Source organism: Amycolatopsis sp. TNS106, from assembly GCF_019330265.1.
Lineage (GTDB): Bacteria > Actinomycetota > Actinomycetes > Mycobacteriales > Pseudonocardiaceae > Amycolatopsis > Amycolatopsis lurida.
This window is the reverse complement of sequence record NZ_CP024972.1, coordinates 4,978,867-5,093,357: the sequence shown is the minus strand read 5'-3', so window position 1 is coordinate 5,093,357 and position 114,491 is coordinate 4,978,867. Positions and strand designations below refer to the sequence as shown.

The window sequence follows — 114,491 nt, the reverse complement described above, 5'->3', positions numbered from 1 at the left end:
AGACCGGTGCCGACCGCGACGTGGTGACGGGGATGGAGCATTTGCTGCCCGACACGGGTGCGCCGTTCAATGCCCGGCTCGAGTCTTTCTTGAATCACGCAGAGTAGCGAAATCTAGATCGTTTTTGTCTCAATTCACCCGCGCCGGGAACTGCCGAGGGGAGGGATGTCATGCTGAGTGTCCGACCATGGCCCTCTTTCGAAACGACCCCGTGTCGCCGGAGGGCCGGAAGAAGGTGGCAGATGACCTGGGCTAGGCATTCCAGTCGTCCCGACCCCGCTGAAGACCAGAGCCGGATGGCCGGTGTGCGAGCGGAGGAAGAAGTCCGCCTCACGCTGCAGAACGGCCGAGCCGCACGAACCGTCGCAGGGCACGCTTCGGACGCCCTCGATTGTGCTGAACTGCTGGCGATGCTCGGGCTCGAGGGAGTCCAGAAGAAGCACGCTCAGCGCATCTGACCCCCGATCCGGGTGGTCAGTTCGGCCGCGGTCAGGCGGACTTCCTCGGCGAGGTCCGGCCAAGTCTCCTCGCACCCCTCGGCTCCCGGGCAGAGGTGGCGGAGGGTCACGCTGATCGCGGCCATCGGCCGGCCGCCGTGGTCGAAGACAGGGCAGGCCACCGAGGCGAATCCTTCGGTGACGTGACCGTCTTCGACCGCCCAGCCGAGCCTGCCCTCCTCGTTCAGCGTTCGGCGCAGTTCGGCGAGAGTGCGCGGGCCGCGACCGGTGCGCAGGACGAACGCCGACGCGTTCGGGAAGAGCGCGCGGACGTGCGGTGACGGCAGATGCCGGAGCATCGCCCTGCCCGAGGCCGTGAGCTGGCCAGGCAGCCGGACGCCGACCTCGGTCACCAGGGTTTCCGGGCGGGTGGGACGCTCTTTGACGAGATAGAGCGACTCGTTGCCGTGAAGCACGCCCAGATGCGCGGTGTGGCCGACGCGGTCGGCGAGTTTGCGCAGCAGCGGGAGTGCGAGCCGCTCCAGCGGGTCGTGCCGCAGGTAAGCCGAGCCGAGCTCGAACGCGGCGATACCGAGGCCGTAGCGGCGCTCGTCGGGCAAATGCGTCACGAAACCGGCGGCCTCCAATTCGGCGAGCAGGTGATACGTCGTCGAACGCGGGAGGCCGAGTTCGCGCGCGATCGCGGCCGCCGACACCGGACCCGGCCGCGCGGCGAGGGCGCGAAGGATGCCGAGGCCGCGTCGCAGAGCCGGGACCTCACTGCTCTCACCCATGCCGACCTCCTGTTTCGCTTCGCCGGGGGAGCAAGGGACCTTTGCTACCGCTTCTCTCGACGTCGAGAGAAGCGGTAGCAAAGGTCCCTTGCTCTCTTCCGCAGGTGACCGTGTGGATTTCGGGTCATCCAACGCACCGAAATCCACACGGTCGGTACGCATCGCTACGCGGAGTACGGGGTGTGTGGGAATAGGGACACTCAACGTCTCTATTTCCACACACCCTCCGCCGCCGCGGTAGCAAAGGTCCCTTGCTCCCACCGCACGTGTCTTGGATACCAGACACAACCACCGGTTGGGGCCGCCCACCAGCGGGCATGGCGTTGTCCAATGGGGCTATGCCGGAAACCGTACTTCTGGGCTCCGAACCGCTTCGGCCCGAACAGGTCGTCGCGGTCGCCCGTGACCACTCGCCCGTCGCGGTCAGCGAAGCGGCCGAGAAGAACCTCGCCGCGACGCGGCAGCACATCGATAACCTCGCGCACGCCGAGACGCCGACGTACGGCGTTTCGACGGGCTTCGGTGCGCTCGCCACCAGGCACATCCCGCTCGAGAGCCGTACCGCGCTCCAGCGGTCGCTGATCCGGTCGCATGCGGCGGGCGCGGGCCCGGTCGTGGAGACCGAGGTCGTGCGCGCGCTGATGCTGCTGCGGCTCCGCACCCTCGCCAGCGGGTACACCGGCATCCGGCCGCAGACCGCGCAAGCGCTTGCGGCCTTGCTCAACGCCGGGATCACCCCGCTTGTTCACGAGTACGGCTCGCTTGGCTGCTCCGGTGACCTCGCGCCCCTCGCCGCTGTCGCGCTCGCGCTGATGGGAGAGGGCGAAGTCGAGTACAACGGCGAAGTCGTCCCGGCCGGCGTAGCGCTGAAGCACGCTGGGATCGAGCCGGTCGTTCTCGCGGAGAAGGAAGGTCTCGCCCTCACGAACGGGACCGACGGCATGCTCGGCATGCTCCTGCTCGCCGCGGCCGACCTTCGGAAGCTTCTCGACACAGCCGACATCACCGCGGCGATGAGCGTCGAAGCGCTCCTCGGCACCGACCGCGCCTTCGCGGCCGATCTCCAGGCGCTCCGCCCGCACCCGGGCCAGGCGCTCAGCGCCCAACGCATGTGGACGGCGCTTCAGGACTCGAAGATCGTCGAGAGCCACCGCGGCCCCGACTGCAACCGCGTCCAGGACGCGTACTCCCTCCGCTGCGCGCCTCAGGTGCACGGCGGCGCCCGCGACAGCCTCACGCACGCCGAACTCGTCGCCGAGCGTGAGCTTCACTCGGCGGTCGACAACCCGGTCGTGCTGTCCGACGGCCGCGTCGAGTCGAACGGCAACTTCCACGGCGCCCCGGTCGCGTACGTGCTCGACTTCCTCGCCATCCCGCTCGCGGACGTCGCGAGCATCGCCGAGCGCCGCACGGACCGCATGCTCGACAAGGCCCGCTCGCACGGCCTGCCGCCGTTCCTCGCGTTCGATCCCGGCGTCGATTCCGGCCACATGATCGCCCAGTACACGCAGGCGGCCGTGGTCAGCGAGTTGAAGCGGCTCGCGGTGCCGGCGTCGGTCGATTCGATCCCGAGCAGCGCCATGCAGGAGGACCACGTCTCCATGGGCTGGTCCGCCGCGCGCAAGCTTCGCAAGGCCGTCGAGGGCCTCAACACCGTCCTCGCCATCGAACTGCTCACCGCCGCGCGGGCACTCGACATGCGCGCGCCCCTGGTCCCGTCGCCGGTCACCGGCCGGGTCCGGGATCTCGTCCGCACCGAGGTCGAGGGCCCCGGCCCCGACCGTCATCTGGCGCCGGAGATCGCCGCCGCCGAAGAACTCGTCGCGTCGGGTGCCGTCCTCGCCGCGGCCCAACTGGAGGTCTGAGCCCATGACCCGCACGGTCCGTGCCGCCCGAGGCACCACGCTCACCGCGAAGAACTGGCAGACCGAAGCCGCGCTGCGGATGTTCCACAACAACCTCGACCCCGAGGTCGCCGAGCGCCCGGAGGACCTGGTCGTCTACGGCGGCACCGGCAAGGCCGCCCGCAACTGGGCCAGCTTCGACGCGATCACCCGCGAACTGACCGCTTTGGAGCAGGACGAGACGCTGCTCGTCCAGTCCGGCAAGCCGGTCGGCGTGTTCCGCACGCACGAATGGGCGCCGCGCGTGCTCATCGCGAACTCCAACCTCGTCGGCGACTGGGCGACCTGGCCGGAATTCCGCCGCCTGGAGGCACAGGGCCTGACGATGTACGGCCAGATGACCGCGGGGTCCTGGATATACATCGGCACGCAGGGAATTCTGCAGGGCACGTACGAAACCTTCGCCGCCGTCGCGAAGAAGCGGTTCGGCGGCAGTCTCAAGGGCACGCTCACCGTCACCGCCGGTCTCGGCGGGATGGGAGGTGCGCAGCCGCTGGCCGTCACGATGAACGACGGCGTCGCGCTGGTCATCGAATGCGATCCGCAGCGCGCCCACCGCCGCGTCGAGACCCGCTACCTCGACGAGGTCGCCGACGACCTCGACGACGCGATCCGCCGGGTGGAGGCCGCGAAGAAGGAGAAGCGCGCGCTGTCCGTCGGCGTGGTCGGCAACGCCGCCGACGTGCTGCCCGAACTGCTGCGCCGTGGTGTCGAGGTCGACATCGTCACGGACCAGACCTCCGCGCACGACCCGCTTTCCTACCTGCCCAAGGGTATCGGCGTCGACGAGTGGCAGGACTACGCGGACAAGAAGCCCGACGAGTTCACCGAGCGCGCCCGCGAGTCGATGGCGGAGCACGTCGAGGCGATGCTCGGCTTCCTCGACAAGGGCGCCGAGGTCTTCGACTACGGCAACTCCCTGCGCGGCGAGGCGAAACTCGGCGGCTGCGAGCGCGCGTTCGATTTCCCGGGATTCGTGCCCGCCTACATCCGCCCGCTGTTCTGCGAGGGCAACGGCCCGTTCCGCTGGGCGGCGCTGTCGGGTGACCCCGAGGACATCGCGGCGACCGACCGCGCGATGCTGGAACTGTTCCCGGAGAACGAGTCCCTCGCGCGCTGGATCCGGCTCGCCGGTGAACGCGTCGCCTTCCAGGGGCTTCCGTCGCGGATCTGCTGGCTCGGCTACGGCGAGCGGCACCTCGCGGGCCTGCGGTTCAACGAGATGGTCGCCAGCGGAGAGCTGAAGGCGCCGGTCGTCATCGGCCGCGACCACCTCGACTCGGGCAGCGTCGCCTCGCCGTACCGCGAGACCGAGGGCATGGCCGACGGTTCCGACGCGATCGCCGACTGGCCGCTGCTGAACGCGCTGGTCAACACCTCGTCGGGCGCCAGCTGGGTGTCGATCCACCACGGCGGCGGCGTCGGCATGGGCCGCTCCATCCACGCCGGCCAGGTCAGCGTGGCCGACGGAACCCTGCTGGCGGCGCAGAAACTCGAACGTGTGCTCACCAACGACCCGGGCATGGGTGTCATCCGGCACGTCGACGCCGGCTACGACCGCGCCGCCGAAGTCGCCGACGAGCGTGGCGTGCGCGTGCCGATGCGGGACGCCGAGTGAGCGCGTCCTCGCTGCTGGAGGAGATCTCGGACGTCGGCCGCGACCCGAAGCGCGGCGGCTACTCCCGCCACGCCTTCGACGCGGCCGAAACCGAACTGCGCGAGTGGTTCGTCGAACGCGCCGGGCGGCTGGGGCTGGGCGTCGAGACCGACCGCAACGGCAACGTCTGGGCCTGGTGGGGCACCCCGGGCCCGGACGCGGTCGTCACCGGGAGCCACCTCGATTCGGTGCCGGGCGGCGGCGCCTTCGACGGCCCGCTCGGTGTCGCGAGTGCGCTCGACGCGGTGGAGATCTTGCAGGCCAAGGGATTCCGCCCCGCGAAGCCGTTCGCCGTCGTGGTCTTCGCCGAGGAAGAAGGCGGCCGATTCGGCGTGCCGTGCCTCGGCTCCCGGCTGCTGACCGGGACCATCGACGCGGACAAGGCGCGGGGCCTGCGAGACCCGGACGGCGTCACGTTCGCCGAGGCGGCGGCGAAATCGGGCCTCGATCCCGAGCGGGTCGGCCGGGACGCCGAGCGGCTCGGGCTGATCGGGCGGTTCCTGGAACTGCACGTCGAGCAGGGGCGCGGGCTGATCGATCTCGGTTCGCCGGTGGCCGTCGGCAATACGGTGATCGCGCACGGCCGATGGCGATTCTCCTTCCAGGGGCAGGGAAATCACGCCGGTGCGACGCTGATCTGCGATCGTCGTGATCCGATGATCCCGGCGGCCGAGACCGTGCTCGCCGTGCGGAAGCTGGCCAAGGCGACCGCCGACGCGAGGGCCACCGTGGGCAGGCTCGTGCCGATTCCCGGCGGGACCAACGTCATCGCGTCCACTGTGGACTTGTGGCTGGACGCGCGGGTGCCGGGTACGGATACGCCCGAGCTGGTCGCCGAAATCGCGAAGCTGGCCGAAGAGGCGGCCAGGCAGGAAGGCTGCCGCGTCGAGGTCACCAGGGAGTCGTACTCCGACGACGTGATCTTCGACGACGCGTTGCGCCGTGATCTGGGCACCTGGCTGGGCGGGCCGCCGGAACTGCCGACCGGTGCCGGGCACGACGCCGCGATCCTCGCCGGGTTCGTCCCGTCCGGGATGCTCTACGTGCGCAATCCCACCGGCATCAGCCATTCGCCGGAAGAGTTCTCCGAGGCGGAGGACGTCGACCATGGTGCCCGCGCGCTCGCGGACGTCCTGGAGAAACTGTCGACATGACGACATATTGGTGTGAACGTGCCTGGCTGCCGGACGGGATCGCCGATGCCGTCCGGATCGAAGTCGAGGGCGGCCGGATCACTTCGGTGACGGCGAGCGCGCCTCGTGCGGGTACTGTCCTCAATGGACTCACCCTGCCGGGGTTCGCCAACGGGCACTCGCACGCGTTCCACCGTGCGCTGCGTGGCCGGACGCATCACGATCGCGGGACCTTCTGGACGTGGCGCGAGCGGATGTACTCGCTCGCGTCCCGGCTGGATCCGGATTCGTACTATCGCCTGGCGCGTGGGGTTTACGCGGAGATGGTGCTGGCCGGGTACACGAGCGTCGGCGAGTTCCACTATCTGCACCACGCGCCGGGCGGAAAGCCTTACGCCGAACCGAACGCGATGGGCGAGGCACTGCGTCAAGCGGCCAAAGACGCCGGGATCCGGCTGACGTTGCTCGACACGTGCTATCTCGCGGGCGGGATCGGCGTCGAACCCGACGAAGTCCAGCGGCGGTTCTCCGATGGGACGGCCACGAAGTGGGCGCAACGAGCCGGCGAATTGCGGGAGGACGAGACGTTCCGGGTGGGTGGCGCGATCCATTCCGTGCGTGCCGTACCCGAAGATCAACTGTCTGAAGTGGACAATGGAACGCCCGAGGATCGGCCGCTGCACATCCATCTTTCCGAGCAGCGGGCCGAGAACGAACAGTGCGTGGCGGCTTATCACTGGACTCCGACCGGCCTGCTCTGGGACAACGGAGTGCTCACCGAGCGGCTCACCGCGGTGCACGCGACGCACCTGACCCCGGGCGACATCAAATGGCTCGGCGAGGCGGAGAGCCGCGCCTGCTTCTGCCCGACGACCGAGCGGGATCTCGGTGACGGCATCGGCCCCGCGCGGACACTGCTGGACGCGGGAGTGCGATTGTCGCTCGGCAGCGACAGCAACGCGGTCGTCGACGCGTTCGAGGAGACCAGGGCGCTGGAACTGAACGAGCGGCTCGCCAGCGAGAAGCGCGGCCGGTTCACCGCGGAGGAACTGCTCGCGGCGGCGACGGATCACGGCGCGGTCGGCTGGGACGAGGTCGGCAGGCTGGCTCCGGGCGCGGGCGCGGACCTGGTGACGGTCGGCCTGGGTTCGGTGCGGACCGCCGGGATCGAACCGTCCGGGGTGGTCTTCGCCGCTTCAGGGGCGGACGTCCGGGACGTGGTCGTCGCCGGGCGGGAGATCGTCCGCGATGGTGTGCATCAGCTGATCGACCGGCCGGAAACGGTCTTGGCCAAGGAGATCGAGGCATTGTGGCAGTCCTGATCACGGGAATCGGCGAGCTCACCACGAACGACGCCGAGTTGGGCAAGCTGCACGACGCGGCCGTCGTCGTCGAGGGCGAACGGATCGCCTGGGCCGGCGCGGCCGCGGACGCGCCCGACGCGGACGAGCGAGTCGACGTCGAGGGCCGCGCGGTGCTGCCCGGCTGGGTGGACAGTCACACGCACCTGGTCTTCGCCGGGGACCGGACGGCCGAGTTCGAGGCGCGGATGGCCGGTAAGGCGTACAGCGCCGGAGGGATCGCGGTCACCGTCGACGCGACGCGGTCGGCTTCCGACGAGCAGCTGGCGGCGAATCTGCGGCGTCACGTCGACGAAGCGGCGAGGCAGGGCACGACCTGCCTGGAAACGAAGACCGGATACGGGCTCAACGTCGCGGACGAGGCGCGTTCGGCGCGGATCGCCGCCGAGGTGGCGGACGAGGTGACGTTCCTCGGTGCGCATCTGGTGCCACCGGGCGCGGACGCGGAGTCGTATGTGGACTTGGTGTGCGGTGACATGCTCGACGCCGTCGCACCGCTCGTGCGGTGGGCGGACGTGTTCTGCGAGACCGGTGCGTTCGACGAGGCGCAGTCCGGCCGGGTGCTGAAAGCGGCGCGGGAGCGCGGGCTCGGGCTGCGGGTGCACGGGAACCAGCTGGGGGAGGGGCCGGGCGTGCGGCTCGCCGTCGAGCTGGGTGCGGCGAGTGTCGACCACTGCACGTACCTGAGCGAAGCGGACGTCGAGGCTCTCGCTGCTTCGGACACTGTCGCGACCTTGCTGCCGGCGTGCGACCTCTCGACCCGGCAGCCGCTGGCGCCGGCGCGGCGGCTCCTCGACGCGGGGGCGACGGTTTCGCTGGCCAGCAACGCGAATCCGGGCAGCTCGTACACGACGTCGATGGCGTTCTGCGTCGCGACCGCGGTGCTGCAGATGCGGATGACGATCGACGAGGCGGTGTGGTCGGCGACGGCGGGCGGCGCGCGCGCTCTGCGGCGTGACGACGTGGGCTTCGTGCGGCCGGGGGCGCGTGCCGATCTTCACGTGCTGGAGGCGCCTTCGACGACGCACCTCGCGTACCGGCCCGGCGTGCCGTTGACGGCCTCTGTGTGGCGGCGCGGGAGGTGTCTGACCAGCGGTTTCGCCGCAAAGTGGTAGCAAAGGTCCCTTGCTCCCCCTCGGCGATCAGGAGGCTTGGCCGAGGGTCTCCTCGACGCGCTCACGCAAGCCGGGCGGAAGCTCGCCGAGCAGATGGGACCACTGCTCTACCCGCTTCTCGCTCAGGTGGGTGAGCAGGTCGAGCACCGGAGCCCACAGGTCCTCGTCGGCGGCCGCGACCTGGAGGAGGCCGCGGAACCGGGCTTCGGGGAGCAGCCCGAGGACGTGATCGATCCGGCTCTTGTCGTCGAGGACGAACGCGATCCGGATCAGCGCCTCGTCGCCGATGACGGCCAGCGCCCGGCGCACCGTCGGATCGGGCAGATGGCCGACGAACCGGCCGACGGTGATCCAGTCCTCGCGGCGCACCAGTTCGCCGGCGACCGCGACGACGGTGTCGAGCGGGATCCTGGCGATGATCGCGCTCGCGCGGCGCGGGTCCAGCTCGGCCGCGACGTCGGCGAGGAAGGGCGGCTTCAGCCGTTTCGCGACGTCGACGCCCCGGGAGACGTCCACCAATCCGGCGATCCGCGCGCACAGAAGCGGGCCGAAGACCTTCTCGGCGATCTTCGCGAGGATCGGGCTCGGGACGAGCTTGCTCGCCATCGCCATCCGCTCGAGCGCGGCGAGGTTGGCGTCGAACAGCGTGTCCGTCACCTGTTCGCGGAATGCCTGGAGTTCGGCCGCGTCCACTTTCTCCAGATACGAAAGCCGCTCCGGGGTGGTGCCGAGGACGCGGGCAAGTTTGAGGATCTCCGCCTGCGACGCGAAGTTTTCGCTGGTCACAGGCCCACCACCTTGCGAACGGTGCCGCGCAGCAGCGCGGGTACGTACTTCAGGCCCTCTTCGCCCGCTTCGGCCAATGCCTTGGCCTGGCGATGACGCGCGTCGCGCAGCGCGTCGGAGAGGTCCTGCTTCTCGTGGTCGGCCAGCGCTTCGATGCCTGCCGGAACAGGACCGCCTAGCTGACCGGTGAGTGTGCGCTCGGCCATGGTCGATCATCATGCCTCATCGGACGCGGGAAGCAGGGGACCTTTACTTTCGTCCATGGCGGACCGCTCGTCACGGCTTGTAGCGTCCTGACGTGTGAAGGATCCTGAGGAGCCCGTGCGGCGCGGGCGACGGCTGGTCATGGACGTCGCGCTGTGGCTCGGGCTCTGCGGCTGGGTGGTCATCGACGCGGGATCCAGCACGAAGCACTGGGAGCTGCTCTTCGGGCTCACCGCGACCACGGCCGCGATCGCGGTGTCGCGCCGGTACCCACTGGTCTCCCTCGCCATCGCCATGATCGCGAGCTTCATCGTGCTGGGCAGCTTCGGCGGCCGGGTGCCGATCTGGGAAGGGTTCGTCCTCGTCGCGGTGGGCTACCTCGCCGGCTACCGGCGGCCGGTCGCGAAGCCGATGCTGCGCGTGTTCGCCGTCGTTTCCGTGATCGCGGTCCCCGTGGCGCTCGTGTGGAGCAAGGACGGGTTCGCGTCCTGGGGTGCGCTGCTCGGCGTCCTGGTCTTCGCGGGCGTGACGCCCTGGCTGCTGGGCAGGTACATCCGGCAGCGCGAGGACATGGCAAGTGACGGCTGGCGTCGCGCCGAAGAGATGGAGAGCCGTCAACGGCTCATCGCCGACCGCGCGCGCCTGCGCGAGCGCACCCGGATCGCCAGCGACATGCACGATTCGCTGGGCCACGAGCTGAGCCTCATCGCGGTGCGCGCGGCGGCGCTGGAGGTCGCGGGCGGCCTCGACGAGCAGCAGCGACAGGCCGCGGGTGAGCTGCGGCAGAGCGCCGCGACGGCGACCGAGCGGCTGCGCGAGATCATCGGGGTCCTGCGCGAGGACGACGCGCCGACCGAGCCGGTGCACGAAAGCATCGACGAACTGCTCGACCGGACCAGGGCTTCCGGCGTGCAGATCGAGTCCTTTGTGGACGCGCGGCTCGACGGTGAGCCGCGGATGGTCGACCGTGCCGCGTATCGCGTGGTCCAGGAGTCGGTCACGAACGTGGTGAAACACGCACCGGGTGCCGCGGTCACGGTCCGGGTCACGCGGTGCGAGGGACGCACCGACGTCGTGGTCACCAACGCCGCGCCGCCCGCGGGGCCGCTGCCGGGCCGGACGTCGGGCAGGCGGGGGCTCATCGGCCTGCGCGAGCGGGCCCGGCTGGTCGGCGGGACCCTGCGCGCGGGGCCGCGCGACGGTGGATTCGAGGTCAGCGCGACCTTGCCGCACGACGCGGCACCGTCGGAGGAATCGCCCGAGAGCCAGGCGGTGATGGACGCCGAGGTGGGACAGTCGACATCGGCCAGGGAACTGGAACGCGCCCGCCGGGACGTGCGGCGCAGCCTGATCCAGGCGATCGTCGTGCCGATCGGGCTGTTCGGCCTGGTGGTCGGGATCAGCGGTGCGGTGTTCCTCGTCCAGTGGTACGGCTCCGTACTCGCCGGTGGCGACTACGACCGGATCCGGATCGGCCAGACGCGGGCGGAGATCGTGTCGGTCCTGCCCGGCAGCCAGCGGATAGCCCGGCCCCGTGTGGTGGAACCCCCGGTGCCCGCGGGGGCGACCTGCGAGTACTACGGCACCGAGCGCAGCGTGTTCAACTTGAACTACGAGGCCTACCGGCTGTGCTTCGCCGAGGGGAGACTCGTGGCGAAGCATGTGATCAGTGAAGACGAACAAAGGGGGGACCCGGATGATCCGGGTGGTGCTGGCCGATGACGAGGCGATGATCCGCGCCGGTGTGTCGGCGATCCTGGCCGCGGACGCCGGGATCGAAGTGGTCGCGGAGGCCGAGGACGGCCGCGCCGCCGTCGAGCAGGTCCGCGCGACCAGGCCGGATGTCGTGCTCCTCGACATCCGGATGCCGGTCATGGACGGGCTCAAGGCGGCCGAGGAGATTCGGCGGCTGCTGCCCGAGGTCGGGGTGATCATGCTGACCACGTTCGGCGAGGACGCCTACATCGAACGTGCGCTGGGCCTCGGTGCGAGCGGTTTCCTGCTGAAGTCGGGAGATCCGCGCGAACTGCTCGGCGGGATCCACGCGGTCGCGGGTGGCGCGGCGTTCCTGTCGCCGAAGGTTGCGCAGCGGGTCATCGCCCGCTTCTCCGGCAACCAGGTCTCCCGCGCCGAAGAGGCGAAGGCCCTGATCGGCAAACTGACCCCGCGTGAGCAGGAAGTATTGGCGTTGCTCGGTTCCGGACTGTCCAATGCGGACATAGCCGCGAAGCTGTTCGTGGTCGAGGGCACGGTGAAGGCCTACGTCAGCACCATCCTCAACCGGCTCGGCGCGCGGAACCGGGTGCAGGCCGCGATCACCGCGTACGAGGCGGGGCTGGTCGGCGGGGGAGCGGAGGCGTCCAGCCGCTGACGCCTGCGCCGATGCGGGCGGTGAGCGCGCCGGGGAGCAGCCGGAACACGCCGTTGCGGACGGCCACGGCGAGCGGGTTGCGCAACTGCGGGCCGATCTTTCCGGCCTGGACCGAGGCTTTCACGACACCTTGGCTGCGCGGGCGACGCTGTTCGTCGTAACTCTTCAGTGCCGCGTCGACGTCTTCGATGGTGCTGAGCGCGGCGGCGAGGACGACGGCGTCTTCGATCGCCTGGCAGCCGCCCTGGCCGAGGAACGGCGGCATCGCGTGGGCCGCGTCGCCGAGCAGCGCGACGCGGCCCTTGACGTAGGTCGGCAGGGGAGTGCCGAGCAGGTAGAGATCGTGGTGGAGCAGCGTCTCGGGCGTGGTCGCCTCGATGAGCTCGGGAATCGGTTCGTGCCAGCCGCCGAAGCGGTTTCGCAGATACGACTTCGGGTCCTCGTGCCGGACGCCCGCTTCGGCGACGTAACTCGCCCACCAGTAGACGCGGCCGTCGTGCAGCGGGATGACACCGATCTCGGCGCCGTCGTCCCAGCTCGTGCTGAGTTCTGCCGGGTGAGGGAGGGGGGTGACCGCGCGGAAGGCCGTGCTGCCGCTGTACACCGGTTCGGGATGGCGCGGCCAGAGTTCTTGGCGAGCCGTGCTGTGGATTCCGTCCGCGGCGACGATGACGTCGGCGTCGAGATCGTCGAGGCTCGTGACCTCGACGCCCGTGCGGACGCAGCCGTCGGGGAGGGCGTCGCGGAGCGTGCCGATGAGATCCGCGCGGTGGATGGCGGCGAGCGCGCGACCGTGGTGACGGCGGAATGCCTCGGCGTCCCATCGGGTGATGCGGCGGCCGTCGCGGTCGTGGAGGCCGCCGGAGGATTGTTCTTGTTGTCGGGTGAGGCGGACGCCCAGCGTTTCGAGTGAGCGCAGGGCGTTCGGCCACAGGGAGATGCCCGCGCCGACGGCGGTGAGCTCCGGCGCCTGTTCGAGGACGGTGACCTCCCAGCCGATGCCGTGCAGTCCGATGGCGGCGCTCAGTCCGCCGATTCCTCCGCCGATCACGATCGCTTTGCCCATGTCGACCTCCTCTACATTTGTAGAGTACTACTACACTTGTAGAGTGCGAAAGGCGATGATCGGGGACGCGGCCATCGAGGTCATCGCGGCCGAGGGGATGCGGGGGCTGACGCATCGCGCCGTCGACCGGTTCGCCGGGCTGCCGGCGGGTTCGACCTCGTACTACGCGCGGACGCGGGCGGCGCTGCTGGAGCTGGCGATCTCGCGGATGATCGAACTCGACGAGGTCACCCTCGACCCGCCACCCGGACGGCTGGCCGAGTACGTGGCCGGGTTCGCCCACGCGGCGATCACGAACGGGCGGACGCGGATGCTCGCGCGGTACGAGTTCGCTTTGGAGGCGACGCGGCGGCCGGAGCTACGCGAGGCCTATGACCGAGGCGGACTGGTCATCCGGCGGCGCTGCGCGGAGGTGCTCGCCGGGTGCGGATCGGCGGAGCCGGAGCGGCACGCGCGGGTGCTCGTCGCGTGGCTGGAAGGGACGGTCTTCGACGCGCTGGCCGGGACGGGGTCGTTGCGGCCGCCGGGGCTGGAGGAGCTGACGCGAGGGGCGCGGGAGGTGCTGGCGGGGCTCGGGGTGGCGGGGTAGCAAGGGACCTTTGCTACCACTTGGGGCTCTGACCTGCGGTTTAGTGGCTCCGGGGAGCGGGGGACCTTTGCTACCGCCCGGGGGTGTGTGGGAATAGGGACGTTGAGTGTCCCTATTTCCACACACCCTGTACGCCGCGTAGTGACCGTGTGGATTTTGGTGCGTCGGATGACCAGAAATCCACACGGTCACCTGCGGAAGAGAGCAAGGGACCTTTGCTATCGCTTGGCCGGGAGGGCTGCGGCGGGCTCGTCGGTCCCGGAACGGGTGTCGCGAAAGCCACTTTCGGGACATCAGACGTCCTGAAAGTGGCTTTCGCGACGTGCCCGCGTGCCAAGCGGTAGCAAAGGTCCCTTGCTCTCCCTCAGGCGTCCCGCCGCCTGAGCACGGTGGAACCGGTGATCAGGCCAGCCGCCGCCCAAGCCGCACAGAGCGCGACGCCGACCCAAGGCGCGTAGGGCGCGACGCCACCGAAGATCGGGTTCGGCTGTCCTGACGTGACCATCGCGTTGACCCCCGCGAAGCCGGGGAAGTAGTTCACGAGGTCTTCCCAGCCCAGCGAACCGGCGAACATCGGGATCATCACCAGCAGCACGAACACCGTCACGATCGTCCCCGCCGTCGAGCGCAGCGCCGTCCCCAGGCCGAGGCAGAGCAGGCCCAGCAGCGCGAAGTAGGCGCCCATACCCGCCGCGGTCGCGAGGACCTCGCCCACCGAGGAACCGGGCGCGGGGATCAGCGGTGCCGAGACCGCCACGCCGGCGAGGGTGTTCAGCACGCCGTAGCCGAACAGCACCGGCAGCAGGACGGCGGACTTCGCCGCGAGGACCCGGTTCCGCACCGGGACCCACTGCAGGGTCGAGCGGATGCTGCCACTGGCGTACTCGCTCGTCATGAACAGCGTCGCCAGCGCGACCACGGCGAACTGCGAGAGATAGAACGCCGCTCCGGTCACCACGGCGTGTGGGGCCATCGGACGGTCGCTGCCGTTCCGCAGCGCGAAACCCAGCGCCGCCGAGTAGGCCAGCATCAGGGCGAGCCCGCTGATCAGGCACCACCAGGTCGACCGGACCGACCAGAACTTGGTCCATTCCGACGAGATCGTGTTCATCGTGCGCTCCACTGCTTGAAGAAGCCGGTCAGCTCGTCACGGAAGAACTTCAGCGCCTTCCGCGAGTCGATCGATCCGTACTGGTTCTCGACCTCGGCCGGCGGGACGTGCGGGCGCAGCCCCAGCTGGTCGATCAGGATCGCGGCGTCGGTCACCGACGAATGGCCGCTGTTCTCGACCAGGTCCTGCCTCTTCGGCCCGGTGAGCCGCGGCCAGGTCTCGTCCCAGGACGCCCGGTAGTACTTCTCGCCGGTCGGGCTGGTCAGCAGCAGGAACGGCCGGTCGAGGGAGACGTTGCCGAAGAACGGGCCGTCGACGTTCACGCCCGCCTTGATCCGCCGGTCGGCGACCATCGCGGCGGCGGTCGCCGAACCCCCGGCGGAGTGACCGGCCATCCCGATCTTCGTCGCGTCGATCGACCATCGACGGTCCTTCAGCAGGGTGTCGACGACGAACGTCGTGTCGACCGCGCGGTTCGCGATCGCGGCGGGCCACGGGTCGCTCGGTTGTCCACAAGCGACACACTGGCGCAGCCCGTCGGGGAATTCCGTGGCCCATGCTTCGTAGGCGTGGTCGATCCCGGCGACCACGAAACCTTGCGCGGCAAGGTGTTCGGCCACCGACGTCAGGGTGATCCGGTTGTTGCCCGCGCCCGGCGAAAGCACCACCAGCGGACGCCGCCCGGGCAGGGAAGGCGCGTTCTCCCGGGAGTGGACGCGCACCTTGCTCAGGGTGTCCGGCGGCAGGTCGAGTTTCCGCCCGGCGACCGCCGCCGCCGACTCCGCGTTGGTCATGTACAGCGGCGTGCGTCCGACCGGAACGGCCGGGTACCAGACGTTGACCATCAGTTCGCGCCGCTTCTCCGGCACCCAAGGGTCGGCTCGCCGCTGATCGGTGAGGTGCAGCGTGCGCAACCCGATCGGGAGCGGGCCGCCCGGCGCGGGCAGCGACAGTTCCGGTGCCGCCGACGCGGCCGCCGGCACCCCCAGCAGGCTGGCGATCACCGCCACCAGGACCATGAGTGACTTCATGCCGCGACTCCCGTTCCGTATTCGACCGACGACGCGGTCAGTTCCATGTACGCCTGTTCCAGTGACGCGGTCCGCTCGGCCAGCCCGTGCACGCGGATCCCGAGTTCGTGCACCGCGTCGCCGACGAGGTGGACGGGCAGGTCGTGCACGAGCAATTCGTCCTGATCGGACTCCGTGGTCGCGCCGAGCGCGCGAAGGCGCTGTTCGAGGACGCGCAGATCGGCGGGAGCGGGCACCCGCACCACGACCGACGTCCGCGAATTTCCCGCGATGAACTCGTCGACCGGCGCGTCGGCGAGCAGTTTCCCCTTGCCGATGACGACCAGCCGGTCCGCGGTCAGCTGCATCTCGCTCATCAGATGGCTCGACACGAACACCGTGCGGCCCTCCTCCGCGAGCGATCGCATCAGCTGCCGCACCCAGCGGACGCCGTCGGGGTCGAGACCGTTCACCGGTTCGTCGAACATCAGCACGCCCGGGTCGCCGAGCAGGGCTCCGGCGATTCCGAGGCGTTGTCCCATACCGAGTGAGAACGTCCCGGCGCGTTTGCCCGCGACGTCGGTGAGGCCCACCGTCGCGAGCACTTCGTCCACCCGGCTCGCCGGGATCCCGTTGCTGCGTGCCATCGCCAGGAGGTGCTTGCCCGCGCTCCGGCCGGGATGCAGCGCCTTGGCCTCCAGCAGCGCGCCGACCTCGCGCAGCGGGAAACGCAGGTCCGCGTACGTCTTGCCGCCGATGTGGACCTCCCCCGCGCTGGGCGCGTCGAGGCCGAGCGTCATCCGCATGGTCGTCGACTTGCCCGCGCCGTTGGGACCGAGGAAACCGGTCACCTTGCCCGGCTCGACGGCGAACGTCAGCCCGTCGACCACCGTCTTCTCGCCATAGCGCTTCGTGAGTCCTCGAAGCGTGATCATCCGCGTCCTCCTTCGTGTCCCCGAATCCTCCGGCGCGGGGGCACCCGGGCGCAGTGCCCCGAAGTCATCGGCCATCCCTTACTTTCGTCAGGTGCCGTTCGGCACGAGTCCCCGCGGAAAGGCAGAATCGGCGCCATGACCACCCGCGAACAACGGCGCGTGAATCCGCTCGACCTGGTGATGCTCGTACTCGCGGTGTTTTCCGTCGGGCTGCTCGCCTACGTGACGTTCTTCCCGCATTCGGAGGAGACGGCGCACCGCGTCTTCGTCATCGACACGACGGTGTGCGGGATCTTCGCCCTGGAATTCCTCTGGCGCTGGCGGCGCAGTGGCTGGGAGAAGCGGTTCCCGCTGCGCAACTGGTACGAGATCCTCGGCATGATCCCCATCGCGCATCCGGCGCTGCGCGGGTTCCGGTTGCTGCGGATCATCGTGGTGCTGGTCCGGCTCGCGCGCACCGCCGACCGCGCGTTCGGGGAGCGGTTCACCCAGCGGCTGGTCGAACGGCTTTCCCGGCCGATCGTGCTCGCGATCAAGAAACCGATCACGATCGCGGTGCTCGACGAGGTCGTCAAAGTGCTGGAAACCGGCAACTATCCGCAGAATCTCGCGCGCTCACTCGGCGAGAACCAGACGCTGTTGCGGGGGATCATCGCGGAGAAGCTCAAGAACGATCGGCAGGCAGGGCGGCTTTCGAAGCTGCCGTTCCACGACGAGGTGGTCCGTTCGGTGATCGACACCGCGATGCGCGTGATCCTCGAAGTGCTGACCGATCCGCGGATCGACGAGTTCTTCGCGCATGTGGTCCGGGAGAATCGGGAGCAGATCCGCAGCGCCGTGCAGCTGGGGCTGAACGAGCGTGAGGACGACGAGGAGCTGGCGGCGCAGTTGCCGACCCGGCCTCAGCATCAGCTGATGGACTGACCTCGTGAGGTGCGCCGGGTGGGGGCGGCGTTCAGCGGGTCCTCCGGCCAGGGATGCTTCGGATACCGCCCCCGGAGATCGGCGCGCACGGCCGCGTAACCGTTGCGCCAGAACGATTCCAGATCCGCGGTGACCGCCGCGGGCCGTCCGGCGGGGGAGAGCAGGTGCAGCACGACGGGGACGCCCGCGAGTCTCGGCGTCGAGAGCCAGCCGAAGGTCTCCTGCAGTTTGACGGCGAGCACGGGCTGTTCGCCCGAGTAGTCGACCCTGATCCGCGAACCCGACGGTACCTCCAGCCGGTCCGGCGCCAGTTCGTCCAAACGCGACGCCTCTGGCCAAGGCAGCAGCCCGCGCAGCGCGGCACCGGCGTCCAGCGCGGCGAGGTCGGACCGGCGACGGGCCGAGCCGAGATCGAGCCAGCTGTCCAAAGAGGACATTAGGTCGGCGTCGGAGACAGCGGGCCAGGGCGCTCCCAGTACGCGATGCAGGAAGGCCAGCCGCTCCCGCAGTCTCTTCCCGTCCTCCGGCCAGCGCAGCAGGCTGAGCCCTTCGGTGCGCAACCCGTCCAGCAGCGCGGCGCGGATCGCTTCCGGCGAGGGCGAGCGCAACGGTTTCTCCGACAGCGTGATCGCACCGAGCCGCCGCACCGATCGCGCCACGACGTCACCCGAGTACCAGTGCACTTCATCCACTGTGGACACCAGATTCGGCGCGGCGCGCACGGCGAGTTCTTCGTCCGCGGGCGCGGCCAGGCGGATGATGCCCTGCGCACGGCCGGGATCCCGGGTCGCCTCGGCCACCGCCAGCCATTCGACGTCGGCCAGTCCGCTGCCGCGCGGCAGTTCGGCCGCGGTTCCACCGGTCATCAGATACACCGGTGTCCCCGGCGAACGCCGTCGCGCGAGCCGTTCGGGGTGCGCCAGCGCCACGACCAGTGCCGGATCGGAGGCGTTGCCGCCGTCGGGAACCAGCCGGGAAAGCCTTCGTACGTCACGCTTCCAGCGCTCGTCACCGCGCACTCGCCGCAGCTCGGCTTCGAGGTCGGTCAGCGTGCCGCCGCTGTCCAGCAGCGCGACGACCTCGGCCGCCGAACGCGCGTTGGTCCGCGCCGCGCCGTCCAGCAACGCCCTCGCCAGCCGCGGATGCAGCCCCAGAGCGGCCATTTTCCGCCCGCGCTCGGTCACCGTGCCGTCTTCCGCGGTGGCCCCGAGCGTGGTCAGCAACGCTCGCCCGGCGGCCAGCGCACCCTCACCGGGCGGATCCCACCAGGCGAGGCCGGAACCGTCCGGAGTGGACCAGCACGCGAGTTCCAAGGCGAACCGCGCCAGCTCGGCCGTCCGGATCTCGGGCTCGGGGTACGCGGGCAGGGAACCCTGTTCGTGCGCAGCCCAGCACCGATACGCACGTCCCGGTGCCTCCCGCCCGGCACGGCCGGCCCGCTGCTCCGCGACCGCTGCCGAAACGCGGACCGTCGCCAGCCCGGGCAGGCCGCGGCGGTGATCGACGCGGGGCACGCGGGACAGGCCGCAGTCCACCACCGCGCGTACTCCCGGCACCGTCAGGCTGGACTCGGCGACCGACGTCGAGAGCACCACCCGGCGGCGGGCGCGCGGGCGCAGCGCGTCGTCCTGGTGCGCCGCCGACAGTCGTCCGTGCAGGGGCAGAACGTCGGCGTCGAGGCCGCTGAGCAGGCCGCTCACCCTGGCGATCTCACCCGCACCCGGCAGGAAGGCGAGCACGTCGCCGTCCCCTTCGGACAGTGCTTTGTGGATCACCCTGGCGACGGTCGCCTCGATCCGCTCGCCGCGCGCGGGTGGGGAGTAGGAGACGTCGACCGGATAGGTCCTCGCGTGCGCGGTGATCACCGGCGCGTCCCCGAGCAGCGCGGCCAGCCGTCCGGAGGCCACGGTGGCGGACGTCGCGAGCAGGCGCAGGTCGTCCCGCAGTCCCGCGCGCACGTCCAGGAGCAGCGCGAGCAGCAGATCGGCGTCGAGATGGCGTTCGTGGCATTCGTCGAGCAGGACGGTCGACACCCCGGCGAGTTCGGGATCGCCCTGCACCCGCCGGACCAGCAACCCCGACGTCACCACTTCGATCCGCGTCGAAGAGGACACCTTCCGGTCGCCGCGGACCGAATAACCGACCGTCTCGCCGACCCGTTCACCCAGCAGGGACGCCATCCGCGCCGCCGCGGCTCGCGCCGCCAGCCGCCTCGGTTCGGCGACGATCACCCGGCCTTCGCCGTTGTCCAGCGCGAGCGGCACCAAGGTGGTCTTGCCGGTTCCCGGGGGCGCGACGAGGACGGCGGTGCCATGGGCGTCGAGCGCGGCTTCGAGTTCGGGCAGGACGGCGCGGACCGGCAGATCGGGAAGGGTCACTTCTCGGTGACCTGCGGTGGAGGCGGGATCCGGTAGCCGGACGGGCCGATGTTGCGGTTCAGTGATTCGAGCCATTCGCCGGACGAGATCATCTTCTGGATCGCCTTGGCCACCGCCGCCCGCCCCTCGGTGTCTTCCTTGCGCAGGCCGACACCGTACTTCTCCTTCGAGAACGGCTTGCCGACGACTCGCAGCAGCTCCGGATTCTGCGCCACGTAACCGGCGAGGATGACGTCGTCGGTGGTCACCGCGTCCACCTGCCCGGCGAGGAGAGCCGTGACGCAGTCCTGGTAGCGCGGGTATTCGACGAGCTGGACGGCCTGCGCGAACTTGTCGCGCACCTGTTCGGCGGAGGTGGTGCCGCCCACGGCGCACAGCTTGCGGCCGTTGAGGTTCTCGGGACCGGTGATGTCGGTCGACCGGAGCCGGACGAGCAGATCCTGGCCCGTGTCGAAATAGGGCCCGGCGAAGCCGACCACCTGTTTGCGTTTTTCGGTGATGGAGTAGGTCGCCACCATCAGATCCGTGATCCCCGAGGTGATGTCCGTCTCGCGGGACGACGGCCTGCTGTCGTGCCAGGTGATGTGATCCTCGTCGACCCCCAATTCGCTCGCGACGTACTTCGCCACGTCGACGTCGAAGCCGACATACCGCCCGTCCATCGTTTTTCGCGAAAGTCCCGGCTGGTCGAAGCGGATGCCGATGGTGAGCTTGTTGGACGCGACGGCGCGCGTGACGAGAGAGTCCGACGGGCCGGCCTCTTCGCCGCAGGCCGCCGCTGTGACCAGCATCAAGCAGGCCACCAGCAGGCTGCGTCCCCTCATCGGGTGCCTCCGTCCGCCGCCTCACATTGTTCTCAGGGTCGGCGGTTAGCCTAGGCCCGTGCGTAGACCGCCCCAAGTCGTACTCGACGCCGTGGGCACACTCGCCCGGCTCGGCCTGGCCGCCGTCTGGTTGGTTTCCGGAGCGCTGAAGATCAGCGATCCGGGGCAGACCTACATCGCGGTCCAGGCCTTCGACGTCCTGCCGGACGGGCTCGTCCGCCCGGTCGCGATCGGGATGCCGCTCGTCGAACTGGCGCTCGGCCTGTTCCTGCTCGCCGGGTTCGTGACCCGGTGGGTGTCGGTGCTGTCGGTGCTGACGCTGGCGGTGCTCATCGCCGCGATCGCCCAATCCTGGGCGCGCGGGCTGAGCATCGACTGTGGCTGCTTCGGCGGTGGCGGTCAGATCGCCGCGGATCAGACGAGGTATCCGCAGGAGATCGCCAGGGACCTCGGGTTCGCGCTCCTGGGTGTCTGGCTGATCGTGCGGCCGCGGACCTGGCTGTCCGTGGACGGCTGGCTCGGGAACTCTCGCGCCCCCGCCGACGACGACTATGTGGGTATCGCTGAAGGGAACGAATAATCGTGGGTGGAGCTGAGCGCAACGCTCGGAAACGCAAGCAGCAGCAGACCGCGTCGCGCTCGGTGGCACAGGCCAGGGGCGTCGCGGGCGGCGACAAGAAGAAGGTCGTCGCGATCACCGTCGCGGTGGTCGTGCTCGCCGCGCTGGTGATCGGTGGCGTGATCTGGACGACGTCCAGCAAGGACAGCACCGAGGGCAAGGTGATCGGCGCGCAGCCGACCGCTTCGGCGCCCGGTGTCGTCGAGAAGCGCGAGGGGGCGGCCGTGGTCGTCGGCAAGCCCGAGGCGAAGAAGACGATCGACATCTACGCCGATTTCCTCTGTCCGGTCTGCAAGCAGTTCGAAGAGTCGTTCAAGGGACAGATCGAGGAGCAGGTGAACAACGGGACCCTGCAGGTCCGGTACCACATGCTGCCGATGCTCAACCAGCGCTCCGACCCGCCGGGCTACTCGCTGGACTCCGCCAACGCCTCGCTCGCCGCGGCCGACGCGGGCAAGTTCCTCGCCTTCCACGACGCGCTGTTCAAGGATCAGCCGGAGGAAGGCGGACGTGGGTTCGACAAGGCGCAGCTGATCAAGCTCGGGCAGGACGTCGGCATCACCGACCCGGCCTTCGCGCTCAAGGTCAACAGTGGCGCCTACGACCAGGAGATCCAGGACGCGTACACGAAGATCTCCACGGATCCGTCGCTGCAGCAGGACTTCGGCAACGGCCCCGGGTTCGGCACGCCGACCGTCACCGCGAACGGGCAGGTCGTGAAGCTGGAACAGGACTGGGTACAGAAGGTCACCGGCTAGCTTTTCCCGTGAAGGCCCCCTTCCCTCGGCTCAGCCGAGGGAAGGGGGCCTTCACGCTGTTCGGGGTCGGTGGGGCGGCCAGGTGGTAGCAAAGGTCCCTTGCTCTCTTTCCGCAGGTCAGGGGCGAGAAGCGGCGGCGACGGTCGCGAAGGCGTGTACGCGGGCCGTCTCCGCGGAGCGCGGCCAGACGAGGCCCCATTCGACGTCGGGAGAGCCGGCGAAAGGCACGAAACGGATTCGCGGGTGGCTGAAGTACTCCCGCGCGTGCGAGGCGAGCGGGCAGATGCCGGCGCCGGTGGCGATCGCGGCGAGCAGTTCCTGAAAGGTCGCGAAGGGTTTGCCCCGGGTCACGAGGTGTCCGGCCGGCGTCAGCCACTGCCGTGGCTCCTCGATCCAGTACGGCTCCGGCGGATGCGCCGCGCGATGGACGGTGTCGCGGGCGAGGTCGTCCAGGGTCACTGACTTCCGCCGCGCGAAAGGGTGCTTCGACGACACCGCGAGCACCATCGGTTCGGTGTACACGACCGGTCCGGTCAGGAGATCCGGCTCGTCGGCCGGAAGAAGGGTCGCCAGCACGTCGATCTCACCCGATCGCAGCATCGCCATCGGATCGGCGAAATCGGCTTCGCGGATGAGCAGTTCCGTGTCCGGGTAGCGCTGCCGGAAGCGGTCCAGGAGGTCTTCGATCAGGTCGGCGACGCCGGGTGCTTCGAAACCCAGCCGCAGCACGCCGCCGATCCCGCGCCCGGCCGCGATCGCGCGGTCGATGCCTTCGTGCAGTGCTCGGTAGGCGGGGCCGAGGTCGTCCCGCAGTCGTTCGCCGATCGGCGTGAGCCGGACCTGCCTGCTGGTGCGGGCGAACAGCGGCGCGCCGATCCGGCGTTCCACCTGCTTGATCGTCTGGCTCACCCGAGCCTGCGAGACGTGCAGGCGTTCGGCGGTGCGGCCGAAATGAAGTTCGTCGGCCAGCGCCAGGAAGATCTCGATATCCCGCAATTCCATAATCCCCAGGTTATCGATCCGCGCCAGTGTCGGTCAGCGGGAACCGACTTTTCCGCAGGCCTAGCGCTTTGTCATGTGTTAATTCAAGATATGAATTTACACACTTCGGCATGGGTGGTGAGGTATGAGGAAATTCGCGGTCCAACTCGCTCTGCTGTTCGTTTCGTGTCTCGCGCTGTCGTTGGCGCCGGTGACGGCACAGGCGGCACCCGCGTTCCAGGTGCTGGCCTTCTACAACGGCACCTACGACCCGGCGCACATCAGTTTCGTCAAGGAAGCCAACCAGTGGTTCCCGAAAACCGCGTCACAGCACAACTTCGGTTACACCGCGACCAATGACTGGAACCGGCTGAACTCGTTGCAGCCCTCGCAGTACCAGGTCGTGCTGTTCCTGGACGACCTGCCCCAGACCTCGGCGCAGCGTGCGGGCTTCGAGCGGTACATGAACGCGGGTGGGGCGTTCCTCGGCTTCCACGTGGCGGCGTTCACCACCAATCCGTCCACTTGGGACTGGTACCACAACCGATTCCTCGGCACGGGCGCGTTCAAGTCCAACACCTGGGGGCCGACGACGGCGACGCTGAAGGTGGAGAACCGGCCGCATCCGTCGACCACACGGTTGCCCACGACCTTCACCTCGTCGGTGAGCGAGTGGTACGCCTGGAACAGGGACCTGCGAAAGAACCCGGACATCCGGATCCTCGCCTCGGTGGATCCGGTGAGCTTCCCGCTCGGGACCGATCCGAATCAGTCCTGGTACAGCGGGTACTACCCGATCCTCTGGACCAACGCCCGGTACAAGATGCTGTATGCCAACTTCGGGCACGACAAGATGAACTACGAGACGAACCAGCCGCTTTCGTCGACCTTCGGCAGTGAGGTGCAGAACCGCTTCGTCATCGACGGTCTGCTGTGGCTCGGCGGAAGGCAAGCCGCACGAGAATGAACAGGACCAGGCAGGCCAGGTTCGCCCTATGCCATTTTTGGCGAGTGCTTCGCGGCGGACCAGGTCCGGCTGTTCCTTCAGCAGGGCAGGTCGACCGACCGGACGAGCTGGATCGTGCTGCCGGTGGCGGCTGCGGCGGCCCGCGAGTGGTAGCAAAGGTCCCTTGCTCTCCCGCGGGTGCCGTGAAGGCCTCCTTGCCTACCCTGAAGGTAGTGAAGGGGCCCTTCATGGACTCTGGGTCCCTCAAGGAGGCCTTCACGGACGGCCATCGCGGCCCGCCAGCAGTCAGGCGGTAGCAAAGGTCCCTTGCTACTCCTCGATGGCGCCGCCGACCGACCGCAGGTGCTGCCGAAACGTCAGCGAAGGCGACTTCGCGCGCTCCGCAAGAAAGTCGGCGAAGCGCACTTGCTCGCGAAGCGACTCTCCGGCGCGGATCCGCTCGGCCTGGAGGCGCTCGGTGTCGCGGATGCCCTCGGCGCGGTCCAGGACCTCATCCGCCCGGTCGGCGGGGATGAACAGGACGCCGTCCTCGTCGCCGAACACGAGGTCTTCCCGCGTCACCGTCCACTCGCCGACGACGGCCGATTCGAGCGCGTCGTCCGGGCGGGCGGAGACCGAGAGCGGACCGGTCGGGATCGAGCCGAGACTGAACACCGGCAACCCGATCTTCTTGATGTCGGCGGTGTCGCGATGCAGCCCCCAGATGACCACGCCGCTCAGCCCGGCGGCCTCGGCTTCGAGCACCGCGAGGTCTCCGACACAGCTCTCGTCGAGCCGGCCGCCGTTGTCGACGACGAGGACATCGCCGGGGTTCGCGGTTTCGTACGCCTCCAGGAAGACGTCGACGCTGCCGACGTGCCGGGCGGGGGTGACCCGCCCGGAGACGCGGCTTTCGGGCACGACCGCGTGCGTACCGGCGGGCGCGCAGCGGACCGGGACGCCGGCGCGGACGCAGCCGTCGGTCAGATGCGCGGTGGTCAGCAGGGAGAACCGCTGCCGAAGCTCCTCGGGATCCATACCCCGACCTTAGCGACACGTGCGCTAAGTAACATCCGTGCAGACCTGTATGTAAGGGGTTGATAAATACAGTCCTGTCTGTATCTTCAGTTCCAACAGCAACGACAAGGAGCGTCGTGGTGGCCAACAAGGTGTACGTCGTCGGCGTGGGCATGACGAAGTTCGAGAAGCCCGGTCGGCGCGAGGACTGGGATTACCCGCAGATGGCCAAGGAGTCGGGGACCAAGGCGCTCGAAGACGCCGGGATCTCCTTCGACGAGGTGCGGCAGGCCTACGTCGGCTACGTCTACGGCGAGTCGACCTCGGGTCAGCGGGCGGTCTACGAGCTGGGCATGACCGGGATCCCGGTCGTCAACGTCAACAACAACTGCTCGACCGGCTCGACCGCGCTGTACCTCGCCGCGGAGGCGATCCGGGGCGGCCGCGCCGACTGCGCGCTCGCGCTGGGTTTCGAGAAGATGCAGCCTGGATCACTCGGCTCGACCTACGACGACCGCGAGCAGCCGATGGGCAGGCACATCCAGGCGCTCGCGGAGATCTCCGAGGTGCTGTTCCCGCCGGCGCCGTGGATGTTCGGCGCGGCGGGCCGCGAGCACATGAAGACCTACGGCACCACCGCCGAGCACTTCGCCAAGATCGGCGAAAAGAACCACCGCCACTCGGTGAACAACCCGTACGCGCAGTTCCAGGAAAGCTATTCGCTGCAGGACATCCTGGACTCGCGGATGATCTACGACCCGCTGACGAAACTCCAGTGCTCACCGACGTCGGACGGATCGGGCGCGGCGATCCTCGCCAGCGAGTCCTTTGTGGACTCCCATGGGCTGGCGGGGCAGGCCGTGGAGATCGTCGGACAGGCGATGACCACCGACTTCGCCAGCACCTTCGACGGCACCGCGAAGAACATCATCGGCTACGACATGAACGTCCAGGCCGTGCGGCAGGTGTACGACCAGGCCGGGCTCGGCGCGGAGGACTTCCAGGTCATCGAACTGCACGACTGCTTCTCCGCCAACGAACTCCTGCTCTACGAAGCGCTGGGACTCTGCCCCGAAGGGGAAGCCGGGAAGCTCGTCGACTCCGGGGACACCACCTACGGCGGCAAGTGGGTCGTCAACCCGTCCGGCGGGCTGATCTCCAAGGGACACCCGCTCGGTGCCACCGGCCTCGCGCAATGCGCCGAACTCACCTGGCAGCTGCGCGGGACCGCGGACAAACGCCAGGTCGACGGCGTCCAGGCCGCATTGCAGCACAACATCGGACTCGGCGGCGCCGCCGTCGTCACCGCCTACCAGCGCGCCGAGCGCTGATCCGGAAAGGAAGAACCATGGGCAAGATCAGTGCCTCCGTCGAACTCCCCGCCGCCCCCGGCAAGGTGTGGGCGGAGTTCTCCAACCCCAACAACTTCGAGAAGTGGCTGACCATCCACACCAAGTGGAAGGGCGAGGTCCCGGCGGAATTCTCCAAGGGTGCGCAGGCCTCCGAGGTCGTCACGATGCTCGGGATGCCGAACACGATCACCTGGACCGTCGACGAGTTCGAGGCGCCGTCGAAGCTGGCGATCTCGGGGACCGGGATGGCCGGGGTGAAGGTCAAGTTCGAACTGTCGGTGGAGGCGTCCGGCGAAGGTTCGCTCGCCAGCATCGACGCGGAGTTCGCCGGCCAGATGATCGTCGGCGCGCTCGGCAAGGCCGTCGAGAAGGACGGCAAGAAGAACCTCGACGCCTCCCTCGAAAACTTCAAGGCGCTGGTCTCGTGACCGAGCGGTTCGACCCCGGCGGGCTCGGCAAGTGGACCGACGAGTCGCGGTTCGAGGTCACCCGCGAGCGGCTGATCGAGTACGCGAAGGCCACCAACGACCCGATTCCGGCGCATCTCGCCGGGGACGTCGCGAGCCCCGTGTTCGCGATCGTGCCGGTGTTCGAGTCGCTGATGGAACCCGCGCTCGAGGTCGTTCCGGTCGGGTTGTTCGGCCGGATCGTGCACGGAGAGCAAGAATTCCGGTTCCACCGGCCGATCCGACCCGGTGACAAGCTCGTGTCACGAGCGCGGATGACCGGATACGAAGGGCTGGAGAACGGCACGCGCGGCACCATCCACCTCGAATGCCGGACCGAGGACGGCGACCTGGTCAACGAGCAGTACGTGACCTTGTTCGTGCGCGGGTTCGACACCGGCGAGACACGCGGCGAACTCGGGCCGGAGCACAAGTTCGACGAAGCCCTGCGTTCGCAGGCACCCGTGGCGAGGGTCAGCCAGCACGTCGATGACGACCAGACCTATCGGTACGCGCCGGCCGCGGGCGACCCCATGCCCATCCATCTCGACGAAGAGGTCGCGAAGGCTTCGGGACTGCCAGGGATCATCGCGCACGGCTTGTGCACCATGGCGTTCACCTCCTGGGCACTGCTGACCGAGGTCACCGGGTCCGATGTGGACAAACTGAAACGGTTCGCCGTGCGGTTCGCCAAACCGGTGCTGCCCGGGCAGGACCTGATGACGTCCATCTGGAGCGCGGGCGGCGGAAGCTACGCCTTCGAAACCACCGTCGGCGACACGGTCGTGATCAAAGACGGCCTCGCGGAATTCGCGGAGTAGGAGCAAAAGCCATGGGAACACTCGACGGGCGGGTCGCCGTCATCACCGGCGCCGGACGTGGGATCGGCCGCGAGCACGCGCTGCTGTTCGCGCGCGAGGGCGCGAGCGTCGTGGTCAACGACCTCGGCGGCGCGAACGACGGCAGCGGCAGCGACACCGGGCCCGCACAGGAAGTCGTCGACGAGATCCGCGCGGCGGGCGGGAAGGCCGTGGCGAACACGGCCAACGTCGCCGACTGGGCGGGCGCGGAGGAACTGGTCGCGCAGGCGGTGGGCGAGTTCGGCAGGCTGGACGTCGTCGTGAACAACGCGGGCATCCTGCGGGACGCGTTCATCGCCGGACTTGAGGAGTCCCAATGGGATTCCGTGATCGCGGTGCATTTGAAGGGGCACGCGGCGGTGCTGCGGCACGCGGCCGCGTATTGGAAGAGCGCGAGCAAGGCCGGCGAGCGGGTGGCGGGTTCGGTGATCAACACCGCGTCGGCGTCCGGGACCACGGTGCCGAACGCGGGACAGGCGAACTACGGCGCGGCGAAGGCGGGCATCGCCGCGCTGACACAGGTCGCAGCCGAGGAACTGGAACGCTACGGCGTGCGGGTCAACGCGATCGCGCCGATCGCGCGCACGCGGCTCACCCTGGCGACGCCGGGCATGGGCGCGATCTTCGCGCAGGAGGTCGAGGAAGGGGAGTTCGACGCGTTCTCCCCGGCGAACATCTCGCCGCTGGTGGCCTACCTCGCGACCGAGAAATGCCCGCTCACCGGCAAGGTGTTCGCGGTGCAGGGCGGCGCGATCTCCGAACTCGCGGGCTGGCACGACGTCAAGGTGATCGAAACCGAGGCGGCCTGGGAGATCGACGACATCGCCGCGAGGCTGCCGTGATCGAGTGGTCCGAGACCGAACTGCTGATCAGGGACGCCATCCGGGAGTTCGTCGACAAGGAGATCCGGCCGCATCTGGACGCGTTGGAAAGCGGGACACTGCCGCCGTACGACATCATCCGGAAGATGTTCGCGTCCTTCGGCATCGACGCGCTCGCGCGGGAATCGGTGTCGAAACTGCTGTCGAAGGAGCGAGGGTCCGGCTCGGGTGGCGGCTTGGCGTTCGGCGGTCAGGAGGCGATGGCGCTCATCGCGGTGAGCGAACTGGCCGGGGTCAGCCTCGGCATCGTCGCCTCGCTCGGCGTGAGCATCGGGCTGACCGCGCAGACGATCCTGACCAAGGGCACGCAGGCGCAGAAGGAACGTTGGTTGCCCGGATTGGCGACGTTCGAGAAGGTCGGCGCGTGGGCGATCACCGAACCCGACTCCGGATCGGACGCGTTCGGCGGGATGAAGACGTCGGTGCGGCGCGACGGTGACGAGTACGTCCTCAACGGACAGAAGACGTTCATCACCAACGGGCCTTACGCCGACACGATCATCGTGTACGCGAAGCTCGACGACGGTTCGGACGCCCGTGATCGCCCGGTGCTGACGTTCGTGCTGGACAAGGGCATGCCCGGGCTCACGCAGGGCAAGCCGTTCAAGAAGATGGGCATGATGTCCTCGCCGACCGGCGAGCTGTTCTTCAGCGACGTGCGGCTCGGGAAGGACCGGCTGCTCGGCGAATCCGAGACGGGTCGCGACGGAGACAGCAAGGCCGAGGTGAAATCCGGGTTCGCCGTCGAGCGGATCGGCGTCGCGGCGCTGGCGCTCGGGATCATCAACGAGTGTCATCGGCTTTGCGTGGACTACGCGAAGAACCGGAAGCTGTGGGGTCAGGAGATCGGGCGATTCCAGCTCATCCAGCTCAAGCTGGCGAAGATGGAGGTCGCGCGGATCAACGTGCAGAACATGGTGTTCCAGCTGATCGAGACCCTGCGCGCGGGCAAGATGCCGACGCTGGCCGAGGCTTCGGCGATGAAGCTGTACTCGTCGGAGGCGGCCACCGAGGTGGCGATGGAGGCCGTGCAGCTGTTCGGCGGGAACGGGTACATGGCGGAGTATCGGGTGGAGCAGCTCGCGCGGGACGCGAAGTCGCTGATGATCTACGCGGGCAGCAACGAGATCCAGGTGACGCACATCGCGAAGGGGCTGCTGGGGCCGCGCGTTTAGTCCTCTGAATGCGGGGGGCGGGGGCGGCGGGGGAGCAAGGGACCTTTGCTACCGCTTGGGACTCGAGCTCTCGCGTAGCTGGATCCGGATCACGCGTGATCGGAGGCGCGACTCGCGTGATTGCGGGCGTAACTCGCGTGATTGGGGGGCGAACTCGCGTGTTTGGGGGGCGAACTCGCGTGATTGGGCGGCGAACTCGCGTGATCAGAAGGCGGACTCTTGTCGCGAGTGGGGTGTCCAGCGCGCAATGAAGGGGCCTTTCATAGCAAAATTTGCTATGAAAGGCCCCTTCATTGCGCTTGCGCTAGGGGCGCCCGAGGTGGCGGCCGCAATTAGGTGACTAAATGCGGCACGGGGGCTAGTCCCGTTCGATCAGGTGACCGACGACCTCCGGGCCGGGGTGGGCGTGGCCGGAGCCGTCGCGCCGGACGTCGACTTCGGGCAGCTCCACCGGGTCACCGGTGCGCGAGGCGCCGGCGGGACGCGGACCGATCCAGCCCACGACCAGCCGCGTCTCGCCCTTGAGGAAACGCTGCGCCCGGACACCACCGGTCGCGCGGCCCTTGGCCGGGTACTCGCTGAACGGGGTCACCTTCACGCTCGCGCCGGTCGCGGTGACGACCATCGGCTCGCCGTGTTCGGCGTCGTCGGTGCGGATCGCGCCGAAGAAGACCACTTCCGCTTCACCGCGCACGGTGATCCCGGCCATGCCGCCGCCCTTGAGGCCTTGGGGTCGCACGAGCGAAGCCGGGTAGCGCAGCAGTGACGCTTCGGACGACAGGAACGCCAGTGTCTCTTCGCCGTCGGTGAGCCAGCTGGCGCCGACGACCTCGTCGCCGTCCTTCAGGCTGATCACATCGAACTCGTCCGAGCGGACCGGCCATTCCGGCGCGCACACCTTCACGACACCGTGCTTCGTCCCGAGCGCGAGACCCGGGGAGCCTGCCGCCTGTTCGCCGAGCGGGGCAAGGCCGATGACGCGCTCGCCCTTCTCCAACGGCACCAGTTCCTTCGCGGCCATCCCGCCGCGCAGCGACACCGTGCCCGCCTGCTCGGGCAGGACCGGCAGCGGCAGCACGTCGGTCTTGAACGCGCGGCCGCGGTTCGTCACCAGAAGCACCTGACCGCGTGCCGTCGAATGGACCACCGCGGACACCGAGTCGTGTTTGACGCGGCCGTTGCGGCGCCGCACTTCCGACGCTTCCTCCGATTCCGCCGCCGTCCGCGCGACCAGCCCGGTGGCCGACAGGATCACCTGGCACGGATCGTCGGCGACCTCCAGCGGACCCGACGGCTTCGACGCGGCGAGGACCTCCTTGAGGTCACCGTCGATCAGCGCGGTGCGGCGTTCGGTGGGGTGGTCCTTGGCGACCTTGGCCAGCTCTGCCGAGACGACCTTCTTCAGCACCGACTCGTCGTCGAGGATCTTCGACAGCTCGGCGATCTCCCCGCGCAGCTTGTCCTGCTCGGCTTCGAGCTCGATCCGGTCGTACTTGGTGAGCCGCCGCAGCGGGGTGTCGAGGATGTACGTCGCCTGGATCTCCGAGAGCTTGAACCGCTTCATCAGGCCGTCCTTCGCGGCCGCGGCGTTCTCGCTGTCGCGGATCAGCTTGATCACCTTGTCGATATCGAGCAGGGCGATCAGCAGACCGTCGACCAGGTGCAGGCGCTCTTCGCGCTTGCGGCGCCGGTACCGGGTGCGGCGGGTGACGACCTCGTAGCGGTGGCTGAGGAAGACCTCCAGCAGCGCCTTGAGCCCCAGCGTCTGCGGCTGCCCGTCCACCAGCACCAGGTTGTTGATGCCGAAAGACTGCTCCAGCGGTGTGAGCCGGTACAGATCCGCGAGCAGCGCCTGCGGGTTCACCCCGACCTTGCATTCGATGACCAGCCGCGTGCCGTTCTCGCGGTCGGTGAGATCCTTGACGTCGGCGATCCCGGTGAGCCGCTTGGACTTGTTGACCTCGTCGGTGATCTTCTCGATCACCTTCTCCGGGCCGACGCCGTACGGCAGCTCGGTGACGGTGATCGCCTGGCGGCCGCGGCTGCCCTCCAGCGGCCCGGTCTCGGCGCTGGCGCGCATCCGCACGACGCCTCGGCCGGTCTCGTACGCGCGGCGCACCTCGTCGAGGCCAAGCAGCGAACCGCCGGTCGGCAGGTCGGGACCGGGGACGTACTCCATCAGCTTGTCGAGGGTGGCGTTCGGGTGGTTGATCAGCCAGCGCGCGGCGCCGATGACCTCGCTCATGTTGTGCGGGATCATATTGGTCGCCATCCCGACGGCGATCCCGGAAGTGCCGTTGACCAGCAGGTTCGGGAACGCCGCCGGCAGCACGGACGGCTCTTCGAGCGAGCCGTCGTAGTTCGGCCGGAAGTCGACGGTGTCCTCGCCGAGTTCGCCGACCAGCAGCATGGCCTCCGGTGACAGCCGTGCCTCGGTGTACCGCGAGGCGGCCGGGCCGTCGTCGGGGGAGCCGAAGTTGCCGTGCCCGTCGACCAGCGGGACGTTGAGCGAGAAGTCCTGCGCGAGCCGGACCATGGCGTCGTAGATCGCCGTCTCACCGTGCGGGTGGTACTTGCCCATCACGTCGCCGGTGACACGCGCCGACTTCACGTACGCGTGCGAAGGCCGGTAGCCGTTCTCGTTCATCGAGTGCATGATCCGGCGGTGCACCGGCTTCAGCCCGTCCCGCGCGTCCGGGAGCGCCCGCGAGTGGATGACCGAATAGGCGTACTCCAGGTACGAATCCTCGATCTCCGTCTTCAGCGAGTTGTCGAAGACGTTCGCGCCGGGCTTGTCGAACGCGGCGGGATCGACCTTGGTGGTGGTGCCCTTACGGCGTGCCATTGCTCAAAGCTCCTTGAATAGCAACGAAATCAGGCGTCGATGGCTTCGCGGTCGACCCGGTCGGAGGATTCGACCAGCCAGTTGCGGCGTGGCTCGACCTTCTCGCCCATCAACAGTTCGAGCGCGTTCTCCGCGGCTTCGACGTCGTCGAGGGTGATCCGGCGGACCGAGCGGGTGGCCGGGTTCATCGTGGTCTCCCACAGTTCGTCGGCGTCCATCTCGCCGAGACCCTTGAACCGCGGCACCGGCGTGACGATCTGCTTGCCCGCCCGTTCCAGCTCCGCGTACTTGGTCTCCATTTCCTTCTGGGTGAAGGTGAAATGGGTTTCCGGGTTGCGGCCCTTGGTGACCAGTTTGTGCAGCGGTGGCATCGCGGCGTAGAGCCTGCCGTCCTCGATCGCCGGCCGCATGTACTTGGCGAACAGCGTGATCAGCAGCGTGCGGATATGCGAACCGTCCACGTCCGCGTCGGCCATCAGGATCACCCGGCCGTAGCGCATGGTCGACAGGTCGAACGTGCGTCCGCTGCCCGCGCCGAGCACCTGCACGATCGAGGCGATCTCGGCGTTTTTCAGGGTGTCGCCGAGCGACGCCTTCTGGACGTTGAGGATCTTGCCGCGCAAGGGAAGCAGCGCCTGGTACTCCGAGACGCGCGCCATCCGCGCCGAACCGAGCGCGCTGTCACCCTCGACGAGGAACAGCTCGCTGCGGGCGACACCGGTGGTGCGGCAGTCGACCAGCTTCGGCGGCATGGCCGCGCCTTCGAGCGCGGTCTTGCGCCGGGCCGCGTCCTTCTGCTGCTTCTGGGTGAGCCGGACGCGTGCCGCGTCGACCACCTTCTGCAGCACGATCTTCGCCTCGGACTTGGTCTTGCGCTCTTCGGTCCAGGAGCGGATGTGCTTGTCGACGACGCCCTGGATGACGCGGGTGATCCCGGCGGTGGACAACTCGTCCTTGGTCTGCGAGGTGAACTGCGGCTCCGGCAGCCGGACGTGGACGACCGCCGTCATTCCTTCGAGCACGTCCTCGACGGTCGGCATGTCCTCCTTGGGCTTGAGCAGCCCGCGGGTTTTGGAAATCGCGTCCTGCAAGGCTTTCAGCACCGCGCGGTCGAAACCGCGGCGGTGCGTGCCGCCGTGCACGTTGCGGATGGTGTTGGTGAAGCACTCCACGGTGCGCTCGTAGCCGGTGCCCCAGCGCAGCGCGACCTCGATCTCCGCGTGACGCACCACATTGGACTGCATGACACCGCTGGCGTCGGCCGCGTTCTCCTTGTACGTGCCCTCGCCGTTGATGATCAGCGTGCCGCAGACGGGTTTCTCGCTGTCCGGGGCGAGGAAGTCGACCATGTCCGCGAGGCCGTTGGGGAAGTGAAAGGTCTCTTCGCTGATCGAGTCGTCGACGGCGGTGCGCAGTACGTACGTGACGCCGGGGACGAGGAACGCGGTGTTGCGCATCTTCGCGCGGACACCCTCGACGTCGAGCGCGGCCCCGCTTTCGAAGTAACGCGAGTCGTACCAGTACCGGATCGACGTGCCCGAGCGCTCGCCGCGTTTCATCTTCCCGGTGACGTTCAGCCCGGACTTGCGGGTGAACTTCGCCTTCGGGCCGGGGCCGTCGAACACGCCGGGGACGCCGTGCGCGAACGACATCTGGTGGACCTTGCCGTTCTGCTTCACCGTGACGTCGAAGCGGTGCGACAGCGCGTTCACCGCCGAGGCACCGACGCCGTGCAGGCCGCCGGAGGTCTTGTAGCCGGAGCCGCCGAACTTGCCGCCCGCGTGCAGCCTCGTCAGCACCAGCTCGACACCCGACAAACCGGATTTGGCGTGCGTGCCGGTGGGGATGCCGCGACCGTCGTCATCGACCTGGACACTGCCGTCGGCGTGCAGGGTGACCACGATCTTCGTGGCGTGACCCGCCACACCCTCGTCGGTCGAGTTGTCCACGACCTCGGAGAACAGGTGGTTGATGCCGCGGCTGTCGGTGGAACCGATGTACATCCCGGGGCGCTTGCGGACCGCTTCCAGACCCTCGAGATGCGTCAGGTCGTCGGCCCCGTACAGGGTCTCAGCAGTCACTGGGTACTTCTCCTGGAGTCATGGCTCGCGAACTAGCTCGTGGAGGTGGTGTTCAACGCGACACCGTACTGGAGGATATCCGCCCCCTCCGACAGCTTCGTCCTCCCGAGCCCCGGGTGTGGCGGATCACGCCGTCCCGATGGCCGGGTCACGGCTGGGGAAAGCGGCTTCCTCCTGGCTTGGATGAGGCGTTATCGTTCCCGGTGTCACACGGTGACGGGGGGAAGAAGGTGGCCGTCGGAACCGGTCCCACACGCGTCTCGACCGCACAACGCGTCGTGAGTCTCTGGTATTTCGTGGTGGTCGTCGGGTCGTTCGGCATACTCGCGCTGTTACCGGTGGCGCACGCCGCGATCCGGTTGCGACGCGCCGTCCTGTGGCTGTTCGTGCTGGGCTATGGCGGTATCGCGGTCGGGATGACGTTCCTGCTGGAGCGGGCGGCGGCGGAGGGCGAGTCGGAGGCGGTGCTTTCGTTCGCCTGGTTCTTCGGCACGATCGTGTTCATCACCGTGGCCTGTGTGCACCTCGCGCTGCTGCGGAGGAAGATCCTCTACCCGCCGCCGACGGCTTGGGTCGAGTCCGGCATGCACTGCGGGTTGTTCTCGATCGACATCGCCGGATTCGGTCAGGTCGGGCGCAGCAGCGAGATCTTCGTCCAGGTCCGGCGGATGCTCTTCGGTGTGCTGGCCAACGCCTTCGAGACCAGCGGAATCGCCTGGGACGCCTGCCTGAAGCGCGATACCGGGGACGGCATGATCGTCGTGGTCCCGCCGCATTTCCCGAAGTTCCGCCTGGTGTACCCGCTCGTCTCCCGGCTGACCGCGGAACTCGCCAGGTACAACGTCGTCACCGAGCCCGGCCTGCGGATCCGCGTGCGGGTGGCGATCCACGCCGGCGAGATCGCGCTCGACGAGTACGGCGTGACCGGGCGGCCGAAGGTGCTGCTCGCCCGGCTGCTCGATTCGCGGGTGTTGCGGGACGCGCTCGCCGAAGCGCCGGACGAGTCGCCCGTGGTGGTGCTCGTCTCGGACCGGTTCCACGAGGACGTCCAGGACCAGGGCGGCCCCGGTCTCGACACGATGAGCTACCGGCAGGTGCTCGTGCACGAGAAGGAGACCGAGGTCCGCGCCTGGCTGCACGTCCCGGATCCGGTGCTCAGAGAGCTGCGGTGAGCACCTCCAGCGCGCTGTGCTGACGGGCGGCGTCGATCCTGTCGACCGGTCCCGCCCAGCGCAGGCCGTGCTGGTCGAGCGACGTGCGGTTGGTCGCGATCGTGGAGTTCGCCTGTCGCGTCAGGTAGGCCCGATACGGCCTGCCGGTCAGCGCCCGGTCCAGTTCGCCGAGCCCTCTGGCGTACGCGCCCTTGAAGGACGGCCCGTCGGCGCCGCAGTCACCGGATTCGCACGGGTCTCGCAGGATCCCGTTCGAGTGAAGCAGCGACGTCGTGGTGGAGGCATCCGCGAGTCGCCGGGCCGTCGTGAGCAGGGCGGCGTCGCCGGTCGCGCGGTTCAGTTCGACCAGCGCGCCGAGGACGATGCCCTGGTTGTAACTCCAGACGGCCTGCCCGTTGTTCGCGCAGGAGGAGTTCAAGCCGTCGTTGACCAGACCGGCCCCGTTGATCATGCCGCTCGCGCGGAACCAGTCCCACACCTCGCGTGCCCGCGCGAGCTGGAGCGTGTCGCCGGGGAGCCGGTTGTGCAGTGACGCGGCGACTTTCACGTACAGCTCGTTGGTGACGGCGTTCTTGTACGTCTTCGCCGTCGACCACCAGAGCCCGCCGCCGCAGGTCCCGTCGCGGTAGGAGTACATGTAGTCCGCCGCGATGACGGCGGTGTCGAGATAGCGGCGGTCCTTGGTCAGGTCATAGGCGCGGATCCAGGCGAGCGCCCACCAGCCGGTGTCGTCGATGTATTCGTTGGTGAAGTTGTCGCCGCGGTTGCGGTCGAAGGTGTTGGCGATGGCGTAGCGGTAGTTCTGCGAGCCGGTTCTGGCGCTGTAGTCGAGGATCGCGGTGAGCGCGTTCGCCGAATTCCACCAGCCCGTGGTCTGCCACAGCCCGGTGCCGTTGTCGTAGAACTGCATGAGCGCGGTGGCGGCGGCCTCGGTGCGGTCGTTCGCGGCGACGGTCGTGCGGAACCACCGAGTACAGGCGATTTCCGGCCGGTTGCTCGCCTTCCCGCAGGCGCGCAGGGCGCCGAAACGGTGGGTGGCGGGGTCGTCGACGTTGAACATCAGGGTCCGCCAGCCGCGTTGGCCGGACGGGATCTTCGTGTCGCCGATCCGGCTGTCGCCCGTCCAGGTGCGGCCGCCGTCGAAGGAACGGTCGAGCCAGACCTCGTCGCCGGGGTCGCCGTCGCCGATGCTGCCCCAGCCCATGTTGTCGCCGTCGGAGAGATGCAGCGTGATGCCGCGGCCCCAGACGGACGCGGTGCCGGGTCTTCTTTCGCCGACGGCCAAGGCGGGGTCGCGGCTGTCGCAGTACTTGGCGCAGATCGTCGCCGCGACGGTGGGTTCGGGAGTGGTGGCGGCCGGCGTGAGCGCGAATGTCAACGTTGTCACAAGCAGGGAGGTGAGCCACATGGATTCGAGTGTGGGGGCGGCCACTTCCCGGGCCGATCAAGTCACCCTTTCGGCTCGCGCCGATGGTCTGGAATACTTCTTGCGCGCGTGAGGTTGAACGCTCAAGCAACGTAACCCGGCCCAGGGAGCAGGTCATGCAGTTCGGAATCTTCACGGTGGGCGATGTGACGACCGACCCGACCACCGGGGAGGCGCCCAGCGAGTACGAGCGGATCAAGGCGATGGTGCGCATCGCGCTCAAGGCCGAAGAAGTCGGCCTCGACGTCTTCGCGACCGGCGAGCACCACAACCCGCCCTTCGTGCCTTCGTCGCCCACGACGATGCTCGGCTACATCGCCGCGCAGACGTCGAAGATCATCCTTTCCACCTCGACCACGCTGATCACCACGAACGACCCGGTGAAGATCGCCGAGGACTTCGCGATGCTGCAGCACCTCGCCGACGGGCGCGTCGACCTGATGATGGGGCGCGGCAACACCGGCCCGGTGTACCCGTGGTTCGGGCAGGACATCCGCCAGGGCATCCCGCTGGCCATCGAGAACTACCACCTGCTGCACCGGTTGTGGCGTGAGGACGTGGTCAGCTGGTCGGGCAAGTTCCGGACACCGCTGCAGGAGTTCACCTCGACCCCGCGGCCGCTCGACGGTGTCCCGCCGTTCGTGTGGCACGGTTCGATCCGCAGCCCGGAGATCGCCGAACAGGCCGCCTACTACGGCGACGGGTTCTTCGCGAACCACATCTTCTGGCCGAAGGAACACTTCCAGGCGCTGATCAATCTGTACCGCGAGCGCTACGAGCACTATGGGCACGGCAAGGCGGACCAGGCCATCGTCGGACTGGGCGGCCAGGTGTTCCTGCGGCCGAAGTCGCAGGACGCGGTGCGGGAGTTCCGGCCGTACTTCGACAACGCGCCGGTGTACGGGCACGGGCCGTCGCTGGAGGAGTTCACCGAGCAGACGCCGCTGACCGTCGGCAGCCCGCAAGAGGTGATCGACAAGACGCTGACCTTCCGCGAGCACTTCGGCGACTACCAGCGTCAGCTGTTCCTGATGGACCACGCCGGGCTGCCGCTGAAGACCGTGCTGGAACAGCTCGACCTGCTGGGCGAGCACGTGATTCCGGTGCTGCGCAAGGAACTTGACTCGCTTCGCCCAGCGCACGTACCCGAAGCGCCTACTCACGCTTCCCGGTTGGAGGTTTCGGCATGACGACGATCGCAGTGGTGACCGCGGGCTTGAGCCGGCCCTCCTCGACGCGGCTGCTCGCGGACAAACTCGCCGCGGCCACGCGTTCGGTACTGCCGGACGTGCGGATCGAGGTGATCGAACTGCGGGACCTGGCCGTCGACGTCACGAAGAACATGCTGACCGGCTTCCCTTCGCCCGCCCTGCGGACGGCCATCGACACGGTGACCTCCGCGGACGGCCTGATCGCCGTGACGCCCGTGTTCACCGCGTCGTACAGCGGGTTGTTCAAGTCGTTCTTCGACGTGCTGGACCAGAAGGCGCTCGACGGGAAGCCGGTGCTGATCGGCGCCACCGGCGGAACTGAGCGGCACTCGCTGGTGCTCGACTTCGCGCTGCGCCCGCTCTTCGCCTACCTTCGCGCCGAGCCTGTCGCGACGGCGGTGTACGCGGCTTCGTCGGACTGGGCGTCTCCGGGCGACCTCGACACGCGGGCTTCGCGGGCCGGGCGGGAGTTCGCCGCGCGGCTGTCGGCGGAAGTGCCCGCCGCGGCTCCGGCCGGCGGGTTCGTGCCGTTCGAGCAGCTGCTGCGCGCGGGGGAGTGAGCAAGGGACCTTTGCTACCGCGTGGTGGCGAGGTCCGTGAAGGCCTCCTTGAGGGACTCTGGGTCTCTCAAGGAGGCCTTCACGGACTTCAGGGGGTCGTAGCCGAGGATCTGTTCACGGCTGCGTCCTTTCGTCCAGTGGGTCGTCACTGTCGTCCGCGCCGGGGTACGGGCTTCCGCAGATCAGCAACATGTAGCGCATCGGTCCTCCTGTCTGAGCCTGTTCACCATCCCCGACGAACGGGCCCGTCCGATACCGACAAGGTCATGACCCGAACGTGTCGGACCAGCGCGTTCCCGCCACGACCGGCACAATCGACGGAAAGGCGACGGCGAGGAGAAGACGGTGGGCATCGGAAAACCCGTGAAGCAGGTCTTGATCCTGATCGCGGGCGGCGTTCTCCTGCTGGTCGGCATCGCGCTCCTCGTGCTGCCCGGGCCGGGCCTGCTGCTCGTGCTCGCGGGTCTGCTCGTCCTGGCCTCGGAGTTCCCCGTGGTGGAGAAGTACGTCGATCCGATTCGCGACAGGGCGATGAAGGCGGCCGAGGACAGCGTTTCGTCGCCGCTGCGCATCGCGGGTTCGGTACTGGCGGGGCTGGGCCTGCTGGCCGCGGGGGTCGTGTGGGGACTCGTGCCGGGGCTGCCGCTCGGGGGCTGGAGCACCGGATCGAGCCTGATCCTGTCCGGGCTCATCCTGTTCGCGTTGCTGATCTGGAGCTACAAGCGGGTGCAGGCCAGGAGGGCCGCGAACGCCGAATAACAGCCGGGTGGTCTGGTAGCGTGCGGCGCGTGGCCCCCGACTTCCAGCGCGCGCGGCGGCCGGAACAGGTCGAGGCCCGGCGCGCGGCGATCCTCGGTGCGGCGCGCGAACTCCTTGCCGAACGGCCCGTCTCCCGGATCAGCCTGCGAGAACTGAGCGATCGGGTGGGCTTGGCGAAGTCGAACGTGCTGCGGTACTTCGACAGCCGCGAGGCGGTCTTCCTGGAGGTCCTCGACTCGGTCTGGGTCGCGTGGCTCGACGAACTCGAAGCCGAACTAAGCGTTCCTGACGGCGCGAAGCCGGCGTACGAGCGTGTCGCGGCCGTCATCGCGACGTCGATCTCGCGGCAGCGCCTGCTGTGCGAGCTGATCAGCACGATGGCCGCCGTGCTCGAACGCAACATCTCCGTGGAGACCGCGCGGACGTTCAAGACCCGGGCGGGTGAGCGGACCGAACGGCTCGCCGGTCTCGTCCGCGCCCATGCCCCCCTCGACGCCGAAGCGGCCGAGCACTTCGCGAAGGCCGTCTTCATCCTCGTCGCGGGGCTGTGGCCTTACGCGAACCCAGGGGAAGCCGTCGCGACGGTCATGGCCGAACGCGGAACGCCAGCCGGCCCCGCGATGTTCGTCGACGGGCTGACCGAGGGACTGGCGAACCAGCTGGTGGGTCTGGTCGTTCGCGCAGGTCAGAGCCCCGAGTGGTAGCAAAGGTCCCTTGCTCCCTTCCCGCACGCGCCAGGACGGGCGAGCCTGCATAAGGTGAGCCGAACCCACTTGCACAAGGAGCGACCATGAGCCCAGGCGGCACCCTCACCCTCGGCGATCTCACCGTGAGCCGGATGGGCTACGGCGCCATGCGGCTGTCCGGCCCCGGCATCTGGGGGCCGCCGAGCGACCGCGACGCCGCGATCGCCGTTCTCCGCGAGGCGGTCGAACTGGGCGTCACCCATATCGACACCAGCGACTTCTACGGCCCGCACACGACCAACGAGCTGATCCGCGAGGCTCTCCACCCGTACCCGGACGATCTGCACATCGTCACGAAGGTCGGCGCGAAGCGGACTCCGGACAAGGGCTGGCCTTCGGCGCTCTCGCGCGAGGAGCTGACCTCCGCGGTCCACGACAACCTGCGCAACCTCGGCGTCGACGTGCTCGACGTCGTCAATCTGCGGCTCGCGGGGGAGCACGGCGTCTTCCCGATCCCGGTCTCGATCACAGAGCCGTTCGAGGTGCTCGCCGAACTTCAGCAGCAGGGTCTCATCCGGCACCTCGGCCTGAGTCACGTCTCGGCGGAACAGGTCAAGGAAGCCCGCGCGATCGCGCCGGTCGTCTGCGTGCAGAACGAGTACAACGTCGCGAACCGCGCCAACGACGGCCTCCTCGACGCCCTGGCGGCCATCAACATCCCGTTCGTGCCGTACTTCCCGCTCGGCGGGTTCACCCCGCTCCAGTCCGGTGTCCTCGACGACTGCGCTCGCCGGGTCGACGCGACGCCGATGCAGGTCGCGCTCGCGTGGCTGCTCCAGCGGTCGCCGAACATCCTGCTGATCCCGGGCACGTCGTCGCTGCCGCACCTGCGCGAGAACGTCGCTGCCGCGAACCTCGAGCTGCCCGCGGACGTCGTCGCGGATCTCGACGCGCTCGCCTGATCCCGCGTGAAGGCCCCCTTCCCTTCGCTGAGCCGAGGGAAGGGGGCCTTCACGCGCGGTTCAGAGGACATCCCGGCGCCGCAGCAGCCAACCGCCGAGACCGGCGAAGACCACCAGGTAGCCGGCCACGACCAGCGTCGCCTGGGAGACCCCGACGAGTTCCCCGACGCCGGGCGTCGCGCCCGAAGCGCCCAGCGACGCGGCCAGCGAACCGGCGTTGGCTCCCGGCAGTGCCAGCTGGAGCGTGCCGACCCAGTCCACCAGCGGGGCCGCGACCCCGAACAGCAGGTTCTGGACCACGAGCAGCCACACCAGGCCGAGTCCGATCGGCAGCGCCACCCCGCGCATCGCGATGGCGAGAGCCGCGCCGAGTGCCGCCCAGGTCATCGCGATCAGCCAGCCCGCGCCGATCCCCGTCAGCAACGAGCCGGACGACGGCCAGTTCATCGGCTCGCCTTCCGAGGAGGCGATGAGCGCGCTCGTGACCGCGCCCGTCGCGAAGCTCGTCAGCACGACGGCCAGGGACGCGACGGCCAGCGCGAACAACTTTCCACTGTAGACGGTCAGCCGTGAAGGTCCTTGCGTCAGCGCGGTCTTCCAGGTGCCCCAGCCGTATTCGGTGCCGACGGCCAGCACCCCGAGCACGAGCAGGATCGCCCCGAGGAACACCGGCAGCCCGCCGATCGAGTTGCCGACCAGATTCGCCGGAAGGGTCGCGGCCAGCCCGCGATCCGTCCCGGGCGCCCCGCTCGACGAACCAGCCGCGCCCGCGAGCGGCAGCAGATAGGTGAAGGTCAGGCCGAGCACGACCGCGATCCCCAGCATGAACCAGTTCGCCGGACGCCGGACGAGTTTCACCAGCTCGGCGGTGCAGCTACCCCACATGACCTGCCGCCTCTCCGGTGAGCTCGAAGAACACCTGTTCCAGATCCCGTTCGCGGACGTGCAGTTCGCGCACCGGGATCCCGGCCGTGACGAGTTCGCGGTTCAGCCACGACGCGCGGTCCGGGTCGACGGTCAGGTCGAGACCGGTCCCGCTCGCGCGCACGTTCTCCGTGCCGACCCAGTGCCGCACCAAATCCGCGGCGCGCATGGTCTCGTCGGTTTCGATGTGCAGCACCGTGCCGCCGCGCAGCTCGGCCACCGTGTTCTCCGCGACCAGCCGCCCGCGCGAAACGACGCCGACGCGGTCGCAGATCTGCTGGACCTCGCCCAGCAGGTGGCTCGACAGCAGCACGGTGCACCCCTCCGCGCCGAGCCTCCGGATCAGCACCCGCATGTCGGCCATCCCGGCCGGGTCGAGCCCGTTGGTCGGCTCGTCGAGGATCAGCAGCCGCGGATCCTTCAGCAACGCCGCCGCGACACCGAGCCGCTGCTTCATGCCGAGTGAGTAGGTCGAGTACCGGTCCTTGCCTCGATCGGCGAGGTCGACCATCGCGAGCACCTCGCCGACGCGGAGCGGATCCGTTCCGCTGTACCGGGCCAGCACCTTGAGATTGTCCGAACCGGACAGATACGGGTAGAAGCCCGGCGATTCGATCAGCGCGCCGACGCCGTCCAGATCGCCGGGCGGCCTGCCGAACAGCCGGACGCCGCCGGAGGTCGGCCGCACCAGCCCCAGCAGCATCCGCAACGTGGTCGTCTTACCCGCGCCGTTCGGGCCGAGGAAGCCGTAGATCTCGCCGGGCCGCACGGTCAGCTTCATCCGGTCGACGGCGAGGTGCTCGCCGTACCGTTTCGTGAGTTCGTCTGTGTCCACGGGAAGGTTCATGGTGCCGAATGGTGTCCCGGGAGAGGCCGTCGCCACATCCGTTCACGGGCGGCACTCCGCGTACGTCGCCGGACGTAGCCGATGGCCGGAATCCTGCGACATCTGTCGAAAACACCGGTACCGAAGGCCGGGGTGACGCTCATAGGGTCGGTGGCGTGTCGAAAGTCCTCTTGATTCTCCATGTGCTCGCCGCCGTCATCGCGGTCGGACCGGTCACCGTCGCGGCGAGCATGTTCCCCGCCGCCGCGCGCAAAGCGTTCGCCGAACCGGGTTCCGGGCTGTCCGTGCTTCGTGCGCTCAACCGGATCTGCCGGGTCTACGCGATCTTCGGCATCGCGGTGCCGTTCTTCGGGCTGGCGACGGCGGGCAGCATGCGGGTCTTCGGCGATTTGTGGGTGATCGTGTCGATCGTGCTCACCGCGGCCGCCGCCGGTGTGCTGGCGTTGCTGGTCCTGCCGGGGCAGAACGCGATCCTCGCCGCGCTGGGGGCGGAGCCGCCCTCGGAACCGGTCGCGGCCGGGCGGATGGCGATGTACACGGGGATGTTCAATCTGCTCTGGGTCGTGGTGACGGTGCTGATGATCGTGCGGCCCGGATCGAGCACCGGCGCCTGAAAGACTCGTGAGTGGTAAGGACGGTTAGAACCGTCCTTACCACTCACGAGGTTTCGTCTTAAGCGCTCAGCAACTGGTTGAAGAACGACCGGTAGCGGCGCAGCGCGATCCGGAGATCTTCGGTCGCCGGTTCGCCCTGGCTCCACGCGGATTCCAGTTCCTTCTTGTGATCCGCGAACGTCGTGGCCAGGTTCTGGATCACGACGGCGACGAGTTCGTCGGCCTCCTTGACCGCCCGCCGGGGATCGTCCACGAAGGCGGTCTGGATGCCTTGCCAGCTCTCGCGGAACCGGTCGACGTCGGTGTCGGCGAACAACGTCTGAGCTTCGTCTTCGTCGGTGCGCTCGGAATCGGCGGTCACCAGATCCTCGGTGCTCAAGGCCTGCCCGTCAGCGTTCCGTTCCTCGCCGAGCCGATCCGTCGTCCCCGCGACGCGTTCCGTTCCCTCGGTTTCCAGGGGCCTGCTTTCCATGGCTTTCCGCTCCTTCGCCGGCGTCGGTCAACAGATCTTCGAACACTTCGCGGTAGTGCTTCATCGCTTCGCGCATGTCCTCTGTGGACATTTCGGCTTCCCGATGACGCACCAGGGTGTCGTGTCCGGCGCGGTAGTGCCGTAACGCGTTCGCGTGCCGGACGGACAGATCCGCGAGCTGCTGGTCGTACCCTTCGGTCGGGTAACCGCGCTCGGCCATCAACGAGACCAGTACCCGGTCCGCCTCGACGACGGCACCGGACGGGCGGTCGACGAACTGTTCCTGGATCAGTGCCCATTCCTGGGCGTACCGGTCCTTTGTGGTCTCCGGCAGCGGCCGGATGTCGAGATCCGAATGTCGTTTCACCCGCGACGAAAGCTCACGTTCCGCTTCCCTCGGGCTTTCGTGTTCCTCGACCGCCCGGTCGTATTCGGGACCGAACGTGTCTCGCAATCGCCGCTTGCGCTGTTCCGCGAGTACGAACCAAGCGGCAACGCCCACCACAAGGATCGCGGCGATGACGATGATGATGACCAACCACGTGGGCATCGCTATCTCCTCCGGATGTTTCGCCGGTCAACCCCCGACATGAGGTGAGTTCCCCCGGTTCTCGACCGGAAACCCTTATGTCGCAAGAAGTTTTGGATCTTAGGCCGGATGGCGCAGCGGAATGATCTCGATTCGCCGTCTTCGCGTGGAGTGGCGCCGCCATTCGGCGGAGATCGTGAGGCTCGCTAACCAGGCGTCCCCCTATTGGGTGCCGACGATGACTCAGTGTAGGTAATCGCTCCCGATCACTGCTCCGTTGTGGCACTATTGCCCCGTTCGCAGGAAGAGGGCCTGTGAACAGAGGGGGCCGTCGTGACGAGGCTGCCTGGTACGACAAAGAAAGATCATCAGGGGAGGAGATCGTCAAATGTCGACGCCTACGGACGTCAAGGACCCCATCGGTGAGGAGGAGCCGGTCGACCCGGCTCAGCCCAAGCCTGACCTGCCGCACCACGAGCACAGCCCGGACTGTGAGCACTACCGGGACAAGCTGCTGGAATGCTCGGGCGGCTGCGCTCAGACGCCCCCGCCGACCCCGTGAGCAGCTTCGACGCCTGAAGGAAGTCGCCCGCTCGCCGGGCTTTGCCCGGCGGCGGGCTTCCTTCGGCTACGGAGTGTGCTGTCATTGTCCAGTGGCTGTAACTTCGCTCGACGAACTCGAGGGCATTCGCAAGGCCCGTGAACTGCACCTGGCGGGTGTGGAGGCGGGCTGCTCGGCGCATCAGCGCGAGGCCCTTCAGCTGCTCCGGCGGGGAATGAGTGTGCTCGAGTCCGTCCACCCCGTGTCGGCGAAGAACCGTGACGAATGGCTGACGGTTCGCATCAGGCTCGCCTCGACCATCGCCACGATCGGCACCGAGACCAGCGGGGCGGTCTCCGCCGGGCTAGCCGGGCTCGATGACATCCGGCTGCTGCTCCCCGCCGTATCCGATCCGCTGTTGCGAGCCGATCTCTCCGGCAGGCTTGACCACAACTTCGCCTTGCTGCTGATGGCGGCAGGCCGGAACGAAGACAGCATCGCCTATTTCGATTCCTCTCTCAGGTTTCGGCAGACGGTTCTCGACGCCGCGGCGGATCCGGTTCCGTTGCTCGATCCTTATCTCGGCACGCTGGTCACCCGAGGCCTTGCCTACACGCGGCTTGGCGACGTCCGCCGGGCCCGGTCGGACCTCACGCAGGCCATGGAATTGGCAGAGCGGCATCGGATGCGCTCACAGGCGGCGGACGCCAGGCGACCGCTCGGGTCGCTCGAGCTGCGCGTCGGCAATGTCCCGGCCGCATTGAAGATGTTCGAGGAAAGCGAACGAATCTACCGATCACTGGATATCGAGGTGCATCCGCTCCTGCGGCTCGCGCAAGCCCAAGCACTGCTGACGGCGGGGCTCGCCGAAGAAGCCGGAGGACACCTCGACGAGGTGCTGCCGACGATGCGCACGCAACGGAGCATCAGCCGTGATCTCGCCGATGTGGAGCTGTATAGGGCTTCCGCCGCGCTGATGAGCGACGATCTCGAACTCGCCCGCTCGTATGCCGCGTCCGCACGCCGCAGGATGCTGCGGTGGGGCTGCCAGACCTGCGTCGCCAACGCGACCATCGTCGGTCTCCGCGCCGACGTGCAGGAAGCCTTGCGCACCAACGTGATCCCGCCGACCTTGACGTCACGCGCGCTCCGTGCGGCGAACGGGATGCCGATGCCGCGCCTCGCCGATCAGGCGGCGCTGGCGCGGATGCTGGCCGTCCGGGTCGAACTGCGCAAGGGAAAACGCCAGCGCGCCGCCGAGTTGCTCGAACGGATTCCGCGGCCGGGGCGGCTGACCTCCGTCGATTACCGGATGTTGCGCAGGCTTTGCCGCGCGGAACTCGCGGTGGCCGAAGGCGACAAGACCAGGGCGCTGGCCGAGATCCGGGCCGGGCTGACCGAACTCGACCGCGTGCGCGATCGGATGGGCGGTATCGAGCTGGTGTCCGGGACGGCGTTGCACGGCAGGGAGCTGGCGGATCTGGCCGTCAAGATCGTGCTGGAGCGCGCCGACGCGGCCCGGTTGTTCGGCTGGACGGAGCGGACTCGCGCCCAGAGTTACCGGTACGAACCTGTGGTGGCGGCCGATCCGGAGCTCGCCGAGCGGGTCGGTGAGGTCCGGGGGCTCGATCAGGCGATCCACCAAGCGCAGCACGACGGGCATCCGACGGCGGCGTTGCGGTCCAAGCACGCCGAGCGGTTGCGCGAGGCTCATCGGCTCGGGTGGCATACGGGCCGCTGGGGCAGGCCGCGGCCGGTCGCGCGGCTCGCCGAGGTGGCCGAGGGGCTGGGCGAACGCGCGCTGGTGAGTTTCGCGTCGTCGGGGGACGACCTGGTGGCGATGGTCGTCGTCGGCGGACGATGCGAACTGGTACGGCTCGGTTCGGCCGAGCGGGCGGCAGAGGCCGCGCGGATGCTGAACGTCGATCTCGACGCCCTCGCCCCGGATCGGTTGCCGGCTCCGCTGGTGCAGGCGGTGCTCGCTTCGGCGCGCAAACAGGCGGAACGGCTGGACGGCCAGCTGGTCCGGCCGCTCGAAGCACTGCTCGGGGACCGCGGCCTGGTCGTCGTGCCGACCGGCCCGTTGTTCGCCGTTCCTTGGGGAGTGCTGCCGGCGCTGCGGGCGCGGCCGATCGTCGTGGCTCCGTCGGCGACGGCGTGGCTGGGCGCGGAGCGCGCGGCGATACCCCGTGCGCGGAAGGTCGTCCTCGTCCGCGGGCCCGGTCTCGTCGGAACCAGAGGTGAGCTGGACAAACTCGCCACGCATTACCTGGCCGCGCATACGCTCGCCGGGGCCGACGCGACCGTGTCCGCCGTCTTGCGCGCGTTGGACGGCGCGAAGCTCGCGCACATCGCCGCCCACGGCGCGCACGAACCCGAGAACGCCTTGTTCTCCCGGCTGGAACTCGCCGACGGCGCGCTCTACGCGCACGAGATGGCCGGGCTCGCGCAGCCTCCGGCGCAAGTCGTCTTCGCGGCCTGTGAACTGGCGCTGAACCGGATCCGGCCCGGCGACGAGGTCCTCGGTTTCGCCAGCGCGTTGCTCGCGAGCGGTTCGCGGACGGTGATCGCGCCGTTGAGCCGAGTCGGTGACGAGGCCGCGGCGGCCGCGATGGACGATTACCACCGCGGACTCGCCGAAGGGGCCGGACCGGCGACGGCCTTGGCGGACACCATCGCCGTTGATCCGTTCCGGCGACCGTTCGTCTGTTTGGGTGCGGGCTGAACGTCCGGCTTGACAACCCCTGTTCGATCTTCACGACTCCAAGTGCCCGGTTGGTTACTCTTGACCGAGTCGTCTGAACCAATTATGGTCTAGACCACATTCGCTCGCTCGGCGTTTCGGCGGATGTGTCCCGACCTTCATTGGTATTTCGCTCGCTGTGACCCAGAAATCTCGAGTCCGCGGTGGGTGTAGAGATGGGAAAGGGGTAGGCATGAGCTTCAAACGACGGCTTTTGACCCTGGCGGCCGGTGCGGCGATGGTGCCGGCGGCCCTGGTCGCGATCCCGGCAGGCACCGCCAACGCGCACGGTTACGTCTCCTCGCCTGCGAGCAGGCAGGCGCAGTGCGCGCAGAACACCGTTTCCTGCGGCTCGATCAAATGGGAGCCGCAAAGCGTCGAGGGTCCCAAGGGGCTCATGAGCTGTAACGGCGGCGTCGGCCGTTTCGCCGACCTCAACGACGACAGCAAGGGCTGGAAGGTGCATTCCCTCGGCCGTACCACCACGTTCCGGTGGACGCTGACGGCTCGCCACCGCACCAGCACTTGGGAGTACTTCGTCGACGGCGCCAAGGTCGCCAGCTTCAACGACGGCGGCGCGCAGCCGGGTGCCACGGTCACCCACAGCGTGAACCTGCAGCAGAGCGGGCGCCACAAGATCCTCGCCCGCTGGAACGTCTACGACACGGCGAACGCGTTCTACGCCTGCATCGACGCCAACATCAGCTAGGTGCCATGTCTCGTGAGTGGTAATGACGGTTCTAACCGTCATTACCACTCACGAGGCTTTTGTGTCAGGCTCGTCCCATGTGCGAACGGGACGGCGTCAAGCTGACCAACCTCGACCAGCCGTTGTTCGAGGGTGCGACCAAACGCGACCTGGTGGACTATCTGGACGTCGTCGCGGACCGCGTTCTCCCGGTTCTGGAGAACAGGCCGCTTTCGGTCATCCGCATCCTTCGCGGCCAGGACCCGTTCATGCAGAAGAACCTGCCCAAATACACGCCTGACTGGGTGAAGCGGTACGGGATGTGGGCGGAGACGTCGAAACGACAGGTGTCGTACGCGCTCTGCGACGACCGCCGGACGCTGCTGTGGTTCGCGAACCAGCGCGCCGTCGAATACCACCCGACCTTGATGACCGCGGACGTCGATGCGGGGCCCACCCATCTGGTGCTGGACCTCGATCCGCCGGCGGGGGACGATTTCGCCCACGTCGTGAAGGCCGCGATGCTGGTGCGGCAGGCTCTCGCCGACTCCGGGCTCGCCGGGGCGGTGAAGACCAGCGGTTCCAAGGGAGTGCACATCTTCGTCCCGCTGACGCCGGGGCACGGCTTCGAAGACGTCGCGGCCGCGACCCGCGCCCTCGCCGCCCGTGCGGAGCAGATCGACGCGGCGATCGCGACGACCGCGTACATCGTGGAAGACCGCGAGGGGAAGGTGTTCCTCGATTCGACCCGGGCTGGCGGGAACACGGTCGCGGCGGCGTACAGCCCCCGGTTGCGGCCAGGGCTGACGGTGTCGTTCCCGGTGGCCTGGGACGAGCTCGAAAACGTGGTCCCCGCCGATTTCACCGTCCATACGGCGCCGGGTCTCCTCGGCGACGAGGATCCGTGGGCCGAGTCGATGCCGGAACCGCAGACGCTGCCCGCCGATCTGGTCGAGCAAGGGCACACGATCCCCATCGCCCGCGTCGTGGCGATGCACGAAGGGAAACGCAGGGCGAGGGCGCGCGCTCGGAACGACTGAACGCCCACGACGCCACGGCGTTTTGTGTACCTTGGACCGCACTGGGGGCGGGCGAAGGTACTGGGGGCTTTCGTGGGAAAGATCGATGCCGACGTGGTGATCGTGGGGGCCGGTCCGGCGGGGCTCGTGCTGGGAAACCTGGTTCGGGCCGCCGGAATCGACTGCATGATCCTGGAGCGCCGAAGCCGTGAGCATGTCGAAAACCGTGCCAGGGCGGGCTTTCTCGCCGCGAACAGTGTCCGTGTGCTCAGCGAGAACGGGCTCGACGCGGGGCTGCTCGAGAAAGGCCTGAAGCACGACACCTGTGCCTTTCGCCATGATCAGGCCGAATTCGAGCTCAAGTACGGCGAACTCGGGAACGGTGAGGTGCACACCGTCTATCCGCAGCAGTTCCTGGTCGCCGACCTGATCGCGGAATTCCTCGCCCGGGGCGGGGAGATCAGGTTCGGGGCCGAGGTGACCTCGGTGTCGGGGATGGACGCGACGGTCATCGCCGACGATCTTCTCTTGCGTGCCAAGTACATCGCCGGTTGCGACGGCAGGCGCGGGGTCTCGCTGAGATCCGTGCCGGCCCGGGTGTTCCGGCGGGACCACGACATCTCGTGGCTCGCGATCCTCGCCGAGGCGCCGCCGAGCATGTCCGCGATCGGTTACGCGATCCACGAACGAGGATTCGCCGGGCATATGGCCAGGACGCCGACGGTGACGCGCTATTATCTCGAAGTACCGCGGGGTGAGGATCCGGAGAACTGGGGAGACGACCGGATCTGGGACGAACTGCACGTGCGGATGCGGGCCGACCGTTACGGCGAGCTCAAACGCGGCCCCATCGTCGAGCGCCGGATCGTGGACATGGCCTCGCGGGTGATGGACACGATCCAGCGGGGGAACCTGTTCCTCGCGGGGGACGCGGCGAGCCTGATCAGCCCCGCCGCGGCGAAGGGCGCGAATCTCGCGTTGATGGAGGCCGAGGTCCTCGCGCACGCGTTGATCGAAGCCCACACCGAGAGCGACACCACGGCACTTGACCGCTATTCCGCCGAATGCCTGCCGCGGATCTGGCGCGCGCAGGAATTCTCCCTCTGGATGATCAATCTGCTGCACGGCCCCGCCGGATACGACGACGAGGCCGTCTTCCAGCGGGCCCTGCGGGACGCGCGGCTGGAGAGCCTGCGGACTTCCCGCGCGCATCAGGACTTCTTCGCCGAGAACTACGTGGGTATCTGAACCGATCGTTCGCCGTATCCGTATTCCGGTGAAGAGGGAAAGGACGAACGACGATGCCGGTACGCCTCCGCTGGACGCCGCTGAACCCGCACCCGAACCGTCCGGTGCCCGCCGACGAACCCGAGCCGGAACCGTTAGCCGGCGCGGACGGCGGGTGTCGTGGGCCGCTCGACGCGAAGGAGCCGGACGTCGCCTGAGCGGTCTCTCCCCGGCTCCTCCTCGGAGACGAATCGCAGCGCCCCGGTGACCTCACGGGTCACCATCCGCGCGCCGTGCCAGCCTGCCGGCACCCAGCCGTCGCGCAGGGCACCGCGCAGCTTCTCGGCCCTCTTGACGTGGCGGGCGAACGAGTGCCGCCGGATGACGCGCCCGCGCGCGACTTGGCCCGCGCGGGCGTCCTCCGGGGTGACGTCGAGCCACAGCAGCCGGACCGGGCGACGGCTCACCAGGCCGAGCAGGGCCAGCAGGCCGCGGGTCGTCGCCCGGGTCGACGGCTCGTGCACGATCAGCGGGCCGCCGTCGGCCAGCGCGAACCGGACGACCCGCGCGCGATGCCACAGGTGGACCACCGGCCGGTAGAACCGGTACGGCAGCGCGGACGGCAGCCGTGCGCGCAGCCGCGCGCGGACCTGATCGGAGTCGAGCACCGGGAGGTCGCCGGTCGCCGCCCGGGACAGCAGGGTGGTCTTGCCGGCCCCGGGAATCCCCGCGACCACCAGCAGGTCGCGGCGGCCGAGGCGGAATGCGATGCGATCGGTCATAAGGCCTCAACGACCCGGCCGAGTGCAAAGGTTCCTTTACCTTGACCGGCGCAGGTCAGGCGGTCACCCGGGTCCCCGCCGTCACCGGCTTGTCGGGCAGCAGCGTCCCGCCCTTGGTGAGCCACGCGACACCGAACGCGAGGATCGCGACCGACTCCAGCCACAGCGCCGGATAGAGATCCTTCGTCTGCTCGTCGAAGACCAGCCCGCAGAGCACGATCAACGCCAGGCACACCAGCATGATCACGCCGGATGCGACGTACAGCTGGTTCCGGGCGGGTTTGCGGGCACCGGGGATCTCCTTGTCCGACTTGGTGAACAGCACGATGCAGAAGAACGCCAAGGTGAGGAAGAAGACCGCGGCGAAGCCGAGGTGCAGCAGACCGGCGATCTCGTCCGTACGGTCGCCGTTCGCCGGAGTCGTGGGGAAGAGCGCCACCCCGACGGCGGCCACGGCCGCGATGTTCCCGGCGATGTCGTCGACCCGGCCGTAACCCCGATAGGACAACAGGAAGACGCCGATGGCGCACATGACGCCGACCCAGACGTCCCGCATTCCCGAGTAGTAGTACCCGCTGATGGAGTTGAGCAGGCCGCCGCCGTCGACGACCAGCTTCCCGAAGACCAGCACGAAGGGCAGCCCGATCCCGAGGAAACCTATGGCACGCCGCAAGAACAGGTAGTTGTGGACGAGGTTGTCGGTCGCCGTTCGCGGGCCCATGGTCGCCTCCGTGCTCAGTGCTTGTCACTCCATGATGACAGCTCGTGACGACGGTGAGACCGTGTGTTATCGAATTGCTCGCTAGGCGTTCTCCAACACGACAGCCGCGACGTAGCCGCCCATCCCGATCGACGTCTTGACGGTGAGCCCGCTTTCCGGCCGGGACGGCCCCTCCATCAGCTGCGCGTGCCCTTCCGCCACCGGTTTCGGCGCCGGGACGAGGTCGCGCTCCGCCGCGAGGCAGATCGCCGCGATCTCGGTCAGCGCGCTGCCCGACTGGCTGTGCCCGGTCAGCGGTTTGATCGAGTAGATCTCGGTCTCCTTGGGGAAGACCGCTTCGAGGATCCGGGATTCCGTGCGGTGACAGAGTTTCGTGCCGGTCCCGTGCGCGTTCAGGTAGCGGACGTCGGACGGCGCGGCGTTCGCGTTCTCCAGCGCGCCGGTCACCGCCGCGATGGCGTTCGACGGATCGGGGTCGAGCGCCATCGCGTTGTGCGCCTCGTGGGTCATGGCGCCGCCTCGCAACGTCGCGTACGAGTCGGTCTTCCGCTGGGTCAGCACCACCGCGACCGCGGCCTCGGAGAAGGTGAAACCCTTTGTGCCCTCTTGGAAAGGACGGCACGCTTCGAGCGGCGGCACGTCGGTGATCGCCACCCCGCAGTGCACGAAGTTGCGCACCATCGGCCTGGTCGCGGACAGATCCGTGGTGACCACGACCACGTCGTCGGCCATGCCGGCGTCCAGCCACATCTTCGCGGTGAGCACCGCGGCGCTGCCGGTCGCGCACATGGCGGACGTGGCCATGGAAGGACCATGGAAACCGAACTCCGACATGAGCGTGGCGATCGGCGTCGAGGGCATCATGCCGATGAATTCGCGCCGGTACATGAGCTGTTCGCCCATCTCGGTGAGCCGGTCCCAGGTGCGCAGGTCCTCGCGGACGCCGCCGGAGATGACGCCGACCCGGCGGCCTGGCGTCCAGCCCCGCGCGCCGGCGTCCTCGATCGCTTCCCGAGCCGCGGCGAGCAGGGCGCGCGCGTGCAGGCTGCCGTCCCTGGCCCGCCCGCCTTCGGGGACGTGCGCCACCCATCCCGGCTGATCCGGGGTCTCCCCGAAGCCTTCGGTGAATTGGGCACAGGGGACGCCACCGGCCAGGCCCTCCCACAGTGATTCGCGCCCCCAGCCGTAGGCGGTTACGGCGCCGATGCCGCAGATGTCTGTTTTGCTCCGCACGTGTTTCCCTTCAACTACATTCAGTCAACGCTGGGGTGGAATGGCCGCACCGATCAGCTGTCCGGGGAGGACGGCTACGTCGATTTAGTGATCTAATCGGAAGCTACATCAGTCGAGTAGGGGGTTTGGATCAGATGGATCCTGACGATCTCGACGGTGGGACCCCCGACACCCACCGGCCCTCGGATCAGGATTCCTCGCCAGCGAACGGCACCGCGACCCGCACGGTGGGAAAACCCGACCGACACGCGTCGCTCGTCCGTCTGCTGACCGAGTTGTCCGCGGAGAGGGATCAGCGTGGCGAACCCGCGCTCGCCTTTCTCGGTCAGGGGTACCGCCTTTTGGAGCAAAATTCCGACGGCGGCGCATTGGGAACGCAATATCTCACGATGGTGGAGGCGAGCCCTTACGGGATCTGTGTCCATCAGCGGGGCAAAGTCGTCTTCGTGAACTCGGCCACGATGCGCTTCGTGGGCGCGAACGTGTCGACCGAGATCATCGGGATGCACATCACGGATCTGGTCGACGCCGGCTCGCAGGACGCGCTGCTGGCACGGATCGGCTCGCTGGTTTCGCCCGGCTCGTTCAGCGAGCCGACCGAGATGACGCTGCGGACCCTTCAGGGCCGAAGCGTCACCGTCGAATCGCAGGCGGTGCTCACGACGTGGGAGGGCAAACCCGCGTACCAGGTGATCATGCGCGACCTGACCACGCAGAAGGCGGCCGAGGCCGGTCTGCGGTTCCAGGCCGCGCTGGTCGGGCACGCGAGCGACGCGATCATCGCGACCTCCCCCGACGGGCTGGTGACGAGCTGGAACCCGGCGGCCGAGGCCGTCTACGGACATGAACTCGACCAGGTCATCGGGGTTCCGGTGGCCGAGGTCGTCGGCGCGCCGATGAGCCCGCGGGAGGTTGTCGCCGCGGGCGGTGTCGTGCAGGCCACGCATTACAGCGCCGACGGCACGGCGCTGGCGGTGCGGGTCTCCGCGGCCGAGATGTTCGACGGTTACGTGCTGCTGTGCGCCGACGAGACCGCGCAGCGCCGGGCCGAGGCCGAATTCGCCACCGTCGTCGAGACGCTCGACGAGGGAGTGCTGCTGGTCGGCCCCGGCGGACGGATCGAGCTGGCGAACTCCGCGGCGCACCGCATCGCCGGGGTGCCGCCGGGTTCCCTGGTCGGGCTGGAGAGCCGGACGATGCGGCTGCACGACGAGCAGGGCGTTCCGGTGCCCGTCGACGATCTGCCGTCCGCGCGGGTGCGGCGGTCCGGGAAGGTCGAGACCGGGCGGGTCGTGCAGGTGCGGCGGCGCGACGGCGCGCACCGATGGCTTTCGCTGACCTCCGGTCCGCTGATGGCGCCGGGGCAGAGCGTGCCCTCCGTGCTGACGTCCTTCGCCGACATCACCGAGCGGCGGGCGATCAGCGAACGGCTGGCCTACGAGGCCACCCACGACCCCCTGACCAGGCTCGCGAACCGCACGCTGGCGCTGGACCACCTGCGCCGGACGAACGCCGACCCGGCGCATACGACCACCGTGATGTTCATCGACCTCGACAAGTTCAAGATCATCAACGATTCGCTCGGTCATACCGTCGGCGACCAGGTGCTGCGCATCATCGGCGACCGGCTGCGGACCGCCGCCGGGCCTTCGGACCTGGTCGGACGGCTCGGCGGGGACGAGTTCCTGGTCATCACCACCGGTTATACCGAAGCCGCCGAGGTGCGGGCACTGGCCGACCACCTGCAGCGGCGGCTCGCCGAATCGCTCACCGTGCACGGCCGCGAACTGCATATAAATACGAGTATTGGAATAGTGATCGCCGAACCGGGCGATCGGCGCAGCGCCGATGAATTGCTGGAAGACGCCGATTTGGCGATGTATCAGGCCAAGACATTCGGGCCGGGGCGTTATGCGTTCTATGCGCCGATCATGCGGAAACGAGTACAAGACCGTTTCGCGTTGGAACAGGATCTGCGCCACGCCGTCGCCGAAGGCCTGGTCGAGACCGTTTATCAACCCGTCGTCGATTTGCGGACCGGTGACATGGTCGCGGTGAAGGCGAAGTCCTGTTGGGATCACCCGGTGCGCGGACCGATCGATCCGGCGGAATTGGCCGAGATCTCCGACGACGGCGATCTTTTGACGGTCATCGGGGCGGAGGTCCTCGCCAAGGCCGCCCGCGAGATCTCTCGATGGCGTGCCGATCATGGTGTGCACTGTAATGTGAATGTGAGTCTTTCGGTCCGCCAACTGGGCGATCCCACGCTGCTGCAAGTGGTTCAGACAACCCTGGAAGCGGCGGGGCTCGGGCCCCAGGACCTGAGCCTCGACGTCGACGAGACGGCGCTGAAAGACGCGGCCGACGCGGTCGACGCGCTGCGGAAGACCGGGGTGCGGGTGACCGCGGAACGGTTCGGCGCCGGCTACTCCTCGCTCGCCCAGCTGTGCCGCCTCGACTTGAACGTGATCGAAATCGACCGGTCGTTCGTGGCCGATCTCGGCAGGTCGAGCGACGCCAAGCCGATCGTCGCCGGGATCATGGCGATGGCGCACGCCGTCGACCTCGTGGTGGTCGCCGAGGGAGTCGAAACCGTGCGGCAGCTGGAGGTCCTGCACGAACTCGGCTGCGATTGGGCGAAAGGGCCGCTGGTCGCGTCGCCGGGCCGGGTCGAAGACCTGAAGTGCGCGTACGAACACGTCGTGCGATGAACCGCGCGGCCATCGCGGACGTGGTCCCGGGTGAGCGCCGCTGACGGGACCAAAGCCTCCTATTGCTCCGGTTCCTTCCGGCGCAGTCTTGTCGGTGAAGGAGGCGCGTCATGTGGCTCGTGTTCTTGTGGCGCCGGATCCATCTCGGCCGGAATCCGCTGGCCCGGATCCCGGACCGGATCGAGGCGGCGATCCTCGTCGGCGGCGTCGTGACGGCGCTGCTCGGTGTACCGCTGGCCGCGGCGGCCGGCTCGGAGGCCTACGCGACCATGATGGAACGCTCGGCCGTCGAGACGGCCGCGCGTCACTCGACGACCGCGTTCCTGCTCGAGGACGCGCCGCCTGCGCGTATCGGCGTCGATGGGACGCCCTCCGCGGAGACGGCTTCGGTGGCGGCGCGGTGGGCGTTGCCGGAGGGGACGTTCGGCGAAGCGGTGGTGAGCGCCGAGCTCGGTGCGTCGGCCGGGGACGCGGTGACCGTGTGGCTCGACGAGTCCGGTGCCGTGGTCGAGCCGCCGGTGCTGCCGATGGACGCGACCAGTACGGGGATCGGCGTCGGGGTGGGGGTGTGGCTGGCCGCGGTGACGCTGCTGGCGGCTGGGTACCTGCTCGCGCTGCACCTGCTGAACCGGGCGCGCCGGGCGGCTTGGGACCGGGAGTGGGAACGGTTCGGGCAGGACTCGCGGTCTTGAGACTCTGGGGTGGCTTCGGGGTGGCTTGGGTGGGTCCGTGAAGGCCTCCTTGAGGGACTCTGGGTCCCTCAAGGAGGCCTTCACGGACGTGGGGTGTGAGGTTTGGGGGGCATGGGGGCATGGGGTGGGGGCGGGAGCAATTAGGTGACGAATTGCGGCGGTGTGGGTGCTGACCTGCGGATAAGCGCGAAAGTGGTAGCAAAGGTCCCTTGCTCCCCAAGCGCCACGGCTTGCTGTCTGTACCTACTAGTATGTACGGTCTGCTCGTGGACAAGAGGGAAAGGCTCATCGAGAGCACGCGCGAACTCCTGTGGGAGCGCGGCTACGTCGGCACCAGCCCCAAGGCGATCCAGGAGCGCTCCGGCGCCGGCCAGGGCAGCATGTACCACCACTTCCAGGGCAAGTCCGATCTCGCGCTCGCCGCGATCGGCCGCAGTGCCGACGATCTGCGCGCCAGGGCGGAGGCCGAATTCACCGGCCCCGGCTCGGCCGTCGAGCGCATCACCGTCTACCTGCGCCGCGAGCGCGCCGTGCTCAAGGGCTGCCCGGTCGGCAGGCTCGCCCAGGATCCCGACGTGATGGCCGACGCGGACCTGCGAAAGCCGGTCGAGGAGTTCTTCGGCTGGCTCACCGGCCGCCTCGCCGAACTGCTCGAGGAGGGTCGCTCGGCGGGCGAACTCGACCGGGCGCTCGACCCGCTCACGACGGCGACCGCGCTGGTCGCGACGCTGCAGGGCGGCTACATCCTCGCTCGCGCCGCCGGCTCCCCGGACGTGTTCGCGAAAGCCGTCGACGGCGCACTCGGCCTGCTCGCCACCAAGGAGAACTGACATGCCCTTCGTCCGCATCGACGCCATCGGGACCGGCAAGCTCGAAGCCCTCGGCAACGCGGTCCACGACGCGATGGTCGAGACGCTCGGCATCCCCGCCGACGACCGCTTCCAGGTCCTCAACGGCCGGAGCACCCTGAAATACGACGACTACCTGGGGATCCACCGCGACGAAGGGGTCGTGTACGTCGCGATCACCATGCGGCAGGGGCGCACCGACGAACAGAAGAAGTCGCTCTACCGGCGGATCGCGGAGCTCGCCGCGGAGTACGCGGGGACCGAGCCGCGGAACGTGCTCGTCACGATCACCGAGAACAATCCGGTCGACTGGTCGATCGGGAACGGCGAAGCGCAGTACGCGTGATCAGGCCGGCGCGGCGGTGAAGGCGTGCTGTTCCAGCAGCCACCATGTGTCGCGCCCGAACGACCAGGTCAGCAGCGCCAGCGCGCCCAGCGTGACCACGAAACCGGCCCAGAGCGGCAGGATCGCCGACGCCGCCACGACCAGCACGATGCCCTGGACCGCCGCGACCGTCTTGCGCGCCATGCTCGGCGGAAGCGGCGTGTTCAGCCACGGCCACAGCTTGCCCGCCACGACGAAGACGTAACGCATCGCGCCGATCGTGAGCACCCACGGGCCCAGCGACTGCGCGACGACCACGCTCAGGATCAGGATCAGATACGCGTCGACCTCCATGTCGAACCGCGCGCCCAGCGGCGACGCCGTCCCAGTACGGCGCGCGACCTGGCCGTCGACGGCGTCCAGGGCGAGCGCGATCGACGCGAGGACGACCATCGCGACGATCTCCCGGCCCGCGGTGTCGACGACGAGCGCGGTCACACAACCGACCAGCCCGGACCGGCCGAGCGTGACGGCGTCGGCGGGGCCGAGGGAGCGCGCGGTGCTCCGGTTGAGGCCGTAGGTCAGGAATCCGCCCACGGCGAGGCCGTAGGCCGCTCCGGCGAGCCAGCCCAGGAGGCCCAGCCCGGCGACGGCGTCCAGCGTCCCCAGCAGCGCCAGCTGGACGAGGACCCCCAGGAAAACTCCGGGGTTGATCACGAGGCCTCCTCGTTATGGTGGCGGTGACCCCGCTTCCAGGGTCCGACATGAGAGGACACGATGGAACGCGCCTTCTGGTTCAGTGGTTCCGGCGACGGTGAGATCAGGCCGGTCTCGCTCCCTCCGGTCGGCGACGGGGAAGTACTGGTCCGCACCCTGTACACGGGCGTGAGCCGGGGCACCGAGACGCTCGTCTTCCGCGGCGAGGTCCCGCCGAGTCAACGTTCGGCCATGCGCGCGCCGTTCCAGGAGGGCGACTTCCCAGGGCCCGTGAAGTACGGATACCTCAATGTCGGCGTGGTCGAACGTGGTCCCGAAGACCTGGCCGGGCAAGTCGTCTTCTGTCTCTACCCACACCAGACGCGCTATGTCGTCCCGGCGACGGCCGTGACGCCGGTGCCGCGCGAGGTCCCGCCGGAGCGCGCGATCCTCGCGGGGACGATCGAGACCGCGGTCAACGCCGTCTGGGACGCGTCGCCGAAACTCGGCGACCGGATCGCCGTGGTCGGCGCCGGGATGGTGGGAAGCAGCGTCGCGAAACTGCTGGCCGGTTTCCCGGCGACCAGGGTCCAGCTGATCGACGTCGACCCGGAGCGCGCGAAGATCGCGCAGGCGCTCGGTGTCGACTTCTCGACACCGGAAGACGCTCTGGGTGACTGCGACCTCGTCGTGCACGCCAGCGCGAGCGAGGCGGGGCTCGCGCGCTCGCTGGAGTTGCTCGCGCCGGAGGGCGAGGTCATCGAGCTGAGCTGGTACGGCGACCGCCGCGTCAGCGTCCCGCTCGGCGAGAACTTCCATTCCCGGCGGCTGGCGATCCGCTCCAGCCAGGTCGGCATGGTCTCGCCGTCCCGCCGCCTGAACCGGGACTACGCCGGCCGCTTGGCGCTCGCCCTGCGTCTTCTGGCCGATCCAGGATTCGAAGTGCTGGTCAGCGGGGAATGTCAGTTCCGTGAACTACCGGACGTCTTGCCGCGTCTGGCCGCGAATGAACCAGGAACGCTCTGCCTCCGTGTGAGCTATCAGATGGAGGACACGCGTTAAGGGCTCGATCCGGGAGGTCCGTTGTTCAGTATCACCGTCCGCGACCACGTCATGGTCGCCCACAGCTTCCGAGGCGAGGTCTTCGGCCCCGCCCAGCGGCTGCACGGCGCGACCTTCCTGGTGGACGCGACGTTCCGCCGGTCCGAACTGGACGCCGACAACATCGTCGTCGACATCGGCAAGGCGACCGAAGAGCTCAAAGCGGTGCTCGCCGACCTGAACTATCGCAACCTGGACGACGTGCCCGAGTTCGCCGGGATCAACACCTCGACCGAGTTCCTCGCGAAGGTCATCGCAGACAGGCTCGCCGACCGCGTCCACACGGGAGCGCTCGGTGAGGGGGCGCGCGGACTCGAGGGGCTCACCGTCTCGCTGCACGAATCCCACGTCGCGTGGGCGAGTTACGAGCGTGCCTTGTGACCGGCCTCCACGTCGTCCTGCCCAACGACATCGACGACGTGAGCGCGCCCAGCGGCGGCAACGTCTACGACCGGCGGCTGTGTGACGGCCTCGCCGCCGAAGCGGTGGAGGTCCACGAGATCCCCGTGCGCGGGAACTGGCCGCGGCCCGACACCGAAGCGCGCAAGGTGCTGGCGCGCAAGCTGGCCGAACTGCCCGACGGCGCCGCGGTCCTGCTCGACGGGCTGGTGGCCTGCGGCGTGCCCGAGGTGATCGCCCCCGCGGCGCGGCGCCTGTCGATCGCGGTGCTGGTGCATCTCCCGCTCGCCGACGAGACAGGACTGTCGCCCTCGCTCGCCGCCGAGCTGGACCGGCTGGAGCGGGAGACGCTCAGCGCGGTCGAGGCCGTGGTCGTGACCAGTGACTGGGCGGCCCGGCGGCTGATCGGGCACCACGATCTCGCCCCGCATCGCGTGCACGTGGTGCCGCCAGGGGTCGACAAGGCCGCAGTCGCTTCCGGAAGCCTGGACGGGACGCGGCTGGTCTGCGTCGCCAACGTGACGCCGCGCAAGGGACAGGGTCTGCTCGCGGACGCGTTGAAGTCGCTCAAGGAACTCCCGTGGACCTGCGAGTGCGTCGGCGCCATCCCGCGCGAGACCCGCTACGTCGAACGCCTGCGGCGACACGCGCTCGGCGATCGCTTCACGCTCACCGGCCCGCGGTCCGGTGAAGCGCTCGAAGCGACGTACGCGGCCGCAGACCTTCTCGTGCTGCCATCGCGCGCGGAGACCTACGGGATGGTCGTCACCGAGGCTCTGGCACACGGTGTTCCCGTGCTGACGACCGCCGTCGACGCACTGCCGGACACCCTCGGCCAGGCATCCGACGGCAGTGTTCCGGGGATGCTCGTCCCCGGCGAGGACGTCAACGCGCTGGCCACGGCCCTTCGCCGCTGGCTCACCGAACCTGACCTGCGTGACCGCCTTCGCGCCTCCGCCCGTCTTCGCCGCGAGACGCTGACCGGCTGGGACGAGACGGCCCGCGGCGTCGCCGCCGTACTGCTGAGCGAAAGGACGGCGGCATGACCAAGTACGCCCCCAGCTGGCTTCAGTTGCGTGAAGACGCCGACGCCGCCGCCCGCGCGACCGAGCTGATCGAACCGGTGCGCGCGTTCCTGCGTGGCCGGGACGAGGTCGTCATCCGGGATCTCGGCTGTGGCACCGGTTCGCTCGGCCGCTGGCTGGCGCTGCGGCTGCCCGGCCGCCAGCGCTGGATCCTGCACGACCGCGATCCCGACCTGCTCACTCACGCACTGGCGCGCACCAGCCGTCCGGACCACGCTTTGGACGGAAGCGAGGTCACCGTCGTCACCGAACAGCGTGACATCACCGAGCTGCGCGCGGAGGACCTCGCCGGGACCTCGCTCGTGGCGGCGTCGGCGCTGCTCGACCTGCTCACGGCCGAAGAGATGTCCCGGTTGGCGGAAGCCTGCGTCGAAGCGGGCTGCGCGGTCCTGTTCACGCTGAGCGTTTCGGGCCGTGTCGTGTTGTCGCCCAAGGACAAATTCGACATCGAGATCTCCGACGCCTTCAACGCGCACCAGCGCCGCGTGACCGACGGCCGGTGGCTGCTCGGACCGGACGCGGTGGACGTCGCCTTCGGCGTCTTCGAACGGCTCGGCGCCACCGTGCGGCGCGCTCCCAGCCCATGGCGGCTCGGGACCGACCAGGCCGCGCTGACCGCGGAATGGCTCACGGGCTGGGTCGGCGCCGCCTGCGAGCAGCGGCCGGAGCTGGCGCCGGACGGGGACACCTACCTGCGGTGGCGGCTCGCGCAGTGCGCGGCGGGCGAGCTGGACGCGGTGATCCAGCACGAAGACCTCCTGGTGGTGCCCGCGTGAAACGGTGCTGGCCGTGGCTGCGGATCCTCGGCGCGCTCGGCATCCTCGGGGTGCTCGTGTGGCAACTGGGCACGGGCGCGTTCCTGGCCGGGCTGCGCGAGGTCGACGCGGGCGGGATCGCCGCCGCGCTCGGGATCGGGTTCGCCACCACGGTTTTCAGCGCTTGGCGCTGGTGCCTGGTCGCGCGGCGGCTCAGCCTGCGGTTGTCGCTGCCGAGCGCGGTCGGCGAGTACTACCGCGCGTTGTTCCTCAACGGTGTGCTGCCCGCGGGAGTCCTCGGCGACGTCAACCGGGCCGTGCACCACGGCCGCGAAACCGGTGACGTCCCGCGCGGCGTCCGCGCGGTGGTGCTGGAGCGCACGGCCGGGCAGATCGCCGTCATCGGTGCTTCGGTCGCCGTCGTGCTCAGCGCGCCTTCCGTGGTGCCCCCGCCGATCGACGGAGTCGTCACGGGCGCCGGGATCGCCGTGGTCGCCCTCGCGCTCACCCTGATCGTCACCGGGATGACGGCCGGGAAGCGGTGGATCCACAGTGGATCGAAATGGCGCCGCGGGTTCGCCGTCACCCTCGCCGACGTCCGGCTCGGCCTGCTGACCAAGGAGACCTGGCCCGGCGTGAGCCTGCTTTCGGCCGCCACCCTCGCCGGGCATCTCGCGCTGTTCGTCGTCGCCGCGCGCGCGGCCGGGGTCACCGCGCCGGTCGGCGATCTGCTGCCGTTGATGATCCTCGCCCTGCTCGCGATGGGCCTGCCGCTGAACATCGGCGGCTGGGGCCCGCGCGAAGGAGTTTGCGCGCTGCTGTTCGGCGCGGCGGGGCTCGGTTCGGCGCAGGGCGTCACCGTGGCCGTCGTCTACGGCGTGCTCGCGCTCTTCTCCAGCCTTCCCGGTGCGGGCGTCCTGCTCGTGCGTTCCGTCAGGAGTCACCGAACAGAGGAGAAACCCGATGACCGTCGAGAGGGTCGTGGAGACCAGACTGCCCACCCGATACGGCGTGTTCCGCGCGTATGGGTATCTGGACGCCGACGGCACCGAACAGATGGCACTGGCGCACGGCGACGTCGCGACCTCCGGCACGCTGGCGCGGGTCCATTCGGAATGCCTCACCGGTGACGTCTTCGGTTCGATGCACTGCGAATGCGGCGATCAGCTGGCCGCCGCGCTGCAAGCGATCGTCGAAGAGGGGGCCGGAGTCCTTGTGTACGCCCAAGGCCACGAAGGACGCGGGATCGGCCTGCTCGCGAAGCTGAAGGCGATGCGGTTACAGGACGAAGGGCTCGACACCGTCGAAGCGAACATCGCGCTGGGCCTACCGGTGGACGCGCGCGACTACCGTGCCGCGGCGGAGATCCTGAACGACCTCGGGGTGCGGTCGGTGCGGTTGCTGTCCAACAACCCGGCGAAGGTCGACCAGCTGAAACGGCACGGGGTGCGGATCAGCGAACGGGTGCCGCTGCTGGTCACGCCGAACGACGAGAACCTGCGGTACCTGCGGACGAAACAGGAGCGGATGCACCACTTCCTGCCGCATCTGGACCTGATCGAGTCAGCCGAGAGCGGCCAGGGTGTCCCCGAAGCCCTCCACCAGTGACTCCAGCACCAGCCGTCCCTTCTCCGCCGTCGCCAGCGAGGGCCGCCCGACCACACCGGATGCCGAATACGGGCGCAGGCCCACCGTGAGCAGGTGCCGCCTGTCGTCGGCGAGGTGATCCGCCTCGCGGAAACCGGGCCGGACCAGCGACGGGTGCGCGTGCAGCAAAAGGGAGGTCTCCAGCTCACCGGCGTGCATGTCGCTGTCCAGCGACGTCTCCAGCCCGGCCGCGTCGTGTGCCGCCTGCCAGCCTTCGACACCGGGGAAGAGCGCCATCGGCGACGTCGACTCCTGGACCACGTTGGACAGCACGTAGTTGCCGCCGTGCGCGTTCACCAGCACCAGTTTCGGCACGCCGGAACGGCGCAGGGAGGCCGCGACGTCGTTCACCACGGCGTACAGGGTCGCGGCCGAAATACTGACCGTGCCCGCCCAGTCCGCGTGTTCGTGCGAACAGCCGATCGTGACCGGCGGGAGCCGCAGCACCGGGTACGCCGCGGCGAGGGCGTCGGCGATCGTCGTCGCGATCAGGGTGTCGGTGGCGAGCGGGAGATGCGCACCGTGCTGTTCGAAACTGCCGACGGGCAGCACCGCGACCTCGGCGCCGCGGGCGCTTTCGTCGGCCGTCGTGGCCGTCGGGAACAGGTCCATTCCGGTTACGGTACCCAGATGACCGACCACGCCGCATTGTTGTCCGTGGCCCGCGAGGCCGTCGCCAAGGCGACCGGGATCATCCGTTCGATGACATCGTTCTCCGTTGCCCCCAAAGGTGATCGCGACATGGTGACCGACGTCGACCTCGCCGTCGAGGACGCCGTCCGCGAATTCCTGGCGCGCGAGACGCCGGAGATCGGCATCCTCGGCGAGGAACGCGGGCACGAGGGCGACAAGGACCTCTGGTGGGCGCTCGACCCGGTCGACGGCACGGCGAATTTCGCGCGCGGCATCCCGCTGTGCGGCGTTTCGCTCGGGCTCGTGGACGGTCTCAAGAGCACGGTCGCGGCGATCTCGTTGCCGTTCCTGGACGTCACCTACACCGCTGTCGAGGGGCAGGGCGCGTACGCGGGCGAAGAGCGTCTCGGGGCGTCGACAGCCACGGAGTTGTCCGACGCGATCGTGAGTGTCGGCGACTTCGCGGTCGGCGAGGGCGCGGAGGCCAAGAACCGCGTCCGGATGGCGCTGCTGGCGGAACTCGGCGGCCGCGTGCAGCGGGTCCGTTTCCTCGGCTCCGCGGCGATCGACCTGGCCTGGGTCGCGGACGGCAAACTCGACGCGAGCGTCATCCTGTCCAATCAGCCGTGGGACACGATGGCGGGTGTCCTGCTGGTGCGCGAGGCCGGGGGAGTGGTCGTCGACACCGATGGCGGCGACCACACGGTGCGTTCGGCGGCCACCATCGCGGTCGGTGCCGGGCTGCGTGACGAGATCGTCGCCGCGATCGCGCGTGCGGCGGGCCGAACTTCGTCACGCGGGAAATGAACCGGACGGGCGCCGCATCCGTGTCTACCGGTAAGGCGCCCGCATCTGGAGGTAACCGTGTTCACCTCGAATGTCCGCGTGACCGAACCGGTCGTCTTCGTCCTGCCGGGGGACACCGAGGACACCAGCGGTGAATACGACCGCCGCATGTGCCAGAACCTCCCGGCCACCGGCCTTCCGCTGCTGGAACTGCCGATCGCCGGCGAATGGCCGATACCGGGGCCGCTGTCCCGGTCGAGGCTGGCCCGTTCGCTCGCCGCGCTGCCCGACGACACCGTCGTCCTGATCGACGGCACGGTCGCCTGCGGGGTCCCGGAGATCGTGGTCCCGCACGCGCGTCGGCTGCGGCTGGCCGTCCTGGTCCACCGGCCGCTCGCCGACGACCCCGCGCTCGATCCGGCGCAGGCCGCCGAACTCGACGCGTGCGAACGGGAGACCCTGCGGCTGACGGGAATGATCGTCGCCACCGGTCCGTGGCTCGCGCGGCAGCTGATCGACCGGCACGACCTCGACCCGACGCGGGTCTACGTCGCGACCCCCGGTACGGACGCGGCCCCGCTCGCCGCCGGAGCCGACGGCGTCTCCCGGCTGCTGTGCCTCGCGCCCATGACCGCGCGCCACGGCCAGGACGTGCTCATCCGCGCGCTTTCGATGGTCGACGAGCTGGCGTTCAAATGCGTGTTCGCCGGTGCGACACAGCACGATCCCGCGTATGTCGACGAGTTGCGCTGGACGGTCGAACGGCTCGGGCTCGGTTCTTGGATCAGCCTCATCCAGCCGCCGGACGATCTAGACCTGGTCTACGACGGCGCGGATCTGCTCGTCCTCCCCGCTCGCGGCGGCACGTCGGGGCTGGTCGTCGCCGAGGCGCTCGCGCGTGGCATCCCCGTAGTGGCCACCGAAACCGCCGGCGCGCACGACGCGCTCGGCACGGCGCCCGGCGGCGGCGTCCCCGGCATGCTGGTGCCGCCGAACAACCCCTCGGCGCTCGCGGCGGCGTTGCTGCGCTGGTCGCTCGACGCCGAACTCCGCCATTCCCTGCGGACGTCGGCGCTCGCGCGGAGCAGCGTCCTGGAGGAATGGGACGTCGCCGCGGGCAGGCTCACCGATGTCCTTTCCCGGTTGCAGGCGGTGCCGCGTCAGCCTGCTTGATCATCGCCCGGATGCAGCTATCGGGCCGGTCAACGGCTCGCTTGACTTGGCGGCATGCGAATCGTCGATCTTGCGTCCCGTCCCGATCTCCTCGAACCCGCGCTGAACCTCGGCGATGTCGGCGGTGAGTTCATCTACGCCGGGTTCAGCGGCAAGATGATCACCCCGGAACGGTTCCTTCGCCACTGGTCCCGGTACTTCCTGATCGCGCTGGACGACGACGGCGAACCCATCGCGCGGGCGTTGTCGGTCCCGCTGACCTATCCGGCCGAGGACCGCCGCGAACTACCGGCGCACGGCTGGGACGAGGCGATCCAGTGGGCCGCGCAGGACCTCATGGACGGCCGCGCGCCGGACACCCTGTGCGCGCTCGAAGTCGTTGTGGCGCCACGGATGCGTGGGACGGGCCTGTCCACACCGATGCTCAAGGCGCTGAAGGCGCGCGCGGCCGAGACGGGGTTGAAACGGCTGATCGTCTCCGTTCGCCCGATCGGCAAGGAGGACGAACCCGATGTGCCGATGGAGGAGTACGCCGTCCGGCGGCGTGAGGACGGGCTGTTCGCCGACCGCTGGCTGCGCACTCACGAACGGCTCGGCGCGCGGATGATCAAGGTGTGCCCGTTCGCGGTGACGATCTCGGGCTCGATCGCGGACTGGCACGAGTGGACCGGGGTGAAACTCACCGACGGCGACAACGTGATCCCGGGCGGCATCGCGCCGGTGCACGCGAACGTCGAGCGGGACTGCGGGGTGTACGTGGAGGCGAACGTGTGGATGGAGCACCCGTTCTGAGCCGGTGGTCCCGGCCGTCGCCGATGTCGCGAAAGCCACTTTCAGGACATCAGACGTCCCGAAAGTGGCTTTCGCGACACGCTCCGCCCGGACGTGCCGTGACACTCAGCGCCTGGCCCATTCCTCGCGATTTCCGTCGCGATCGTCGCATCGGCCGCACCGGGCCCCGGCCGTGCCGCACAGTAAGGCCATGGGTATCTCGCGAGTCGGTTTCGCCGGGCTGGGCAGCATGGGCGAGCCGATGGCACTGAACCTGGCGCGGGCCGGAATCCCGTTGCTCGTCTGGAATCGCACCCCCGGTAAAGCGGTGGCCGAGGCGGTCGTGGACGTGGCCGAGCTCTTCGCGCGGTGCGACGTCGTGATCCTGATGCTCAAGGACGCGGACGCCGTCGACGCCGTGCTCGATCGCGGCGGGCCCGCGTTCGCCGGCCGGGTGGCGGGCCGCACGATCGTCCACATGGGAACGACGGCGCCGGGGCACTCCCGCGGGCTCGAAACCGAGCTCCTCGCGGCCGGGGCGAAGTACGTGGAGGCGCCGGTCTCCGGCTCGCGGATCCCGGCGGAGGTGGGGGAACTGGTCGCGATGCTCGCGGGGGATCCCGGCACGATCGACGAGGTACGTGAGCTGTTCGCGCCGATGTGCCGGGAAACCGTGTACTGCGGGCCGGTGCCCAACGGGCTCCTGATGAAGCTCGCGGTCAACGTGCATCTGACCGCGGTCGTCACGAGCCTGGCCGAGACCGTGCGTTTCGCCCGGGCCTACGGACTCGATTCCGGCCTGCTCGCCGACGTCCTCGGCGCGGGACAGCTGGCCAGCCCGATCCTGCGGGTCAAGGCGCCCAAGCTCGTCGAGGAGGATTTCGCGCCGCAGGCCTCGATCGCGAACGTCCTGGCCAATGTCGAGCTGATCGCGGCCGCGGCGAGGGAGGCGGGACTCGAGTTGCCGCTGATCGAGGCTTCCCGCGCGCTCTACGCCGAAACCGTACGGCTCGGCTTCGGCGCGGAGGACATGGTCGCCGTCGTCAAGGCCCTCGATGCCCGGCCGCGTTCAGTGGACTGAACGCGGCCGGATCAGCCGCGCAGGGCCGAAGCGATCCGGCCCGCCGCGGCGAAGGACTCTTCCTCCGGCTCGCCGAGCAGGGGGAGGAGGATGACGGATTCGGTCCCGGCCGCGTACAGCGCGCGGATCTGCTCGACACAGCGGTCGAGCTGCCCGCTGATGCTCAGCCGGTCGATCCACTCGGGCCGCAACCGCCGCGCCAGGTCTGCCCGGTCGCCGTTCGCCGCCGCGACCTCGGCCAGCAGCTCGGCGCCGAAGTCCAGCGGTTCCAGCGCCGGGCCCGAGTTCGGCCCGATCGCGGAAGCGACGTCGGCCCTGGCGCGCTCGCGGGCCCGTTCGGGATCGGCGTCGAGGGCCAGCCAGTTGTAGGTGGCGATCGTATGACCTTCCACGCCGATGAGGTCCCGCGTCGCGCGGACGTACTCCGGTGTCGCCGGTTCGGCGAGCAGTGTCCCGTCGGCGACCCGGCCCGCCGCCGCGAGCGACTTCGGGCCGCGGACGCCGGCGATGAGCTTCGGCGGCAGCGCGGGCGGGAACTCCAGCTCGACCTCGTCGAGCCGGACGTGCTTGCCCTCGAAGGAAACGCGCTCACCCGCCAGCAGCCGCCGCAGCACCGTCAGCGTCTCCTCGAAGGCGGCCAGCGCCGACTTCGGCCACGCGTCGATCTGCCGCATCCAGCTCGGCACACCGTGCCCGAACCCGGCGATCAGCCGCCCCGGGTACAGCTCCGCCAGCGCCGCGATCTCCATCGCCGCGATGGCCGGGTTCCGCGCCACGGCGGGCATGATGCCGATGCCAAGAGTGATCTTCTCGGTCGCCGCCAGCACCGCGGACGCCGTCGCGATCCCGCCCGCGTAGAAGCAGTCCTCGACGATCCAGACCTCGTCCAGGCCCTCCTGTTCCGCGCGCCGGGCGAGGCCGGTCAGCCGGGCGGCGGGCAGTTCACGCGGAATCCTGACTCCGAGCCGTGAAACCATGTCGCTCTCCGTTCCTCAGACGCGCCGCAGCACGTGTAGCAGGTATTCCTTGCGGTTCAACGGGTTGTGATCGGTCCTCGACCGAGTCGGCGCGGCACCCCGGACCGGCCGGTAGCCGTGGAACGCGGTTTCCATCGTGCCTTCGCCCCGGGTCACCGAGGGCAGGAACCGATGCACCTCATGGGTTTTCACCGCCGGGATCTCGCCTTCCAGCTCCGCCGTCCCGGCTTTCGTGCGCGTCGTGCGCGGGACGGCACGAGCCTGCGCCAGCAGGGCGGTGACCGGACCGAGGGTGTCGGCCGGGGCCTGGAGGACGAACCGGTGCATCGGTTCGTGCACGGTGGTCCCGGCCTCGCGCAACGCCGCCATCACCACCAACGGCGTCAGATCGCGGAAGTCGCCCGCGGTGCTGGACATGCTCTTGTCGAAGGTGCCGTGCGCATGGCTTTGCCGGGCGTAGTAGCCCGAATGCGTCATCGTCACCACGCAATCGAGCACCTCCCAGCCGTGGAGGCCCTCGCGCAGCGTCTCCTTCACCGTTTCCTCCACTGCTTTGACGAAGGAATACGGCATGGAGCCGAGTTCGACCTCCAGCCGGAACGAGATCCCGCTTCCGGGTGACCCCGGCCCGACCCGGAGCCCGATCGTCGCCAGAAAGGGATTCGGTGCCTTGCCGATGAATTCGGCGGCCGACCCGGTGCCGGAGACGTGCTCGACGCAGATCGTCGTCGTCTCACTGAACGTGACGCCGAGGCCGTACTCGTCCGCGAGCGTCGCCTGTATGACCTCCTTCTGCACTTCTCCGTACAACGAAACGGAAGTCTCCTGACGCACCTCGTCGTGCCGCAGGCCGATCAGGGGGTCCTGCTCGGCCAGCCGGGTGAGTGCCTGGTGCAGCGGCCCGCGATCGGTCGGGCGCACCGGCGAGACGACGGTTGCCAGCGTGGGCGGCGAGAACAGCCCTTCCCACCCTCGGGTCCGGGCCCCGAGCATGTCGCCGACCCGGACGTCGAGCCCGGAAAGCTTCGCGATCCGCCCGGCGCCGACCGATCCCGACGGCACGGCCGAGCCGTTTTCGAAGACGCTGATCGCGGTGACCTTGCCTTCACCGTCCCCGAGCGGGACCTTCTCGCGCACGGAGACGCTGCCGGAGAACAGCCGCACGTAGGCGATCTTCTCGCCGCCCGGCGCGCGCTCGACCTTGAACACCGTGCCGGACAGTGGCCCGTCGACGTCACTTTCCCCGGCGGGCAAAAGGTTCTCGATACCATCGCGGAGCGCATCGATCCCGGCGCCGGTGATCGCGGATCCGAAGTAGACCGGATGAGCGAGACCTTCGGCGACTTTCGCCGTCAGTTCGGCGCGGAGTCGCGACGGCGTGAACGCGTCCGGGGCCGTGAGGTACTCGGCGAGGAAGTCCTCGTCGAGGGTCGCCAGGAGGTCGATCACCCGATCGAGGTCCATCGGGTCCATTGCGATCGCCGACGGCGTGAGCTTTGCGGTGACCTCCCGGAGCACCCTGCCGGGATCGGCTCCCCGGCGGTCCAGCTTGTTCACGAACAGCAGCACCGGAATGCCCAGCCGTCGTAGCGTCCGCATCAGGACGCGGGTCTGCGCCTGGACGCCTTCGACCGCCGAAAGCACCAGGACGGCGCCGTCGAGCACGCCGAGCGCGCGTTCGACCTCGGCGATGAAATCGGGGTGGCCGGGAGTGTCGATCAGGTTGACGGTGACGTCGCCGAGGGCGAACGAGACCACAGCCGCCTTGATGGTGATGCCACGGGCACGTTCGAGCGCCAGTGTGTCGGTCTGCGTGCTGCCGTCGTCGACGCTGCCCAGTTCGCCGATGATCCCGGCGGTGTGCAACAGCCGCTCGGTCAGGCTCGTCTTCCCGGCGTCAACATGCGCCAGAATTCCCAGATTGAGGTTCTTCACGAGTGGTCTTGTCCTCGAGGTAGGCGGGAATTACCTGATGGAAGGACGTGGACACTCGCAAGACGATCATCTCCTGGGCCGGGAACCGGTCTTCCCGACTACAACATTCCTGCTCCGGCACCGCAACCGAATTACCCTCGAACGCATTTCGTCCTCTGAACGCGGTACTTGCGTGTGCATGTACCGCAGCCAGAGGACGAAATGCGAGAGGGATCAGGCCAGGTACTCCGCGGCGGCGCGGAGGCTGACGTAGGACCCGCTGAACGTGTCGATCCGCGGGCCGTCGCCCGAGTCCGGTCCCGGAACGCCGGTCTCGACCCGGATGTAGTCCACAGTGGACTCGCGCAGCCAGCTCAGGAACTCGCGGACTTCGGGGTGCCGGTGCGCCTCGCGCGTCACGATCACGAGATCGCGGGCGCCGTGGACGGCTTCGATCGCGGTCGCGATCCCGTCCGCGCCGACCTTGAGCGCCCGCGTGCCGGGCACGAGTTCGGTCAGATGCGAGCCGAGCCCCCACGGCATCGGGCCCGCCGCGACGATCGGCTCGGTCTCGATGTCGATCACCAGCGGCGGCCCGCCCAGCTTCGGCGAACCCTGGATCCGCAGCGCCTTGCGCGCCGCCACCAGCCCGAGCCGGTGATCGACCGGCGCGATCGGCGTCGACACCGGCGGGGCACCGAGCGCCGCGACCCGCTCCGACGCCTCGGCCAGCCGCTCCAGCGGCAGCTCACCGGACTCGACGGCGGCCGCGATGACCGCCGCGATCCGGTTCAGCTCGTCCTCTTCGAACGACACACCGCCGAGGCACAGCGCGTCGGCACCGGCGATCAGCGCCCGCACCGACGCCCGGCCGACCCCTTCGGTCTTGCCGAGTTCGCCGGCGACGGCACCCATGTCGAGCGCGTCGGTGACCACCGCGCCGGTGAAACCGAGTTCGCCGCGCAGGACGTCGGTGAGCGCCTTCGGGTTGAGCGTCGCGGGCAGATCACCCCACGCGGGGACGACGAGGTGCCCGGTCATCACCGCGCGCACCCCGGCCGCGATCGCCGCCTTGAACGGGACGAGTTCGAGTTCGTGCAGTTCCGCCTCGGTCCTGGGCAGCACCGGTAGCGCGTGGTGCGAATCGTCGGTCGCCGCCCCGTGCCCGGGGAAATGCTTGGCCGACGCGGCCACGCCGTACTTCTGCAGGCCGGTGATGTACGCCGCGACATGCGGCGACGCCTTCACCGGATCCGAACCGAACGCCCGGACCCCGATCGAGGGATCCTCCGCCGCGAGCGTCAGATCCGCGCACGGGGCGAAGTTGATCGTGACCCCGCACGCGGCCAGCCGTTCGCCGAGCGCCGCCGCGACCGAGGTCGTCAGCTCGACGTCGTCCGCGGCGCCGAGTGCGAGTGGTCCCGGGACGAACGAGCCGGTGGCGACGTCGAGCCGGGTGACGTCACCGCCCTCCTCGTCGATGCCGATGAGCACGTCGGGCCGCTCCGCCCGCAGCTGCGCGCTGAGCGCGGCCACCTGCTCGTCGTCGACCACGTTGCGGCCGAACAGGATCGCGCCGCCGAGGCCGTCGGCCACCTTGCGGCGCAGCCAATCCGGCGCGGTCGTGCCGTCGAAGCCCGAAACGAGAACGGATGCGGCGAGCTTTTCCGGTGAAGACAAGGACTACCCCTTCACTGCGCCTGCGGTCAGATTGGACACGAGCTTGCGCTGAACGATGATGAAGAACACCAGTGCGGGCACGGCGTAGATGACCGACGCCGCCATGATGCCGCCCCAGTCCACGGAGAACGCCGTGCGGAACGAGGACAGCCATACCGGCAGCGTCTGCTTGTTCTGGTCGCGCATGAACACGAACGCGAACAGGAACTCGTTCCACGCGGTGATGAAACTGAAGACCGAAGTGGTCACCAGTCCCGGCGCGAGCAACGGCAGCGTCACCCGGCGGAAGGCGCCCGCCCGGCTGCATCCGTCGATCATCGCGGCCTCTTCGAGGTCGTACGGGATGCCGTTGACGAAGCCGTAGAGCATCCAGCACGTGAAGGGCAGCGTCGCCGCGAAGTACACCAGCAGCAGCGAAGGCAACTGGTTGAGCAGCCCGGCGTCGCGCATCAGCAGGTACATCGGGATCAGCAGCGCTTCGAACGGCGCCAGCTGAGCGACGAGCACCAGCAGCAGGAATCCCTTGCGCCCGCGGAAACGCATCCGGGACAGGGGAACCGCGGCCAGCACACCCGCGACGAGCGAGCACAGCACCGCGCCGATCGTGACGATCAGGCTGTTGGTGAGGTACGTGGCGAAGCCGGGCTTCGTCAGCGCCGAGACGAAGTTGTCGAACGTCACCGAGAGCGGGATCAGGTCGTAGTCCGGGGAAAGGACCTGGCCCGGTGTCTTCAGCGAGGAGGTGATCATCCAGTACGTCGGGAAGACGAACAGGACGGCCACCACCACGCCGAGCGTGCCGAGGCCGATCCGCTGGGTCAGGGACTTCCTCATGACAGGTCGGCCTCCTTCGTGCGCACCAGCAGCTGGACGTACCGGGCGGTGAGCAGGATCAGCACGAGCATCATCAGCAGGGCGGCGGTCGCCGCCAGACCGAAGTGGTTGCCCGCGAGGCCCTTGAGGTACATGTAGACCGGCAGCGTCGTGCTGGCGCCGTCCGGCCCGCCTTGACGGATCGCCCACACCTGGGCGAACACCTTGAAGTCCCACAGGACCGACAGGAACGTGACCATGGTCAGGATCGGCCGGATCGCCGGCCAGCTGACCGCCCAGAACGCCTGCCAGGCGTTCGCGCCGTCGATGCCCGCGGCCTCGTACTGCTCCTTCGGGACGCCGAGCAGCCCGGCGTACAGCGTGAACGCCACGAACGGCACGGCCTGCCAGACGACCAGCAGGCCGATGACGGTCAGCGTGCTCGGGCCGGTGGAGAACCAGGAATGCCCGATGAACTGCTCGAAGCCGAGTTTCGCGAGCGTCTTGTTCAGGATCCCGTACTGCTGGTCGAAGATCCACTGGAAGACCGTGGTGGTAGCGACCACCGGCGTCGCCCACGCGAGGATCAGCGCGACCTGCAGGATCACCCGGACCACCGGGTTGAGGTGCCGCATCAGCAACGCCATGAACAGCGCGAGCAGCAGGGTGGTGATCACGACCGCGGCGGTGAACACCAGCGTGCGGACGGTGATCTCCCAGAATTCGGGGTCGGACAGGATCGCGGAGAAGTTCTCGAACCCGACCCAGACCATCTCTCCGGAGACCAGCTCACGGAGGTCGAGCTTGCGGAGACTGATCCCGACCAGCTGCAGCGTCGGCCATCCCAGCAGGGCCAGGATCGCGATCAGCGCGGGAAGGATCAACAGGTACGGCGCCGTCCGTTCGCCGAGACGGAGACGCCGGGTGGACTTCGGCGGCTTGATGCGCGGCGATGCCGGCGGGGTGGCCCCCGCCGGCATCGTCACATCTTCGGTCGTGGTCATCCGCCGATGAGCTTGTCGAGCGCTGCGTTGGCGTCGGCGGTCGCCTGGTCGAGCGTCTTGGTTCCGGTCAGGTAGGCGGTCAGCATGTCCTTGATCGGGTTCTGACCGGATTCGACGTCACCCCACTTGGGGCTGGTCGGCACGGCGCGGCCGTTCTTGGACGCCTCGGCCATGACCTTGGTGAGCGGGTTCGCGTCGAGCGCGGACACGTCGGTCGAGGTACCGGGGACGTAACCGGCCTTGGCCAGCTCGGTCTGGTACTTCGGGGTGGAGAACAGCTTGACGTAGTCCTTGGCCGCGGCCGCGTTCTTGCTGTTGGCCGGGATGACCAGGTTCGAGCCGCCGAGGAAGACCGGGGCCGACTTGCCTGCGGTCTTGCCCGGGATCGGGAAGGCGGCCGACTTCTCCTTGATCGACGGGTCGGTCTTGGCCGCGGTGTCGACCTCGCCCGGGACGCCGATCATCATCGCGACCTTGCCAGCGCCGTAGATGCCGGCCTGCTGCGGGGTGGCCTCGTCGGCGTCCTTCGGGGCCTTGGTGCCCGAAGCCTCGGTGAGCTGCTTGTAGAACTCGAGCCCGGCCTTCGCCTGCGGGGTGTCCAGGGTCGACTTGAAGGACTTCCCGTTGGCCTGGGCGATGTCGCCGCCCTCGTCCCAGATGTAGGACAGCAGCTCGTACCAGTTCTGGCCGGGGTGGTAGAGGGCCTGGAACTCGGGGTCGCTGCCGAACTTGGCCTTGAGCTTGGTGATCGCGTCGAGCCATTCCGCGCGCGTCTTGGGCGTCGCGGTGACACCGGCCTGCTCGAACATGTCCTTGCGGTAGATGACCTCACGGTTGGCCGCGTAGAACGGGACGCCGTAGGTCTTGCCGTCGAATTCGCCAGAGGCCTTGAGACCCTGGAGCCACTGGGCGCCGTTGAAGTCGCCGACGCTCGAGGTGAGGTCGGCGAGCACGCCCTGGTTCGCGAACGCGGGGGTCTGGGTGTTGCCCAGCTCGATCACGTCCGGCGGGTTGTCACTCGCCAGCGCGGTGGTCAGCTTCTGCTGGATGCCGTTCCACTGCTGGATCTCGTACTTGACCTTGACGCCGGGGTGCGCGTCTTCGAATTCCTTGTGGAGCGAGTTCGTCAGGGCTTCCGGGGCGGTCCCGGTCATGAGCCAGACCGTGAGCGTGCCGTTCGAGGCCGGAGCGCTCGAATTCGTGCTGTCGCCACTGCCGGAACCGGCGCAGCCCGCCGTCGCGAGGGTGATGGCGGCGGCGCCCGCAGCCATCTTGAGCCAGCGCTTCACTCGTGCCGTCCTTTCGATGCCCGGCCACCATGCCGGGCTCCCACAAAATGGTGTAGACCAATGCGGGCAGCGTGGTACGTACCACTCCGACTGTCAAGCGGGTGGCCGGTTCGTTGTAAACGAGCCGCAATCTTTCACCTTGAGTGAGCGCATGATCACGCTGATGATCGGATTCCGGTGCTGCCGTCAGTGCCTCGCGAGGCGCGCTGACATGCGGTTTTTCTTTGTCTGTACCGCTGATCGGGGCATTCGGCGGGAGCCTTTTGCGCCGTTCGGACGTATGCGGAGCTCGCGTTCGCCGAGTGGGCTAGAGCTGGTCCTCGTCGTCATCGGGAGGCGGCTTGATGCCGAGCAGCGCACGCGTCTGGTTCTGGAGGAACCACGCCAGCGTCGCGCAGGCGATCAGCAGGACCAACGGCAGAACCGGGCCGCCGTCGGGGAGGATGAACAGCTCCGTGATGCTCGCGCCGACCATCACGCCGGCCAGCAGGAGCGCCGACGGCCCGCCGAGGCGGGGGATGAGCAGCCCGATCGCGCCGCCGGCTTCGAGCACGCCGGTGACGTACCGGAGCCACTGTCCGAGCCCGATCTCGGCGAAGGTCTGTTCGGTATGGCCGCCCGCGAACAGCAGGTAGCCGCTGTAGAGGAACTCGGCGGCGAGCGCGACGCGCACGATCCACAGCACGATCGAGCCGACCGTCAGGCTTCGGGTACCGCTGGTTCCTTCGGACATGCCGGGGATCCTTCTCCGGGTGAGCGAGGCTGGCAAGGCGGGCTGTATCCCCGCGGCGAACGGTGCGCGAGTCAGTTCTGTTCGCCGAGGAGTATCTGTTCGAGCAGCAGGTCCACGTCCCGGGCGGACTCGGCTTCGCCTATCCGGTGGAACGTTTCGGCGGCACGGAGCGCGCGGCGGGCGGCTTCCCGCACCCGTCCCGCGGCGCTGAGCACGTGGGCGGCGACGTGGTCGAGCTGGGCGGCGAGATGCTCCCTGGCGGGCGCGGTTTCGCTTTCCACGGCGTGCACGGCGGTTTCCGCGGCGTCGAGCGCGGTCAGTGCCGCGTCGAGGTCGCCGGACCGCAGCCGGGACAGTGTCGCGGCGTTGCGGCAAGTGGCGGCCACGTAGCCGCCGCCGATCGCCGAGGCCGCGTCGGCGGCCCGCGCGTAGAAGTCGGCGGCGTTCGCCCCGTAGCCGAGCAGGTCGAGTTGCTCGGCGGCGGCCATGCTCACCGAGATGTAGGAATGCCCGGTGTCACCCGAGTCCTGGAGGATTTCGGCGAGGACGGCGTATTCGTCGAAGGCGCGGGAAGATTCGCCGAGCGCGCGGTAACTGTCGGCGTACATCCACCGGCAGCGGTGCGCCCAGTCCGGTGACGCGGTGAGCAGCGTGATGGTGCGGGGCGCGACGTCGAGCACGTCGTCGTAGCGGCCGGCGCCGTGCAGCGCGGTGACGAGGACGTACCAATGTTCCGCGGTGTCCTTGCCTTTCGACGCGGCGACACCGAGGGACGCGTAGGCGTCGTCGACGGCTTCGGCGAATCGGCCGGTGCCGATCAGCGACAGCGCCCGGAGGTGGCGGAGATGCCCGCGCAACCGTTCCGGCCCGCCCACGGGCAGCGTCGCCAGCAGGTGCTCGACGAAGACGTCCAGTTCGTCCAGCGATCCAGTGCGCTCGTAGGCGATCCGGACCTGTTCGACGGCCTCGATGGCTTTCTCGCCGACGTTTCCGACGATGAAGGCGTCCGTCGCCGCCCGCGCGAGTTCCAGTGTGGTCACGGGATCCTCGCCGTCACCATTCCGCAGCGACGCTTCCAGGCACAGAAGGGTGCCGTGGAGCAGGGGATCGCCCGCCTCGCGAGCCCGCCCGGCGCCCCGTCGCAAAGCCTCGTACGCCTCGGGGGTCCGCCCCTGTCCGGAAAGCACGTGCGCCAGCCAGTATTCGCCCCAGCAGGCGGCACGCTCGTCCGTCCCGGCGCGCAACCGCGCCGCGGCCACCGTCGTCAGCGCGACCCCGGTCTCGGCCTGATCGTCGAAGACGAGCCACAACCCGAGCCAGCATTGGTTGAGCAGGAACCGGATTTCGTCGTTCTGGCGCCGGAATCCGGCCGCGGCGTCGCGTAACCGTTGCTCGGTGTCGTCGCCCTGGTGGAAGATCGCGCGCAGCTCGGTCAGCCGCGGGGCTATTTCGTCCGGGACGGTTTCGATCGCCGCGAGGCAGGCTCGCGCCTCCTCCGGTTCGCACCGGTGGTTGTGGATTTCCGCGCGGACGACGAGTTCCTCCGCGGACAATCCCGGCGGGGGCGTGATCGCGACCCGGGGGAGCGCGGAAGGCAGGAGCGGCACGAAGTCCGCGACCGGGTTCGCGGCCATTTTCCGTTCGGCGTACGCGGTGAAGTAACCGGTGCGATCGAGTTCGTCGAGTTCTTCGGCTTCGACGAGCGCCGCCGCACGCATTCGCCGGTGCAACCTGTTCAGGGGCACCCCGTCGTACGGTCCGTTGAGAACGAACGGGATCTCGCCGTATCCGGTTTCCGTCAACCGGCGGGTGAGCAGCGCGGCCGAGGCGAAGAACTCCATCCTGTCCACGGCGTCCGCGTGGTCGCCCACACCGTCCAAAAGCGACAGAAGATCGACACCGGTGTGCTCGTTGCCGGTGAGGGCGCAGAACTCCAGGCGCAGCGCGTGATCGCCGTAGCGGAGCGGATCCCCGGCCGACGCCCTGGTCACCCATCGGTAGGTCGAGGCGGCCTCGGCGTACTTCCCGGCGGTCGCCAGTGGCACGAGCGTCCGGCAGAGCCGGGTGATCTCGGCCCCGCCGGAGCCGTCCGCGCGACGCGGTTCCACTTCCATGGTCCTGCCCCCAGAACAATGACGTCGACGCCGGATCTTAACTCCCGGCGCCGCGTCTTGGTCCTGCTTTCGGGTGGTTTCAGGGAACGCGTACGGCGGCGATTTGCGTCGCTTGCCCGATCAACCTGTTCTTTTCGTCCCAAAGTTCGGCGACCTCGTCCATCCGGTCGTCGCCGATCTCACCCGCGCGCATCCGCACCCGCACCGGTCCCGGCGCCGGGAGCCCGCGCAGATACGCGGTGAACTGGACCGTCGGCGCCCAGCCCGCGATGCCGAGGTCGTAGGAGATCGGCGGCACCGGGTCGAGTGCCACGAGCAGGCTCACCGGATCCCAGTCGGTACCGTCGGCGAGCCGCAGCCAGGACGAGATGATGCCTTTCCGGGACGGCTGTCCCACCGCGAACCCCGCCGAGGCCGGGTCGATCCGCTGCTCGACGACGTCCATCAGGCCGATGCGGAATCCGCCGCCGCCGTCGGCGGGCACGGGCAGGCAGTCCTGCTCCGGCGGGATCTCGACCGGGTCCACTCCGGACCACCAGGCGTCACTGTCGGTCAGGACGCCCTGGGTGATCAGGGCTTCGGTGCAGGGCTTGCCGTGCTGGCTCAGCCGTGCGCGCAACTGGGTGAGGCCGCGCCCTTCACGCAGCACCTCGACCTCGACGACGGCCGGGCCGGGTTCCGGCGCCACGGAGAACGAGCCGCTGATCGCGGTCAGGTGCGGATGCGAGGAGACCTCGGCGGCGGCTCGGCCGAGCACGGCCAGCAGATAGCCGCCGTGCAGCTTCGTCCCGATCGTCCACTGTGGATCGAGTTCGGTGTCGAACACCGGAAGCTCGTCCCGGCGGACGAGGGCGGTCGCGGTCTGGAAAGGCGCCATGGCTCAAGCTGACATCGTCAAGTTGACGGTGTCAAGTCAATGCTGGCAGCATCACGGCATGGGCGCGAAACGGACGAAGGCGCGGCCGGGTGAAGGGGAGAAGCTGCGGGACGAGATCCTGTGCGCCGCCGACGCCCTGCTCGGCGAGGCGGGGACCGACGAGGCGCTGACGCTGCGTGCCGTCGCGCGCCGGACCGGGGTCTCCACACCGTCGGTGTACGCCCACTTCCCGAGCCGAGACGCCCTGCTGGAGGCCGTCTGCCTGCGGGTGTGGGACGAACTCGCGCACCGGATGCGCGAACACGCCCTCGAAGTCGCCGACCCGATGCGCGCGCTCAGCCGGTGCGCGCGGGTGTACGCGCGGTTCGCGCTCGACCATCCGGTGCAGTACCGCGTGCTGCTGATGCGTCCCTCGGGCGGCTCGTCTCCCGGCGCGGTCGCCTGTTTCCGGTATCTCGCCGACGCGACGGCCACCTGCGTGCGGGCCGGGATCCTGCACGGCGAACCGGAGGTCCTCGCGATGGGCCTCTGGTCGGCGATGCACGGCTGCGTGAGCCTGCTGATCGCCCAGCCGGGTTTCGGCTGGCCGGAGGAACCCGAGGCGCTGATCGACACCGTCATCCGGATGGCCGGTCTCGGCACGGCGCTCGCCTGCCGCGTCCCGCGCGACGCCATTCCGCCGAGTGCCGCACTGGCGGAGGACCTCGACGGACTGACGGCGGGCTGGGCGGTGCGGGCGGGGCGGACTGGCTAGGCTCTGCGCATGCCCGAGACCCCGACCGCCGACGAGCGGCTCCAGGTGCTCGAAGCCATCACCGACACGTCCTTGGGGAAACTCGGTCAGGACAAGGTGATGGCGACGCTCCTCGCGCGCGTCCGCGAAGTACTGGGCGTCGACACCGCCACTGTGCTCCGGCTCGACCCGACGGCGCAGCAACTGCAGGCCATGGCCGCCTCCGGGATCGAGGAGGAGGTCTACCAGGACGTCCGGATCCCGGTGGGAGCCGGTTTCGCGGGCCGGGTGGCCGAGCATCGGCGACCGGTGATCATCGATCACGTGGACGCGACCACGGTGGTGAACGCGCTCCTGTGGGAGCGGGGGCTGCGCACCCTGCTCGGTGTGCCGATGCTGGCCGAAGACGAGCTGGTCGGTGTCCTGCACGTCGGGTCGGTGACGGACCGGGAGTTCTCCGAGACCGACGTCGAACTGCTGCGGCTGGTGGCCGCGCGGCTCGCGCTGGAGGTGCAGATCGAGGTCGCCGCCAGCGATCGCGCGGCCGCGGCGGCGCTCCAGCGGAGCCTGGTGCCCGCCCGGCTGCCCGACGTCCCCGGGATGAAGTTCGCCGCCCGGTACGTGCCCGGGACCGAACCCGGCGTCGGCGGTGATTGGTACGACCTGTTCCCGTTGCCGGACGACCGCCTCGGCATCGTGATGGGCGATGTCGCCGGGCACGGGCTCAACGCCGCGGTGATCATGGGGCGGCTGCGCAGCGCGCTTCGCGCTTACGCGCTCGAATCGGACGATCCGGCGGAAGTACTGTCCAAACTGGACCGGAAGGTTCAGCATTTCGAGCCTGGGGCGCTGGCCTCCGTCGTGTACGGGTCGGTGTCGGCTTCGCGGGAGAGCATCGCGATCTCGCTGGCCGGGCATCTGCCGCCGGTACTCGCGGTGCCCGGCGGGCCGTCGGTGTTCGTCGACGCTCCCGTCGATCCACCCATCGGTGTCACCGGGCCGGGGCGCCGAAGAGTGGAGATCGAGCTGCCACCCGGTGGTGTGCTCGCCTTCTACACCGACGGTCTGGTGGAGCGCCGGGACCAGCTGATCGACGTCGGCCTGCAGCGGCTCGCCGGTGTGGTCACCGCCGACTCGCCTTCGGTGGTGTGCGCGCGGGTGATGGCCACGCTCGTCGGCAACACGCCGGCGCAGGACGACATCGCCCTCCTCGTGGCGCGGTGCGAACCGAACTGAATCACCGGGCCGGGTGATTGGCGCGGAGGTTCACGGCCGCGAGTTCGACGGTCCTGGCGATCCGCCGCTCCCGGGTTTCCGGCTTCTTCGCCGTCAGGATCCACTCCAGGATCAGCCGTTTCGACGACGGCGGGAACTTCTCGAAATGGGTGCGGGCGGCCTCGTCGGCGTCGAGCCGGGCACGCAGGTCCTCGGGGACGCCGTCGCCGTCCGGCACGACCTGCCAGCGGCCCTTCTCCTTGGCGAGGTCGATCATCGCCTGCCCGCGTTCGGTCATCAGTCCCTCGGCGATCAGCCGGGCGGCCCGCTCGCGGTTGACCCGGCTCCACGAACTCCGGGGGTTGCGCGGAGTGAAGCGCAGGCGGGAACTCGTCGCGTCGTTCTTGCGGTGCAGCCCGTCGATCCAGCCGAAGCACAAAGCCTGTTCCATCGCCTCTTCGATCCGGACGCTGGGAACGCCGCTGCCCTTGTGGTGGATGACCAGCCAGACCTCCTTCGCGGTCCCGGCGTTCTCGGCCAGCCAAGCGCGCCACTCGGCGGGGGAAGCGGCGGTGAAGGTGGTCTCGTCCATGGCCGGGTTCCTTTCGTCGTAACGTCTGTGACCATCATCGGAAGCAAAGTGCTCACCAAGTGAGCGCTTTTTGGAGGGAGGTGGCCCCGGATGGAGATCTGGGTGAACCCGGCGTGTGCCAAATGCCGGTCCGCGGTGTCGATGCTGGACGAAGCGGGAACCGAGTACACCGTGCGGAAGTACCTCGAAGAGCCGCCGACGGTGAAGGAGCTGAAGGCCGTCCTCAAGCGGCTCGGCCTCGAGCCGTGGGACATCACCCGCACCGCCGAGCCGATTGCGAAGGAACTCGAACTGAAGACGTGGGGGCGCACCCCCGCCGACCGCGATCGGTGGATCGAGGCGCTGGCCACCCATCCGAAGCTGATCCAGCGGCCGATCATCACCGCCGACGACGGCACGACCGTGGTGGGGCGGACCCCGGAGGCCGTGCGGTCGGTGCTCCCGGGCTGACGGCCTCGTGAGTGGTAAGGACGGTTAGAATCGTCCTTACCACTCACGAGGGGTGAGCAGCACCAGCGTCAGGATCACGACGGCCGCACCCGCGAACACCGGTCGCAGCCCGAAGACCTCCGCGAGCAGCCCGGCCGCCGCGGCGCCCAGCGGTTTGGTGCCCCACGCGACGAGCCGGTGTCCGCTGGTGGCCCGCCCGAGCAGGTGGTCCGAGACGATCCGCTGCCGCAGCGAAACGACGATGACGTTCCACAGCATGACCCCGGCCCCGCCGAGGAAGAAGACCGCGCCGATCACGTACGGATTCGCGGTCACCGCCGGGATTCCGGCGAACGCGGCACCGGTGAGCAGGCTGAGTACCAAGGCGCGGGACCGGCCGAGCGCGAGTTCGATCCGCTCGGCCGCGAACGATCCCGCGAAACTGCCGAGGGCGATGGTGGCCAGCAGGAATCCGTAGGCCTGTTCGGACAGTCCCATCGCCGACGACGGGCCCACCGCGTAGAGCACGAAGAGCGTGAGCACCGCGCTCGTGGCGAAATTGAATCCGCCGACCATGATCGCCAGAATTCGGAGAATCCGGTTCTCCCACAGGAAACGTAGTCCTTCGACGAGGTCTTCGCGCACGCTTGCGCCACGAGTCCGTTCGACACGGAACGAACCCTGGACGAAGAAGAGCGCGGCGACCGCCATTATCCAGAGCGCCGAGGGTGCCGCGAAGGCGGCGAAAGCGCCCGCGGCGACAAGGAAGCCGCCCAATGGCGGCCCGGCGAACTCGTTGGCGGTGAGTTCGCCTGCGTAGAGGCGGCTGTTGGCCCGCGTCAGCAGATCGCGGCCGACGACCTGGGGGAGGATCGCCTGCGCGGCCGTGTCGTGGACCGTTTCGGCGATCCCGATTCCCAGCGCGACCACGTAGAGCAGCCAGATCGATCCGAGATCCAGTGCGATCGCCGCAGCCATCCCGGCGAGCAGGATCGCCCGGACCACGGTGGCGGCGAGCATCGCGCGGCGGCGATCGACGCGGTCGGTGAGCACCCCGGCGTGCAGGGCGAACACCAGCCACGGCAGGGACGACACGGTCGCCAGCCCCGCGATGAGCGCCGGCGACCGGGTGAACTGGACGGCCACTAGGCCGAGCGCGACCTTGACGATCCCGTCGGCCAGGTTCGACAGGCCCGATGCGCTCCACAGCCGCCAATAAGCGCTCCCCAGCGAGGTCATCGATTGAGGATCGCACATCGATTGAGAAAACTCCATCGATGTTTCTCTTCTCCATCGGTCGGCTACGCTGCGGTCATGGACGATCAGGTCGCCGCGAGGGTCGCGGACCGGCGGCGCGAGGCGACGGCGCGTGAGGCCAAGGCGCTCGGTCATCCCTTGCGGCTGCGGATCCTCCGGCTCTGCGGCGAGCGGGAACTGACCAACAAGGAACTCGCCGTCAGGCTGGACAAGGACCCCGGCACCGTGCTCTACCACGTGCGGCAGCTCACCGAGGCCGGACTGCTGGAGCAGGCCCCGGTGCGCACCGGGGCGAGTGGTGCGCTCGAGAAGCCCTACCGCAGCGCCGGCAAGTCCTGGTGGCTGGACGGGCCGCTGAACGGCGAGGACGAAGACATCCGATTCGGGCCGATCGAGGCCTTCCAGGACGAACTCCGCGAGGCGGGACCGGGTTCGGTGCGAGTGGTCGAGCGGTTCGCGCTGCACCTCTCGCCGGAAGAGGCCACCGAACTCGACAACCGCATCCTCGACATCCTCGACGAGTACGTGGCGACCGACCGGCAGCGGCTCGACAGGCCGCTGCTGAACGGGATCTTCCTGCTGCACCGCATGGCCGAGTGATCTGCGCTCGATCCCGGCCAAAGTACGTGAAGGCCCCCTTCATTGCGCCTAGCGCAGTGAAGGGGGCCTTCACGTACTTTCGGGAGACTCAGGTCAGCTTGCGGAAGAAGGCCCGGATGTCGCCCAGCAGCAGATCCGGCGCGTCCTGCGTCGCCCAGTGGCTGCCGCGATCGAATTCCTGCCAGGACACGATGTTCGCGTGGTCCCGGTCGGCGAAGCGACGCAGCGGCCGGAAGTCGTAGGCGAAACTCGCCAGTCCGGTCGGCGCGGTCGTCGGCTCGGCGGGGTGCTCGGTGTGCTTGTCCTCGTAGTAGAAGCGCGCCGCCGAGGCCGCGGTGTTCGTGAGCCAGTACAGCGTGGCGTTGGTGAGCACGTGGTCGTCACTCGTGGCCGAAAGCAGTTGCGCGCTCCACGCCAGCTGTCCGGTCGGCGAGTCGGCGAGCGCGTGCGCGAGGTTCTGCGGCGCGCTCTCCTGGAGTTTGGCGTAGCCGGACATGTCGTCGTTGAAGGACTGGAGGAACTGCATGTACTCCAGTTCCTTCTCGGTCATGCCCTCGAATTCCGCCGGGTCGCCGCTGGGGAAGGAGAACAGCTGCGTGACGTGCACGCCGATCACGTGCTCCGCGTCGACCCGGCCGACCTCGGGGGCGACGAACGAGCCGGCGTCGTTCCCGTGCGTGCCGTAGCGCTCGTAGCCCAGACGGCGCATCAGCTCGGCCCACGCCTGAGCCGTGCGGTACCGGTTCCAGCCCTTTTCGCGCGTCGGGCCGGAGAAGCCGAACCCGGGCAGCGACGGGATGACCACGTGGAAAGCGTCGGCCGCGTCGCTGGCCTTTAGACGCCCCCCGGCGGCAGACCGCGGGTCGGTCAGCTGGTCGATCAGGTCGAGGTACTCGAAGACCGAGTTCGGCCAGCCGTGGGTGAGGATCAGCGGCTTCGCGTCCGGCTCCGGCGAGCGGACGTGCAGGAAATGGATGTTCTGGCCGTCGATCTCGGTGGTGAACTGCGGGTACTCGTTGAGCTTCGCCTCCCACTTGCGCCAGTCGTAGCCCTCGCGCCAGTACGAGACGAGGCGCTGCACGTACTCCAGGGGCACGCCGTACTCCCAGCCCGGCGTGACCGGTCCGCGCTGCACTCCGTCGGTCACCTGATCGGCGGGCAGTTCGTTCGCCCAGCGGACGCGGGCCAGGCGGTCGGCCAGGTCGTCCAGTTCCGCCTGCGGGACGTCGACGCGGAAGGGCTTGATCTCACTGTTTTCGTTCATGGGACCAAGATAGGATTCCATTAGGAACATCTCGTTCCTAATGGAGGGGGATCCTGAAAAAATGTTGGAAACTTCGGCGCGACTACTCCGTTTGCTCTCCCTCTTGCAGACTCCCCGTGACTGGACCGGTACTGAACTGGCGGAACGCCTCCAGGTCAGCCCCCGGACGATCCGCAACGACATCGAGCGGCTGCGCGCGCTCGGCTATCCGGTGGACGCGACCCGGGGATCGGTCGGGGGCTACCGACTCGGGGCGGGCGCCGATCTGCCGCCGTTGCTGCTGGACGACGAGGAGGCCGTCGCCGTCGCGATCGGCCTGCGCACCGCGGCGGGCGGCACCATCGCGGGCGTGGAGGAGACGTCGTTGCGCGCGCTCGCCAAGCTGGAGCGGGTGCTCCCGTCCCGGCTGCGCCGCCGCGTGAACGCCTTGCAGGCGTACACGGTCCCGGTACCGAGGGACGAGCCCGGCCCGCGAGTCGCGGCCGAGACGCTCACCGTGCTGACGGCGTGCTGCCGGGACCGAGAGGTGCTGCGGTTCGGCTACCTGACCCACGACGGCTCGGAAAGCGTCCGCAAGGTCGAGCCGTATCGCCTGGTGAACTGGGGTCGCCGCTGGTATCTGGTGGCCTGGGACCTCGACCGCGGCGATTGGCGCACGTTCCGCGTCGACAGGCTGACGCCGCGCGTCCCCACCGGCCCGCGGTTCACCGCACGCGAACTGCCCGAGGACGTCACGGACCGGGTGCGGCGGGGCGTCTCGTCCGCCGCGTGGCGCTACCGGGCCGAGGTCACCGTGCACGCGTCCGCGGAGGAGGTGACCGCGCGGATCAACCCGGCCGTCGGAACGGTGGAGGCCGTCGACGCGAACACGTGCGTCCTGCACACCGGCGCGGACACCATCGAGACCTTGGCCGTCCACTTGGGACTGCTCAACCGCCCGTTCCGGGTGACCGAACCCCCGCAATTGGTCGCCTACTTGCGGGAGTTGGCCGACCGGTACCGCGACGCGACCCGCATTTAGTCCTCTGAATGCGGGAGAGAGGCGGGGAGGAGGCGTCGCGAAAGCCACTTTCGCGACCCTAGACGTCCCGAAAGTGGCTTTCGCGACACGTTGCCGGGGGCTGGGGGAGGGCCCCGCCGGGCGCGCGACGCGACCCGCAAGTGGTCGACCAAATGCGGGGGTCAGCGGGCGAAGGTGGTCAGGAAGCGGTCCCGGAACGTGTCCATCCGCCACACCGGCGCGTTCCGGTCTGGGTTCAGGCCGTCCTGCCAGCTCCAGCCGGCGATCTTGTCGAGGACCGCCTTGTCCCGCGTGACCACCGTGATCGGGACGTCGTGATCCGCGCCCGCGCCGGCGACGATCGGGTTCGGCTGATGATCGCCGAGGAACACGAGTACGAGGTCGTCGCCCCCGTAGGTCTCCACGTACGAGATGAGCGAGTTCAGCGAATAGGCGATCGAGTCGCCGTACGCGTCGCGCACCTTGGCCGGGTCGGTGAAGACCTCCTCGGGCGTCTTCCCTTGCGAAGGCATGGGATCGTAGATCGACCCGCCTCCGACGTCCTTCCAGTCGACCGTGCGGGGGAGTGGCGTCCACGGCCAGTGACTGGTGACGAGGTCGATCTCCGCCATCAGCGGCGGCCGGTCCGGCCTCGCGCGTTCGGCGCGTTGGAAAGCCGAAAGCGTGAACTGGTCCGGCATCGTGGCGTAGGAGAACGGCGGTCCGCGATACCCGATGGTGCGTGAGTCGTAGTAGCGGTCGTAGCCGTAGACCTTGCCTTCCGGCCAGTCCTCGGTATGCGCCGGGACGACGCCGACCGTCTCCCAGCCCGCTCGTTTGAACGCACTCCCGAGGGTGAACCGGTCGGTCTTCACGAAGTCGTCGTAGCGGTGCTGGCTGTCGACCCAGACCCCGGACTGGAACGTCGAGTGCGCCAGCCAGCTGCCCGCGCTCGTCGTCGGCGAGGTCAGGAACGCGCTGCGTGAGCCGTATCCGGCGCTCTTCAGCCGCGCGGTCCCGGCGTCGAGCACCGCGTCGACCTTCGGCGCGATGTCCGAGTCCTGGACGGCCACCCGCCCGTAGCTTTCGACGAAGGTGAACAGCACGTCCTTACCGCGCAACGCGTTCAGCAGCCCGGAAGCCGGAGTGCCACGGAAGGCGTCGACGGCGATTTCTTCGGCGAAGGCCTCTCTGTCCCGGATACCGGCGCGCACCTGGCGGAGGTCGTCGTAGGCGAAAGCGACCGCGCTGCGCGACGCGAACGGCTGTCCCGGGACGAGTTGCGCGCCGGAAACCGCGCACACCATCCAGAGCACGCTGAGCACGGCCGTCACCCGGGTCGACGCGGTGCGCCGTCCGGCCACCACCCGGCTCAATCGCAGGACGGCCAGCGCCATCAGCACGATCACGGCCACGGCCAGCAGCGTCAGCCCGGCGAACGACGCGAGCGCGCCGGCCCGGCCGATCGACGTGGCGAGCAGGTCGACACCGTTGCCGAGCACGCCCCAGTCGAACACCGGGTTGAACCGCCGGTCCAGCGCGAGCCCGAATCCGATGTCGATGGCCTTGAGCACGGTCAGGAGCCCGAGGAGCGCGCCTGCCGACACCGCGACGACGCGTCGTGCGCCGTCGCGCAGCAGGAGCACGACCGCCACCCCGAGCAGCGCCTCCACCGGCAGCCGCACGAACGCCTCCGGCGTCAGCCCGTCGAGGTCGTCCGGCGCGAGCAAGGCGAACAGCACGAGCACCGCCGACGCGGTCGTCGCCGCGCTGGACGCGATTTCGCGGGCTGTCGTCCGGTCGCCGGGCAGGCCGGCCAGGGCGGGACGCGGGAAAACCGACAAGGCGGGTTCCTTCCGGGGTGGAGTGCCTTCATCGGGTTACACGGACGAGGGGCCCCGGCGGTTCAGCCCGAGCGCCACGTGCGCAGCGCCCACCACCAGCTGACGGTGTGCCGCACATGCGCTCCGCCGTCTTCCTCCGGCGGGTCGAGCGACGTTCCGGTGATCTCGCCGAGCCGGGAAAGCCGGTACCGGACGGTGTTCGCGTGGACGTGCAGCGCCGCGGCCGTCTGGTCGAGCCGCCGCCCGTGATCGAGGTAGGCCAGCGCGGTCGAGACGAGTTGCTCATGGAACGGATCGCCTGGCGTCAGCGCGTTCAGCAAGGTGCCTTCGAGCAGTGCGGCGAGCCCGGGCTGGGCGGCGAGCGCGGTTTCCACGGCCAGATCGGCCACCGCGTGCAGGCCGCGGGATCGCGCGGCCGTCGGCAGGGCCATCACGCACAGGGCGTACGTGCCGCGGACTTCGGCGAGCGGCACGGCGGGGGAGGCCACCATGAGCACGTCGTCCCCGAGCGCCGACGGAGTGGGGAGCCGCGGCGCCAGCCCGGCCAACCGCCCTTCGACCAGGCCGAAGACGCCACCCGTCGCGCCGAGCCGTCGCTCGACGACCCGTGCCTGGTACGGATCGCCGACGTCGGAGAGAAGGCAGTGGTAGCGCCCGCCCGGGTTCAGCCCGGCGTTCGCGACCTCCTCGGCCGACGGCGCCGCCGCGTCGCCGCCCAGCAACCGCCGCAGCACCCGGGCACGGCTGTCGTGCGCCGTGCGGGCGAGTTCGAGTTCGGCTTCGTGATATCCGGCGATGACCTGGCGTTCGAGCGCGCGGGTGTTCCGGTCGAAGTCGACCAGCGCCGCCAGCATGACGTCGTCCGGCACCCCGGCCGCCTTGCCGCGTCCGACGGCGATCTCCACCGCGCGGCTGCGGCCCGCCTGCACCCCGCGCAGCAGCGCGGCGAGCGGCACGCCCTGCGCGGCCCGGTCCGCGCCAAGGTCGGCGGCCGCCGCGTAGTCCTGCTCCCCGGCGCCACCCGGCCGGTCGAACGAGGCGAGCCCGGCCGCGAGCACGATCGCGACGTGCCGCCGGTTCTCGTCCACCGGCAGCCGCGCGACTTCGGGCGATTCCGTACGGGCGGCCCGGACCACTTCGTCGACGACCTCGGCGTCGGCCGCCATCTCGGCCAGCAGGTCGTGGAGCGACCGGTGCGCCATCGCCACCGCCTTCCCGCGCGGATTGTGCCCGGTGCACAACGAAGCCGGCGGTCGTTGGCGACCGTCCCCTACCGAGGGTGTCCGGCCGGTTGGTTTCCTGTGAGCTACCGAAAGGTAACAGGCCCTCGCCGAAAGGTGCGCCCGATGCGGAAACGCCGGTTGCTGAACACCGTCCTCGTGACCTGCCTGGCCGCGGCACTGGGCTCGGTGCCCGCCGCCGCGGCGGACGACAGCCTGCGCCAAGTCCTCTTCGTCGGCAACAACTGGGAGGGGACGGCGGACATCATCGCGCCCGCCGGCGACTACGCGAAGATCGCGCGCGTGAACATGGTGCCGGACAAGGACGAACGGCTCACCGAGATCTACCTGAACCCGATCAAGCTCGCGTTCTTCCTCGGCATCCGCAACGGTGTCGGCGAGGGGCACGACCAGCTCGTCGACGACCTCTACACGACCCCGGACGGCCGCGCGGTCGTCGCGTCCCGCCCGAGCTTCGCCGACGTCGTGTCGATCGACCTCGCCACCGGCCGGGTCAACTGGCGGTTCCCGGTGTCGGGTTTCCGCTCAGACCACATGGCGGTTTCGCCGGACGGGCGCAGCATCGCGGTGTCGGCCTCGACGTCGAACACCGTCCACGTGCTCGACATCGAGACCGGACGGCAGCTCGGCTCGTTCAAGACCGGCGACAAACCGCACGAGAACACCTACACCGACGGCGGCCGGTACCTCTGGAACAGCTCGATCGGCGAGGTGAACACCGCGCTCGACGCGCCGTGGCAGGACTTCACCAAGGGCGACCGGAAGCTCACCGTGGTCGACGCGGCCACCTTCCAGCAGGTCAAGGTGATCGACATGCGCCCCCGCCTGGACGCCTTCGGCCGCAAGGACCTCTCCGACTCGGTCCGGCCGGTGGCCTTCACCCCGGACGAGTCGAAGCTGTACTTCCAGGTGTCCTTCTTCAACGGTCTCCTCGAATACGACGTCGCCGCTGACCGGATCACGCGGTCGAAGACGCTGCCGAAGAACCCGGGCACCAGCGAGGACCGCACCACCTGGGTCAACGACTCGCGCCACCACGGGCTCTCGATGAGTCCGGCGGGCGACAAGCTCTGCGTCGCCGGGACGATGGACGACTACGCGACCATCGTGGACCGGGCGAGCCTGCGGGAAGGACCGCTCGTGCCCGCCGCGAAGCCGTACTGGGCGACCGTGAGCGGTGACGGAAAGCATTGCGTCATCTCGGAAAGCGGCTCGGACCAGGTGACCGCGATCGACTTCGCGACCGGTGCGAAGGTCAAGTCCGTGCCCGTCGGCGACCACCCGCAGCGCATCCGGATCGGCCACGTGCGCACCGGTAGTCTGCGCGGGTGAGCGAAGAGATCTGGGCGGCCCTCGGTGCGACATCCCTCGAAGAGGTGCGGCGGCGTGCCGCGGTGATCGACGCGGTCACCGAGATCACGCCGGTCGAGGTGGACGGCGCGGAGCGGTTCGCCTGGAACGACTGCGGCGGGCAGTCGGCCGTCTGGTACTTCACGCCGGACAAGCAGGCGCTGCTGCTGACCTTCGACCACGAGTCGGACTTGAACCTATACGCCGAAGAGGACTATTCGGCGCAGGAGGCGCTCTACGGCGGCGTTCCCGAAGACCTCGTCGCGCTGGTGCGGAACCGCCCCGAGAACTACGAGTCGCTGAACCTCGTCGACGCGGAGACGGGAGCGTCGATCCACTACGCCGGTGGCGTGTTCTGGTTCGACGGCGAGCGGTGGGCGCAGGCCGAAGGCTTCCTGGAGCACTGCCGCCGGGAAGAGCTGGACCCGCTGAGCGAGTCGGGGTTCACCTACTGCGTCGGCCACTACCTGTTCGGCGAGGAGTTCACCCCCGAGGCGATCGTCGAGGAGCGGGCCGCCGACGGCTGGTACGAAGACGACGACGCGGAGCGAGCCGAGGCGCTGGCCGAGATCAGGGAGATCTTCGCGCGGCTCGGCTGAGGAGTCCGCTCAGCGCACGATCTTGGCTCCGTTGTGGCACCGTTCCGGGCATGAGCCTTCGTCTGGGTCCGTTGCTGAGACACGTCGACGAGACGTCGGCGACGGTGTGGGTCGAGACCACCACCGCGAGTGAGGTCGAGGTACTCGGCACGACCGCGAGGACGTTCGAGATCAAGGGCCACCACTACGCCCTGCTGGTGCTGACCGGTCTCGAGCCCGGCTCGTGCGTCGAATACGAAGTGCGCGTGGACGGCGAAAAGGTGTGGCCTCTCGCCGATTCCGGGTTCCCGCCGAGCCGGATCCGGACGCTGCCCGAGCAGGAGTCGCGGGTCCGGCTCGTGTTCGGCTCGTGCCGCAAACCGCACGAAGGAACGGCCTTCGGCCCGGACGCGCTGGCCGCGTACGCCCACCGGATGGCGGCGGGCGAGGAAACCGAATGGCCGCAGGCGCTGCTGATGCTGGGAGACCAGGTCTACGCCGACGAGACCACCGACGAGACCCAGGAGTGGCTGTCCCGGCGCCGCGACATCTCCGAGCCGCCGGGCACGGAGGTGAAGGATTTCGAGGAATACACCCACCTCTACCTCGAAGCCTGGGGTGAGCCGTCGATCCGGTGGCTGCTCTCCACCGTGCCCACGTCGATGATCTTCGACGACCACGACGTCCGCGACGACTGGAACACCTCCCACTCGTGGCGGGAGCGGATGCGCGCGCAGCCGTGGTGGCGGGAGCGCCTGCGCGGGGCGATCATGTCGTACTGGGTCTACCAGCACCTCGGGAATCTCGGCCCCGCCGAACTCGCCGAGGACCCGACCTTCCAGAAGGCCCTCGCCTCCGGCGGGGACAACGCCGGCTTGCTCGTCGCGTTCGCCGACGAGGCCGACGACGACCGTGACGGCACCAAGGGCGCGCGATGGAGCTATCGCCGCGACTTCGGCGGAGTGCGGCTGCTGGTCATCGACAGCCGGGCGGGCCGGATCCTGGCAGGCGGTGCCCGGTCCATGGTCGACGACGACGAGTTCGACTGGATCGAGGACAACGCCGCCGACGCCTGCGACCACCTGCTCATCGGCTCCTCGCTGCCGTGGCTGCTGCCGCCGGTGATCTCCCACCTCCAGTCGCTCAACGAACGGGCCTGCGCGCGCCCCGGATGGCGGGGGAGGCTCGCGGAGAAGATCCGCCAAGCCGCGGACCTCGAACACTGGGCGTCGTTCCGGGCGTCGTTCGATCGGCTGTCCGCGATGATCGCCAGGGAGGGGCGGCGGGAGAATCCGCCCGCCACCATCTCGGTGCTCTCGGGCGACGTCCATCACGCCTACATCGCCGAGGCGCGTTATCCGGAGCCGGTGACTTCGACGGTCTTCCAGCTCACCTGTTCCCCGGTCCACAACGCCATGCCGCGCCCGCTCCGGCTGGCGTTCGCCGCCACCTGGTCGGCCCCGGTGGCGGCGATCGCGCGCCGCTGGGCCCGTCGCGGCGGCGTCGCACCCGATCCGCTGACCTGGTCCAAGGTGTCCGGGCCGCATTTCGGCAACGTCATCGCCACGGTCGAGACCGAGGGCCGGTCCGCCATCACGACGATCGAACAGGCCACCGGCGACGGCCTGACCGAGGTGGCCAGGCAGAGGCTGGCCTGACCCGGTCCCGCGCTCGGTAATATCGCCGCGTGACAACCTCTGCCGAAACACTCGAGTTCCAGTCGGAGGCACGTCAGCTGCTCCAGCTGATGATCCACTCGATCTACTCGAACAAGGACACCTTCCTGCGGGAACTGGTGTCCAACGCCTCCGACGCACTGGACAAACTCCGCCTCGAAGCGTTCCGCGACAAGGACCTCCAGGCGGACACCGACGATCTCCACATCGAGATCGCGACCGACCCCGAAAACCGCACCCTCACCGTGCGGGACAACGGAATCGGGATGAGCCGGGACGACGTCGTGGCGCTGATCGGCACGATCGCGAAATCCGGCACCGCCGAATTCCTGAAGAAACTGAAGGAGACCAAGGATTCCGCGGCTTCGCAGGACCTGATCGGCCAATTCGGCATCGGCTTCTACGCCAGCTTCATGGTGGCCGACAAGGTCACGCTGCTGACCCGCCGCGCCGGATCGGACGAGGGCGTCCGCTGGGAGTCCGAGGGCGAGGGCACGTACACCATCGAGACGGTGCCGGACCTGCCGCAGGGCACGTCGGTCGTCCTGCACCTCAAGCCCGAGGACACCGAAGACCAGCTCTTCGACTACACCTCGGCCACGAAGATCAAGCAGATCGTCAAGAAGTACTCGGACTTCATCACCTGGCCCATCCGGATGACCGAAGGCGATGAGGTCGTCACGGTCAACTCGATGAAGGCGCTGTGGGCCCGGTCCTCCAGCGACGTCACCGAAGCCGAGTACAACGAGTTCTACAAGCACGTCGCGCACGACTGGAACGACCCGCTGGAGACGATCCGGCTCCAGGCCGAGGGCACGTTCGAGTACCAGGCGCTGCTGTTCCTGCCCGGCCACGCGCCGCTCGACCTGTTCATGCGGGAGCGCAAACGCGGCGTCCAGCTGTACGTGAAGCGCGTCTTCATCATGGACGACTGCGAAGCGCTGATGCCGGAGTACCTGCGCTTCGTGAAGGGTGTCGTCGACGCCCAGGACCTTTCGCTCAACGTCTCGCGGGAGATCCTGCAGCAGGACCGGCAGATCCAGCTGATCCGCCGTCGCCTGGTCAAGAAGGTCCTCTCGACGGTCAAGACCCTGATGGCCGACGAGAACCGCTACAAGTACGAGACGTTCTGGAAGGAGTTCGGCCGCGCCGTCAAGGAAGGCCTGCTGGACGACCACGAGAACCGCACCGCGATCCTCGACATCTGCTCGTTCGCCTCGACCAACGATCCGGAGAAACTCACGTCGCTGCGTGAGTACGTCGAGCGGATGAAGGACGGCCAGGAGCACATCTACTACCTGACCGGCGAGTCGCGGCAGAGCATCGAGAACTCCCCGCATCTGGAAGCGTTCCAGGCCAAGGGTTACGAGGTGCTCGTGCTCACCGACCCGATCGACGAGATGTGGGTCGACGCGGTCCCGGGCTTCGAGGAGAAGCAGTTCCAGTCGGTCGCCAAGGGCGAGGTCGAACTCGACTCCGACACCACCGACGAGCAGAAGGAAGAGTTCTCCGGGCTGCTGACCTGGCTCACCAAGACCCTTTCCGACCAGGTCAAGGAGGTCCGGCTCTCGTCGCGGCTCACGACGTCGCCCGCCTGCATCGTCGGCGACACGAACGACGTCACCCCGACGCTGGAGAAGATGTACCGCGCGATGGGCCAGGAAATGCCGCAGATCAAGCGGATCCTGGAACTCAACCCTGGCCACCCGCTGGTCTCCGGGCTGCGGGACGCCTTCACTTCGCAGGGTGAGAACGACGGGCTCGCCGAGACCGCCGAACTGCTGTACGGCATGGCTTTGCTCGCCGAAGGCGGCGAACTGGGCGACCCCGCCCGCTTCACGAAGCTGCTGGCCACGCACCTGCAGAAGACCCTGTAGTTCCGTGAAGGCCTCCTTGAGGGACCCAGAGTCCCTCAAGGAGGCCTTCACGGACTGCTATGGCCGGGTCTTCCAGAGCACCAGCACGAAGTACGGCGTCCCGACCATCGCGATGACCAGGCCCGCCGGGATCTGGGCCGGCGCGATGACCGTCCGCCCGAGGGTGTCCGCGACGCTCACCAGCAGCGCCCCGAGCGCCGCGGCCACCGGGATCACCCGGCCGTGCCGTCCGCCGACGAGCGAACGCGCCAGATGCGGCGCGACCAGCCCGACGAACGCGACCACGCCGATGGCGGACACGGCGGTGGCCGCCAGGATCCCGGAGGCGGCCAGCACGATCAGCCGCGACCGTTCGACGCGCATCCCGAGCACACGCGGGGTGTCCTCGTCGAGGGCGTGCAGATCCAGTTCGCGGTGCTTGATCCACAACAACGGCGTCAACGCGAGGAGCGCCAGCGCCACCGGCGCGACCTGTTCCAGCGTGCGGCCGTAGGTCGACCCCGAAAGCCAGGTCAGCGCCTTGGCCGAGTTCCACGGGTCGGAGACCACGATCAGCAGCGTGATCAGCGCCATCCCGGCCGACCAGACCGCGATGCCGATGATCACCAGCCGGTCCGAATCCAGCCCCGACCGCCAAGCCAGCCCGTAGACCAGCACGAACACGACGGCCGCGCCGACACCGGCGGCACCGGCGATCGACCAGGCGCCGACCGTGGGGACGATGGTGATCAGCGTGATCGCGCCGAGCCCGGCCCCGGCGGTGATGCCGAGGAGCCCCGGTTCGGCGAGCGGGTTGCGGCTGACCGACTGGATCCCGCAACCCGAGACCGCCAGCGCGGCCCCGGCGAGCAGCGCGGCCAGCACCCGCGGAAGTCGCTGGTCCAGCACGAAGGTCAGCGCGGTGCCGGTGTTGCCGGTGACCCAGTTCGCGAGATCGCCGAGCAGCACCATGCGGTCGCCCAGCATCAGGCCCACCAGCGGGACGACGGCGAGCAGCGCCACCAGTACGACGGAAATGGCCACGAGGCGCCGGGTCGATCCGGCGACGCCGACCCGCCCGGCCGGAGCCGGACGACGTGAGCCGCTGCCCCGCCCGCGCCGCGCCAGCCACACCATCACGACGGCGCCGACGATCGTGGTCACCACCCCGGTCGGCACCCGCACGGCGGCGGCCGAACCCATGATCGCCCGCAGGACGACGTCGGCGCCGAGCACCGTCACCACGCCGACCAGCCCGGAGACCGGCAGCAGTGCGCGGTGCTTGGCGATCGGCAGCAGCAGCCGCGTGATCACCGGCGCGCTCAGCCCGACGAACCCGACCGGTCCGGCGACGGTCACCGCCGCCGCGGTCAGCGCGACGGTCAGCACGACCGCGCCGACCCTGGTCCGGCGCACCCGCAGGCCGAGCACGGTCGCGTTGTCGTCGCCGAGGGCGAGGACGTCGAGTTTGCGGCCCATCGCGATGAGCGCCGCCACGGCGAGCACCACGACCGGTGTCATCTGGGCGGTCGCCCGCAGATCGGAGACGGTGAGCGAACCACTGCCCCAGGCGAACAGCCCGGACGTCTCCTGCTCGAACATGAGCAGCATCAGGATGGTCACCGATTGGAGCGCCAGCAACACGGCCGAGCCGACGAGCACCAGCCGCGGGCTCGCCGAGCCGCCGCCAGCCAGTCCCAGCACGATGACCGCCGCGGCGAGCCCGCCCGCGAACGCCGCCCCGCCCACCGGCACGAGCGGCAGCGAAAGCCCGAACGCGGAAATGGCCACCACGGCGAAATGCGCGCCCGCGTTGACCGCGAGCGTGTCGGGCGAGGCGAGCGGATTCCGCGCGACGGACTGCATTCCCGCGCCCGCGACGCCGAGCGCGACCCCAAGCAGCAACGCGGCGAGCAGCCGGGGGACGCGCGAACCCTCGAGTACCGCGAGGGTCTGCGCGTCGCCCTGGCCGAAGATCGCCTTCACCACGTCCAGCGGACCGGACGTCGAGGTGCCCTGGGTCAGGTGGACACCGGCGAGGACGACGATGAGCACCACCAGCCCCGCCGACACCACCGCGGTGCGCACGGCTTGCGGCGCACGCAGTTCCTTGATCATCAGGCGGTGATGGCCTTCACGATCTGGTCGGCGGTCATGATGACCGACTTCGGCCCGCCGAAGGTCCACGTGCCGGCCTCCAGCTTGTGGATCTTCTTCGAGACCACGAACGGCAGCCGCTGGTAGACGGCGTTCTGCGCGAGCCCGGTGGTGAAGACGTCCTCTTCGGCCGCGCTGTAGAACAGCACGGTCTTCGGGTCGGTGAGCGTGGTCAGGCCCTCGACGTCGGTCTGGCCGAGACCCCACTGCGGGTCGACCTTGCCGGTCCACGCGTTCTTCAGGCCGACCGCCTCGGCGGTGTCGGAGACCAGCGAGCCCTTGCCGAACGGGCGGATGCTGACGGTGCTGCCTTCGAGGTAGCCGTCGGCCATCAGGAACGGGGTGCCCGCGGCGCCCTTGGCCTCGACGGCCTTCTTGCCCTCGGCGAGTTTGGCGTCCATTTCGGACAGTTGCTTGTCCGCTTCGGACTCCTTGCCGACCGTCTTCGCGATCAGCTTGAAGTCCTCGCGCAGGCGGTCGAAGTTGCGGCTCGCGTCGCTGGCCTTGGTGACCACGACCGGCACGTACTTCTCGATCTGCGGCACCAGCGTCGAGTCGCGCTCCTCGGCCATGATGACGACGTCGGGGTTCAGCCCGACGATCGCGTCGACACTGGGCTCGTTGCGCTTGCCGACGTCCTTGACCTCGGCGGTCAGCGGGGCGGCCTTGTCCCAGACGTTGTAGCCCGCGACGTCCGCGGCGCCGACCGGCATGACCCCGAGCGACGCGACCATCTCGGCCTCGCCCCACTCGAGCGCGACGACCCGCTTGGCCGGGGCCTTGAGGTTGACGGCCTTCCCGCGTGCGTCGGTCACCGTGACCGGTCCGCTCGCGGCGGCGGTGTCGCTCGGCGCTGCCGCGGTGTTCTCGGTGGTGCCGCAGGCGGACAGCAGCAGGGCCGTCGCCGCGACAAGGGCGGCAGGGGTCAGCAAACGCATGGTTCTTCCTGGATTTCTCAGGCGGGCCTGGGCGAATGCCGCCCGAGTGGCCTGCAGTGGATCGCGCCCGTCACCGGGTCGTTCGCGACGTGGACGGTGACGCCGTAGGCCTGGGAGAGGTGCTCGGTGGTGAGCACCTGCCCGATGTCACCCGTGGCCACGATGGTTCCCTCGCTCAGCAGCACGACCTCGTCGGCGATGATCGCCGCGTGGTCGAGGTCGTGCAGCACCACGCCGACCGCGACGCCTTCGTTGGCCAGATCGCGGACGACGTCGAGGATCTCGACCTGATAGCGCAGGTCGAGATGGTTGGTGGGCTCGTCGAGCAGCAGCACGGAGGTCTGCTGGGCGAGACAGGACGCGAGCCAGACACGCTGGAGTTCGCCGCCGGACAGTTCGTCGACGCCGCGCTCGGCCATCGGCGTCACGCCGGTCAGCTCCATCGCGCGGCGGATCGCGGTGGCGCCGTCGACATCGACCCCGCGCCAGCCCGAGCGGTACGGGTACCGGCCGTAGGAGACGACGTCGCGCACCGAAACGCCGCTCGGCGTGGGCCGGTGCTGGGTCAGCAACGTGACCCGCCGGGCGAACTCCTTGCCGGACAACGCGTTCCCGCCCCAGACGGCACGTTCCCCGAGGCGGACGCCGCCTTCGCGGGGCTTGTGCAGCCGCGCCAGCGAACGCAGGAGCGTCGACTTGCCGGAGCCGTTCGGCCCGACCAGCGCGGTCACCACGCCGGCGCGCAGCGACAAGGACACGCCGTCCACCACGGCCCGCTCTTGGTGCGCGAGCACCAGGTCATGGCCGGTGAGCAGCGCGTCTTCCGTAGACATGAGGGGAGCCTAACCTAAGGTCGGGCCGGTACCCATGTCACGAGAGACACAGCGCGTGGGGTGATCGCGCGGTTACCGGATGGACGACACGCGTGACTGGATGGACGACACGCGTGACCAGGCGGACGACACACCCGCGGCCGGACGCCGCCGCGTGTCGTCCGCCCAATCACGCGAGAACGCCGTCCGGTTACGCCGCCCGGGACAGCTCCCGCCTTCGCCTGGCCAGCCGCTTCCCGATGATCCCGTGCCGTGGCCCGAACAGGTACACCAGCGTGAACCCGGCGCCCTGCACCAGCACGATCATGCCGCCGGACGCGGTGTCGAGGTGATAGCTCAGGTACAGCCCGGTCACCGCCGCGAGGACCGAGAACGACGGCGCGATCACGAGCATGCGGCCGAAGCGGTCGGTCAGCAGGTACGCCGTCGCGCCGGGGATGATCAGCATCGCCACCACGAGGATCACGCCGACCACCTGCAGCGCCACCACCGCGGTCAGCGCGAGCAGCCCGAGCAACGCGGCGCCGAGCACGCGCGGGTTCAGCCCGATGGCGTGCGCGTGCGTGGGATCGAAGGCGTACAAGGTGAAATCGCGGCGTTTGAGCACCAGCAGGGTGAGCGTGATCGCGCCGAGGACGCCGATCTGGATCAGGTCCGAGGTGTCGACGCCGAGCAGGTTGCCGAAGATGATGTGGTTCAGGTCGGTCTGGCTCGGCGTCACCGAGATCAACACGAGCCCCAGCGCGAACAGCGTGGTGAACACGATCCCGATCGCGGCGTCCTCCTTGACGCGGCTGGTGTCGCGGACGACGCCGATCAGCGCCACGGCGAGGAAACCGAAGACGACGGCGCCCAGTGCGAACGGCGCGCCGAGAACGTAGGCGAGCACGACGCCGGGCAGCACGGCGTGCGAGACCGCGTCGCCCATGAGCGACCAGCCGATCAGCACCAGCCAGCAGGAGAGCACCGCGCAGACCGCCGACGCGATGACCGTGGACGCCAGCGCCCGCACCATGAAGTCGTAGCTCAGCGGTTCGAGGAACAGGTCGTACGGACTCACGCGAGTTCTTCTTCCCGTTGCAGGACGTCGAGTCCGAAGGCCAGCGCGAGATTTTCGGGCCGGAGCACCTCGCCGGGGGAGCCGTGCGCGAGCACCTTGCGCATCAGCAGGATCGCCTCGTCGGCAAGGCCGGGCAGCGCGTGCAGGTCGTGCGTGGAGATCAGGACCGCGGCGCCGTCGGCCGCGAGTTCCTTGAGCAACCGGGTGATCGTGGCTTCGGACCGCTTGTCCACGCCGGCGAACGGCTCGTCCAGTAACAGGACACGGGCACCTTGGGCGATGCCGCGCGCGACGAACGCGCGTTTGCGCTGTCCGCCGGACAACTGGCCGATCTGGCGTCCGGCGAGTTCGCTCAGCTCCACCCGCTCCAGCGCGTGGTCGACGGCTTCGTGGTCGGCGCGGCGCGGGCGCCGGGTGAAGCCGAGATGTCCGTAGCGGCCGGTCATCACGACGTCCCGCACGGACAGCGGGAACGACCAGTCGACGTCCTCGCTCTGCGGCACGTACCCGATCACGCCGGTCTTGCGGGCGCGGGCGGGAGTGCCGCCGTCGATCGACACCGTGCCGGTGTCCGGCCGGACCATGCCCATGATCGTCTTGAACAGCGTCGACTTGCCGGAACCGTTCATCCCGACCAGCCCGCAGACGTGCCCGTGTTCGAGCGTGACGTCGACACCGTCGAGCGCGAGGACGTCGCCGTAGTGGACGGTGACGCCTTCGACGCGGATCGCGGCCGTCACGGCTTCGCTCCGGTGAGCGCGGCGACGATCGTCTTCGAATCGTGGCGGATGAGGTCGAGGTAGGTCGGCACCGGGCCCTCGGGGCCGGACAGGGAATCGACGTACAGGACGCCGCCGAAAGCGGCACCGGTCGCGGAGACGACCTGCTGCATCGGGGCGTCGGAGACGGTCGACTCGCAGAACACCGCGGGGACCTTGTTCTGCTTGACGAATTCGATGGCGCGGGTGATCTGCTGCGGCGTTGCCTGCTGTTCGGCGTTGACCGCCCAGATGTACCGCTCGGTGAGGCCGGTGTCGCGCGCGAGATAGGAGAAGGCGCCTTCGCAGGTGACCAGCGCTCGCTCGTTCTGCGGCAGCCCGCTCAGCGCACCCGTCATCTCGTCCCGCACCTCCTTCAGTTTCGCCTTGTAGGCGTCGCCGTTCGTCTTGAACACGGCGGCGTCGCCGGAGGAGAGCTCGCTGAACGCCTTCACCATGTTGTCCACGTAGATACCCACATTCGTCGGAGACATCCACGCGTGCGGGTTCGGCTTTCCCTGATAGGCGTCTTCGCCGATGGCGATGGGCTGGACACCCTCGCTGACCACCTTGTGCGGCGCGTCGCTCTCCTTGACGAACCGGGCGAACCACGCCTCCAGGTTGAGTCCGTTGTCGAGGATCAGGTCGGCCTTCGCGGCCTTCTTGATGTCGTCCGGCGTGGGCTCGTAGCCGTGGATTTCGGCGCCGGGCTTGGTGATCGACTCGACCCGGAGCTTGTCGCCCGCGACGTTCGAGGCGATGTCCGCCAGGACCGTGAACGTGGTCAGCACGACGGGCCGCTTGTCGTCCCCGCCGTCGGCGGGACCGCCGCAAGCGGACAGGACGAGTGCGGACGCCGCCAGCGCGCACACGGTCTTGCGCAGATTCGCCATTCCGCGAGTTTAGAGTTCGGTGTGCCGAACTTCCAACTCTCGTGTGCCTTAAATCTCCGTCGTCGTCCGGTCCCGCTCCCGCACGGTCTCCAGTAGCAGCTGGGAGACATCACGCACGGTGACGTTCTCGCCACGCTTCTCGCTCTGTCGCTGGACGAGGCCGTCGTTCAGCATCACGCGGCAGAACGGGCAGCCGGTGACGATGGTTTCGGCGTCCGTGCCGAGGGCTTCGTCGACGCGCTCGAGGTTGATGCGCTTGCCGATCTGCTCTTCCATCCACATCCGCGCGCCGCCGGCACCGCAGCAGAGCGAGCGGTCGGCGTGCCGGGGCATCTCGCTGAGCGTGGCGCCCGTCGCGCCGACGAGTTCACGCGGCGGCTCGTAGACCTTGTTGTGGCGGCCGAGATAACACGGGTCGTGGTAGGTCACCGGGCCGGCGTCGACCGGTTTGACCGGCGTCAGCTTGCCCGCGCGGACGAGCCGGTTCAGCAGTTGCGTGTGGTGCAGGACCTCGTAATGCCCGTCCAGTTGCGGGTACTCGCGGCCGAGGGTGTTGAGACAGTGCGGGCAGGTGGTGACGATCTTGCGGGTGCCCGGCTCGCGGCCCTCGAACACCGCGTTCAGCGTCTCGACGGTCTGCTGCGCGAGCATCTGGAAGAGGAACTCGTTGCCGGAGCGGCGGGCCGGGTCGCCGGTGCACGACTCGTCGGTGCCGAGGATCGTGTACTTCACCCCGGCGAGATGCAGGAGTTCCGCGGTGGCGCGGACGGTCTTGCGGGCGTTGTCGTCGAAAGCGCCCGCGCAGCCGACCCAGTAGACGTACTCGACGTCGTCGGCTAGTTCGCCGTCGAAGATCGGCACCTCGAAGCCGAGGTCCTTCGTCCACGCGAGGCGATCGGAGTTGTTCTGGCCCCAGGGGTTGCCCTTGGTTTCCAGATTCTTGAACAGCACACCGAGTTCGCTCGGGAACGCCGACTCGATCATCACCTGATAGCGACGCATGTCCACGACGTGGTCGACGTGCTCGATGTCGACCGGGCACTGCTCGACGCAGGCGCCGCACGTGGTGCAGGACCAGAGGACGTCCGGATCGATGACGCCGAAGTCCTCCTTGGTGCCGACCAGAGGACGTTCTTCGGGCGCTTCCTTGCCGTCCAGGATGTAGGGCGCCTTCTCGAAGAGGTGGTCGCGCAGATCCATGATCAACAGCTTGGGGGACAGGGGTTTCCCGGTGTTCCACGCCGGGCACTGCGACTGGCAGCGGCCGCATTCGGTGCAGGTGGCGAAGTCGAGCATGCCCTTCCAGGTGAAGTCCTCGATCTTGCCGCGGCCGAACGTGTCGTCTTCGCCCGGATCCTCGAAGTCGATCGGCTTGCCGCCGGATTCCATCGGCAGCAAGGGGCCGAGCGCGTCGGGGAGTCGTTTGGCGGTGACGTTGACCGGCGCCAGGAAGATGTGGAGGTGCTTGGAGTAGAGCACGATCGACAGGAACGCCAGCATCACGCCGATGTGCAGCAACAGCCCGACGGTCTCCAGCGGCTCGGTGACCGACGGGCCCAGCGGCTCCAGGAGTTCGCCCACGCCAAGGGAAACCCACGCGCCGGACTCGTAGGGGAAGACACCGACCGCGGCTGACGCGCCTCGGAAGAGGAACATCGTCCAGATCACGTTGAAGATCATGAACAGGATCAGCCAGGCGCCGCCGGTGTGCGATCCGAAGAACCGCGACGCGCGGTCTTTCCGTTCGGGGGCCTGGCGGATCCGGATGACCGCGAAGACCGCGAGCGAGACCAGCACCGCGACCGCGATGAAGTCCTGAAGGAAGCCCAGTACCGCCCAGTGCCCGATGAGCGGGATGTGGAAGTCGTGATCGAACAGGGCGCCGTACGCCTCGACGTAGACGGACCCGAGGATCACGAAACCCCAGAACGTGAACAGATGCGCGAGCCCGGGGACGGACCACTTGAGCAGTTTGCGCTGCCCGAAGACCTCCGCCAGATGCGTTTTCGCGCGGACCGCCATGACGTCCGAGCGTTTCTCGTCCGGCTGGCCGGAGCGGATCAGTTTGTAGAGCCAGAAGGCGCGGCGGGCGGCGAAAGCGAGACCGGCGACGGTGATGAGCAGGCCGAGGATGAGACGAACGAGCACGAGTCCTCCGGGGGAGAATCGGCTCAGTGAGAGCCGGTGTAGTACCGGCACGCCTTGCAGGCGTACCGCATTTTGGCCACTCGCCACCGTTTTCGGTAGGCCTCGAGATGTCCCGGCCGTGGCGGATGCACGCCGAGCCTGCGGTGACGGCGGATCCGCCGTCCCGTTTCGAAGAGTTCGGTCGCCAGGCCGAGATAGGCGCGCCTGAGCGCGATACCCGGCTCCGCGGCGAGTGTGTCCCGGCAGAATCGGTGCAGCAGGGCGAGATCCGGGAGTCCCGGTGAGGTCACGCCGGGCAGGTGTTCGACGACGCCGAGGCCGGGATGCCCTGGCGGGACGGAGAATCTCGCCGGAAGTCCACAATGGACACAAGTGAGCGTGCAGCTCAGGCATCGGGTGACGTGGCGGATTCGCCGTTCGCGTCGATCCTCGTCGATCGTTTCGCGAACGTGCCACCCCATGGAGCCTCCCAAGACCGTGGTGTGTCCTGTGTCACTCTCAATACTGGAGAGTAGGGCCCGCCCCGGTGGTGCGACAGGTCCAACCGGATGGCTTGGGAGCCGCCGGTCGGCGTAACGCTCCGCTCGCAATTAGTCACCTGCTTGCGGGTGGGATCGGCGCAAGCAGGTGACTGATTGCGGGGCGCACCGTGACCCACTCGTAGCCGAAAACGGCCCGCCCGCCGTCACGCGCTGGTTATAGTCCTGACCCGGGGTAATGGGGGAGGGAACGACGGCGATGGGCGGGTTCGTCACCGCGGCTCTGGGGTTCCCGGCCGTGCTCTTCAGCTTCCTGCTGATCGTGGTGATCGGCTACTGGCTGCTGGCCCTGCTCGGTGCTGTCGACGTCGACGACTTCGACGGCGGCGACGGGCTCCTGGCGGGCTTCGGCGGGGTCCCGCTGTCCCTTTCGCTCTCTTTACTGATCGCATTCACCTGGTTCGCCAGCCTGGCAGGGACGGTTCTACTCGATGACCTGGAGCTTTCGACACCATCGAGGATCGGGCTCGGGATCGGCGTGCTCGTCGTCGCGCTCGTCCTCGGCACATTCGGGACGAGGGTGATCGTGGTGCCGCTTCGTCGAGTCTTCGGTCCCGCGAAGGAACCGAGCAGGAGAGATTTCGTCGGCAGGGCCGCGGTCATCCGCACCTCGTCGGTCACCCATGACTTCGGCCAGGCCGAAGTCGCCGCCGCCGACGGCTCCACGGCCATTGTGGACGTTCGTCAGGCAGGCGAAGGCAACCTCACGGCGGGCAGCCGCGTAGTTCTCTATGACTACGACCCCGAACGCGAGTTCTTCTGGGTCGAGTCCTTGGACATCTGAAGCAGAAAAGGAACACTATGGGTGCCATCAGCGTGGGGGCCGGCGTACTGATCGCCGTGATAGTTGTCATCCTCCTGGTCTTGCTCTTCACGATCACCAGGTTGTTCAAGAAGGTGCCGCAGGGCAAGGCGCTGATCATCTCGAAGGTCCGCCGCGTCGACGTGACGTTCACCGGCGCGATCGTCCTGCCCGTGCTGCACAAGGCCGAGATCATGGACACCTCGGTCAAGGCCATGGAGATCACCCGGACCGGCCGGGAGGGCCTGATCTGCCGGGACAACATCCGCGCCGACATCCGGATCTCGTTCTTCGTGCGGGTCAACAAGACCGTCGAGGACGTCATCAAGGTCGCGCAGGCCATCGGCACCGAACGCGCCAGCGACGAGGCGACCCTGCAGGAGCTGTTCAACGCCAAGTTCTCCGAGGCGTTGAAAACCGTCGGCAAGCAGCTGGACTTCGTGGACCTCTACACCAAACGCCACGAATTCCGCGACCAGATCATCCGCGTCATCGGCACCGATCTCAACGGGTACAGCCTGGAGGACGCGGCCATCGACTACCTCGAGCAGACGCCGATGGCGCAGCTCGACTCGGCGAACATCCTCGACGCGCAGGGTATCCGCAAGATCACCGAGCTGACCGCGATCGAGCACGTGCGCACCAACGAGTTCCGCCGCAGCGAGGAAAAAGAGATCACCCGCCAGAACGTGGACGCCCGCGAGGCGATCCTGGAACTGGAGCGGCGGCAGGCCGACGCGGAGATCAAGCAGAACCGCGAGGTCGAGACCATGCGGGCGCGTGAAGAGGCCGAGATCGCGAAGGTGCAGGCGGAGGAACGGCTCAAGTCGCAGGCCGCGCAGCTGCGCACGGACGAGCAGCTCGGCATCCAGCACCAGAACCAGCAGCGTGAGATCGAGGTCGCGGGCAAGAACCGTGAGCGCGTGATCGCCATCGAGAGCGAGCGCATCGAGAAGGACCGGCTGCTCGAGGTCATCGGCCGCGAACGCGAGACCGAGTTGTCCCGAATCGCCAAGGACAAGGAAGTCGAGACCGAGAAGCGGTCCATCGCCGAGGTGATCCGCGAGCGGATCGCCGTCGAGAAGACCGTGGCCGAGCAGGAAGAGAACATCAAGAAGCTCCGCGTCGTCGAAGAGGCGGAGCGCCAGCGCTCGGCGATCATCATCCGGGCCGAGGCGGAGGCGCAGGAAAACCTCGTCAAGGACATCAAGGCCGCGGAAGCCGCCGAGGCCGCGTCGAAGCACAAGGCCCGCGAGGAGCTGACGCTGGCCGAGGCGCGCCAGCAGGCCGCCGAGCTGGACACCCGGGCCAAGATCCGGCTGGCCGAAGGCATCCAGGCCGAGGAGGCCGCCATCGGGCTGGCCGCGGCGCAGGTCAAGGAACGCGACGCCGACGCGCTGGAGAAGGTCGGCCGCGCCGAGGCGATCGTCGAACGCGAGAAGGCGATCGTGCTCGCCGACGGGATGCGCGACAAGCTCAAGGGCGAGGCCGAAGGTCTCACCGAGAAGGCCGCCGCGATGGCCGCGCTCGACACCGCCAGCCGTCAGCACGAGGAGTACCGCCTGCGCCTGGAGGCCGAGAAGGAGATCCGGCTCGCCGCGCTCACCGTGCAGCGCGAGGTCGCCGAGGCGCAGGCCACGGTCCTCGGCATCGGGCTGGAGAAGGCCGACATCGACATCGTCGGCGGCGAGACGATGTTCTTCGAGAAGGTGATCGGCTCGATCGGGCTCGGCAAGAGCGTGGACGGCTTCGTCGAGCACTCGGACGTCGTCCAGACGCTCGGGAAGTCGTGGCTCGACGGTTCGGGCAGCTTCACCGAAGACCTGACGAAACTGGTCGGCTCGGTGAGCACGGAGGACGTGAAGAACCTGACGCTGTCGGCCTTCCTGGCCAAGCAGTTGCAGGCGGGCGGCCCGGACAGCGACAAGCTGCGTGAGCTGCTGTCGATGGCGCAGCGGCTCGGCCTCGCCGAGACCTCTGTCGCCACCCTCGCCCCCGCGAAGCAGTGACGACGACCGAACCGGCGGCAGGAACGGAGCAGCTGGACGCGGGCACCTACGAGGTGCTCCGCGCCCGGCTCGCCGCACAGGCCGCCGAACTGGCGAAACGCGCGGACGAGCTCAACAAGGCGCGGCTCGGGGTCTTCGGCAGCGCGCAGCTCGCGCTGATCGGCACGGAACGGATCCGCACCGCGAACAACTGCGTGCCGCGGGACGTCGTGTCGGTCGGCGGGCGGATGCTGTTCGGCTACAACGTCTTCATCGGTCTCAAACCGGAGACGACGGTCGACGACGTCTTCTCGCTGCATGGCTTCAGTCATGACGAAGAGGCTTTCCGCTTCGACGACGTGCCTGCCGAAGAGCTGCCGGAGCTGCTGCGCGACGAGCAGTTCGTCCGCGACTTCGCCGAGCTGTACCGGTACTACCGGCAGGCGAAGCTGCTGCAGCTGCGGCGGGTCGAGGGCAAACTGCTCGCGGTGTTCCAGATCGGTCCGCGGACCGAGGACATCCGCGTGCTGCGCTGGGGCATCGCCGCCGATGGCTCGGTGTCCTATGTGGACAGCCGAGGCGAACGGGACCACGTCTTCCCGCCGTCGCACGACTTCGAGTGGATCGAGACGAGCCGCGAACAGCATGTTCTCGGGCGGCATCCGCATATCTCGATCGAGGACGAGGTGTTCGTCGAGACCGTCGGCGGCAACCTGACGATCAAGGTCGAGAACAACACCGAAACCGGTGAGGGCGTCTACGCCGAGGCGGTCGACGAGCCGCTGCAAAGCCTCGCCGACGCCGAGGTCTCCTACGCCAGGATCGGCCCGCTGATCCTGCTGCGGGTGCTGCCGTACAAGGAGACCGTGTACCGGTACCTGGTGTTCAACACCCGCACGCGCGCCGTCGTGCGCCTCGACGGGATCGGGCAGGCGTGCCAGCGGCTGCCCGAGGACCACGGGATCATCTTCCCCGGCGGCTACTATCTCGACACGGGTGTCAGCAAGACGTTCGACACCACCGTGGACGGTCTCGAATTCGAGCGGGTGATCCGCTCGCCGAACGGCGAGGACGTGCTCTACGTCTTCCACGCGCGGACCGACGGACGCTCGCTTCTCCTGCCGTACAACGTGATCCGCAAGGAGGTCTCGAACCCGATCCCGTGCCACGGGTACTCGCTGTTCGACGACGGCACGATGGTGCTTTTCCGCGCGCTGTCGGACGAGCCGAGCCGGGTGCACCCGATGCAGGTGTGGCGGACGCCGTTCCAGTCCGACACGTATGCCGCGTCGCAGCCCGCCGGGACCGGGCCGCTGGAGCGGGTCGGCAACGCCGATCTGGTCCGCGGGATCTCCGACTGTCTCTCGATCGGCCGGATGGTCGGCGAGATGGCGCCGTCGGCGGCGGTGTTCGAAGCTCTGATCGCCGCGTGCGCCCGGGTCTTCGACCACTACCACTGGCTCGGCGAGGCCGAACTCGGAGATCTGCGGTCGCCGCTGTCGGACGTCCGGGTCACCGCGGAACAGGTGCTCGACGAGTTCGAGACGGTCACCGCGCTCACCTCGCAGGCGGCCGAGGCCGTCGAGGAAGCCGCCGCGGAAACCGCCTCGCTCGTGCGGAAGGTACGGGGCGAGGCGCTGAACGCGGCCGACGCGTGGGTGCGCAGGCTCGCCGAAATGCACCGTGCGCGAGGGCATCTCGTCACCGTGCGGGAACTGCGCTATGTCGACACCGACCGCGTCGACAAGCTGATCGCCGACCTCGACGGAAACTTCAGCGAAGCCGCTCAGCGCGCCGTCCGGTTCTTGCAGGGCGAGGACGCGTTCACGAGCTACCACGCCGAGGTCGACGGGCTGATCGAGGCCGCGGGCTCGATCTCCACGGTCGCCGAAGCCGTCCCGGTCGCCGAACAGCTGGACGAGCAGTCCGGCGGACTCGAAGTCCTCACCGACGTGGTCGGCGGCCTGGACATCGCGGACGCCGTGGTGCGGACGAAGATCCTCGAACGCGTCGGCGAGGTCATCGGCGCGGTCAACCGGGCACGGGCGACCCTCGAAGCGCGTCGCAAGGAACTGCTGGAGACCGAGGGCCGGGCGGAGTTCGCCGCCGAGTTCGCGCTGCTCGCGCAGGCGATCACCGGCGGGCTCGCGGTCGCGGACACTCCCGACCGGTGTGACGAGCAGCTCGGCAGATTGCTGCTGCAGCTGGAGAACCTCGAATCGCGGTTCGGCGAGTTCGACGACTTCCTCGCATCGCTCGGCGAGAAGCGCACCGACGTCTACGAGGCGTTTTCCTCGCGCAAGCAGGCACTGCTCGACGAGCGGGCGCGTCGCGCGGATCGGCTGGTCGACTCGGCCGAGCGGATCCTCTCGAGCGTCACCAGGCGGGTCGGCACGCTCGGTTCGGTCGATGAGATCAACACCTACTTCGCCTCCGATCCGATGGTCGCGAAGCTGCGCAGCGTCGTCGCCGAACTGCGGGACCTCGGCGACCAGGTGCGCGCCGAAGAACTGGAAGGCCGGGTCAAGGCCGCCCGGCAGGAGGCAGGCCGCGCACTGCGTGACCGGCTCGACCTCTACGGCGAGGGCGGCGAGACGATCCGCCTCGGCCGCAACACCTTCGCGGTCAACACGCAGGACATCGACCTCACCCTGGTGCCGCACGACGGCGGGATGAAGTTCGCGATCACCGGGACCGACTACCGCTCGCCCGTACGGGATTCCTCCTTCGAGGCGACGCGGCCGTACTGGGATCAGCTGCTGGTCTCGGAGTCGCCCGAGGTCTACCGTGCCGAGTACCTGGCGACGTCGATTCTGGCCGAACAGCCGGAGCTGCCGGAAGCCGATCTGCTGGACGTCGTCCGGCGCGTGGCGGGGGACCGCTACGACGAGGGTTACGCGCGGGGTGTGCACGACCACGACGCCGCCGCGATCCTGTCGGTGTTGTTGCGCCTGCGGTCCGGGGCCGGGCTTCTGCGTTATCCGCCCGCCGCCAGGGCTTCCGCTCAGCTGTTCTGGGCCTTCGGTGCCGCCGAGGCGGCGAAGGCCGCGTGGACGACGCGCTCCGCTTCGCTCGCGCGGGTGCGGGAGGCGTTCGGGCACACGACGGCGATCGACTCGCTGGCGCGGGAACTCACCGAGGCGATGTCGGCTTTCGCCACGTCGTCCGGCTTGACGCTGGACCTCGAACTCGCCGGCGAGTACCTGTTCGAGGAACTGGCCGACGCGTCGCCGGGTTTCGTCACCAGTGCCGGCGCGCGGACCTTGCTCGACAAGTTCCGGCTCGACCGCCGGAGCTTCGCCGAAGACCTGCGCGCCCTCGAAGATCTCGCGGACCGTCATCAGCTCGCCGAGGCCTGGCTTCGGTCCTTTGTGGATTCGACCGGTCTGCCTGACGACGAGCTGGCGGAGGCCGTCGCGATCGAACTGGCAGACCTGCCCCGCTACGATTCCTCGGCGGAACTTTCGGCCACTGTGGACGGTCTGCTCGGCTCACATCCGCGGATCGTCAACCGCTCCCTGACCCTGCGGCTCGACGAGACGCTGGCCAGGACGCTGCGGTTCCGGCGTGACCGGGTGCCGGGTTTCCGGGCGTACCAACGGCTGCGCAACGATCTCGTGGCGGCCGAACGGGACAGGCTGCGGCTGAGCGAGTACAAGCCGAAGGTGATGAGCGCATTCGTGCGCAACAGGCTCCTCGACGAGGTCTACTTGCCGCTGATCGGCGACAACCTCGCCAAACAACTCGGCGCCACCGGCGACGCGCGGCGCACCGACCAATCCGGTCTGCTGCTGCTCATTTCGCCGCCCGGCTACGGCAAGACGACGCTCATGGAGTACGTCGCGAGCCGCCTCGGGCTGGTGTTCGTGAAGGTGAACGGGCCGGCGCTCGGGCACGAGGTCACGTCGGTGGATCCGGCGGACGCGCCCAACGCGACGGCGCGGCAAGAGGTCGAGAAGATCTCGTTCGCGTTGGAGCAGGGCAACAATGTGCTGTTGTATCTGGACGACATCCAGCACACCTCGCCGGAACTGCTGCAGAAGTTCATCTCGCTGTGCGACGCGCAGCGGCGGATGGAAGGCGTCTGGGAAGGCCGGACGCGGACCTACGACCTGCGGGGCAAGCGGTTCGCGGTCTGCATGGCGGGCAACCCCTACACCGAGCAGGGCAAGCGTTTCCGGATCCCGGACATGCTCGCGAACCGTGCGGACGTGTGGAACCTCGGCGATGTGCTGTCGGGCAAGGAAGAGCTGTTCGCGCTGAGCTACATCGAGAACTCGCTCACCGCGAACACCGTCCTGGCACCGCTGGTCTCCCGCGAACGGTCCGATGTGGACGTTCTCGTGCGGCTGGCCCGCGGTGACGGTTCGGTGCGGGCGGATCAGCTGAAGCACGCGTACTCGGCGACCGAACTGGAACAGATCCTCGCCGTACTGCGGAAACTGATCAAGGTGCAGCAGATCGTCCTGAGGAACAACCAGGCGTACATCGCTTCCGCCGCGCAGGCGGACTCGTCCCGGGTCGAACCGCCGTTCCAGCTACAGGGCTCGTACCGGAACATGAACAAGCTCGCCGGCCGGATCGTGCCCGCGATGAACGACGCCGAACTGGAAGCGCTGATCGACGACCACTACGCCGGCGAAGCACAGACACTCACCTCGGGCGCCGAAGCGAACCTGCTGAAACTGGCCGAACTCCGCGGACGGCTGAGTTCGTCGGACGCGAAGCGATGGGCGGACGTGAAGGCGGCTTACCTGCGCGCGCAAGCGCTGGGCGGGGACGACGAGGACCCGATGAGTCGCGCGGTAGGCGCGATGGGCCTGCTGGCCGACCGGGTCGGCGCGGTCGAGGCGGCTATCGAGCGCGCTTCGGAGCGGATGGTCGTGCGGGACGTGATGTAGGGCTTCCCGGTGGATGGGCTCGGTTGTTTCTCGGCGGGTTCTTGCTGGGCGTTCGGGTGGCAGGTTCTGTCGGCGGTCTGCCTTTGTCGCCGGAAATCGGCTACGTGATCCGGTGGCTACTCAGTGCCGGAAACCGGCGACGGACGCCCGGTGGTGCCTATCGGCAGGTCTCGGCTGAGACCTTGTTGCCGGAAGTCGGCGACGCAGCACGGATTCCTCGTTGTCGTAGGTCGGGGATGCCGGACTGTGGTCGTAATAGGTGGTGTACGTCGAGTTCTCATTGTCCGGAAGCCAGCGATGCTGCATGGTGGCTGAAGTCGGTGGTCTGCCTTTCGTTGTCGAAAATCGGCGATCCCGCCCCTCGTCGTGAAGCCGGAAACTGTCGGTGGCCGGTCGTATGGTCGTGGGGTGGACACACATTCCGCGCCTGTGGCGCTACTGGAAAAACTCACTGAACCCGAGGTGCTGGAAGCGGTGAATGCTTCGGTCACTTCGTTGGACGACAAGGATTCCGTCGCTGTCGCGCAAGCGGCGTCGGCATGGATCGCGCGGCTGGAAGCGGTCCGGTTCCGGGCGCTGGCACAGCTAAACCGGCATCGCGACGGGGCGCGGAGCGTCACGCAGGAAGTCGCCTTCGCGCTGTCTCTTGTGGACAATCATGCCGGTGCGATGGTCGCCGCTGCCGACGCGTTGACCGCCCGCCTGCCCCGCACTCTGTCCCTGATGGACCAAGGAGAAGTGAGTGGCTTCGGCGCGATGAAGGTCGCCGCGGCCACCGCGTGGCTGTCGGACGAGGACGCCCGTACCGTCGATGCGCTCCTGGAGGAGCGGTTACCGGGCAGGAACCCTGACCAGATCCGGAAAGCAGCGAACCACGCGGCGACCACCGTCGACCGCGAGGGCGCCGAAGCGCGGGCCGAACGCCATCGCGAAGGCCGTCGCCTGACCTTGCGGCAGGGCGAAACGGGAGTGGCGTCGATCGAGGTCGAAGACGGACCGGTCGAGAAAGTCACCGCCGCCTACCGGCGCATCGATCGGGAAGCACGGGCGCTCAAGACCGGGGAAGAGAACCGCACCCTGGAGCAGCTACGCGCCGACGTCGCGCTCGACCTCCTGCTCGGCGGCCAAGGCGGCACCGGTGAACGCACCGAAGTGTTCCTGTACATGGATCTGTTCACCTACCTTGGCCTCAACGACGACCCGGCGGAGATGGCCGGACACGGCACAGTCCCCGCCGGACTCGCCCGGCACATCGCCACCGGCCCGAACACCGTGCTGCGCCGCATCATCACGGACCCGCTCTCCGGCCAGGTACTCGATCTCGGGCGGGGCCGGTATCGACCCACCGCTGGTTTGGACGAGTTCGTCCGGGTCCGGGACCGCGAGTGCCGAAGACCCGGATGTCACCGTCCCGCGCAAGCATGCGACATCGATCATTCCGTGCCCTGGCAGCACGGCGGCCATACCAATGTCGACGAACTGATCGATCTCTGCCGACGTGACCACCGCCTCAAAGACGAACCCGGCTGGACCTACCACCTCGCCACCGACGGCACCCTCACCATCACCACCCCCACCGGACAGAGCTACGACAGCTCACCCCCGCAGCTTCACCTACCCCGCCCAAGGACTCCGCTCGCCGACGAATCGCCACCGTTCTGAGACTCATTGCCGGGAATCGGCGACAGGCGGCTTTTGTGCGGAGGGCTCGACTTTCACTTTCAAGGACGCTCACGGCAAGTCTTGCTGTTAGAACCGCGTCGCCGGAAAGCGGCGACGGGCGGCCTGTTTGGAGGCCTCGGCTTTGGTCCTTCGGGGCTGTCGCCGACAAGTCGCGCCGTTAGACCGGCATTGCCGGAAAGCGACAGGCACCGCGTGCGCAGGGGGCTCCGCGTTGGCCCTTCGAGGTCCGCCGCTGGCAAGTCTCGCCATTGGAGGCGTTGCCGGAAAGCGACGGGCACCGCGTGCGCAGGGATCCGCTTCGGCCCCTTCAAAAGCCGCTGCCAAGACTCGCCATTAGGCCAGCGTCGCCGAAAGCGGCAATAGGCGGCGAGTCCGC

Annotated in this window: 103 protein-coding genes (1 of these 103 running past the window's edge); 58 read left to right on the top strand and 45 right to left on the bottom strand. The window is 68.7% G+C overall.

Going from position 1 to position 114,491, the window contains the following annotated elements; translation table 11 throughout:
• Both CVV72_RS22740 and CVV72_RS22735 read left to right on the top strand, forming a co-directional pair.
• A protein-coding gene (locus CVV72_RS22740; protein ID WP_219145728.1) for a hypothetical protein crosses the window boundary here: on the top strand, window positions 1-107 show its end. The gene continues 187 nt to the left of window position 1, outside the view; the window shows 107 of its 294 coding nt (coding positions 188-294); its start codon lies beyond the left edge, outside the window; the stop codon is at window positions 105-107.
• A 135-nt stretch (window positions 108-242) separates the two neighbouring features.
• Window positions 243-458 (top strand): hypothetical protein, encoded by a 216-nt coding sequence (locus tag CVV72_RS22735; protein WP_125680489.1) that lies wholly within the window; start codon window positions 243-245, stop codon window positions 456-458.
• Here CVV72_RS22735 and CVV72_RS22730 read toward each other — a convergent pair.
• Window positions 446-1,231 (bottom strand): IclR family transcriptional regulator, encoded by a 786-nt coding sequence (locus CVV72_RS22730; protein ID WP_219145727.1) that lies wholly within the window; start codon window positions 1,229-1,231, stop codon window positions 446-448. The two genes, CVV72_RS22735 and CVV72_RS22730, sit on opposite strands and share 13 nt — an antisense overlap.
• Window positions 1,232-1,569: 338 nt before the next feature.
• On the opposite strand from CVV72_RS22730, the gene hutH reads away from it, so the two are divergent.
• From hutH to hutI, 5 genes are read left to right on the top strand one after another with little or no spacing between them, the layout of a single operon-like run.
• A complete protein-coding gene (gene hutH / locus CVV72_RS22725) occupies window positions 1,570-3,096 on the top strand; it encodes a histidine ammonia-lyase (RefSeq protein WP_219145726.1) in 1,527 nt (508 codons plus the stop codon).
• A 4-nt stretch (window positions 3,097-3,100) separates the two neighbouring features.
• A complete protein-coding gene (hutU, locus tag CVV72_RS22720; protein WP_219145725.1) occupies window positions 3,101-4,753 on the top strand; it encodes a urocanate hydratase in 1,653 nt (550 codons plus the stop codon).
• Window positions 4,750-5,946 carry an allantoate amidohydrolase gene (locus tag CVV72_RS22715; protein ID WP_219145724.1) on the top strand — a complete coding sequence of 399 codons (1,197 nt, stop codon included), beginning with the start codon at window positions 4,750-4,752 and terminating at the stop codon, window positions 5,944-5,946. The genes hutU and CVV72_RS22715 overlap by 4 nt, the downstream gene beginning before the upstream one ends.
• Window positions 5,943-7,247 carry a formimidoylglutamate deiminase gene (locus CVV72_RS22710; protein WP_219145723.1) on the top strand — a complete coding sequence of 435 codons (1,305 nt, stop codon included), beginning with the start codon at window positions 5,943-5,945 and terminating at the stop codon, window positions 7,245-7,247. The genes CVV72_RS22715 and CVV72_RS22710 overlap by 4 nt, the downstream gene beginning before the upstream one ends.
• On the top strand, window positions 7,235-8,401 hold the full coding sequence (gene hutI, locus CVV72_RS22705; protein WP_219145722.1) for an imidazolonepropionase: 1,167 nt from the start codon (window positions 7,235-7,237) through the stop codon (window positions 8,399-8,401). Before CVV72_RS22710 ends, hutI begins: the two co-directional genes overlap by 13 nt.
• A 27-nt stretch (window positions 8,402-8,428) precedes the next feature.
• On the opposite strand, the gene CVV72_RS22700 is transcribed toward hutI, so the two are convergent.
• Together CVV72_RS22700 and CVV72_RS22695 are read right to left on the bottom strand one after the other, a co-directional pair.
• Window positions 8,429-9,187, bottom strand: a complete 759-nt coding sequence (locus CVV72_RS22700) for a hypothetical protein (protein ID WP_219145721.1) — start codon at window positions 9,185-9,187, stop codon at window positions 8,429-8,431.
• Complete coding sequence (locus CVV72_RS22695; RefSeq protein ID WP_034322109.1) at window positions 9,184-9,393, bottom strand: hypothetical protein; 210 nt, start codon at window positions 9,391-9,393, stop codon at window positions 9,184-9,186. Before CVV72_RS22695 ends, CVV72_RS22700 begins: the two co-directional genes overlap by 4 nt.
• Window positions 9,394-9,508: 115 nt before the next feature.
• On the opposite strand from CVV72_RS22695, the gene CVV72_RS22690 reads away from it, so the two are divergent.
• Complete coding sequence (locus CVV72_RS22690; RefSeq protein WP_219154063.1) at window positions 9,509-11,113, top strand: sensor histidine kinase; 1,605 nt, start codon at window positions 9,509-9,511, stop codon at window positions 11,111-11,113.
• Window positions 11,088-11,762: a response regulator transcription factor gene (locus CVV72_RS22685; RefSeq protein WP_219145720.1), complete on the top strand. Its 675-nt coding sequence runs from the start codon at window positions 11,088-11,090 to the stop codon at window positions 11,760-11,762. The genes CVV72_RS22690 and CVV72_RS22685 overlap by 26 nt, the downstream gene beginning before the upstream one ends.
• On the opposite strand, the gene CVV72_RS22680 is transcribed toward CVV72_RS22685, so the two are convergent.
• Window positions 11,707-12,828, bottom strand: coding sequence for an FAD-dependent monooxygenase (locus tag CVV72_RS22680; protein ID WP_219145719.1), 1,122 nt, complete (start codon window positions 12,826-12,828; stop codon window positions 11,707-11,709). The genes CVV72_RS22685 and CVV72_RS22680 overlap by 56 nt on opposite strands.
• Before the next feature lie 43 nt (window positions 12,829-12,871).
• Here CVV72_RS22680 and CVV72_RS22675 point away from each other — a divergent pair, with 43 nt between their 5' ends.
• Entirely contained in the window at window positions 12,872-13,417 is a 546-nt protein-coding gene (locus CVV72_RS22675; protein ID WP_219145718.1) for a TetR/AcrR family transcriptional regulator, read from the top strand.
• Between the two features lie 364 nt (window positions 13,418-13,781).
• On the opposite strand, the gene CVV72_RS22670 is transcribed toward CVV72_RS22675, so the two are convergent.
• From CVV72_RS22670 to CVV72_RS22660, 3 genes are read right to left on the bottom strand one after another with little or no spacing between them, the layout of a single operon-like run.
• A complete protein-coding gene (locus CVV72_RS22670; protein WP_219145717.1) occupies window positions 13,782-14,528 on the bottom strand; it encodes an ABC transporter permease in 747 nt (248 codons plus the stop codon).
• Window positions 14,525-15,559 (bottom strand): acetylhydrolase, encoded by a 1,035-nt coding sequence (locus CVV72_RS22665; protein WP_219145716.1) that lies wholly within the window; start codon window positions 15,557-15,559, stop codon window positions 14,525-14,527. The genes CVV72_RS22670 and CVV72_RS22665 overlap by 4 nt, the downstream gene beginning before the upstream one ends.
• Window positions 15,556-16,473 carry an ABC transporter ATP-binding protein gene (locus CVV72_RS22660; RefSeq protein ID WP_219145715.1) on the bottom strand — a complete coding sequence of 306 codons (918 nt, stop codon included), beginning with the start codon at window positions 16,471-16,473 and terminating at the stop codon, window positions 15,556-15,558. Before CVV72_RS22660 ends, CVV72_RS22665 begins: the two co-directional genes overlap by 4 nt.
• Before the next feature lie 135 nt (window positions 16,474-16,608).
• On the opposite strand from CVV72_RS22660, the gene CVV72_RS22655 reads away from it, so the two are divergent.
• Window positions 16,609-17,397, top strand: coding sequence for an ion transporter (locus CVV72_RS22655; protein ID WP_034322094.1), 789 nt, complete (start codon window positions 16,609-16,611; stop codon window positions 17,395-17,397).
• Here CVV72_RS22655 and hrpB read toward each other — a convergent pair.
• Both hrpB and CVV72_RS22645 read right to left on the bottom strand, forming a co-directional pair.
• Window positions 17,382-19,775 (bottom strand): ATP-dependent helicase HrpB, encoded by a 2,394-nt coding sequence (gene hrpB, locus CVV72_RS22650; RefSeq protein WP_219145714.1) that lies wholly within the window; start codon window positions 19,773-19,775, stop codon window positions 17,382-17,384. The two genes, CVV72_RS22655 and hrpB, sit on opposite strands and share 16 nt — an antisense overlap.
• Window positions 19,772-20,599, bottom strand: a complete 828-nt coding sequence (locus CVV72_RS22645; RefSeq protein ID WP_219145713.1) for a glutamate ABC transporter substrate-binding protein — start codon at window positions 20,597-20,599, stop codon at window positions 19,772-19,774. The genes hrpB and CVV72_RS22645 overlap by 4 nt, the downstream gene beginning before the upstream one ends.
• 91 nt (window positions 20,600-20,690) lie before the next feature.
• Here CVV72_RS22645 and CVV72_RS22640 point away from each other — a divergent pair, with 91 nt between their 5' ends.
• Together CVV72_RS22640 and CVV72_RS22635 are read left to right on the top strand one after the other, a co-directional pair.
• A complete protein-coding gene (locus CVV72_RS22640; RefSeq protein ID WP_219154062.1) occupies window positions 20,691-21,179 on the top strand; it encodes a MauE/DoxX family redox-associated membrane protein in 489 nt (162 codons plus the stop codon).
• A 2-nt stretch (window positions 21,180-21,181) separates the two neighbouring features.
• On the top strand, window positions 21,182-21,976 hold the full coding sequence (locus tag CVV72_RS22635; RefSeq protein WP_219145712.1) for a thioredoxin domain-containing protein: 795 nt from the start codon (window positions 21,182-21,184) through the stop codon (window positions 21,974-21,976).
• 117 nt (window positions 21,977-22,093) lie between these two features.
• On the opposite strand, the gene CVV72_RS22630 is transcribed toward CVV72_RS22635, so the two are convergent.
• Window positions 22,094-22,978, bottom strand: coding sequence for a LysR family transcriptional regulator (locus tag CVV72_RS22630; protein WP_219145711.1), 885 nt, complete (start codon window positions 22,976-22,978; stop codon window positions 22,094-22,096).
• A 124-nt stretch (window positions 22,979-23,102) separates the two neighbouring features.
• Here CVV72_RS22630 and CVV72_RS22625 point away from each other — a divergent pair, with 124 nt between their 5' ends.
• Window positions 23,103-23,924, top strand: a complete 822-nt coding sequence (locus tag CVV72_RS22625) for a ThuA domain-containing protein (RefSeq protein ID WP_219145710.1) — start codon at window positions 23,103-23,105, stop codon at window positions 23,922-23,924.
• A 309-nt stretch (window positions 23,925-24,233) separates the two neighbouring features.
• Here CVV72_RS22625 and CVV72_RS22620 read toward each other — a convergent pair whose 3' ends face one another.
• Window positions 24,234-24,941: an RraA family protein gene (locus tag CVV72_RS22620; RefSeq protein WP_219145709.1), complete on the bottom strand. Its 708-nt coding sequence runs from the start codon at window positions 24,939-24,941 to the stop codon at window positions 24,234-24,236.
• Window positions 24,942-25,057: 116 nt separating this feature from the next.
• On the opposite strand from CVV72_RS22620, the gene CVV72_RS22615 reads away from it, so the two are divergent.
• Genes CVV72_RS22615 through CVV72_RS22595 form a run of 5 tightly spaced genes read left to right on the top strand, consistent with a single transcriptional unit; the run spans window position 25,058 to window position 29,634 of the window.
• A complete protein-coding gene (locus tag CVV72_RS22615; protein WP_219145708.1) occupies window positions 25,058-26,251 on the top strand; it encodes a lipid-transfer protein in 1,194 nt (397 codons plus the stop codon).
• 17 nt (window positions 26,252-26,268) lie between these two features.
• Entirely contained in the window at window positions 26,269-26,700 is a 432-nt protein-coding gene (locus tag CVV72_RS22610; RefSeq protein WP_219145707.1) for an SRPBCC family protein, read from the top strand.
• On the top strand, window positions 26,697-27,539 hold the full coding sequence (locus CVV72_RS22605) for a MaoC/PaaZ C-terminal domain-containing protein (protein WP_219145706.1): 843 nt from the start codon (window positions 26,697-26,699) through the stop codon (window positions 27,537-27,539). The genes CVV72_RS22610 and CVV72_RS22605 overlap by 4 nt, the downstream gene beginning before the upstream one ends.
• Before the next feature lie 11 nt (window positions 27,540-27,550).
• Window positions 27,551-28,420, top strand: a complete 870-nt coding sequence (locus CVV72_RS22600; RefSeq protein WP_219145705.1) for an SDR family oxidoreductase — start codon at window positions 27,551-27,553, stop codon at window positions 28,418-28,420.
• Complete coding sequence (locus tag CVV72_RS22595; RefSeq protein ID WP_219145704.1) at window positions 28,417-29,634, top strand: acyl-CoA dehydrogenase family protein; 1,218 nt, start codon at window positions 28,417-28,419, stop codon at window positions 29,632-29,634. Before CVV72_RS22600 ends, CVV72_RS22595 begins: the two co-directional genes overlap by 4 nt.
• A gap of 358 nt (window positions 29,635-29,992) precedes the next feature.
• On the opposite strand, the gene CVV72_RS22590 is transcribed toward CVV72_RS22595, so the two are convergent.
• Both CVV72_RS22590 and CVV72_RS22585 read right to left on the bottom strand, forming a co-directional pair.
• Window positions 29,993-32,479, bottom strand: coding sequence for a DNA topoisomerase (ATP-hydrolyzing) subunit A (locus CVV72_RS22590; RefSeq protein ID WP_219145703.1), 2,487 nt, complete (start codon window positions 32,477-32,479; stop codon window positions 29,993-29,995).
• A 29-nt stretch (window positions 32,480-32,508) separates the two neighbouring features.
• Window positions 32,509-34,560 carry a type IIA DNA topoisomerase subunit B gene (locus CVV72_RS22585; RefSeq protein ID WP_219145702.1) on the bottom strand — a complete coding sequence of 684 codons (2,052 nt, stop codon included), beginning with the start codon at window positions 34,558-34,560 and terminating at the stop codon, window positions 32,509-32,511.
• Window positions 34,561-34,838: 278 nt separating this feature from the next.
• Between CVV72_RS22585 and CVV72_RS22580 the strand changes: the two genes are divergently transcribed.
• Window positions 34,839-35,732: a hypothetical protein gene (locus CVV72_RS22580; protein WP_255632222.1), complete on the top strand. Its 894-nt coding sequence runs from the start codon at window positions 34,839-34,841 to the stop codon at window positions 35,730-35,732.
• On the opposite strand, the gene CVV72_RS22575 is transcribed toward CVV72_RS22580, so the two are convergent.
• On the bottom strand, window positions 35,716-37,140 hold the full coding sequence (locus tag CVV72_RS22575; RefSeq protein ID WP_219145700.1) for a glycoside hydrolase family 76 protein: 1,425 nt from the start codon (window positions 37,138-37,140) through the stop codon (window positions 35,716-35,718). The two genes, CVV72_RS22580 and CVV72_RS22575, sit on opposite strands and share 17 nt — an antisense overlap.
• Before the next feature lie 134 nt (window positions 37,141-37,274).
• Here CVV72_RS22575 and CVV72_RS22570 point away from each other — a divergent pair, with 134 nt between their 5' ends.
• The 5 genes from CVV72_RS22570 to CVV72_RS22550 all read left to right on the top strand — a co-directional run bounded on the left by CVV72_RS22570 (window position 37,275) and on the right by CVV72_RS22550 (window position 41,336).
• Window positions 37,275-38,348, top strand: a complete 1,074-nt coding sequence (locus CVV72_RS22570; protein WP_219145699.1) for an LLM class flavin-dependent oxidoreductase — start codon at window positions 37,275-37,277, stop codon at window positions 38,346-38,348.
• Entirely contained in the window at window positions 38,345-38,929 is a 585-nt protein-coding gene (locus tag CVV72_RS22565; protein ID WP_219145698.1) for an FMN reductase, read from the top strand. Before CVV72_RS22570 ends, CVV72_RS22565 begins: the two co-directional genes overlap by 4 nt.
• A gap of 345 nt (window positions 38,930-39,274) precedes the next feature.
• Entirely contained in the window at window positions 39,275-39,688 is a 414-nt protein-coding gene (locus tag CVV72_RS22560; protein ID WP_125681394.1) for a PGPGW domain-containing protein, read from the top strand.
• A gap of 20 nt (window positions 39,689-39,708) precedes the next feature.
• A complete protein-coding gene (locus CVV72_RS22555; protein ID WP_255632221.1) occupies window positions 39,709-40,392 on the top strand; it encodes a TetR/AcrR family transcriptional regulator in 684 nt (227 codons plus the stop codon).
• 86 nt (window positions 40,393-40,478) lie between these two features.
• A complete protein-coding gene (locus CVV72_RS22550; RefSeq protein ID WP_219145696.1) occupies window positions 40,479-41,336 on the top strand; it encodes an aldo/keto reductase family oxidoreductase in 858 nt (285 codons plus the stop codon).
• A 60-nt stretch (window positions 41,337-41,396) separates the two neighbouring features.
• On the opposite strand, the gene CVV72_RS22545 is transcribed toward CVV72_RS22550, so the two are convergent.
• Window positions 41,397-42,221: an ABC transporter permease gene (locus CVV72_RS22545; protein ID WP_219145695.1), complete on the bottom strand. Its 825-nt coding sequence runs from the start codon at window positions 42,219-42,221 to the stop codon at window positions 41,397-41,399.
• Window positions 42,211-43,107: an ABC transporter ATP-binding protein gene (locus CVV72_RS22540; RefSeq protein ID WP_219145694.1), complete on the bottom strand. Its 897-nt coding sequence runs from the start codon at window positions 43,105-43,107 to the stop codon at window positions 42,211-42,213. Before CVV72_RS22540 ends, CVV72_RS22545 begins: the two co-directional genes overlap by 11 nt.
• 155 nt (window positions 43,108-43,262) lie before the next feature.
• Here CVV72_RS22540 and CVV72_RS22535 point away from each other — a divergent pair, with 155 nt between their 5' ends.
• Window positions 43,263-43,721, top strand: coding sequence for a hypothetical protein (locus CVV72_RS22535; protein WP_219145693.1), 459 nt, complete (start codon window positions 43,263-43,265; stop codon window positions 43,719-43,721).
• 58 nt (window positions 43,722-43,779) lie between these two features.
• Here CVV72_RS22535 and CVV72_RS22530 read toward each other — a convergent pair whose 3' ends face one another.
• Both CVV72_RS22530 and CVV72_RS22525 read right to left on the bottom strand, forming a co-directional pair.
• A complete protein-coding gene (locus CVV72_RS22530) occupies window positions 43,780-44,100 on the bottom strand; it encodes a hypothetical protein (protein ID WP_255632220.1) in 321 nt (106 codons plus the stop codon).
• 10 nt (window positions 44,101-44,110) lie between these two features.
• Window positions 44,111-44,743, bottom strand: coding sequence for a hypothetical protein (locus tag CVV72_RS22525; RefSeq protein ID WP_219145691.1), 633 nt, complete (start codon window positions 44,741-44,743; stop codon window positions 44,111-44,113).
• Window positions 44,744-45,110: 367 nt separating this feature from the next.
• Between CVV72_RS22525 and CVV72_RS22520 the strand changes: the two genes are divergently transcribed.
• From CVV72_RS22520 to CVV72_RS22500, 5 genes are all read left to right on the top strand, one after another.
• Complete coding sequence (locus CVV72_RS22520; RefSeq protein WP_219145690.1) at window positions 45,111-45,284, top strand: hypothetical protein; 174 nt, start codon at window positions 45,111-45,113, stop codon at window positions 45,282-45,284.
• A gap of 91 nt (window positions 45,285-45,375) precedes the next feature.
• Window positions 45,376-47,988: a CHAT domain-containing protein gene (locus CVV72_RS22515; RefSeq protein ID WP_370641812.1), complete on the top strand. Its 2,613-nt coding sequence runs from the start codon at window positions 45,376-45,378 to the stop codon at window positions 47,986-47,988.
• A 211-nt stretch (window positions 47,989-48,199) separates the two neighbouring features.
• Complete coding sequence (locus tag CVV72_RS22510; protein WP_034317732.1) at window positions 48,200-48,715, top strand: lytic polysaccharide monooxygenase auxiliary activity family 9 protein; 516 nt, start codon at window positions 48,200-48,202, stop codon at window positions 48,713-48,715.
• 77 nt (window positions 48,716-48,792) lie between these two features.
• Window positions 48,793-49,734, top strand: coding sequence for a DNA polymerase domain-containing protein (locus CVV72_RS22505; protein ID WP_219145689.1), 942 nt, complete (start codon window positions 48,793-48,795; stop codon window positions 49,732-49,734).
• Window positions 49,735-49,806: 72 nt separating this feature from the next.
• Entirely contained in the window at window positions 49,807-50,961 is a 1,155-nt protein-coding gene (locus CVV72_RS22500) for a 4-hydroxybenzoate 3-monooxygenase (protein ID WP_219145688.1), read from the top strand.
• A gap of 134 nt (window positions 50,962-51,095) precedes the next feature.
• Here the strand turns inward: CVV72_RS22500 and CVV72_RS22495 are convergent, their stop codons facing one another.
• From CVV72_RS22495 to CVV72_RS22485, 3 genes are all read right to left on the bottom strand, one after another.
• Window positions 51,096-51,722, bottom strand: a complete 627-nt coding sequence (locus CVV72_RS22495) for an AAA family ATPase (RefSeq protein WP_219145687.1) — start codon at window positions 51,720-51,722, stop codon at window positions 51,096-51,098.
• Window positions 51,723-51,777: 55 nt separating this feature from the next.
• Window positions 51,778-52,443: a DUF998 domain-containing protein gene (locus CVV72_RS22490; protein ID WP_219145686.1), complete on the bottom strand. Its 666-nt coding sequence runs from the start codon at window positions 52,441-52,443 to the stop codon at window positions 51,778-51,780.
• Window positions 52,444-52,524: 81 nt separating this feature from the next.
• A complete protein-coding gene (locus CVV72_RS22485; RefSeq protein WP_219145685.1) occupies window positions 52,525-53,676 on the bottom strand; it encodes a beta-ketoacyl synthase N-terminal-like domain-containing protein in 1,152 nt (383 codons plus the stop codon).
• Window positions 53,677-54,065: 389 nt separating this feature from the next.
• On the opposite strand from CVV72_RS22485, the gene CVV72_RS22480 reads away from it, so the two are divergent.
• The 4 genes from CVV72_RS22480 (at window position 54,066) to CVV72_RS22465 (ending at window position 58,273) form a co-directional block, all read left to right on the top strand.
• Complete coding sequence (locus CVV72_RS22480; RefSeq protein ID WP_255632219.1) at window positions 54,066-56,387, top strand: EAL domain-containing protein; 2,322 nt, start codon at window positions 54,066-54,068, stop codon at window positions 56,385-56,387.
• A 110-nt stretch (window positions 56,388-56,497) separates the two neighbouring features.
• Window positions 56,498-57,079, top strand: a complete 582-nt coding sequence (locus CVV72_RS22475) for a hypothetical protein (protein ID WP_219145683.1) — start codon at window positions 56,498-56,500, stop codon at window positions 57,077-57,079.
• 266 nt (window positions 57,080-57,345) lie between these two features.
• Entirely contained in the window at window positions 57,346-57,909 is a 564-nt protein-coding gene (locus CVV72_RS22470; RefSeq protein WP_219145682.1) for a TetR/AcrR family transcriptional regulator, read from the top strand.
• 1 nt (window position 57,910) lies between these two features.
• Entirely contained in the window at window positions 57,911-58,273 is a 363-nt protein-coding gene (locus CVV72_RS22465) for a tautomerase family protein (protein WP_219145681.1), read from the top strand.
• Here the strand turns inward: CVV72_RS22465 and CVV72_RS22460 are convergent, their stop codons facing one another.
• A complete protein-coding gene (locus CVV72_RS22460; protein WP_219145680.1) occupies window positions 58,274-58,969 on the bottom strand; it encodes a CDP-alcohol phosphatidyltransferase family protein in 696 nt (231 codons plus the stop codon).
• A gap of 60 nt (window positions 58,970-59,029) precedes the next feature.
• On the opposite strand from CVV72_RS22460, the gene CVV72_RS22455 reads away from it, so the two are divergent.
• From CVV72_RS22455 to ribA, 6 genes are read left to right on the top strand one after another with little or no spacing between them, the layout of a single operon-like run.
• Entirely contained in the window at window positions 59,030-60,010 is a 981-nt protein-coding gene (locus tag CVV72_RS22455; protein ID WP_219145679.1) for a zinc-binding alcohol dehydrogenase, read from the top strand.
• A gap of 21 nt (window positions 60,011-60,031) precedes the next feature.
• Window positions 60,032-60,430 carry a 6-carboxytetrahydropterin synthase gene (locus CVV72_RS22450; protein ID WP_125680543.1) on the top strand — a complete coding sequence of 133 codons (399 nt, stop codon included), beginning with the start codon at window positions 60,032-60,034 and terminating at the stop codon, window positions 60,428-60,430.
• The gene (locus CVV72_RS22445) at window positions 60,427-61,494 is read left to right on the top strand and encodes a glycosyltransferase family 4 protein (protein WP_219145678.1); all 1,068 of its coding nucleotides are present in this window, start codon (window positions 60,427-60,429) and stop codon (window positions 61,492-61,494) included. The genes CVV72_RS22450 and CVV72_RS22445 overlap by 4 nt, the downstream gene beginning before the upstream one ends.
• Window positions 61,491-62,309, top strand: coding sequence for a class I SAM-dependent methyltransferase (locus CVV72_RS22440; RefSeq protein WP_219145677.1), 819 nt, complete (start codon window positions 61,491-61,493; stop codon window positions 62,307-62,309). Before CVV72_RS22445 ends, CVV72_RS22440 begins: the two co-directional genes overlap by 4 nt.
• Complete coding sequence (locus tag CVV72_RS22435; RefSeq protein ID WP_255632218.1) at window positions 62,306-63,418, top strand: lysylphosphatidylglycerol synthase transmembrane domain-containing protein; 1,113 nt, start codon at window positions 62,306-62,308, stop codon at window positions 63,416-63,418. The genes CVV72_RS22440 and CVV72_RS22435 overlap by 4 nt, the downstream gene beginning before the upstream one ends.
• Window positions 63,300-63,896, top strand: coding sequence for a GTP cyclohydrolase II (ribA, locus tag CVV72_RS22430; protein ID WP_255632217.1), 597 nt, complete (start codon window positions 63,300-63,302; stop codon window positions 63,894-63,896). Before CVV72_RS22435 ends, ribA begins: the two co-directional genes overlap by 119 nt.
• Here ribA and CVV72_RS22425 read toward each other — a convergent pair.
• Entirely contained in the window at window positions 63,852-64,547 is a 696-nt protein-coding gene (locus CVV72_RS22425; RefSeq protein ID WP_219145675.1) for a creatininase family protein, read from the bottom strand. The genes ribA and CVV72_RS22425 overlap by 45 nt on opposite strands.
• 18 nt (window positions 64,548-64,565) lie before the next feature.
• On the opposite strand from CVV72_RS22425, the gene CVV72_RS22420 reads away from it, so the two are divergent.
• The 4 genes from CVV72_RS22420 to CVV72_RS22405 all read left to right on the top strand — a co-directional run bounded on the left by CVV72_RS22420 (window position 64,566) and on the right by CVV72_RS22405 (window position 68,379).
• Window positions 64,566-65,375, top strand: coding sequence for an inositol monophosphatase family protein (locus CVV72_RS22420; protein ID WP_219145674.1), 810 nt, complete (start codon window positions 64,566-64,568; stop codon window positions 65,373-65,375).
• Window positions 65,376-65,432: 57 nt separating this feature from the next.
• Window positions 65,433-66,527 (top strand): glycosyltransferase family 4 protein, encoded by a 1,095-nt coding sequence (locus tag CVV72_RS22415; RefSeq protein WP_219145673.1) that lies wholly within the window; start codon window positions 65,433-65,435, stop codon window positions 66,525-66,527.
• A gap of 54 nt (window positions 66,528-66,581) precedes the next feature.
• Window positions 66,582-67,319: a GNAT family N-acetyltransferase gene (locus CVV72_RS22410; protein WP_219145672.1), complete on the top strand. Its 738-nt coding sequence runs from the start codon at window positions 66,582-66,584 to the stop codon at window positions 67,317-67,319.
• A 190-nt stretch (window positions 67,320-67,509) separates the two neighbouring features.
• A complete protein-coding gene (locus CVV72_RS22405) occupies window positions 67,510-68,379 on the top strand; it encodes an NAD(P)-dependent oxidoreductase (protein WP_219145671.1) in 870 nt (289 codons plus the stop codon).
• An 11-nt stretch (window positions 68,380-68,390) separates the two neighbouring features.
• Here the strand turns inward: CVV72_RS22405 and CVV72_RS22400 are convergent, their stop codons facing one another.
• The 9 genes from CVV72_RS22400 to CVV72_RS22360 all read right to left on the bottom strand — a co-directional run bounded on the left by CVV72_RS22400 (window position 68,391) and on the right by CVV72_RS22360 (window position 79,780).
• On the bottom strand, window positions 68,391-69,356 hold the full coding sequence (locus CVV72_RS22400; RefSeq protein ID WP_219145670.1) for an LLM class flavin-dependent oxidoreductase: 966 nt from the start codon (window positions 69,354-69,356) through the stop codon (window positions 68,391-68,393).
• Window positions 69,357-69,371: 15 nt separating this feature from the next.
• Window positions 69,372-71,291 (bottom strand): translation factor GTPase family protein, encoded by a 1,920-nt coding sequence (locus CVV72_RS22395; protein ID WP_219145669.1) that lies wholly within the window; start codon window positions 71,289-71,291, stop codon window positions 69,372-69,374.
• A 213-nt stretch (window positions 71,292-71,504) separates the two neighbouring features.
• Complete coding sequence (locus CVV72_RS22390; protein ID WP_219145668.1) at window positions 71,505-72,950, bottom strand: glycoside hydrolase family 3 protein; 1,446 nt, start codon at window positions 72,948-72,950, stop codon at window positions 71,505-71,507.
• Window positions 72,951-72,953: 3 nt separating this feature from the next.
• On the bottom strand, window positions 72,954-73,784 hold the full coding sequence (locus CVV72_RS22385; RefSeq protein WP_219145667.1) for a carbohydrate ABC transporter permease: 831 nt from the start codon (window positions 73,782-73,784) through the stop codon (window positions 72,954-72,956).
• Entirely contained in the window at window positions 73,781-74,767 is a 987-nt protein-coding gene (locus CVV72_RS22380; RefSeq protein ID WP_219145666.1) for a carbohydrate ABC transporter permease, read from the bottom strand. Before CVV72_RS22380 ends, CVV72_RS22385 begins: the two co-directional genes overlap by 4 nt.
• A complete protein-coding gene (locus CVV72_RS22375) occupies window positions 74,764-76,056 on the bottom strand; it encodes an extracellular solute-binding protein (protein ID WP_034317814.1) in 1,293 nt (430 codons plus the stop codon). The genes CVV72_RS22380 and CVV72_RS22375 overlap by 4 nt, the downstream gene beginning before the upstream one ends.
• A 307-nt stretch (window positions 76,057-76,363) precedes the next feature.
• Window positions 76,364-76,789 (bottom strand): DoxX family protein, encoded by a 426-nt coding sequence (locus tag CVV72_RS22370; protein WP_219145665.1) that lies wholly within the window; start codon window positions 76,787-76,789, stop codon window positions 76,364-76,366.
• A 71-nt stretch (window positions 76,790-76,860) separates the two neighbouring features.
• Window positions 76,861-78,903, bottom strand: coding sequence for a hypothetical protein (locus CVV72_RS22365; protein WP_219145664.1), 2,043 nt, complete (start codon window positions 78,901-78,903; stop codon window positions 76,861-76,863).
• A gap of 79 nt (window positions 78,904-78,982) precedes the next feature.
• The gene (locus CVV72_RS22360; RefSeq protein ID WP_219145663.1) at window positions 78,983-79,780 is read right to left on the bottom strand and encodes a thioesterase family protein; all 798 of its coding nucleotides are present in this window, start codon (window positions 79,778-79,780) and stop codon (window positions 78,983-78,985) included.
• Window positions 79,781-79,838: 58 nt separating this feature from the next.
• Between CVV72_RS22360 and CVV72_RS22355 the strand changes: the two genes are divergently transcribed.
• Together CVV72_RS22355 and CVV72_RS22350 are read left to right on the top strand one after the other, a co-directional pair.
• Window positions 79,839-80,534 carry a TetR/AcrR family transcriptional regulator gene (locus CVV72_RS22355; RefSeq protein ID WP_219145662.1) on the top strand — a complete coding sequence of 232 codons (696 nt, stop codon included), beginning with the start codon at window positions 79,839-79,841 and terminating at the stop codon, window positions 80,532-80,534.
• A 9-nt stretch (window positions 80,535-80,543) separates the two neighbouring features.
• Window positions 80,544-81,749 carry a PP2C family protein-serine/threonine phosphatase gene (locus tag CVV72_RS22350; protein WP_219145661.1) on the top strand — a complete coding sequence of 402 codons (1,206 nt, stop codon included), beginning with the start codon at window positions 80,544-80,546 and terminating at the stop codon, window positions 81,747-81,749.
• Between the two features lies 1 nt (window position 81,750).
• On the opposite strand, the gene CVV72_RS22345 is transcribed toward CVV72_RS22350, so the two are convergent.
• Window positions 81,751-82,320: a YdeI family protein gene (locus CVV72_RS22345; RefSeq protein ID WP_219145660.1), complete on the bottom strand. Its 570-nt coding sequence runs from the start codon at window positions 82,318-82,320 to the stop codon at window positions 81,751-81,753.
• Between the two features lie 90 nt (window positions 82,321-82,410).
• On the opposite strand from CVV72_RS22345, the gene CVV72_RS22340 reads away from it, so the two are divergent.
• Entirely contained in the window at window positions 82,411-82,770 is a 360-nt protein-coding gene (locus tag CVV72_RS22340) for an arsenate reductase family protein (protein WP_219145659.1), read from the top strand.
• A 36-nt stretch (window positions 82,771-82,806) separates the two neighbouring features.
• On the opposite strand, the gene CVV72_RS22335 is transcribed toward CVV72_RS22340, so the two are convergent.
• Entirely contained in the window at window positions 82,807-83,988 is a 1,182-nt protein-coding gene (locus CVV72_RS22335) for an MFS transporter (RefSeq protein WP_255632216.1), read from the bottom strand.
• Between the two features lie 75 nt (window positions 83,989-84,063).
• Here CVV72_RS22335 and CVV72_RS22330 point away from each other — a divergent pair, with 75 nt between their 5' ends.
• Window positions 84,064-84,606 (top strand): transcriptional regulator, encoded by a 543-nt coding sequence (locus CVV72_RS22330; RefSeq protein WP_219145657.1) that lies wholly within the window; start codon window positions 84,064-84,066, stop codon window positions 84,604-84,606.
• 88 nt (window positions 84,607-84,694) lie between these two features.
• Here the strand turns inward: CVV72_RS22330 and CVV72_RS22325 are convergent, their stop codons facing one another.
• Window positions 84,695-85,870 (bottom strand): epoxide hydrolase family protein, encoded by a 1,176-nt coding sequence (locus CVV72_RS22325; RefSeq protein ID WP_219145656.1) that lies wholly within the window; start codon window positions 85,868-85,870, stop codon window positions 84,695-84,697.
• Window positions 85,871-85,931: 61 nt separating this feature from the next.
• On the opposite strand from CVV72_RS22325, the gene CVV72_RS22320 reads away from it, so the two are divergent.
• On the top strand, window positions 85,932-86,891 hold the full coding sequence (locus CVV72_RS22320; protein ID WP_219145655.1) for a YafY family protein: 960 nt from the start codon (window positions 85,932-85,934) through the stop codon (window positions 86,889-86,891).
• A 161-nt stretch (window positions 86,892-87,052) separates the two neighbouring features.
• Here CVV72_RS22320 and CVV72_RS22315 read toward each other — a convergent pair whose 3' ends face one another.
• Window positions 87,053-88,714 carry a sulfatase gene (locus tag CVV72_RS22315; protein WP_219145654.1) on the bottom strand — a complete coding sequence of 554 codons (1,662 nt, stop codon included), beginning with the start codon at window positions 88,712-88,714 and terminating at the stop codon, window positions 87,053-87,055.
• A 62-nt stretch (window positions 88,715-88,776) separates the two neighbouring features.
• Entirely contained in the window at window positions 88,777-89,916 is a 1,140-nt protein-coding gene (locus CVV72_RS22310) for a CdaR family transcriptional regulator (protein WP_219145653.1), read from the bottom strand.
• A gap of 144 nt (window positions 89,917-90,060) precedes the next feature.
• Here CVV72_RS22310 and CVV72_RS22305 point away from each other — a divergent pair, with 144 nt between their 5' ends.
• The 4 genes from CVV72_RS22305 to htpG are packed head-to-tail and all read left to right on the top strand — an operon-like array spanning window position 90,061 to window position 95,436.
• Window positions 90,061-91,287 (top strand): YncE family protein, encoded by a 1,227-nt coding sequence (locus CVV72_RS22305; RefSeq protein WP_219145652.1) that lies wholly within the window; start codon window positions 90,061-90,063, stop codon window positions 91,285-91,287.
• Window positions 91,284-91,904 (top strand): hypothetical protein, encoded by a 621-nt coding sequence (locus CVV72_RS22300; RefSeq protein WP_219145651.1) that lies wholly within the window; start codon window positions 91,284-91,286, stop codon window positions 91,902-91,904. Before CVV72_RS22305 ends, CVV72_RS22300 begins: the two co-directional genes overlap by 4 nt.
• 50 nt (window positions 91,905-91,954) lie before the next feature.
• Window positions 91,955-93,541: an alkaline phosphatase D family protein gene (locus CVV72_RS22295; protein ID WP_219145650.1), complete on the top strand. Its 1,587-nt coding sequence runs from the start codon at window positions 91,955-91,957 to the stop codon at window positions 93,539-93,541.
• A 29-nt stretch (window positions 93,542-93,570) separates the two neighbouring features.
• Window positions 93,571-95,436, top strand: coding sequence for a molecular chaperone HtpG (htpG, locus tag CVV72_RS22290; RefSeq protein WP_219145649.1), 1,866 nt, complete (start codon window positions 93,571-93,573; stop codon window positions 95,434-95,436).
• 57 nt (window positions 95,437-95,493) lie between these two features.
• Here htpG and CVV72_RS22285 read toward each other — a convergent pair whose 3' ends face one another.
• From CVV72_RS22285 to CVV72_RS22250, 8 genes are all read right to left on the bottom strand, one after another.
• A complete protein-coding gene (locus CVV72_RS22285) occupies window positions 95,494-97,533 on the bottom strand; it encodes an iron ABC transporter permease (protein WP_219145648.1) in 2,040 nt (679 codons plus the stop codon).
• The gene (locus tag CVV72_RS22280) at window positions 97,533-98,510 is read right to left on the bottom strand and encodes an iron-siderophore ABC transporter substrate-binding protein (protein WP_219145647.1); all 978 of its coding nucleotides are present in this window, start codon (window positions 98,508-98,510) and stop codon (window positions 97,533-97,535) included. Before CVV72_RS22280 ends, CVV72_RS22285 begins: the two co-directional genes overlap by 1 nt.
• 17 nt (window positions 98,511-98,527) lie before the next feature.
• On the bottom strand, window positions 98,528-99,343 hold the full coding sequence (locus CVV72_RS22275) for an ABC transporter ATP-binding protein (RefSeq protein ID WP_219145646.1): 816 nt from the start codon (window positions 99,341-99,343) through the stop codon (window positions 98,528-98,530).
• Window positions 99,344-99,533: 190 nt separating this feature from the next.
• The gene (locus CVV72_RS22270) at window positions 99,534-100,403 is read right to left on the bottom strand and encodes a metal ABC transporter permease (protein ID WP_219145645.1); all 870 of its coding nucleotides are present in this window, start codon (window positions 100,401-100,403) and stop codon (window positions 99,534-99,536) included.
• Window positions 100,400-101,143 carry a metal ABC transporter ATP-binding protein gene (locus CVV72_RS22265; RefSeq protein WP_219145644.1) on the bottom strand — a complete coding sequence of 248 codons (744 nt, stop codon included), beginning with the start codon at window positions 101,141-101,143 and terminating at the stop codon, window positions 100,400-100,402. The genes CVV72_RS22270 and CVV72_RS22265 overlap by 4 nt, the downstream gene beginning before the upstream one ends.
• On the bottom strand, window positions 101,140-102,054 hold the full coding sequence (locus tag CVV72_RS22260) for a metal ABC transporter substrate-binding protein (RefSeq protein ID WP_219145643.1): 915 nt from the start codon (window positions 102,052-102,054) through the stop codon (window positions 101,140-101,142). Before CVV72_RS22260 ends, CVV72_RS22265 begins: the two co-directional genes overlap by 4 nt.
• Before the next feature lie 48 nt (window positions 102,055-102,102).
• Window positions 102,103-104,202, bottom strand: coding sequence for a heterodisulfide reductase-related iron-sulfur binding cluster (locus CVV72_RS22255; protein WP_219145642.1), 2,100 nt, complete (start codon window positions 104,200-104,202; stop codon window positions 102,103-102,105).
• A 23-nt stretch (window positions 104,203-104,225) separates the two neighbouring features.
• Window positions 104,226-104,663, bottom strand: a complete 438-nt coding sequence (locus CVV72_RS22250) for a hypothetical protein (protein WP_034317868.1) — start codon at window positions 104,661-104,663, stop codon at window positions 104,226-104,228.
• 256 nt (window positions 104,664-104,919) lie between these two features.
• Here CVV72_RS22250 and CVV72_RS22245 point away from each other — a divergent pair, with 256 nt between their 5' ends.
• The 4 genes from CVV72_RS22245 to CVV72_RS22230 all read left to right on the top strand — a co-directional run bounded on the left by CVV72_RS22245 (window position 104,920) and on the right by CVV72_RS22230 (window position 114,094).
• Window positions 104,920-105,525 (top strand): hypothetical protein, encoded by a 606-nt coding sequence (locus CVV72_RS22245; protein ID WP_255632215.1) that lies wholly within the window; start codon window positions 104,920-104,922, stop codon window positions 105,523-105,525.
• 17 nt (window positions 105,526-105,542) lie between these two features.
• Window positions 105,543-107,552 carry a flotillin family protein gene (locus CVV72_RS22240; RefSeq protein ID WP_219145641.1) on the top strand — a complete coding sequence of 670 codons (2,010 nt, stop codon included), beginning with the start codon at window positions 105,543-105,545 and terminating at the stop codon, window positions 107,550-107,552.
• Window positions 107,549-112,432 carry a DNA repair ATPase gene (locus CVV72_RS22235; RefSeq protein ID WP_219145640.1) on the top strand — a complete coding sequence of 1,628 codons (4,884 nt, stop codon included), beginning with the start codon at window positions 107,549-107,551 and terminating at the stop codon, window positions 112,430-112,432. Before CVV72_RS22240 ends, CVV72_RS22235 begins: the two co-directional genes overlap by 4 nt.
• A 465-nt stretch (window positions 112,433-112,897) precedes the next feature.
• A complete protein-coding gene (locus tag CVV72_RS22230; protein WP_370641967.1) occupies window positions 112,898-114,094 on the top strand; it encodes a DUF222 domain-containing protein in 1,197 nt (398 codons plus the stop codon).
• The last annotated feature ends 397 nt before the right edge of the window (window positions 114,095-114,491 follow it).

Bases quoted from the DNA above. Each gene is read 5' to 3' on its own strand.
- CVV72_RS22655 (WP_034322094.1), top strand. From the start codon at position 16,609: ATGACCACCCGCGAACAACGGCGCGTGAATCCGCTCGACCTGGTGATG.
- CVV72_RS22370 (WP_219145665.1), bottom strand. From the start codon at position 76,789: ATGTCCGAAGGAACCAGCGGTACCCGAAGCCTGACGGTCGGCTCGATC.
- CVV72_RS22525 (WP_219145691.1), bottom strand. From the start codon at position 44,743: ATGCCCACGTGGTTGGTCATCATCATCGTCATCGCCGCGATCCTTGTG.
- CVV72_RS22475 (WP_219145683.1), top strand. From the start codon at position 56,498: ATGTGGCTCGTGTTCTTGTGGCGCCGGATCCATCTCGGCCGGAATCCG.
- CVV72_RS22425 (WP_219145675.1), bottom strand. From the start codon at position 64,547: ATGGACCTGTTCCCGACGGCCACGACGGCCGACGAAAGCGCCCGCGGC.
- CVV72_RS22620 (WP_219145709.1), bottom strand. From the start codon at position 24,941: ATGGATCCCGAGGAGCTTCGGCAGCGGTTCTCCCTGCTGACCACCGCG.
- CVV72_RS22465 (WP_219145681.1), top strand. From the start codon at position 57,911: ATGCCCTTCGTCCGCATCGACGCCATCGGGACCGGCAAGCTCGAAGCC.
- CVV72_RS22295 (WP_219145650.1), top strand. From the start codon at position 91,955: ATGAGCCTTCGTCTGGGTCCGTTGCTGAGACACGTCGACGAGACGTCG.
- CVV72_RS22610 (WP_219145707.1), top strand. From the start codon at position 26,269: ATGGGCAAGATCAGTGCCTCCGTCGAACTCCCCGCCGCCCCCGGCAAG.
- CVV72_RS22280 (WP_219145647.1), bottom strand. From the start codon at position 98,510: ATGCGTTTGCTGACCCCTGCCGCCCTTGTCGCGGCGACGGCCCTGCTG.
- CVV72_RS22260 (WP_219145643.1), bottom strand. From the start codon at position 102,054: ATGGCGAATCTGCGCAAGACCGTGTGCGCGCTGGCGGCGTCCGCACTC.
- CVV72_RS22275 (WP_219145646.1), bottom strand. From the start codon at position 99,343: ATGTCTACGGAAGACGCGCTGCTCACCGGCCATGACCTGGTGCTCGCG.
- CVV72_RS22420 (WP_219145674.1), top strand. From the start codon at position 64,566: ATGACCGACCACGCCGCATTGTTGTCCGTGGCCCGCGAGGCCGTCGCC.
- CVV72_RS22680 (WP_219145719.1), bottom strand. From the start codon at position 12,828: ATGGGCAAAGCGATCGTGATCGGCGGAGGAATCGGCGGACTGAGCGCC.
- CVV72_RS22695 (WP_034322109.1), bottom strand. From the start codon at position 9,393: ATGGCCGAGCGCACACTCACCGGTCAGCTAGGCGGTCCTGTTCCGGCA.
- CVV72_RS22645 (WP_219145713.1), bottom strand. From the start codon at position 20,599: ATGAGGGGACGCAGCCTGCTGGTGGCCTGCTTGATGCTGGTCACAGCG.
- CVV72_RS22360 (WP_219145663.1), bottom strand. From the start codon at position 79,780: ATGGCGCCTTTCCAGACCGCGACCGCCCTCGTCCGCCGGGACGAGCTT.
- CVV72_RS22405 (WP_219145671.1), top strand. From the start codon at position 67,510: ATGGGTATCTCGCGAGTCGGTTTCGCCGGGCTGGGCAGCATGGGCGAG.
- CVV72_RS22335 (WP_255632216.1), bottom strand. From the start codon at position 83,988: ATGACCTCGCTGGGGAGCGCTTATTGGCGGCTGTGGAGCGCATCGGGC.
- CVV72_RS22570 (WP_219145699.1), top strand. From the start codon at position 37,275: ATGCAGTTCGGAATCTTCACGGTGGGCGATGTGACGACCGACCCGACC.
- CVV72_RS22730 (WP_219145727.1), bottom strand. From the start codon at position 1,231: ATGGGTGAGAGCAGTGAGGTCCCGGCTCTGCGACGCGGCCTCGGCATC.
- CVV72_RS22240 (WP_219145641.1), top strand. From the start codon at position 105,543: ATGGGTGCCATCAGCGTGGGGGCCGGCGTACTGATCGCCGTGATAGTT.
- CVV72_RS22660 (WP_219145715.1), bottom strand. From the start codon at position 16,473: ATGATCACGCTTCGAGGACTCACGAAGCGCTATGGCGAGAAGACGGTG.
- CVV72_RS22505 (WP_219145689.1), top strand. From the start codon at position 48,793: ATGTGCGAACGGGACGGCGTCAAGCTGACCAACCTCGACCAGCCGTTG.
- CVV72_RS22550 (WP_219145696.1), top strand. From the start codon at position 40,479: ATGAGCCCAGGCGGCACCCTCACCCTCGGCGATCTCACCGTGAGCCGG.
- CVV72_RS22245 (WP_255632215.1), top strand. From the start codon at position 104,920: ATGGGGGAGGGAACGACGGCGATGGGCGGGTTCGTCACCGCGGCTCTG.
- hutH (WP_219145726.1), top strand. From the start codon at position 1,570: ATGCCGGAAACCGTACTTCTGGGCTCCGAACCGCTTCGGCCCGAACAG.
- CVV72_RS22565 (WP_219145698.1), top strand. From the start codon at position 38,345: ATGACGACGATCGCAGTGGTGACCGCGGGCTTGAGCCGGCCCTCCTCG.
- CVV72_RS22685 (WP_219145720.1), top strand. From the start codon at position 11,088: ATGATCCGGGTGGTGCTGGCCGATGACGAGGCGATGATCCGCGCCGGT.
- CVV72_RS22545 (WP_219145695.1), bottom strand. From the start codon at position 42,221: ATGTGGGGTAGCTGCACCGCCGAGCTGGTGAAACTCGTCCGGCGTCCG.
- CVV72_RS22710 (WP_219145723.1), top strand. From the start codon at position 5,943: ATGACGACATATTGGTGTGAACGTGCCTGGCTGCCGGACGGGATCGCC.
- CVV72_RS22250 (WP_034317868.1), bottom strand. From the start codon at position 104,663: ATGGGGTGGCACGTTCGCGAAACGATCGACGAGGATCGACGCGAACGG.
- CVV72_RS22510 (WP_034317732.1), top strand. From the start codon at position 48,200: ATGAGCTTCAAACGACGGCTTTTGACCCTGGCGGCCGGTGCGGCGATG.
- CVV72_RS22625 (WP_219145710.1), top strand. From the start codon at position 23,103: ATGAGGAAATTCGCGGTCCAACTCGCTCTGCTGTTCGTTTCGTGTCTC.
- CVV72_RS22365 (WP_219145664.1), bottom strand. From the start codon at position 78,903: ATGGAAGTGGAACCGCGTCGCGCGGACGGCTCCGGCGGGGCCGAGATC.
- CVV72_RS22590 (WP_219145703.1), bottom strand. From the start codon at position 32,479: ATGGCACGCCGTAAGGGCACCACCACCAAGGTCGATCCCGCCGCGTTC.
- CVV72_RS22310 (WP_219145653.1), bottom strand. From the start codon at position 89,916: ATGGCGCACCGGTCGCTCCACGACCTGCTGGCCGAGATGGCGGCCGAC.
- CVV72_RS22600 (WP_219145705.1), top strand. From the start codon at position 27,551: ATGGGAACACTCGACGGGCGGGTCGCCGTCATCACCGGCGCCGGACGT.
- CVV72_RS22305 (WP_219145652.1), top strand. From the start codon at position 90,061: ATGCGGAAACGCCGGTTGCTGAACACCGTCCTCGTGACCTGCCTGGCC.
- CVV72_RS22340 (WP_219145659.1), top strand. From the start codon at position 82,411: ATGGAGATCTGGGTGAACCCGGCGTGTGCCAAATGCCGGTCCGCGGTG.
- CVV72_RS22285 (WP_219145648.1), bottom strand. From the start codon at position 97,533: ATGATCAAGGAACTGCGTGCGCCGCAAGCCGTGCGCACCGCGGTGGTG.
- CVV72_RS22325 (WP_219145656.1), bottom strand. From the start codon at position 85,870: ATGAACGAAAACAGTGAGATCAAGCCCTTCCGCGTCGACGTCCCGCAG.
- hutU (WP_219145725.1), top strand. From the start codon at position 3,101: ATGACCCGCACGGTCCGTGCCGCCCGAGGCACCACGCTCACCGCGAAG.
- CVV72_RS22455 (WP_219145679.1), top strand. From the start codon at position 59,030: ATGGAACGCGCCTTCTGGTTCAGTGGTTCCGGCGACGGTGAGATCAGG.
- CVV72_RS22400 (WP_219145670.1), bottom strand. From the start codon at position 69,356: ATGGTTTCACGGCTCGGAGTCAGGATTCCGCGTGAACTGCCCGCCGCC.
- CVV72_RS22520 (WP_219145690.1), top strand. From the start codon at position 45,111: ATGTCGACGCCTACGGACGTCAAGGACCCCATCGGTGAGGAGGAGCCG.
- CVV72_RS22355 (WP_219145662.1), top strand. From the start codon at position 79,839: ATGGGCGCGAAACGGACGAAGGCGCGGCCGGGTGAAGGGGAGAAGCTG.
- CVV72_RS22665 (WP_219145716.1), bottom strand. From the start codon at position 15,559: ATGAAGTCACTCATGGTCCTGGTGGCGGTGATCGCCAGCCTGCTGGGG.
- CVV72_RS22330 (WP_219145657.1), top strand. From the start codon at position 84,064: ATGGACGATCAGGTCGCCGCGAGGGTCGCGGACCGGCGGCGCGAGGCG.
- CVV72_RS22345 (WP_219145660.1), bottom strand. From the start codon at position 82,320: ATGGACGAGACCACCTTCACCGCCGCTTCCCCCGCCGAGTGGCGCGCT.
- CVV72_RS22495 (WP_219145687.1), bottom strand. From the start codon at position 51,722: ATGACCGATCGCATCGCATTCCGCCTCGGCCGCCGCGACCTGCTGGTG.
- CVV72_RS22630 (WP_219145711.1), bottom strand. From the start codon at position 22,978: ATGGAATTGCGGGATATCGAGATCTTCCTGGCGCTGGCCGACGAACTT.
- CVV72_RS22350 (WP_219145661.1), top strand. From the start codon at position 80,544: ATGCCCGAGACCCCGACCGCCGACGAGCGGCTCCAGGTGCTCGAAGCC.
- CVV72_RS22385 (WP_219145667.1), bottom strand. From the start codon at position 73,784: ATGAGGAAGTCCCTGACCCAGCGGATCGGCCTCGGCACGCTCGGCGTG.
- CVV72_RS22480 (WP_255632219.1), top strand. From the start codon at position 54,066: ATGGTGGAGGCGAGCCCTTACGGGATCTGTGTCCATCAGCGGGGCAAA.
- CVV72_RS22575 (WP_219145700.1), bottom strand. From the start codon at position 37,140: ATGTGGCTCACCTCCCTGCTTGTGACAACGTTGACATTCGCGCTCACG.
- CVV72_RS22380 (WP_219145666.1), bottom strand. From the start codon at position 74,767: ATGACCACGACCGAAGATGTGACGATGCCGGCGGGGGCCACCCCGCCG.
- CVV72_RS22540 (WP_219145694.1), bottom strand. From the start codon at position 43,107: ATGAACCTTCCCGTGGACACAGACGAACTCACGAAACGGTACGGCGAG.
- CVV72_RS22670 (WP_219145717.1), bottom strand. From the start codon at position 14,528: ATGAACACGATCTCGTCGGAATGGACCAAGTTCTGGTCGGTCCGGTCG.
- CVV72_RS22410 (WP_219145672.1), top strand. From the start codon at position 66,582: ATGCGAATCGTCGATCTTGCGTCCCGTCCCGATCTCCTCGAACCCGCG.
- CVV72_RS22440 (WP_219145677.1), top strand. From the start codon at position 61,491: ATGACCAAGTACGCCCCCAGCTGGCTTCAGTTGCGTGAAGACGCCGAC.
- CVV72_RS22735 (WP_125680489.1), top strand. From the start codon at position 243: ATGACCTGGGCTAGGCATTCCAGTCGTCCCGACCCCGCTGAAGACCAG.
- CVV72_RS22320 (WP_219145655.1), top strand. From the start codon at position 85,932: ATGTTGGAAACTTCGGCGCGACTACTCCGTTTGCTCTCCCTCTTGCAG.
- CVV72_RS22490 (WP_219145686.1), bottom strand. From the start codon at position 52,443: ATGGGCCCGCGAACGGCGACCGACAACCTCGTCCACAACTACCTGTTC.